We start from the raw sequence: 94,648 nt of genomic DNA on the forward strand, positions 1-94,648 counted from the left end.
ATTTGGGTCGTGCTGGGGATATGACGCCGCCTTTGCGTTGGCGGTTGGGTGTTGCTGGTGGGGTGGCGCTGGTTGTGCTGCTTCTTGACCAGCTGACCAAGCTTGCGGTTCGTGCCGTGGGCGACGCTTTGCATGTGACCGTCATCCCCGGTGTCATCGACTTTATGTTTGTCCGCAATATCGGTGCTGCCTTTAGCATGGGCGAGGGGCATGGCATCGCGTTTGCCGTGCTGGCGTTTGCGGTCATTATCGCTATTGTCGTGTACTTGCTTCGCGCGCCCCAGCTTGCTCGCTTGGAGGTGGTGGGCATGGCTATGGTCGCGGGCGGCGCCATTGGCAACGCTATCGATCGTTTGACCTTTGGCTTCGTGACCGATTTTATTGCCACCACCTTCATCGACTTTCCCGTCTTCAATGTGGCCGATATCGGCATCAGTGTAGGCGTCGTGCTTGCCCTCATCGGTTACATGTTCTTGAGTCCCGCCGCTCGCGAAGTCGATGCGACCGCCGAGCTTAACGCCCGTGACGAGGCCCGCGCCAAGCGCAAGGCTAAACAACGTGGGGAGCGTGCTCGCAAGATTCGCGAAAGGAATGAGCGCTAATGGCCGACATCCATATCCTTGTTGCCGACGATGCCGCCGGCCAGCGTCTTGACGCCTATCTGGGCGCCAACGATGGCTGTCCCACGCGCTCCGCTTGCGCGCATCTGATCGAGGGCGGCGCCGTAATTGTGAACGGCGAGACCTGTCTGTCAAAAAAGTATGCCGTACGCGCCGGTGACCGCATCTCGGTCGACCTGCCCGAGCCGCACGATCCGTCCGGCGTGATTCCCGAGGCCATTCCCCTCGATATCCGCTATGAGGACGACTATCTTATTGTGCTCTCCAAGCAGCGCGGCCTGGTATGCCATCCCGCCCATGGCCACGAGAGCGGCACGCTTGCGAACGCCCTGGTCTATCACTGCGGTATCGACCATCTGGGCACCGTGCAGGGCGAGGACCGCCCCGGTATCGTGCATCGTTTGGATCGCGATACCTCGGGTCTCATGCTTGCTGCCAAGGACGACGACACCCAGCGCGCGCTCCAAAATCTTATCCGCACGCGCACGCTCGACCGCCGCTACATTACGCTTGTTCACGGTCATATCGCTATGGATGAGGGCACCATTAACACCGGCATTGCCCGTTCTACGCGTGACCGTGTCAAGATGGCAGTTTCGGACGATCCTTTCGCGCGCCAGGCCATTACGACCTTTAAGGTCCTTGAGCGCTTCGATTCCACGCGTTTTGACGACGGCTACACGCTCGTCGAGTGCCACCTGTTTACGGGCCGCACACATCAGATTCGCGTGCATATGCGCCATATCAACCACGCCTGCGTGGGCGATCCTCTCTACGGCAAGTGCGATGCACGCGCCGATCAGGGGCTGACCAGGCAATTCCTTCATTCCTGGCGCGTCGCATTCGACCATCCCGTGACAGGGGAGCGCATTGAGTGCCGCGACGAGCTACCGTGGGATCTTGCCGCGGTTCTTGACGACCTGGCCCCGCGCTCGCTTGGCCGCACCGCTGCCGGCGACGAAATCGTTCCGCAGCTCGGTCTTCTCGAAGTCTAGCCGGTATTAGGTGGTTTCTTGAACTCGGTAAGCCTGCGGTAAGATATACGATTGTTTACGTAACGCGTTGCTGGGAGCCTGCATGCTCGCCTTTTTACAAACCAACACACCCATCGTGATCTTCAATCAGATTGTCGTCACGCTGCTCACGGTCTGCTTTCTGTACCAGGTGGTCTTCTTTGTCATTGGCGCTCTTCGTGGCGAGGTCGCGCCTCCCAAGGCCAAAAAACTCCATCGCTATGCTTTCTTTATCGCGGCGCATAATGAGGAGGCCGTGATTGCCAACCTCGTTCGCTCCATCAAGGACCAGGATTATCCGTCCGAGCTTATCGAGGTCTTCGTGGTCGCCGATGCCTGCACCGACAACACGGCGCAGCTCGCGCGCGAAGCGGGCGCCATCGTTTATGAGCGCAACGACCTGGCCCGCAAGGGTAAGAGCTGGGTCATGGACTTTGGTTTTGACCGCATTCTCAACGAGTATCCCGACACGTTTGAGGGCTACTTTATCTTCGATGCCGATAACGTTATCTCCCGCGATTACGTCTCCAAGATGAATGACGCCTTTGACCAGGGCTTCCATGTGGTCACGAGCTATCGCAACTCCAAGAACTTTGGCAGCTCGTGGATCTCGGCAGCTAACGCCACTTGGTACCTGCGCGAGGCGCGCTTTCTCAACAACGCGCGCAATATCTGTAAGACGTCTTGCGCCGTCTCGGGTTCGGGCTACCTCATCTCCGCCAGTGTTATTGAGGGCATGCACGGCTGGCAGTTCCATACGCTGACCGAGGATATTCAGTTCACCACGTTCTGCGCCATTCACGGCATTCGTATTGGCTATGCGCCGGCGGAGTTCTTTGACGAACAGCCCGTGACGTTTAAGGCTTCCTGGAAGCAGCGTATGCGTTGGACTAAGGGCTTCTACCAGGTATTCTTTACCTACGGTAAGCACTTGGTCAAATCGACCTTCCGCTACCATCGCTTTGCCGCCTATGACATGTTTATGACGATCGCCCCGGGTATGCTGCTATCGCTGATCTCGATGCTCGCTAATGCGACGTTCTTGATTGTGGGTGGCCTTTCGCATGGTTTCTTGGCTACCGAAGTCGAGATGCAGGCGTGCGCTGCTTCGCTCATTATGACCTTCGCCATGATGTATCAGACCTTCTTTATCCTGGCGCTGCTCACGACTATCTTTGAGTACAAGCACATTCACTGCGCGCAAAAGTGGCGTCTGGTGACTAACCTGTTTACCTTCCCGATCTTTATGTTCAGCTATATCCCCATCACGGTGGCCGCGCTGTTCCTGAAGGTCGACTGGGTGCCGACGCAGCACGCCGTCAACGTTACCCTTGACGAGGTCATGCAAGGCGCCAAATAACCACGACCAAAACCACCGCAAAGGGGACAGGCATCTTTGTGGTGGTTTTTGCTTTTGAGTGACTGCCCAAGGAGGTATTCGATGGTCTATATCCCGTTTTGGATTTGCATCTTTGCCGGCGTGGCAATTGATGCCCGCGAGCGGCGGTTTCCCAATGGGCTTGCCGGCGCATGTGCCGTGGCGGCGTTGGCGGGTGTTTGGCTCGACCTCGGTTTGAACACCGCGCTTGATCACGCCGGTTTTGCTGTCATCGTGTATCTTTCCCTTGTGCTGACTGAGTCGCTCTGGCGTCGACTTCGCCAAACCCCGGGCATCGGCATGGGAGATGCTAAGGCACTCTTCGCGCTTTGCACGCTCGACCCTCTGGGCGGCATCGTGGCATTTGCCGTCGCGCTCCTGGTCCTGGCCCTCTCCTGCCTCTTTACAAAATCGCGCTCCCTGCCTTTGCTCCCGTTTTTGGTGCCGATATTTGCCATAATCGAGGTCGTGGGCTGGACATTGTAACCGATTGCGCATCCTTTTTAAGGAGCATGCCATGGCAACTAATCAAGAAACGGCCGTCATTAAGGCGCGCATGGACCGCATTCCCGCGGCGTTGTTGCCCGAGCTGGTCGAGCGTATCGCCGCCGACCGCGCCTCGGGTGTCGTTAATCCTTATCGATGCTGCGACGACCAGGTCATTCGTCGTATAGATCGCGCTGCCGACAAAGGCACGCTTATGCGTCCGGCGTTTATGCGCGATACCGAAAAGATTCTTCATCTTCCTGCGTACACGCGTTATGCAGGCAAAACGCAGGTCTTTAGCTTTCGCAGCAACGACGACCTGTCGCGGCGCGGCCTTCATGTGCAGCTCGTCTCGCGCATTGCCCGCGATATCGGCCGTGCCCTGGGCCTCAACTGCGATTTGATCGAGGCGATTGGCCTGGGCCACGATTTGGGCCACACGCCCTTTGGCCATGCCGGCGAGCGTTTCCTCAACGATATCTATCACGAGCGTACGGGTCGTTATTTTTTCCATAACGTGCAGTCCGTCCGCGTGCTCGACGCGCTGTACGGCCGCAACGTGTCGCTCCAGACGCTCGACGGCGTGCTGTGCCATAACGGCGAGTACGAGCAGCGTGTCTTTGAACTCTCGGACATGGCGTCGTTTGACCAGTTCGACCGTACCGTCGAGGACTGCATTGCCACGGGCTATGGCGCGATCGAGCACCTGCGCCCCATGACCCTCGAGGGCTGTGTGGTGCGTATCTCGGATATCCTCGCCTACGTTGGGCGCGATCGCCAAGACGCCATCGCGGCGGGCCTGTTGTCACCCGACGCTTTTGACGATGGCCTGGGCGGGGCTTACAACAGCTGGATCCTCACGCACGCTTCTATCGATATCGTTGAGCATAGCTACGGCAAACCGCGTATCGAGATGAGCGAGGACCTGTTTGAGGAGATCCGCCGGGCGAAGCGCGAGAACTACGAGAAGATCTATAGCAAGGGCGGTATCGAAGGCGATTCTGAGGCAGAGTTGCGTGAGGCCTTCGAAAAGCTCTACGACCGTTGCCTGCAGGATCTAAATAAAGGCGACGAGTTCTCTTACATCTTTAAGCATCATGTTTCGCGCATTGAGCAGCAGCTTTCCTACTACGATCGCACGTATGCCTGGCAGGACGACAAGGATCAGGCCGTCGTCGATTACATCGCAAGCATGACGGATGGTTATTTCTGCGAGCTGACGAGCAAATTGTTCCCAGGTCTAAAGTTTCCGCACCGCACCTATATTAACGAACGGTAGTTCGTATCCTTTCGGTATACTGTTGGTCAACAACGATTTTGATTAATGCACGGGATGGCTATGGACGACCTTTTTTCTGCTTCGACGCGCGAGCGCTCCTTTAAAAATGCGCCGCTTGCGGTGCGTATGCGCCCCAATTCGCTCGACGAGTATGTGGGCCAGCAAAAGGCCGTCGGTAAGGGCTCGTGGCTGCGCGCCGCGATTGAGCATGACGTGCTGTCGAGCGTGATTCTGTACGGCCCGGCTGGCACGGGCAAGACGACGCTGGCCCACATTATCGCCAACCATACCAAGAGCGAGTTTGTCGAGGTCAGCGCCGTGACGGGCACTGTGAAGGACCTGCGCCGCGTAATCGATGAGGCTAAGACCCGTCTGAACACCTACGACCGCCGCACCATTCTATTCATCGATGAGATTCACCGCTTCTCTAAGTCGCAGCAGGATGCCCTGCTGCATGCAGTTGAGAACCGTACCGTCATTATGATTGGCGCTACGACGGAGAACCCGTACTTCGAGGTCAATTCGGCACTGTTGTCGCGCGGACGCGTGGTGGAGCTTGAACATCTGAAGGATGAGGATATCGCCACGCTTATTGAGCGTGCGCTCGAGGCACCACAGGGCTTGAACGGAAAGTTTTCTGCCGATGATGATACGGTCAAGACCATCTGCACGCTGGCCGCGGGTGATGCGCGCTCTGCCCTGACGACGCTCGAGCTGGCGAGCGAGATTGCCGTCACGCGTCCCGATACCGAAGGGACGCCAGCGCCGGCGGCGGGGGAGCGTTATCCCATCACCGTCGATGACGTGAAGATTGCCAACCCGCGCCGCGGTTTTTCGTATGACAAAAACGGCGACATGCACTATGACATTATCAGTGCGTTCATCAAGTCCATGCGCGGCAGCGACCCCGATGCCACGATCTATTGGCTCGCGCGCATGATTGACGCGGGGGAGGATCCTAAGTTTATCGCCCGTCGCATTATGATTCAGGCTTCTGAGGATGTTGGCAATGCCGATCCGCAGGCACTTTTGGTGGCACATGCCGCGTTTAAGTCTGCCGAGGTCATTGGCTATCCCGAGTGCCGCATTAACCTGGCTCAGGCTGCACTCTATGTGTGCTTGGCGCCTAAATCCAACGCGTGCGAGGCTTCGATCGATGCGGCGCTGGCCGATATCCACTCTAGTGGGCTTCGCGAGGTGCCGAGTTATCTACGCGATCGCCATCGCCCGGGCAGCGATGAATACGGTGTGTATAAGTATCCGCACGATTATCCCGAAGGCTGGGTCGACCAGCGCTATTTGCCCGAAGGCTTAGAACGCGGTGCATTTTGGCAGCCTGCCGGCCGCGGTTGGGAAGAATGGCGCGTAGAGCAAAGCGAACGCGACCGCAGCGGGAATGCACCGAAGTAGCTGCTGATAATTTTGTCCCACGTTGCTGCTCTTGGCATGTTCGGTCCCCTTTGGGGTACCATGGAAAGCGTTTGTATTTCGATTCCTTTGGGAGGCTTGTATGAGTCCCATTCAAATCGCCTTGCTGCTGCTTGCCGTTGCCGGCGTGTGGGCTATCGTTGAGCTTGCGCTCACCCTGCGCAAAACCCGCACCGTTGTCGACTCGCTCGACAAGACGGTAACCGACCTCAACAATACGATTGCCGAGGCGCAGCCCGTGGTGGCAAAGCTTGATGGCGCCGTTGACGAGCTTACGCCGGCACTTGCCCAGATGGAGCCGCTCCTCAAGTCGAGCAAGACTGCCGTTGATGCTCTGACGTCTAACCTCGTTGAGGTTGAGGCGGTCGTTCGCGACATTTCCGAGGTCACGGGCAGCGTGGCCGAGGCCAGCAATGCCGTATCGAGCGTGACTGATTCTGCTGCTGGCGCCGTGCAGAAGCTCTTCAATAAGGTGAAGGCTCCTGCAGCCGACGCCGATCGCAAGCTCGCCGCTGCCGCTGCCGAGGCCGAGCAGCCCACTGAGCGCGTTCTGATTGGCGATGACGATGCCGCTGGTGACGACGATGATGTTCAGAAGCCCGCTGCTAAGCCTGCTCAGTATTACACCTATACGCCTGCCGAGACCTCCGAGGAGTCCTGCGATGAGTAGCGAAGCAACCTGCCCCATTACGCTGAGCGTTGCTGGTGATCCGCGTCTCGCGCGCTTGGTGCGCATGACGGCCGCCAACGTCGGCGCCCTGTGCTCTATGTCCGTCGATCGCATCGAGGACATTCGTATGGCTGCCGAAGAAGCCTTCATCTTTGGCTGCACGGCTGTTGATTCCGACGATATCTCGATCAAATTCGATGTCGACGAATCGCATGTGGGCATGACCTTTACCTTTGGCGACCAGGCGACTGTCGATGAGGATGACCAGGCCGCCGTGTATGCCGAGCTCATTTTGGCGAGTGTGTGCGACTCCTACGAAAAGACTACAGCGCCCCTAACGCTTTCCCTCGACCTCAAGGCGGATATCTAATATGACCGAACGCTCCCGGAGCGGCAAGACCGCTTGGGACAAGGAGAAAACCCGCGAGCTGTTTCGTCGTTATAAGGAGACCGGTGATCCGGATGCTCGCGAGCAGCTCGTCATGTCCCATATGAACCTGGTAAGGTTTCTTGCCAACAAATTCAAGAACCGCGGCGAGCCGCTCGATGACCTTTTGCAGGTCGGGTACTTGGGCTTGCTCAAGGCAATCGACCGCTTTGATCCCGAGCGCGGACTCGAGTTCACGACGTTTGCCACGCCCACCATCTTGGGCGAGATTAAGCGCCACTTCCGCGACAAGGGCTGGAGTGTGCGCGTGCCGCGTCGTCTGCAGGAGCTCTCTGCCAAGGTTAACCAGGCCACCGACAAGCTCACCAACGAGCTTCAGCGTTCGCCCAAGGTTGAGGAAATCGCCGATTACCTTGGCGTAACCGTCGACGAGGTGCTCGAAGCCATGGAATCGTCCTCGGCCTACACCTCGGTGCCCATCGAGGCTCCCGGTGCGTCCGATTCCGATGATGCGCCTTCGATTCTCGATCGCTATGCCGACGACGACAACGAGCTCGACTTTACCGATGACCGCCTGGTAATCGAGGAAGCTATCCGCGATTTCTCGCCGCGCGAGCGCGAGGTTATCGAGCTGCGTTTTGTGAAGGGCATGACCCAGATCGAGATTGCCAAGAAGCTGGGCATCTCGCAGGTGCAGGTTTCGCGTCTGCTGCGCCGCACGCTTAAGAAGATTCAAGATAAGATTGACCCCGACGGAGTGATGGTTCGTTCATGAGTGAGCACCCCCAACAAATCGACCGCACGCTTCGCGATACCCGCATTCTGACGCTGCGTATTTGGGGCGTCGTCGGCTGCATTGTCATCGCTGCCGTCATCTTTAACCTTATGGGCATCCTGGCACCGGTCATCGAGTTTCTCTCTGTCGGTTCCATCATCGCTTTTGTGATGTCTCCGATCACCAACTGGCTCGAGCATCACGGCGTCGGACGTGGCCTCGGTTCGCTCATCGCGCTCATTGTGGTTGTTGCCGTGCTCGTCGGCGTCGTCTGCATCCTATCGCCTATTTTGCTCGGTCAAATCATGGAAGTCCTGAGCCGCCTGCCCGAGCAGCTTCGTGTTGCGGGTGGTGATCTCAACGAGATGCTCTCGCACGCTAAGACGCTCAACAACACGCCGCTCAAGGAGTATCTGGACGACAATCTTTCTTCGTTGGTTACCGTAGCGTCCAAGTACGTCTCGCAAATCGCTGCTGAGCTCGGCCGCGGTGTGTTTCCGCTCATTACCAACACGGCCTCGCAGCTGTTCGTCATCTTCCTGGGTCTGGTGCTTGCCTACTGGCTTGCCTGCGATTATCCCCGCATGCACCACGAGGTCTGCACCATCATCGGGCAGGAAAAGGAGACCTCGTACCGCTTTATGGTGGCCATCCTTTCGCGTTCGGTCGGCGGCTACATGCGTGGCATGGTCATCACATCGATCTGTGGCGGTTTTCTTGCCTTTATTGGTTTTACGATCATCGGCCATCCGTATGCAGCACTCATGGCTATCTTTACCGGCATTATGCACCTGGTTCCGGTTGTCGGTCCCTGGGTGAGTGCGGCGATCGCCACGGTGCTCGGCTTTATGTTCAGCCCTATGCTGGCGTTATGGACGCTTGTCGTGACCATGGTGGCTCAAAATGTCACCGATAATGTCATTTCGCCTAAGGTCATGCAGAGCTCGGTGCAGGTGCATCCCGTTATGAGCCTGACGGCCCTCGTTATCGGTTCGGCACTCATGGGTCCCATCGGCATGGTTATCGCCATTCCGCTGTGCGCGGCCCTCAAGGGCATCTTCGTCTACTACTTTGAGAACGAGACCGGCCGTCAGCTCGTGGCATACGACGGCGCCGTGTTTAAGGGCACTCCGTATCGCGATACCGAGGGTAACCCGGTCGCCGCCTACGACGCGCTCGGAGACGATACGTTCATCTATGAGTCCGAGCTTATCGGCAACGAGACCGCGCCCGAGGCCCAGGCAATGCCCAAGCCCGAGCTCGATAATCCCTGGATTAAGCTCTCAGGCCTGCAGCCCGACGCGACAGGCTTTTTCAAGAACCCCTTCGCCAAGGATGACGATTCCAATACGGACGACGACACCAAAACCGGCATCGACGGCTCCATGGACGATTCGGATTCCAAATAGGCCCTGTTAGCGTTTCTTGATGTTGTAAATAACAATAAACGCGATCAAAGCGATTGATAAGGGGCCAGCCACATAGAAAAAGATGGCGTCAATTGCGCTTAGGGTGTAATACGCTTTATCGCCAGATGTTACTGCGTACAATGCGTAGCCAAATCTCGGCTGGTTCACATACCAGCTCGAGTAAGCGAAGATTGCTAAAAGGGCTACTGAGGTCAGTGCATTCACGACAAACCGTTTGCTATTCATCGATCGCTCCTTCCGGACGATTCTTATATGAAATTTTACCGAAATCATTTTTTTTCAAAGTATTTGACAGACCTAAATAACGTGCACTTTCGCTGGAGGGTCGCTGTTTGGCGGCCCTCTTTTTTGCACAGGCGCGGTGGGATGGTAATATCGTTACGTTTGACTGTTTCGATGTGAAACCGAGGAGATTCCCTCTATGAGTGCTGACTACCCGTCAATGACTACGGCCGAGATTCGCTCCAAGTTCCTCAACTTCTTTGAGGAGCGCGGTCTTAAGCTCTATCCTTCTTCGTCCCTCGTCCCCGACGATCCTTCGCTGCTGCTTGCCAACGCCGGCATGAACCAGTTTAAGGAGTACTACCAGGGCAAGAAGACCATGAAAGAGATCGGCGCGATCTCCTGCCAGAAGTGTGTCCGCACCAACGACATCGACTGCATCGGTGAGGACGGCCGTCACCTGTCCTTCTTTGAGATGCTCGGCGACTTCTCCTTTGGCGGCGTCTCCAAGCAGCAGGCCTGCGCTTGGGCCTTTGAGCTCATCACCAAGGAGTTCAAGCTGCCGCTCGACCGCCTGTACTTCACCGTCTTTACCGAAGACGACGAGACCCACGACGTGTGGCGCTCTCTGGGCGTTGCCGAGGATCACATCTCCCGCCTGGGCGAGGACGACAACTTCTGGGCCGCTGGCCCCACCGGCCCCTGCGGTCCGTGCTCCGAGATCTACTTTGACATGGGCGAGGAGGTCGGTTGCGGCAGCCCCGACTGCAAGCCTGGCTGCGACTGCGACCGCTTCCTTGAGTTCTGGAACCTCGTGTTTACCCAGTACGACCGCCAGGAGGACGGCTCCATGCCGGAGCTGCCGCACCGCAACCTCGATACGGGCATGGGTCTGGAGCGCATGGCCGCTATCATGCAGCACAAGACCGCTAACTACGACGGCGATCTGATGCAGCACCTCATCAAGCTCGGTGAGAAGATCAGCGGCAAGACCTATGACGCCGACGATTACTCCGGTGCCAGCCGCTCCCTGCGCATCATCGCCGACCACTCCCGTGCCGTCGACTTTATGATCTCCGACGGCATCCTGCCCGGTAACGAGGGTCGCGAGTACGTCCTGCGCCGCCTGCTCCGTCGTGCCGTGTTCCACGGTCGTCTGCTGGGCATCGAGGGCGCCTTCCTGACCAAGTTTATCGACGAGGTCAACGCTCAGATGGGCGAGGCTTATCCCGAGCTGCTCAAGAACGTCGCGCTCGTTAAGGGCATCGTCGCCTCCGAGGAGGAGCGTTTCTCAACGACGCTCGACAACGGCCGCGTTTACCTGGACGAGGCCCTGGCCGCGCTCGCCGACGGCGCTGTCCTTCCGGGCGATGTTGCCTTTAAGCTTCACGACACCTTTGGTTTCCCCATTGACCTGACTGTCGAGATCGCCGGCACCGCCGGTCACGACGTCGACATGGATGGCTTTACCGCTTGCATGGAGGACCAGAAGGCCCGTGCCCGCGCCAACGCTAAGGGCGATGCCTGGGGTAGCTTTAACGACGTGTGGGTCGAGCTTTCCGACAAGGTTGCCGCGACCGAGTTCGACGGCTATGACAACGACGCCATCGAGGGCGCCAAGGTTGTCGCCATCGTGCGCAACGGCGAGTCCGTCGAGTCCGCTGCTGCCGGCGAGGATGTTGAGGTCGTGCTCGACCGCACCCCGTTCTATGCCGAGATGGGTGGCCAGCAGGGCGATGCCGGCAAGCTTTCCGCCGAGGGCGTTGTTCTGGCCGTTGCCGACACCAAGAACCACAACGGCCTGTATGCTCACGTCGCGCACGTTGCCGAGGGCACGCTGACCGTCGGTGCTACCGTGACCGCCGCGCTCGACGCCGAGCGCCGTGGCTTCCTGCGCCGCAATCACACCGCCACCCACCTTCTCGACGCTGCGCTTAAGCAGGTTCTGGGCGAGCATGTCTCCCAGGCCGGCTCGCTGGTGACGCCCGAGCACCTGCGCTTTGACTTCACGCACTTCGAGGCTCTGTCTTCCGAGCAGCTCAAGGCTGTCGAGGACCTGGTCAACCAGCAGATCTTCGCTTCCAAGCCGGTTGTGACCCGCGTTATGGGCATCGATGAGGCCAAGGCCGCCGGTGCTGTTGCCCTGTTTGGCGAGAAGTACGGCGACGTCGTCCGCGTCGTTTCCGTGGGCGCCGAGGACCAGCCGTTCTCCCGCGAGCTCTGCGGTGGCACCCATGCCGCCAATACCGCCGAGATCGGCCTGTTCAAGATCATTTCCGAGTCCTCTACGGGCTCGAACGTCCGTCGTATCGAGGCCGTGACCTCTAAGGGCGCTCTCGATTACATGGCCGACCGCCTGGCACTTGTTGACGCCGCTGCCGCTGCGCTCAAGTGCCGCGCGGACGAGGTTCCCGCTCGCGTGGAGAACCTGCAGGCCGACCTGCGCGAGACGTCCAATAAGCTCAAGAAGGCTCTGACCGGTGGCTCCTCCGATGCCATTTCCGGCGCCATCGACGGCGCTGTCGAGCTGAACGGTTACAAGCTCGTTGTCGCTGAGCTCCAGGGCCTTGAGGCTGCTGACCTGCGCAACGTCTGGGATACCGTGCACCAGAAGGTCGCCGGCCCTGTCGCCTGCGTCGTCGCCAGCGTGACCGAGAAGGGCACGCCTGCGCTGCTCGCCGCCGGTTCCGATGACGCCGTGAAGGCCGGTTTCCACGCCGGCAACGTGATCAAGCAGATCGCGGGCCTGGTCGATGGTCGCGGTGGCGGCCGTCCCAACATGGCCCAGGCCGGTGGCAAGAACGCCGCCGGTATTGCCGATGCCCTCGCGGCCGCTAAGACCGCGCTCGGCGCCTAAGAAGTCGCTGTGGTCGCGCTCGCGCTGGACATAGGGGAGACCAGGATCGGTATTGCCGTCTCGAGCCGTGATGGCAAGATGGCGATGCCTGTCAAGGTGCTTCCGGCTGCCGAGGTCACCGGTATGGCCAAGACGTTTCGCTACCTGGTCGAGGACTATGAGCCCGATATCCTGGTAAGCGGACGTCCCTTGACCATGGCCGGTGAGCCCGGCCCCCAGGCCGAGCGCGTTGCCGCCGTGGCCCAAAAGATTGCCGACAAGCTCGAACTTCCGCTGGAGTTTGAGGACGAGCGCTTGTCCTCGCAAGAGGCCAAACGCATCCTGCGCGAGCAGGGCCTCAACGAAAAACAGATGAGAGGCAAGATTGACATGATCGCCGCCAGCCTGTTTTTGCAGACATGGCTTGATCGTAAAAACGAGGAGGTCTCGCATGCCTAGCGCTTCCGATCCGCGCCAGCCGATTCGTACACGTCAGCCTGTGCCGCGCCCTGCCCAGCCTGGCCAGCGTCCGGCACAGCCGACGCAGCGCGCAGCTCAGCCTGCCGCGCGCCCGGTGCAGTCCTCCTCTCGTTTGGCTCAACCTGCTCAGCGGACGGTTCGACAGCCCACTGCTCGTACGGCCCAGCCTGCAGGCGGTACCCGCTTTAAGCAGCAGGCACCTACCCAGCGAGCACAGGCCCCCCAATCGCATTCGCATCACGCTCGCGGTTCGCACGGCGTTGCTCCGGCCACGCGATCGAGCTACAACACGCATGCTCGTCGCGGTGCCCAAAAGAAAAGCTCCCCGGTGCCTATGATTATCGGCGTCGTCGCCGCCGTGCTAGCGCTTGTCGCGATCGTTTTCTTTGTCGTGCCGGCCGTCAAGGGCTTCTTTGTCGGTGAGGATTCGAAGGTCACGGCTGGTCAGCAGGTTACGGTGACCATTCCTGACGGTGCTTCGGGCGATACGATCGCCTCGATTCTCTCTGAGAACCATATCGTCGAAAATCCCAAGGATTACTATGCGGCGGTGAAAAAGCTCAACGCCGATATGTCGCTCAAGCCTGGTACTTATTCGTTCACCACGCTCATGGACGCGACTAAGGTGGTTCAGCAACTCATGGAAGGCCCCAACGCTGGCTCCAATGCGCTGACGATTCCCGAGGGCTTGACGGTCGATCAAGTCGCCGACCGTGTGGCCCAGGCCTACAACAGCATCTCTAAGGAAGACTTCCTCAACCAGGCCAAGGCCTCCAACTACGTGGACGACTATAGCTTCCTTAGGGGCGCGGCCAATGATTCGCTCGAGGGCTTCTTGTTCCCCAAGACCTATTCGCTGGGCGATTCGCCGACGGCCGATGGCGTGATTCGCGCTATGCTCGATCAGTTTAAGACCGAGTACAAGTCGCTTGACTTTGCGAGCTGCGAAGCCAAGATCAAGGAGCGCTACGGTGTGGAGATGTCCGACTACGACATCGTTAACCTTGCCTCGATCGTCGAGCGCGAGGGCCTCAACGCCGACCAACGTGCGCATGTGGCCTCGGTTTTCTACAACCGCCTTGCCGGCAAGCTCGACGGTCTGCGTTATCTCAACAGCGATGCGACCATGATGTATGTCACCGGCGGTGAGGTTACCGCCGACGACCTGCAGAGCGATAGCCCGTATAACACCTATAAGCACGAGGGCCTGCCGCCCACGCCCATCTGCTCTCCGTCGCTCGAGGCGCTCAAGACCACCCTTGAGCCGACCGACTCCGATGACCTGTATTTCTACATTACACAGGACGAGGAGTATTTCTCGAAGACCTACGAAGAGCACCAACAGTCTTGGAATTGATCATGAGGATTTTTAGCCCCAAACGATACGTTGCCTCGGTCGATCGCATCGACCTTGATACCCTGTGGGCCGACGGCAAACGCGCCATTCTGCTCGATCGCGATAACACCCTGGTGCCGCGCGACACCGAGCAGGTTCCCGCCGCGGTTTCCGCTTGGCTTGACGCCGCCCGCGCCAAAGGCTTTAAGCTGTGCATGGTGTCCAACAACTGGCATCGCGACCAGGTCATGAGCTCTGCACGCGAGCTGGGACTCGAGGCCATTAGCCACGCCATGAAGCCGGCGCCGTTTGCCCTCAAGGCGGGTCTTCAGCGCCTCGGCGCCACGGCCGACGAGGCGGTACTGATCGGTGATCAGCTCTACACTGACGTGTGGAGTGGCAATTTAGCCGGCGTCGATACCATCCTGGTAAAGCCGCAGGCGACGCAGGACCTGTGGTATACGCAGATCTTCCGTATTTTTGAGCGCCGGGCCCTGCGCGACCTTCCCTGCGAGGAATAGGTTTCGCCATGTCTCAGCACATCAAACACGGCTGCGACCATATCTTCTTTATCGGCTTTTTGGGCGCGGGCAAGTCGACGCTCGCGCGCAACGTCGGCACCATGTTCAAGCGGCGTTTTATCGATACCGATCGCCTGGTCGTGCGCCGTTGCGGCAAGTCGGTAACCGAGATTTTTGAGACCGAGGGCGAGGACCGTTTTCGCGAGCTCGAGACCTCGGCGCTCCGTTCGCTCCAAAGCGAGCGCAGCCTGTTGGTTTCGTGCGGTGGCGGTATCGTCGAGACACCGGTGAATATTGAGCTGATGCACGATATGGGTACGTGCGTGTACCTCGAGGGCGACTTCGAGGATTCGATTCGCCAGATTCGTCGGTCCGACACGCGCCCCGATTTCCGCTCGCCCGAGCATGCCGCGCGCCTGTTTGAGCATCGCCGTCCGCTGTATCGTCAGGCCGCAGATATTACCCTTGATATTCGCAACAAGTCCTTCGAGGACGTTTCCTACCTTTGTGCCGAGATGCTTTTGGAGCGTGGACTGCTATGATTCGCCGTCAACTGATCAATTTCCAAAATCGCAGTGTCGATGTTCGCGTCGGCTTTAACGCTTTTAGTGAGCTGTCGCGTATGTTTGCCTCGGCCGTGGGCAAGCCCAAGCGTGCGATGGTTGTCTGGAACAGCGCTGTTTCCGACCGCTTTGGCGAGATCGTTGAGCACGCTCTGGTCGATGCCGGTTTTGCCGTGTCGCTGCTCGTCCTCGAGGTTTCACCTGCTGGTGCTACGCTTGCCGATGCCGATACCGTCTTTGGCGCCCTGTCGGCTAACGGCATTACCTGCGACGATCTCGTTGTCGCTGTCGGCGACACGGCGACCTGCTCGGTCGTTTGCTGGTGTGCCAATCAGTGGTGCGGTCGCACCGAGTGCGCCTTGCTGCCGACGACATTCGACGCCATGCTCACGGTCGCGACGACCATGAAGCCCCTCGTCGCCTCGTCCGCGCATGCGCTTCCCGCTATCGCGTTCCGTCCCGAGCCGGGCTTGGTCGTGTGTGACCTCGACCTTGTTCGCGAGGCGGACCCCGAGGACCTCAAGCTCGGCTATGCGGTACTTGTTGGCACCATGCTTTCGAGCAGCAAGTCCCGCTGGAATCAGTTTACCGAGACCGTTCCCGAGATTCTCGCGGGCGAGGAGGTCGCGCTCGTCAATGCCGTTCAGTGGTCTCAGACTGCCCGCAAGGACGTACTGATGGCTACGAATCCCAGCGCCCGCCATGCGCTCGATTTTGGCAAGACGGGGGAGCGTACCCTGCGCGCCTGCTTGGGCGATGCCGCTTCGCAGGTGCCTGCCTACCAGCTGTTGTCCGAGGGCATGCGCTTTGAGGCGCGCCTAGCACACGATGCCTGCGACTTCGATATCGATTACGTCTTTGAGGTCGATGACTGCCTGGAGGACTTTGGTATCGAGGAGCTTGCCTTCGATCTGGAGCCTGCCGCATATATCGAGGAGTTCCGCAGGCAGCAGTTTATCCGCTCGAACCGCAGCATGTTGCCGCTGCCCGCGGCACTCGGCGCCATTCGTCTAACGAGCGTTGAGGACGAGGTTCTCGACCGCCATGCTCACGCCTACTTGGCTTCTCGCAAAGAACTTCTCTAAGATTTATTGACATCCATCGTCTTTCGTATCATGTTGAGGGGCGGGTTTTCAATCGGTTGCGGATTGCATGCGATTCCATCGTTCGGTTGAGACCCGTCCCGTCTTTATGGAGACAACAAGAAAGGAATCTGCATGTCTGAGTTTGCTGCCGGTCCTGCCGGTCGTATCGAGCGTGTCCGTGCCCTGATGGCTGAGCGCGGCTACGATGCTATCGTGGTGCGCGACGAGGCCAACCTTCGTTGGCTCACGGGCGTGAAGGGCGTCTTCGATTACACCTTCGAGTTCCCGCACGCTGCGTTTATTACGGCTGACCAGTGCCTGTTCCATACCGACTCGCGCTACCTCAACAGCTTTGAGGAGAACACGCCTGCCGGCAGCCCCTGGGTCTACGACATGGACGAAGGCACCATCCCCGGTTGGGTCGCCGGCAAGATCGCGGCCAACAAGTGCCGCGTCTGCGCTGTCGAGGACGACATGCAGATTAACTTCTACCAGGGTATTCAGCGTGGCCTTGAGGATCGTTCCGTCGCCTGCATGCTGCCGCTGATGCATGATGACATTCGCAAGATGCGCGCCATCAAGGACGCCGAGGAGATCGAGCTCATGCGCCATGCGCAGTCGATTACCGACGCCGCCTTCCAGCACATGCTCGGATTTATTAAACCCGGCATGACCGAGAAGCAGGTTCGCAACGAGCTCGAGAACTTTATGTTCGCCAACGGCGCCGACAGCTTGGCCTTCGGCTCCATCGTGGCGAGCGGCCCCAATACCGCCAACCCGCATGCCGTCCCGAGCGACCGCGTGATCGAGAAGGGCGACTTCGTTCTCATGGATTACGGCGCGGGCTACTGCGACTATCGCTCCGATATGACGCGTACCGTCGTGATGGGCGAGCCCACGCAGGAGCAGCTCGACCTGTACGCGCTCGTGCGCCGTACGCACGAGGAGTGCGTCGCCGCCATCCATCCGGGCGTCGAGGGCAACGACATTTTCAAGCTTTCCAAGAAGATCATTGGCGATGCCGGCTATGGTGATTACTACAACCATGGTCTGGGTCACGGCGTGGGCATTGACATCCACGAGCTGCCCAACTTCAACCGCAGCAAGAATATCATCGAGGTCGGCTCGGTTATCACCATGGAGCCCGGCGTCTACCTGCCCGGTGTGGGCGGCGTGCGTCTGGAGGACTACGGCTTGGTCACCGAGAACGGCTACGAGCCCTTCACCAAGACGCCGCATGACCTTCACGTCATCGATTGCTAGCTCATTTCGATAGATTTTTGGGGCGGGACGTCCGGAGCAATTCGGGCGCCCCGCGTTCTCTTTTTATGCGCTCGCTGCAGGCGCCGTCTGCAAGTGTATAATTTCGGTCGTATGTAATTTGGACGCTTGTGCGTTCTGCCCATAAGAAGAAAGGTCGCTATGTCTACCATTTCTACCGCCGACTTCAAGAATGGCCTCGGTCTCCGTATTAAGGACAAGGTTTATACCATCGTCGAGTTCCAGCACGTCAAGCCGGGCAAGGGCGGCGCGTTTGTGCGCTACAAGACCCGCGACATCAAGAGCGGCCGCGTCGTCGAGAACACCTGCAACGCCGGTACCAAGTTCGAGAGCGTCATGCTCACCACCCGTGAGTTCCAGTATCTCTACAACGATGGCACCGACTACATCTTCATGGACAACGAGTCCTATGAGCAGGTTCCCGTTCCCGAGGACATGGTGGGCGAGAACTCCAAGTGGCTGCGCGAGAACGACATCTGCCAGCTGCTCTTCGCCGACGATGAGCTCATGGGCGTGACCCCGCCGATGTTCATCGAGACCACCATCGTCCAGACCGATCCGGGCTTTAAGGGCGACACCGTCCAGGGTTCCACCAAGCCGGCCACGATCGACACCGGCGCTGTCATCCAGGTCCCCATGTACCTCAACGAGGGCGAGGTCATCAAGGTTGACACCCGCGACGGCAAGTTCGTCTCCCGCGTCTAGCAACCAACTCTTCTAGGAGGACTCATGCCCCAGGAAATCAAGATTGACGGCATCGGCATTTCGCCCGATGTTCTGACCGCCATCGTCTCGCGCGCCGTGTCGGATGTCGAGGGCATCGCCTCCGTTGGCGTCAAGGACCTTGCCACCAACCTTGTCTCCATGATGCTCTCGTCCAAGGCCCCGGCTTCTGAGCCGGCGGTCGAGGCCGAGGTCGTCGGCGACAAGCTCGCGCTCACCGTGCGCGTCGTGGTGTTCTTTGGCTATCCGTTCAAGAAACTCGCCGAGGCCGTTCGCGCCGCTGTAGTCGCCGCCGTCGATGCCCAGGTGGGCGTCGAGGTCGAGCGCGTTGACGTTTGTATCGACGGCCTCGTTTTCCCCAAGGAGTAACCTTTGAGCCTTAAGGTTTATCGCGGGCGCACGCTTGCCCGCAGTCAGGCGCTGCAGCTGCTGTTCCAGGCCGAGGCCACGGACAGCCCGCTCGAGCACGTCCTCGAGGGCGATTTCCTGATCTCGAAGGGTCCCCTCGACCCCTATGCGCTGGAGCTGTGCCGCGGTGCCTACGAGCATATCGACCGCATCGACTGCGCTCTGCGCTCCGTTGCCAAGAACTGGGATCTTATGCGCATGCCCGGCGCCGACCGCAACCTGCTGCGTATCGCTGTCTACGAGATGCGTTTCCTCACCGACGAGGAGGTCTCGGACGCCATCGTGATCAACGAGGCCGTCGAGCTTGCCAAGGCCTATGGCACCGACCAGTCCGCGTCGTTTGTCAACGGCGTGCTAGGCAAGATCGCTCGCAGCGAGGAGCTGCCGGGTGAGGACCTGTACCAGGAGCTGTTGGCCGAAGATCGCGCTCGCGAGGAGGCCCAGGCTGCCGAGGCTGCCGCTAAGGTTGCTGTTGCTCAGGCTGAGGCTGGCGTGCTGGCCGAGGATGCGGACGCCGCCGAGGCTGTCGTCGACTCCTTCGAGGAGTAGTCATGCCAGAGGGTTCTGTCCGCAACTTTGACGAGATCTCGGACCGTCTGGATCAGATCATCGCTACCGTTCGCTCCAAGGATACGTCCCTGGAGCGTTCGCTCGATCTGTTTGACGAAGCGATTGAGCTGGGCTCCCGCGCGGTCGATATGGTCGACAAGTTTGAGTTGACGCCGCGTGAGGCCGATAAGCTCGAGCAGGAATACGATGAGGATGCGGCAAACGAATCCCAAGATAGCTAGCCGCATCTCCGGATACGAATGGTTGATGGCATTCATGAAACGCGTGCGTCTTGATGACGAACTGATTTCACAGGGCATCTGCGCCGATCGCGCGGATGCCCTTCGCACTCTTATGGCCGGCCTGGTCTCGAGTGGCGGCGAGCGCTTGACTTCGCCGGGCCTTAAGGTGACCCCGGGCCTGCCGCTGCACGTGAAGGGGCGCATTCCCTATGTTGGCCGCGGCGGCCTTAAGCTCGAAGGTGCGCTCGATGCGTTTGGCATCAATCCGACGGGCCTTGCCTGTCTGGATGTGGGCTGCTCTACCGGCGGCTTTACTGATTGCCTGCTCAAGCGCGGAGCTGCGACCGTTGTCTCGGTGGACGTGGGTCGCGCACAGTTCGATTGGTCGTTGCGTCAGGACGATCGCGTGACGCTGCATGAGCGCACAAACGTGACGCAGCTGCCTGAGCTTGGTTATGCCGGCGCCATCGACCTGGCTGTGTGCGATGTCTCGTTTACCAGCATCGCGAATATAATCGACGCCGCGCTGGCGTGCCTGAAGCCTTCGGGTTCGTTCTGCACGCTCGTAAAGCCCCAGTTTGAGGCGCCGGCTGCGCTGGTGGGCGAGGGCGGTATCGTGACCGACCCCGCCGTCCGCCGCGATACGCTCGTGGCAGCGATTGAGCTTTTTGCCGTCAAGGGCCTGTTCCCGCTTGACGTGTGCGTGTCGCCCATCCATGGCGCTAAGGGCAACGTTGAGTTTTTCTTGTACGGCACAAGGTTTGTCCCCGGGGAGCGCGCCGACGATGAGCTGCAATCCCAGGTATCGGTTTTGAGCGAGAAAGCTGCAACGCTATGAAGGTCTTTCTGGTTCCCAATTACTACAAGCAAGAGGCGGTCGAGAGCGGCCTGATGCTCGAGCTTTGGCTGACGCGCCAGGGCTATGAGGTCGCATGGGCTGCCGACCAGCGATCGAAGATTCAAAGCACGCCTGATATTGACGGCTCCGATCTGGTCATTACGCTCGGCGGCGACGGTACGCTGCTGCGCGCTGCCCGCATCCTCAACCATCGCGAGATTCCTATCCTTGGTCTTTCCTATGGTCACCTGGGCTTTTTAACTGCTGCGAGCCCCGAGGAGCGCGACATTCTGCAGGTCGTGAGCGATGCTCTGTCCGGTGAGCTGCACGTGAGCCGCCGCGCCACCATCGCCGCGGATATCGTGTCCGTGCGCGACGATGGCACGAAGGATGTCGTGCGCACGTTTGCCCTCAACGATATGGCACTTACGCGCGGCCCCCTGTCCGATATGGTTGAGTTTGACATCACGGTGTCCGGCCATCATATCGATCGCCTGCGCGGCGACGGTGTCGTCGTTTCGACGGCGACCGGCTCCACCGGCTATGCGCTTTCCGCCGGCGGTCCCATTGTCAGCCCCGATTACACTGGTATGGTCTGTGTGCCCATCGCCCCGCATACCATACAGGCTCGCGCTTTTTTGACCTCGCCGAGTGATGTCGTCGAGATCTTTATGTCTGATGACCGTCCGAGTGTTCCGGCGATCGCTATCGATGGACAGTTTATTACCTGCGATGGCACCGTTGAGAGCGTGGCGGTGCGTCGCGGTCCCGGAGATGTGCTGCTTCTCGATTACGGTCCCGAGAGCTTCTATAACTCCGTGAGCCGCGTGTTCTACGGAGTGCGTCATGATCGATGAGCTGCAGGTTTCCAACATTGCACTCATTCGCGAGGCGACGCTGGTGCCGAGTGCGGGCCTAACGGTTTTGACTGGCGAGACCGGTGCCGGCAAGACCGCGCTGCTCTCGGCGCTCAAGCTCATTTTGGGCGAGCGTGCAGATTCGTCGACCGTGCGCGAGGGAGAGGCGCTGGCGAGCGTCGAGGCACGCTTGTTCGACGGCCCGCACGACACGGAGGGCTTTACCGTGCAGCGCAGCCTTTCTGCCGAGGGTCGCAGCCGCGTCAAGATTGACGGCCGCATCGCCAGCGTGCGCGAGCTTTCCGAGCGTGTCGGCGTGATGATGGATCTGTGCGGCCAGCATGAACATCAGCGTCTGCTCGATCCGGCGCATCATGTTGCCATGGTTGATGCCTGGGCTGGTCGCTCTGCGCTCGAGGCGCTCGACCGTTACCGTGCCTGCTTCAAGGCGTCGCGTGCGGCTGCCAAGGAGGTCCGTCGCGTAGAGGAGGCGTCGCGTGCGCAGGGGAGTCGCGTCGAGGAGGCGCGCTTCGCCCTGGAGCGTATCGCCGAGGTCGACCCCAAGCCGGGTGAGTATGAGGAACTCGAGGAACTGCTGCCGCGCTCCGAACATGCCGAGGTACTGGTTGCCACAGCTAACGATGCCCATGCATCGCTTGCCGCCGAAGGTGGAGCGCTCGATGCCGTGAACAGCGCCGTGGCAGAGCTTTCCCGTATGGCTACCGTCGATCGCAAACTGGGCGACATTGCCGATGCGCTTTCGGATGCCTGCATCTCCCTTGAGGATAGCGCGAACGAGCTTCGTGCCTATCGCGATGGCGTCGCCTTCGACCCGCGCGAGCTCGCTCGCATGCGTGAGCGGTATTCCGACCTCAAGGGCCTGTTGCGTCAGTGGGGTCCCACCATGGACGATGTTTTTGCCATGCGCGATCGCTCGCAAGAGCTGCTGTCCCTGGTCGATGATGGCGATGAACAGATCAAAAAGGCGCGTGAGGCACTCGGGAGCGCCGAGCGCGAGCTGTTCGCTGCCGCCAAGGCACTCAAGCGTGCGCGTAATACCGCTGCTCCGCGTTTTTGTCACGAGGTTGGCCGCCAAATGGCGCGCCTGGAGATGGGCGGCGCCGAGCTCGTTTGGGAGTCGCGTGATCTTCCGCGCGCCGAGTGGACGCCGTCGGGTCCTTCAAGCTACGAGCTTTTGTATCGCAGCGGTGTCGGCTTGACGCCGCGTCCCCTGCGCCGCATTGCCTCGGGCGGCGAGCTCAGCCGCGTCATGCTGGCGAGCAAGGTGGTCTTGGGTAATGCTGACGGCGTCGACACACTGGTATTTGACGAGGTCGATGCCGGTGTCGGCGGCTCCACGGCTCGTGCTCTTGCTGGTGTGCTGGCCGATCTTGCCGCTACGCATCAAGTGATTGTCGTAACCCACTTGGCGCAAGTCGCCGTCATGGCCGACAAGCATTATGTTGTCAGCAAGGAGCCGGGCGATGTTCCCCAGACGCATTTGGACGAGGTAACCGGCGAAGCGCGTACCGCCGAGATTGCCCGCATGTTGAGCGGCGATCAGTCCGAGGCAAGCTTGGCCCACGCAAAGCAGATGCTCGAAGAAGTTCGAGGCTAGGTCGTATCAGCGGTGTTGGTGGGACAAAATAGACTGAAATTTTTTGTCCCACTACGCGTTTTACTCAACGACCTTGTCCGGCTGGATGAGCTCCTCGTAGTAGCTGATATGTTCGCGAGCGTCTTCAATCTCGGGCAGCAGGAAGTTGTAGATAACTTCGATGATCATCGTGGCGCTGATCTTGGAGAACGCAAAGTCACCCGTCGTCAGCAGCGCCTCGTGGTTGACGGTATTAAAAGTGTAGTCTGCCAGGCGCGCGAGTGGAGACTTGCTGTCGCTGCTGATGACGACTACGGTGGCACCGCAGTCGCGAGCTGCTTTTGCCATGCGATTCAGTCGGCGCGATTTGCCGGAGTTTGAGATGAGCACGATGACGTCACCGGGGCGCAACGTGAGTGCAAAGCCGATTGATGTCTCGCTAATGGTGCTCGCCATGCAGCGCAGGCCCAGCTGCGAAAACTTAAACGTCGCATCGAGCGCGACTGCGTTCGTATTGCCCACAGCCGCAAACTCAATAACCCCTGCATACTTAAGGGCATGTACAACAGCCGCCAGCGTATCGTGGTCGATCCCGTCGATGGTCGCATTAAGCTCGCTCACCTTTGCAGCCAGGATGTTCTTAAGGCTCTGCTCCATGTTGTCGAGCGAGACTTCGTCAGTCAGGCCCTCGTTGCGCTGACTCTCCAAGTCGCGCGCCAACGAAAACTGAAAGCTGCGGAAGCTGCCAAAGCCCAGCTTGCGGCAGAAGCGCGAAACCGTCGCCTCGGACGTGGCGGCGGCTCGTGAGAGCTGGGCGGCCGTCAGGCGCGGCGCCTCGGACTGGTGCTCCAATATATAGTCGACAATGCGCTGCTCGGACTCGCTGTATCCCTGGTGGGTACTAATGAGGGAAAGTGCGCTCTTGCTACTATCGGTCATGGATGGCTCCTGGTTGGCATGAAAAATGGACTCGTTTGTAATGTCATAGTATAGGGGGATTTTCAATTACAAGATACACCTTGCCGTTTCAAGTGTTGATGGTAAACTTTCATTTACCGTTTACGGTTATGAAAGAACCTTTCACCGGAGAATTGCGCCTTGTCTCTTCTCACGCGGACGGTAGGTTGGTATCTTTCAGTTGTGGAAAAGCGCGCAAGGACGCGCGTGTAGGGGAGCGCCTGCGGGCGCAAAACTTAAAAAGGAGGGACACATGGCTAAGTTTGACATCATCGCCGCCACCGGTTGCCCGACCGGTATCGCGCACACCTTCATGGCGAAGGAGGCGCTAGAGAAGGCAGCTGCCGAGCGCGGTCTGACCATTAAGGTCGAGACCCATGGCCAGGTCGGTGTCGAGAACGAGCTCACCAAGAGCGAGATCGCTGGCGCCAAGGCCGTTGTCGTCGCAGCCGATAAGGATGTCCAGGCTGAGCGTTTCGCCGGCAAGCCCATGGTTTCCGTTGGTGTTTCCAAGGCCCTGTCTGTTGAGGCCGCCGGTAAGCTGATTGACCGCGCGCTCGCCGCCAAGAGCGACGGCACGGTTGCAGCCGCTGCCGATGTCGAGGACGAGGTCGAGGAGAAGGAGTCTATCGGCCACGTCATCTATAAGCACCTTATGAACGGCGTCAGCCATATGCTGGTCTTCGTCGTTGCCGGTGGTGTTCTGACCGCCGTCTCGTTCCTGTGGGGCATTACGTCTTTCGATTCGACTGCGTCTGACTACAACAGCTTTGCTGCGATGCTCAAGATCATCGGCGGCATCGCCATGAACCTCATGGTTCCGGTGCTTTCCGCCTACATCGCCGAATCCATCGGCAAGCGCCCGGCGCTCGTCCCCGGCTTTGTTGCCGGTATGATCGCCATCCAGGGCCTGCCTGTTAACGCCGAGACCGGCATGATCGACGCCGGTGGCGCCGGCGTGGGCTTCGGCTTCCTGGGCGGCATCGTCGGCGGCTTCCTCGCCGGCTATGTCATCCTGCTGCTCGAGAAGGTCTTTGCCGGCCTGCCCAAGAACCTGGACGGCCTCAAGGCAATCTTTTTGTACCCGCTGTTCTCGACGGCTATTGTCGGCCTGGTCATGCTCGGCATTTCCGGTCCCATGGCTGCCATCAACACCGCCATGATGGACTTCCTCAAGGGCCTGTCCGCTTCTGGCGCCGTTGTCCTGGGTCTTGCCATCGGCTGCATGTGCGCCTTTGACATGGGTGGCCCGGTCAACAAGGCTGCTTACGTCACCGGTACCGCTATGCTCACCGAGGCACTGGCTGCTGGCGTTGGCACCGATACCTACAACTTCGGCACCAACTTCATGGCTGCCGTCTCCGCCGCTTGCATCGTTCCGCCGCTGATCACCACCTTCGCCGTCGTTGTCGGCAAGAAGTACTTCAGCCAGGAGGATCACGACGCCGGTATCGTCAACCTCATCCTTGGTTGCACCCACATCACCGAGGGCGCCATTCCGTTCATGACCAAGAACATCTGGCCCGTCATGCCCATCATGATGCTCGGTTCCTCTATCGCTTCGATCCTGACCATTATGTTCAACGTTCACGATCCGGCGCCTCACGGTGGCTTCCTGGTCCTGCCCGTTGTCGAGAACGGTCCGCTGTGGGTCCTCGCGATCCTCACCGGCGCTGTGGTCGGTGGCATCCTGTTCGTGGCCTTCAAGAAGTACGACTTCGAGAAGAACCAGAAGGCCGCTCCTGCGGCCAAGCCGGTTGAGGCTCCCAAGGCCGCTGCCGTCGAGGCCCCCAAGGCCGAGGCTGCCGACTTCGTGAAGGTCGAGAATGTCTTTGTCGCCGAGGACTTCGCTTCTCGTGACGAGGCTCTGAGCTTCGTTTCCAACCAGGCCGTCAAGGCCGGTATCGCCAGCGACGCCGACGCCGTGATGAACGCCTTCCTGGCCCGCGAGGCCGAGGGCACCACGGGCATGATGGAGGGCTTCGCCATTCCGCATGCCAAGTCCGACGCCATTACCGAGGCTGCCGTCATCGTCGTCAAGGACGAGTCTGGCGTGACCGGTTGGGACACCATGGACGGCGCTCCCGTCAACGTGGCTATCGCCCTGCTCATCCCCGGTGCCCAGGCCGGCACTACGCACCTCAAGATTCTGTCCAAGGTCGCCGAGGCGCTCATGGACGAGGAATTCCGTGCCACCGTCAAGGGTTCCACCGACGCCGCCGAGATCGCCAAGACGATCAACGCCCGCCTGGTCTAATTCCACGGTACGCGAATAACATCGCCCCCTGTAATAAAGGCGAGGACTCCACCCGGAGCCCCCGCCTTTTTTCATACCACCCGGCACTCAGGGATGTTCCTTTCCTGCCGGCACCCCGGGACACTCCTTAGTCCCCAACAGGGCATAAATAGCCCTCATCGACTGAATCACCCACGCGAACAATAATTCAGCCAGAATTCCTTTTGCACGATATTTCTTGGACGGAAGCATGTTCCCGCAGCTCGCCTGCCGGGCGGGGCGGTTAAGTTTGTCGCGAGTTCCGAACGCAAAGGAAAGCACTTAATGTGCTTTCCGTCTTGCGCAGGACTGTAGAGCAGCAAACTTAACCGCCCCGCCCGGCAGGCGAGCGGACAGCGAACGACATCTGTCCAACAATTCGTGCGAAACACAATGAAAAACCGTTTGATGTGAGTTAATATAAACAACGTCGTGAATCTGACTCCTGCCACATGCATGACAGGGGTTAAACACAAAAAAGGAGTCAACTATGGTTTCTGAGAAGGCTACCCTCGTTAATCCTCAGGGTCTGCACATGCGTCCGGCTGGTCTGTTCGCCTCCACCATGGGCAAGTACGCCTGTGACGTGACGGTCGTCACCCCCGAGAAGGAGGTCAACGGCAAGTCCCCGATGGCCCTCATGGCTGCTGGTATCCCCTGCGGCACCGAGGTCGAGGTCAAGTGCGACGGCGCCGACGAGGCCGAGGCTCTGGCTGCTGCCATCGAGCTCATCAAGAGCGGTCTTGGCGAGTAGAACTCAAACGGGTCGCATGTTGAACAACTAAGTTCATATTTGGGGGCGCAGTGACCTGTCTTAAGGTAGCTGCGCTCTTTTGTCATGGATATGGCAAAACGCTTTATCACATGACACGGAGAGAGGAATGGGAATGTATCAGGGAGTCAACGCTTCCGAGGGCATCGGTATCGGCACCGTTATGGTCGCCGTCGATCCCGACTTGACGTTTGAGCCGCACGAGGTTGCTGATTCGGCAGCAGAGAAGGAACGCTATCAGACCGCTCTTTCGGTCTTCTGCGAGAAGACTCAGGCTCAGGCCGACCACATGAAGGAGACGGTGGGCGAGGCCGAGGCCGAGATCATGAGCGGACACATTGTCCTGGCTCAGGACCCGGGCATGACCGACGCCATCAACGCCGCCATTGACGGCGGTACCTGCGCCGAGCAGGCGCTCATGGACACCTCGACCATGTTCGAGAACATGTTCCTGTCCATGGACGACGAGATGTTCCGTCTGCGCGCGGCCGACATCGCCGACATCCGCACCGGTATTCTGGCCGAGCTGCTGGGCAAGGAGGTCGTCGACCTCTCCGTCCTGCCCGAGAACACCGTCGTTGTCGTGCACGACCTCACGCCGTCCATGACCGCCACGATCGATAAGGCCCACGTTGCCGGTATCGTCACCGAGACCGGTGGCCGCACGTCGCACTCCGCGATCATTGCGCGCGCCCTCGAGATTCCGGCTGTCCTTTCGGTTTCCAACAGCTGCACCGCGCTGCGCAACGGTATGACCGTTGTCGTCGACGGTGGCAAGGGTATCGTCGAGGCCGATCCCGACGAGGAGACGCTCGCTGCCTACACCGCCAAGGCCGAGGCCTTCGCTGCCGAGAAGGCAGCCCTCGAGGCCTTCCGTGGCAAGCCGTCCGTGACTGCCGATGGCATCAAGAAGATCATCGCCTGCAACATCGGTAACCCTGATGACGTGCCCAACGCACTCGATCACGATGCCGAGGCCATCGGTCTGTTCCGCTCTGAGTTCCTGTTCATGGACTCTGCCGAGCTTCCTTCCGAGGAGGAGCAGTTCAACGCATACCGTAAGGTCGCCAGCGCGCTCAAGGGTGCTCCGGTCATCATCCGCACGCTCGATGTGGGTGGCGACAAGGAGATTCCGTATCTGCACATGGTCAAGGAAGATAACCCCTTCATGGGCTTCCGCGCCGTGCGTTACTGCCTGGCCAATCCCGACCAGTACAAGGTCCAGCTCCGCGCTCTGCTGCGCGCTAGCGCCTTCGGTGACGTCAAGATCATGATCCCGCTCGTCACCTGCGTCGAGGAGGTCTTGGCTGTCAAGGAGCTCGTCGAGCAGTGCAAGGCCGAGCTGACCGAAGAGGGTCGCAAGTTCAACGAGAACATCGAGGTCGGCATTATGGTTGAAACGCCTGCCGCTTCGTTGCTCGCAGACCGTCTTGCCGAGGTTGCCGACTTCTTCTCCATCGGCACCAACGACCTGATCGGCTACACCATGTGCGCCGACCGTGGCAACGACACCATCTCCAACCTGTACCAGGTTTACTATCCCGCCGTGCTCCGCTCGCTCAAGAACATCATCGAGAGCGGCGTGAAGGCCGGCATCATGGTCGGTATGTGCGGCGAGGCCGCTGCCGATCCGCTGCTCGAGCCGCTGCTGATCAGCTGGGGCCTGGAGGAGTTCTCGATGAGCGCTCCGTCGATCCTGCGCGCCCGCAAGACCATCAGCCAGTGGACCAAGGCCGAGTGCGACGAGCTCGCCGAGAAGGCACTCGCCTGCAACACCGCCGCCGAGGTCAAGGCACTGCTCGAGTCCGCAGCTCGCTAATTTGGTATCAGAGGTAACCGCGTGGTTGGAATGGGCCGGCCACGCGGCCCTCACATATACAGGGGGTACTGTAAATGTTCTACACGCTAACCGCTAACCCGGCTGTCGACATGACGGTTTCGAGCTCTCCGCTCGAGCCCGACGAGAACGTCCGCACCGGCTCGGCCAGCTACACGGCTAACGGCAAGGGCCTCGACGTGTCCTTCGCCTTTAAGAAGATGGGCGTCGACACCGTCGCGCTCGGCTTCTTCGCCGGCTTCACGGGCAAGTTCATCGTCGAGGAGGTCATGAACCTGGGTTGCCTCTGCCGCCCGGTCTGGACCGACGGTATCACGCGCATTAACACCTACGTCAACGATGGCCAGCACGAGTACGGCATCCTGAACCCGGGTGCTCCGATCACGCCGCAGCACCAGGAGGAGCTCTACAACATCCTGGACACCGCGGGCGATCTCGAGTGCCTGATCGTTTCCGGCTCCGTGCCTCCCAAAGCTACGCCTGACTTCCTGGCTCAGGTCATGGAGCACGCTCAGGCTCGTGGCGCCGATGTCGTCTTGGACCTGTCCTCCGACAAGCTCAAGGAGCTCGCTCACAAGAAGCCGCTGCTCATCAAGCCGAACCATCACGAGATGAAGGCCATCTTCGGCGTGCCGGTCGACACCGACGACGAGGTCCGCGTTGCCATGAAGATGGCTCACGACGCCGGCGTTCAGAACGTGCTGCTCACCCGTGGTAGCCGCGGCGACGCTTACTTCTCCAACGGCGAGGACATCTGGTACGCCAAGCGTGAGTTCAACATCAAGCTTGTTTCTTCCGTCTGCGCCGGCGACTGCACCCTCGCTGCGTTCCTGCACAAGTGGTACAGGGATCGCGACAACGTCGAGGAGGCCATGAAGCTCGCTATGGCCACCGGCGCCAACGTTGCCGAGTCCGTCGGCATCGGCGACTTCGGTCACGTCGACGAGTACAGCAAGCGTGTTGCTGTCCGCAAGCTCGATCGTCAGTAATCGAAACGCGACATATTCGTGCGCATGTGGCGCCCCGGTTTCGGCTGGGGCGCCTTTTTGTTCCGCCACGGGGGAGAGGTGTCCCGCCGTACTTCATCGCTTCCACACCGTTCGCCGAGTTGTCCTAGCCTTTTACCGATGCGTGGAATATACTTTCACTAACACGTTGCTTCGTGAAAGGAACATTCATGATTTACACGCTCACTGCAAATCCCGCCATTGACTACAACATCGCCTGCGACGGCCTTACTGCCAATACCGTCACGCGTACCCGCAATGCCGTCTACACGCCCAACGGCAAGGGCCTCAACGTCTCGTTTACGCTTGACCACTATGGTGTCGACACCACGATCCTGGGTTTCTTCGCCGGCTTCTCGGGTGAGTTTATCGTTAAGGGCGCCGAGGCCCTGGGCGTGCCCGTCAAGCCCGTGTGGACCGACGGTATTACGCGCGTCAATGTGTTCCTCAACGCCGGTCCCGACACCGAGTACAACATGGTCAATGCCGGTGCCGCCATCAATGAGGCCAACGAGCAGGAGATGTTTGAACTTATCGATTCGCTCGATGACATGACCTGCCTGGTCATCAGCGGCTCGCTGCCTCCCAACACTTCCGAGGGCTTCTTGGCCGAGGTCCTGCGCCGTGTCAAGGCCAAGGGGGCCGAGTTCGTCCTCGACATCTCGAGCCATCAGCTGGCAGACCTCATTGCTCTGGAGCCACTGCTGATCAAGCCCAATGACGACGAGCTGCTTGACATCTTTGGCATCAAGGTGAGCGGTGGCGACGACGAGTCCGTCAAGGGCGCTATGGCCGAGCTGCACGCCAAGGGCGCCAAGAACGTGCTGCTGACCCTTGGTGGCGCCGGTGCGTACTTCTCCAACGGCGAGCATATCTGGTTTGCCAACCGCACCTTCGACGTCAAGCTGCTGTCGACGGTGTGCGCCGGCGATTCCTCGCTCGCTGCCTTCCTGTCCGTGTGGCACGACGCCCCCGAGCGCGTCGAGGACGCCCTGCGCCTTTCGATGGCCACTGGCGCCAACGTGGTCGAGTGCCCCGGTCTGGGTGATTTTGCCAAGGTGGACGAATATAAGAAGCACATCGAGGTTCGCCAGGTCTGCTAGTTCCGGCACCTTGTCTGAATAGTTTGATTATTTCGCATCCGTCTTAGACTAGGACGGATGCGTTTTTGTTTATCGGACTTGCGTGTGCAGTGGAGGCTGTTTCTTGCTAGACTTCTTGCAGACGCAATCGATAGCCAATTTGATAGTCGCAGGAGGCCATAGGCATGTGCAATGTTTCGCTCAACGGTACTCAACCGTCCGATGCGTCCCTGCGCGTCCTGCGCGCGCTTGAGGCGGCTGGTCTTGAGGCTTGGTACGTGGGCGGTTGGGTGCGCGACGCCCTGATGGGGTACCCCAGCCACGATGTTGATATGTGCTGTAGCGGCCTGTGGCAGGAGTCCAAAGCGGCGCTCGAGGCCGCCGGCATCGCGGTTGTGGAGTCGGGCATTAAATTTGGCGGAATCACGGCTATTTCCGATGGCGAGCGTATCGAGGTCACCACGTACCGTCTGGATGGCTTTTACACCGATGGTCGTCATCCCCAGAGTGTGGAGCGTGCCGCCTCGCTCGAGGACGATCTGGCGCGCCGCGACTTTACCGTCAATGCCATGGCCTGGCATCCCGAGCGCGGGCTTGTCGACCGCTACGACGGTCAGGGTGACTTGGAGCGCAAGCTGATTCGCGCTGTCGGCGATCCCAAGCGTCGCTTTAACGAGGACGCCCTGCGCATGCTGCGTGCGGTGCGCTTTGCCTGCCGTCTGGACTTTATGATTGAGCCCGAGACCAAGCGTGCGCTTGCCGAGTGCGCGCCGCTGCTCGATGCCGTGGCGCGTGAGCGTGTGGGTATTGAGCTCGAGGGCATTCTTTCGACCGGTCATGGGGGAGACGCGATGCTCCGCTATCCCGAGCTCATCTGCGCCGCCGTGCCCGAGTTGGCAGCGGGTCGCGGGTTTGATCAGCGCAGTGTCTATCATGCGTTTAACGTCTACGTGCATATCGCCCGTGTGCTGACGGTGGCGGGGGAGCTCGCGCTGTGTGACGGCGTCGCGCCCTCGTCGAGCCTTATGTGGGCGGCGTTTTTGCACGATGTGTCCAAGCCCGAGTGCTTCACGGTCGACCATGCCGGTAGCGGACACTTCTACGGTCATCCCGAGCTCGGCGCCAAGAAGGCGCGCGTCATTATGGATCGCCTGGCCCTCTCGCACGACTTGGTGCGCGACGTGTGCCTGCTCATCAAATACCATGACAAGCCGCTGCGCCCCGAGCGCTCCTGTCTGCTCAATATGATGCGCGCGCTTTCGGGTGAGGGCGTCGACACGGCCCGCCTGATTGACGAGCTCATGGACCTTAAGCGTGCCGACACACTTGGCAAGGCCCCGTCGTGCTTCTATTATGTTGAGACGATTGAGGAGATGCGCGCGCTGGCGCACGAGCTGCTGAAGGTAGGGGAGCCCTATACGCTCAAGATGCTCGCCATCAACGGCGGCGACCTGATCCGTGCCGGAGTCAAGCCCGGGCCGGAACTGGGTCAGTTTCTCAACTCCGCCCTCGACGCCGTGATCGAAGACGATATTCCCAACGAGCGCGAAGCTCTTTTGGTTCATCTCAACTTGAATTAGCTACCAAGTTTACCTGCGTATTCCATAACCTGCCGACAATTTTTCGGCAATTTGGAATTTCTTCTTGCGCTGACGTTTTTTGTCCCGTAATATATTTCCTCGCAGCACGGCAGTGCAGATGTCATGTGGCCCGTTCGTCTAGCGGTTTAGGACGCCGCCCTCTCAAGGCGGAGATCACCAGTTCGAATCTGGTACGGGCTACCACTTCTTTTCTGCTGAGGCTTATGGCCCGTTCGTCTAGCGGTTTAGGACGCCGCCCTCTCAAGGCGGAGATCACCAGTTCGAATCTGGTACGGGCTACCACGCATCTGATACCCGGACTTCCTATGGAAGGCCGGGTTTTTTATTTTCAAACAATCGTCTGCAATTCCCGTTTGAACCAGAGCTTTGCGTTCTGCCTATGGCCCTTACGGGTACAATATCCAAGATATTTTGACTGTTAGAAGGAGTCTCATGACGGAGTCCTCTCAGCATACGTCTAAGCCCCAGGTCGAGGTTGAGGCCTCGGGCGGAGATGACAATAAGAGCGCACGCCGCGGCGCCATCTTTATCGGCGTCGTGCTGGTGGGTTATATCGTCTATCTGGTGGTAACCGGGCAGATGGGGCAGTTCTGGGCCGCTATGTCGAGCGTCCAGGCGTCATGGCTCGTTGTCGCGTGTCTTTGCATGTTCATGTATCTGTTCTTTGGCATTGTGGCCTATGCGATCGCCGTCTGGCTCGACCCATATTCACCCGTCGGCATCCGCGACCTGATTTCGGTCGAGGCGAGCGGCATCTTCTTTGGCAACCTGACGCCCATGATGATGGGCTCGACTCCCGCCCAGATCTACCGCCTGACCAAGGCGGGCCAAAATGTCGGCGAGGCCGGAGCCACGCAGTTCACGCGCTTTATCGTGTATCAGTTTGGCCTCGTTGCCTGGGGCGCTATCCTACTGCTTGCTCGCATGCCGTTTTTTGCCGAGCGCTATGGCGACATGACGCTGCTGTGCGTCTTTAGCTTTGGTGGGCACTGCTGCATCTTGCTGGGCATCTTCGCCGTCGCGCTCATGCCTAAGACCGTCACGCGCGTCGCCCATTGCATCATCAATTGGCTCGAGCGCATTGGTGTCTCGGCCACTAAGATCGAGGGATGGCGCACGTTTGTCGATGGCGAGATCTACTCCTTCTCCGAGAAGTTCAAGCTTTCAGCCGGACATTTTTCTTCCATGCTGCTCACCGTGTTTATCACCATGCTGCAGCTCGCGTTTTTCTATCTGGTGCCGTATTTCCTGATGCTTGCCTTTGGCCACCACGAGGTCGACTTTTTCTCGGTCATGGCCGCGAGCGCCTTTGTCCAGCTGCTGAGCTCTGCGGTTCCCTTGCCCGGTGGAACTGGTGGCGCTGAGGGCGGCTTTGCATTGTTCTTGGGTCATTTCTTTGGGTCGGCATCGACCGCCGGCTATCTGCTGTGGCGTCTCATTACGTTTATTGCACCGACCATTTTGGCTGCGCCCCTGCTGGGCCTTAAGAGCGCTCACAACGAGAGCATCCATGCGCGCTGGGATCGCGTGATGCGCAAGCTCGGCCGCGCGCCTCAGACGCCCTCTGCGCCCACTAAGCCGCACCCCGCGAATGCTGTTACCGTTGATCCCAAGAAGCAGGCTCAGAAGGCTTCTGGGACCGCTAAGCCGGCTCATAAAGCCTATGTGCGCCAGACAGGCGACGGTATTCGCGTATCTCCGTCGGCACTCAATAAGAAGAAGCACCCTAAGTCGCAGTAGGGCAGTCGTGCGTTCTTCATGATGCGGGGCATATTTGAGCTGTATGGGGGATAATCCTCTTACGTAGATTATCTCTCATCTGTTGATGAATGCTCGCATATCGAAGGGACATGCCCATGGCAACCAGCAAACCGCGTCTTGACCGCCGCATCGTTCGCAGCCGTAATGCCATCCTTTCCGCTTTCGAGCGCCTACTCATGGAAAAGCCGCTGGCAGACATTACGGTGAGTGCCATCGCGCGCGAGGCCAATGTCGACCGCAAGACCTTTTACGTTCACTTTGGCACGGTTGATGGCCTGCTCGATGCCATTGCCGTCGATGTGGTGGAGATGATTGTCGACTCGGTCGAGAAAACGCTTGCTTCCATGGACGGCGACACCAATGAGCGCGCCCTGGGCGCGGCGGCGACCTTCTTTAAAACTGTTAATGAGGCGCTGTGCAACAACCTGGTGCTTAATCGTCAGCTGATCGAGAACATTCCGCTCGATGATTTTATGGCTCGTCTTCGTGCGCCGCTCGAGCACGAGATTGCCGAGCGCGATCTGCTGCCCCAAGGTCTCAAGGACGAGATGTTCGATTACTATCTGGCGTTTTTGCTGTCGGGTATTATCGGTATCTATCGCACGTGGGCGCTGTCTGACGGCTCGGTTCCTATCGAGCGTGTCTCTGAGGTCGCCAACGACCTAACTCTCAATGGTCTGTCGAGTCTGGAATCTCGCTTGGATTAGGCCTAGTTGGGCTCGTCGGCGTGGAAATGCCTGTTCACGAGGTTCTCTGGCGCCTTGTAGACCTCGTCGGCGTAGGAGCTGTAGCCTGAGGATCTTTAAAAGAAAGTCCAGTTTATTCTTCCCACTCCAATTTGGAATCTTCCGATGCGCCTTCGCGCGCTCGCATGACCTCGATACCATGTGAGCGTGCGAAGTCGACGAGCTCTGCGTTGCGGGCGTTTAGGGTGCCGAAGGCGGCGGGGCACACGATAAGGCGCGCGCAGTGGACGAGGAGCTCTTTGGCGCGGGCTATGGTTTTATCCCCAATCGGTTCGAAGGCACGCTCGGCCACGCATTCCGTCGCCAGGTCGCGCGCGAGCTCGCAGTCGATGTCCCCTTCGTGCAGAATGCCCGCGTAGAATGCCTTGCCCTGCCGGATGAGCTGGCGAAACACAGCTGACCCCGTACCTGCGCCGGCGATGACGAACGTGTGCGCATCGCCGTGTGGGCGCCCAATTTCCACGCTGCCGAAGCGCTCGTTGAAGGTGCCATGTTGAAGGCCGTAGAGCTCGCCAATCGTCTCGCGCGTGAATATGTCCTCGGGTGCGCCGGCGCGGAAGACCCGGCCGTCCTTCACGCAAATCACCTTGTCGGCGCTTTTCTGCGCGAGCTCGAGTTCGTGGATGGACATTATGACAGCCACATTCCGCGATTTCGCAAGGTGGCGAAGTATTCGCAGCAGGTCGATCTGGTAGCGGATATCGAGATACGACGTGGGCTCGTCGAGCACGAGCACACGCGGATCCTGCGCGATGGCGCGTGCGAGCATGACGCGCTGGCGTTGCCCGTCGCTTATCTGCATGAAGTCGCGCTCGGCGAGCTCTTCCACATGTGCGGTTTTCATGGCCTCATCGACCCGACTATGGTCGTCGGGCGAGAGTGTGCCCATTCGCCCGGTGTAGGGATGCCTTCCCGCCTCCACGATATCGCGGCAGGTGAGGAGCTCGGTCCGGGGGCGATCTGTCAGCATAACGGCAAGGTTCCTTGCAAACTCCGCCGTCTTCCATCGGGAAATCTCCCGCCCGTCGAGCTCGACCGCGCCGGCAAGCGGTGCCAGATGGCGTGTGATGGTTTTCAAGATAGTCGACTTGCCCGAGCCGTTCGGCCCGATGAGCGCCACGACGTCGCCCGCGCGAACCTCCAGATCGACGCCTTCGACTACGACCTTCTTGTCGTAGCCCGCCGACAGGTCGCTTATGTGGAAAAGCGGCGCTCCGTCAGCCTGCGTTTCGACCGTAGTTTCGAGGTTCGGCTCCGCTCGGAGGAGGCGTTCCGCGCGCAGTTCCGCACGAGCCGAAAGTGCCTTCTGGCGCTTTCGTGCGAGCTCAGGACTGTCTAAGCATGGAATGTCCCCTCCGAGCGTTTTGGGCCGCGGCACGAATTCCCCCATCTACCTCACCCGCTTCTTCAACATGAGCGCGATAACCACCGGCGCGCCGAAGATGGCGGTGACGGCGCTGATGGAAAGTTCGACGGGAGAGAACAGCGTGCGCGCGATCAAATCGCAGCCCGCGCAGAAGATGGCGCCTCCCAAGAAGCACGCAGGAATCACGCGGATGGGCTTCGACGACTTTAGCGCCGACTTCACGAGATGCGGAACCGCGATGCCTACGAACGACACCGGACCAGCGAACGCGGTCACGCAGGCGGAGAGCATGCTCGCTAGAAGGACGAGCACCACGCGGAAGCGTTCGACGTTCACGCCGACGCTTTTCGCGTAGGCTTCTCCCAGCTGGAAGGCGGAAAGGGGCTTCGATATCGCGAATACGCATGCGCTCACGGTGATCACCACGACCGCGATGATCGCGATGTCGTCCCAGCTCGAACCCGAGAAGCTGCCCAAAGACCAATTGTGCAGGTTCACGATGGACTGGTCGTCGGCGAAGGCGATGAGGAAGTTCGTCGCCGCCGAGCAGATGTATCCCACCATGACGCCCGCCACGATGAGCATGGCCATGGAACTTATGCGCCGTGCGATGAGGAGCACGAAGCCGATGGTGATAAGCGAGCCCAGAAACGCTGCGGCCACCATGGCCGGCGAGGACATGGCCTGGTTCGCGCCTAGAAGTACGATCATCGTAAGCGCGACGACGAACTTTGCGCCCGAGGAGACGCCCAAGATGAACGGGTCGGCGATGGGGTTGTTGAAAAACGTCTGCAGCAGGAACCCGGAAAGCGAAAGTGCCCCGCCGAGAAGCACGGCTGAAAGCACGCGCGGCAGGCGAATCTCCCAGATGACCTGGCTTTCCATGGAATTGGCCGCGCCGCCCGAAAGGATGCCGGGGATGTGGTCTGCGGGCACGAGCACGCTCCCGATGCACAGGTTGGCCCCGACGAGCACGATGAGGGCAACAGCGAGCAGCGCCGTCACGACGCGACACCGCGCGGCGCGCCCCGATTCGTCGTATGCCATGGAAAGCCGGCTTCTCATGGCGCTAACCGAGCTTCCTCAGATAATGGAAGTCGCTCGCGTCATCGCCGGTGAACGCCCCGTGCAGCTCGTCGATAATGTCGGCGGTAGAAGTCATCTGCTGGTACATGTCGGCGCTTGTGACCCAGACGTTGCCGTTCTTCACGGCTTTGAACTGCGACAATAGCGCGTTTTTGCCTACGAAGTCGTTCAAGGTGGCAACCGATTCGTCGATGGTGCCGTTGTAGACGATGATGTCGGCATCCTTCGCCGTCGCGTAGAAGCGCTCCATTTCGAGCGTTACTGACGAACCTGACGTCGACGCCGTCTGCGCGTCATCGAGCGCATAGCTGCCGCCTGCAAGCTCGATCATCTGCACCACGTAGTCGCCCGCCCGCCGCGTGACGGCGGCCCCGTTCGAGTTAATGTAGAAATACGCCACGGTTTTACCTGACGACGCGAGCCCCGACGTTTGCTCGACGCGGGCCTTCTGCTCGTTGAACAGGTGCGCGGCCTCGTCTTCCTTGTCGAATAGGACGCCGAAAAGCTTAATCCACTCAACGCGCCCGAGTGCTTCGGGCTCGCTCGACGACTGTTCGGTGAGCACGACGAGCCCGAGCTTCTGCAGCTTTTCCTTCACATCGGGCGTGTGGTTGATCATGGTGTTCTCGATGGCGAGCGTGCAGCCCGAGGCCGATATTCGCTCGTAGTCGGGCGCGCTGTACTTGCCGCCGTAGGCGATCGCCCCACTTTCGAGCGCGCTTTTGAAGCCTGCGACCGAGCAATCGTCGGCCTTCGTGCCCGACATGATGATATTGTCGTTCGCATCGAGCGCGTCGACCAGGCACATCGTCGCCGACGACACAAGGTACACCTTGTCGGCGGGGCGCCTTATGACCGCGATGTCGGAGCTCAACCCATCAGGTACCTTCGCATCTTGCGGCACCACGAGGAAACGCTCCCCATTCGAAACGCAGATAAGCCGCAGACCGCCTTCGAACTCGTCGACAGTGAAGTGCTCGGCGTATTCAAGCTGAAGCGCCCCCGTCGGCTCCCAGCCGCAGCCCAAATCGGCGTTGTGGAAGTCGGCCGCGGCGCTTGAAGCCGTTCCTGCAGGGGAGCCGCCGCTTGCATCGTCGCCCGATTTCTCCTTCATGGTGGATGAGTCGAAGTGGATCGTGTAGTCGATGGTGTGCGGCGTCGACATGGCGACGGTCTCGGCCGACACGGCGATGTCCTCGTCGAGCGTGACGGGTATCTCGAACGTGGAGTTGCCGCCGTCGTTTACGGGCGCGTAGTCCACGCCGTCGACGGTCATCTTGTCGTAGTTCGAACTCGACCAGGTGATGGTCGCGGTGTAGGTGTCGCCATCCTTCACAATTGTGGTGGGTGAGGCGATGCTTGCGCGCCCTGACCCACCGGAAAGCGAGACACTCACAGTGTATTCCTGAGAGCCCGCCGTGCCACCGGTCGCGTTCGGGCTCGCACTGCACCCCGCGAAGGGAAGCGCGAGCAGGGCGACGAGAACGCAGGTGATCGCGCGCGCCGCGATGCTGTGGCGCTTCCTGTTTTCCCCCTTGGGGAGAATCGACCGCATGGCGTTACTTCAGTGCGTCGGCGCGCAGATCGACGCCGGCGGATTCGAACACAAGCGTGCGGTCGTACCACTGCTCTTTTCTAATACTCCACGCGGCACAGGCGGTGTCCTCGTCGAGCGCATCAACGGGCACGTCGTAGGTGTACTTGCCTTCCGCGTTTTCCACATAGGGGATGAAGTCGGCCTCGCTCGCGGCGGCAGCCTCGTCGCCCGTGCCCATGAAGAGCTTGCCGTAGCCCGTGCCGGAAAGCGTCATCACGCAGTGCATGGAGCCGTTTTCCACGATGAGCTGGGCGTCCACAATCCTGAACATGTTCGAGCTGGAATCTACGGTGATCGGATAGGTGCCGTCGGCCACCTTGTCGGCGGTGATGGGGGCAGCGCTTGCACCCTCGGTCGCATCGGCCGCCTGCTCGGTCTTTTCCTGGGAATCGGCATCGCTTGCCTTTGCGCTGTCGCTTGAATTTCCGGCGCAGCCGGCGAGCGAGAACGCGAGAAGCGCCGCCGACAGGGCGAAGACGAGGGTTTTCTTCAACATGGAGGGGTTCCTTTCAATCGCTTCGACCGCCCGCGCCGTGCGGTGGGCGGGCGGGATGCGAATGCAACGGGCATGCGCCGTCGGTCGGGGAAGGCGCATGCCCGTTGCACGGGGACGCGACCGGCGCCCCCGTGCGCGGCGAGTTTAGAGCTTGGCGATGGCGTCGTCCACGTGTGAGACGTAGATGTCGTCGACCGCGACGTTCTGTCCCAGACCCTGGAGCAGGCACGTCACTTCGAAGCCGGCGGCCACGAACTTCGCAGCCCAGCTGTCAGGGTCGGTCTCGTCTGCCATGTCGTTGTTCGCGTGGTCGCCCGCGACCACCATGAACGGCGCGAGCACGGCCTTCTTGTACCCTGCGGCGCTCGCGGCGGCGATAACATCCTCGCAGGTCGGTTCAGCCTCGACGGTGCCGACGAAGAACTGCGTCAAGCCCTCGTTCTTGAACACTTCCTGCATCTTGGCATAGTCGGCGTTGGAATCGGCTTCGGTGCCGTGGCCCATGAGGCACAGCGCCGTCTTGCCGTCGTCGAAGGACGCCATGTTCTCCTTAATGGCTGCGGCCACCTTCTTGTAGTCGTCGTCGGAGGTGAGCAACGGGTCGCCGAGCGAGATCTTGTCGAACTTGTCGGCGTACTTGTCGAGCTCGTCTTTCACGTCGGTGTATTCCAGGCCGCCCATGAGATGCGTCGGCTGCACGACGATTTCCTTCACGCCGTCTTTCACGCAGCGGTCGAGCGCCTCGGTCATGTTGTCGATCGTGATGCCGTCGCGCTTCTTCAGCTTGTCGATGATGATCTGCGCGGTGAAGGCGCGGCGGATGTCGTAGTCCTGCCAGTACTTCTCGCGGATAGCGTCTTCGATGGCGCCGATGGTGATGTGGCGCGAGTCGTTGTAGCTCGTGCCGAAGCTCGTGACGAGGATGACCGGCTTCACGGCCTTCTCCTTTTCGCTCGATTTCTCGGAACTTGCGGAGGTGCTGGAGCAGCCCGCGAGCGTGATTCCGGCGAGCGCGACGGCTCCGGTTGCTGCGGCGCCCATGAAGCTGCGGCGTGACATCTGGTCGGACATGGTTTTTCCTTTCCTCGGTTTGCCGGTCCCCCGGCGACAGTTGCTTGTCGGCACAAGCGAAAGAAAAGCGCACCCCTCGGGGTTCACAAGGAGCTAACGCCACGGCGATGCCGTGAGGAAAAGGCGAAGCAGTCTGGCTTGGGGCGCGAGGCGGTTCGCCCGCGCGTCCTATACAGTAATGTCCCTTGCCCAGGATTCCCACCTGGTTCCCTCCGCAAGCCAGCGCGGGCTGTGCGGACGCCGCGCCGGTCATTTCCTTTTATCCGATTGTCATATGCTCGTTGCCGAATCTTTTACTATGATAGTGGGCACTTGTGAACGTGTCAAAGCCAGGGCGGGCGGCATTGCGCCTCCTGCCTGCGTATTTGCGCCGATTGCCGCTTCGGGCGCCGTGTTTTGCCCGCTGCGCGAATGGCGGCGTAAACGGTTGCGATGAGAAACGGGAAGGGAAGGCTCGGATGATTCATATCGTTGGCGCAGGCTCGGGCGCCGCCGACCTTATCACGCTGCGCGGGGCTCGTCTTCTGCGCGCGGCCGACGTGGTCGTTTGGGCGGGTAGCCTTGTGAACCCCGAGCTGCTCGCCGAGTGCAAGGAATCCTGCATCGTCTACGACAGCGCGCACATGACCTTGGAGGAAGTGCTCGACGTGATGTGCGCGGCAGATGCGCGGGGCGAGGAAGTGGTGCGCCTGCACACGGGCGACCCGTGCCTGTACGGCGCCATCCAGGAGCAGATGGACGCGCTCGACGCGCGCGGCGTGGACTACGAGGTGGTGCCCGGCGTGTCGAGCTTTTGCGGTGCCGCGGCGGCGCTTCGCCAGGAATACACGCTGCCGGGAATCAGCCAGTCGGTCGTGATCACGCGGCTTTCCGGGCGCACCCCCATGCCTGCGGGCGAGGGCATGCGCACCATGGCGGAAAGCGGCTCGACTATGGTCATCTTCCTGAGCTCGGGTATGCTCGCCGAGCTTTCCGCCGAGCTTTTGGCCGCGGGCCGCAGCTCCGACGAGCCGGCGGCGCTCGTGTATAAGGCGACCTGGCCTGAGGAGCGCGTGGTGCGATGCACAGTGGGCACGCTCGCCGATGCGGGCGCGCGAGAGGACATCGACCGCACGGCGCTCGTGGTGGTGGGCCGCGTGCTCGGAGCTCGCGGCGGGCTTGCGCACGACGGCGCGCAAGCGGAGTCGTACGAGCGCAGCAAGCTTTACGACCCTTCGTTTGCCACGGGGTATCGGAAGGCGAGCAGCTAGCGTGGCCTTCGAGCACTACATATATACCGGGACGACCCGCCTGCGCTGCGGCTACACCACGGGGAGCTGCGCCGCTCTCGCGGCGAAGGCGGCCTGCGAGATGCTCTTGTCACGAAAGACCGTCGGCCGCGTGTCGATCGTCACCCCCGGCGGGCTGCCCGTCGAGACGGACGTGGTCGACGTATGCATCGGCGAGGGGTGCGCCCAGTGCGCCGTGCGAAAGGACGCAGGCGACGATGCCGATGTGACCGACGGCGTGCTCGTGTACGCGCTCGTGGAACATGCGGGGCCGGGCACGGGCGCTGCGGGCAACAAGGGCGTGCCCGCGCGCGAATCGGAAGTTTCCGTCGATGGCGGCGTGGGCGTGGGGCGCGTGACGTTGCCCGGGCTCGAGCAGCCGGTGGGGGCGGCCGCCATCAACGCGACGCCGCGCGCGATGATCACTTCGGCGGTGCGCGAGGTGTGCGCCGCGCACGGCTTTTCTGGAAATATTGCTGTGACGATTTCGGTACCCGAGGGTGTTGCCCTTGCCGAAAAGACCTTCAACCCGCACCTGGGGATAGAGGACGGCATCTCCATCCTGGGTACGACGGGCATCGTCGAGCCGCGCAGCCTCGCTGCCTTGCGCGACAGCATCGAGCTCGAGATCCGGCAGCATGCGGCTATGGGTCGGCGCGGAGTCGTGCTCACGCCCGGCAACTACGGCGGGCAGTTCATCTCGGGGCATTTCCACCTAAACGGTGCGCCGGTGGTCTTCATCTCCAACTTTGTGGGCGATGCGATTGATTGCTGCGTTCGCGAGGGATTTACCAATGTCCTTCTTGTGGGACACATCGGCAAGCTAGTGAAGGTCGCGGGCGGCATCATGGACACCCATTCGCGTACCGCCGACTGCCGCGCGGAGATTCTGGCCGCCCACGCGGCCTTGGCCGGCGCGGGCGCGAAGACCGTGCACGAGATCATGTCGTCGGTCACGACCACGACGGCGCTTGAGGTAATCGAGGCCGCCGGCGTGGGGGACGCTGTGCGCGCCTCGCTCGCTGCGGCAATCGAGGACAGGTTGCGCCGCCGCGCGGCGGGCGCATGCGACATCGCCGCGGTCGTGTTCGACGCCGGGCGCCGCGAGCTTTTCCGCACGTCGGGCGCCGATGCTGTTATCGGGGAATTGGGGGCGACGTATGAGTAAAGGCGTGCTGTACGGGGTGGGCACGGGGCCTGGCGACCCCGAGCTGCTCACGATCAAGGCCGTCCGCACAATCGAATCGTGTCCGGTCATCGCCGCACCGCAGACGGCGGACGGGGCCATGGTCGCGCTCGACATCGTGCGCGGCGCCGTCGACCTTACAGGCAAGACGGTGATCCCCGTGCGATTCTCGATGACGCGCGACGTCGCGCGCCGCGCGGCCGAGCATGCCTCGCTTGTTCGCGAGCTTGTCACGCACCTGGATGCGGTCCGCGACGTCGCGCTGCTGAACCTGGGGGACCCGAGCATCTACGCCACCTTCCAGCGCATAGCGCCCGACGTGCGCGCCCGCGGGTTCGAGGCGCGCGCCATTCCCGGCGTGCCGAGCTTCTGCGCGGTCGCCGCGGCGCTCGAGCGCGACCTCACGCCCGAGATGTCGTCGCCTCTGCACATCGTGCCCGGCGGCTACGACGACGTGCGCCGCGCAATCAGCTGGCCGGGGACGAAGGTGGTCATGAAGGCGCGCCGCTCGCTTGCGGACACGAAGTGCATCCTTCGCGAGGAGGGCGCCTTCGACGGTGCCGAGCTCGTAGAGGACTGTGGGCTTCCGGGCGAGCGCGTGTACCGCTCGGTCGACGATGTGCCCGATCGGGGCAGCTACTTCTCGACAATGGTGGTGCGCTAGATGAGGGTTTCCTGCATAGCGTTCACTGAGAGGGGATATGCGTTGGCGGAGCGCACCGCACGCGCGCTTTCCGATTGCGCGCAGACAGGTGAAGATGACCCTGGCTGGGACGTTTCCGTTTCGCGCGGGTTCGGCGAGGGGAAGGCCGACCTGCGCGCATGGACGGCGCTCGCGTGGGAAGCGTCGGACGCGCTCCTGTTCGTGGGCGCGGCGGGCATCGCCGTGCGGGCGATCGCGCCGCATGTCGCCTCGAAGGCAAGCGATTCCGCGGTTGTGGCGATCGACGAGGCGGGGCGCTTTGCCGTCCCGCTTTTGTCGGGGCATTTGGGCGGTGCGAACGAGCTTGCGCAAACTGTGGCACGCGCGGCAGGGGCCATCCCCGTCATCACCACGGCGACCGACGTCCGCGGCGTGTGGGCGGTGGATACGTGGGCGCGCTGTGCGGGGCTCGCCGTTTCGAATCCCGAGGCCATCAAGCGAGTGTCGGCGCGGCTGCTTTCGGGCGGGCGCGTGGCGCTCTATTCCGACATGCCGATTTCGGGACAGCCGCCTGAGGGGGTTGACATTGCGTCCGACCGCGCTCGGGCCGATATCGTCGTGTCGCCGTTCGCTGGCGCGAATGCAGGTGCGTCCGTTCGCGCAGCGGAGACGACGGGCGATGTCGTGCCCGCCGGTGAGACGGGGAAGCCGGCGGGCGTGCGGGCGCAGGCGCCTGCGCCCGAGCCGCTTCGCCTTGTCGTGCCCTGCATCGTTGCGGGCATAGGGTGCCGTCGCGGTGCGTGCGCCGAAGCGATCGGGGAGGCGTTTCTTCTCGCGTGCGGGCAGGCGGGTATCTCGCCTTCGGCCGTGCGCGAGGCGGCGACGATCGACGTGAAGGCGCACGAGGAGGGTCTGCTCGCCTTCTGCCGCGCGCGCAAGATTCCGCTTGCGACGTATTCCGTAGAGGAGTTGTCGCAGGTCGAAGGCAGCGTTTCACCATCTGATTTCGTGCGCGCGACGGTGGGGGTCGACAACGTGTGCGAGCGCGCGGCGCTCGCGGACGGGGGCAAACTTATCTTCCCGAAGCTCGCTCACGGCGGCGTGACCGTCGCGTTTTCCAAGGTAACTATCGAACTTTCGTTTAAGGAGCTGTGATGGGAAAGCTCTTCGTGGTGGGGATCGGCCCGGGCGGCCCCGACGGCATGACGATTGCGGCTCGGCGCGCGCTCGAGGCGGCCGACATCGTTGTGGGGTACACGAAATACGTGGAGCTCGCGCTCGCCGCCGTGCCCGACGCGGCGCATCTCGCGACGCCGATGATGCACGAGGTCGAACGGTGCCGCCTGGCGCTTTCGCGCGCGCAGAGCGGAGAAGCCGTGGCGCTTGTGTGCAGCGGTGACGCGGGCGTGTACGGCATGGCGAGCCCCGTGCTGGAGCTTGCTGAGGACTTCCCCGATGTAGACGTGGAAGTTATCGCCGGGGCCACCGCGGCTCAGAGCGGGTCGGCGGTGCTCGGCGCCCCGCTTGCCCACGACTTCGCGGTCGTGTCGCTCTCCGATCTGCTCACGCCGTGGGAGGTCATCGAGCGCAGGCTCGCCGCCGTGGCGAGCGCCGACTTCTGCATCTGTTTGTACAACCCGCGCAGCAGAAAGCGCGCCGACAGGCTCTCGCGCGCGGCGAAGATTATGCTCGAATGGAAGGCCCCCGACACGCTCTGCGGCTGGGTACGCAACATCGGGCGCGAGGGGCAGCAGTCGGGCATGTGCAGGCTCTCCGAGCTGGGGGAGTTCGACGCCGACATGTTCACCACCGTGTTCGTCGGCAACGCGGACACGAAGCGCGTAGGCGGCCGTATGGTCACGCCGCGCGGGTATCGGGAGATTCCATGCGAAAGGTAACGATCATCGGGGCGGGGCCCGGAAACCCCGACTTGCTCTCGCGCGCGGCGCTCGACGCGATCGACATCGCCGACGTGGTCATCGGCGCTCATCGCGCACTTGTCGGCATCGACGTGCCGCCCGACGTGGTGAGATGCGAGCTCGTTAAGACGGCGGACATCGTCGCCGCGCTCACCGATGCGGCGTCGTGGCAGCGCGCCGTGGTCGTGATGACGGGCGATGTGGGGCTGTTCAGCGGCGCGCGCCGCCTGGTGGAGGCGCTCTCCGGCGACGCGCAGGTGGACGTGCGCGTCATTCCCGGCATAAGCTCAGCGTCGTATCTCGCCGCGCGCCTCGCGCGTCCATGGCAGGATTGGCGCTTCGTGAGCGCTCACGGCGTGGCGTGCGACATCGTGGCCGAGGCCGAGCGCGCAGGTGAGCTCTTCCTCGCCACGTCGGGCGGGGAAGACCCCTCGCGGCTTTCGGGCGAGCTTGTGCAGGCGGGCTTCGAGGACGCGCGCGTGACGGTGGCCGAGCGCCTGTCGTACCCCGACGAGCGCATCACCTGCGCGACCGCAAGTGAAATCTCAGGTCAGACGTTCGACGACTTGAACGTGATGCTTATCGAGTTCGCAGGCTGCGCCGGGTCGCCTGCGAACTCTAGTGCAGCCTCCGAGGCGCCGGCTGGCGCATCTGCGCCCGCGGCGGCTTCTTTCGTGGCGGACTCTGCGGGCGCATTCCACGCCGCGAGCCCCCGCTGGCCGTACGCTTCCTCGGGCATTCCCGACGAGCTCTTCATCCGCGGCGACGTTCCCATGACCAAGCAGGAGGTGCGCGCCGTCGCGCTCGCGAAGCTGCGCCTTACCGCGACCGACACCGTGTGGGATGTCGGCGCCGGCACGGGGAGCGTGTCGATCGAGGCGGCGCTCGTCGCGCGAGCGGGGTCGGTATGGGCGGTCGAGCGCAACGCGGCCGGCGTGCGGCTCATCCGAGAGAACGCGGATGCATTCGGGTGCGGCAACGTGCATGCGGTCCCCGGTGTCGCCCCCGAAGCGCTCGCGAAACTGCCCGACCCCGACGCCGTGTTCGTCGGCGGGAGCGCGGGCGAGCTTCCCTCCATCGTGGAGGCGGCGCTCGAGAAGAACTCGCAGGTTCGCCTGTGCGTGCCATGCGTCACCGTTGAGACGCTCACCGAGGCGTGCGCGCTCCTCTCGGGTTCGCGCTTTAAGGAGTTCGAGGCGTGCCAGGTGTCGGCCGCCCGCGCCGAGGCTGTAGGCTCGCACCATCTTATGAAGGCGCAAAACCCCGTGTTCCTCGTCAGCGCGCGTGGTGCGGGCGCGGATGCCGAGGAGCTTGCCGATGTCGGGGCGCTTGTTGAGTCACCTGTCGGGGAGGACCCCTCTGCCGAGGGGAAACCATCCGTTGAGGTGGTCTCGCTTGCTAACTGCAACGCCGCAGGTGGGGAAGGCGGCGCCCGGTGAGCACGTCCATCCCGCGCTTCATGGTCGCTGCGCCCTCGAGCGGGAGCGGCAAGACGGTCGTCACGTGCGCGCTCCTGCGCGCGCTCGCGCGTCGCGGCCTTGCATGCGCGGCCTTCAAATGCGGACCCGACTACATTGACCCGCTCTTTCATCGCCGCGTCGTGGGTGCGCGCTCGGGCAATTTAGACGGCTTCTTCACCGACGCCCCGACGCTGCGCGCCCTGCTCGCACGCGGCGCCGCGGGCGCGGATGTCGCGGTGCTCGAGGGGGTTATGGGCTTCTACGACGGCATGGCGCCCGGCGTGGCCGACGCGAGCAGCTACCAGGTTGCGCGCGACACGGAAACGCCGGTCGTTTTAGTGGTGAACGGGCGCGGGGCGTCTTTATCGCTCGCCGCCGCAATCCGCGGCATTGCCGAGTTCCTGCCTTGTGCGAACGTGCGCGGCGTCGTGCTGAACAAGACGAGCGCCGCTGCCTGCGCCTACGCGGCGCCTGCGATCGAGAAGCACACGGGCGTCGCGGTTTTGGGGAATATCCCCGCCGACGAGGCGTTCTCGCTCGAAAGCCGGCATCTGGGGCTTGTGACCGCCGACGAGGTCGAGCAGCTCTCCGCGCGCATCGACAAGATGGCCGAGCTGGTGGAAAAGAGCGTCGACGTCGACCGCTTGCTCGAAATAGCGGTGACGGCACCCGATATCCGCGAGGAACCTTACCGGTTGGAGCCGATCGCGGGAGCGCGGCCCATCGTCGCCGTCGCGCGTGACGAGGCGTTCTCGTTCTACTACGAGGAGAACCTGCGCGCGCTCGAGGACCTGGGTTGCGAGCTGGCCTTTTTCAGCCCCTTGTGTGATAGCGAGTTGCCCCGGGGGACAAGCGCCCTCTATCTGGGGGGCGGCTACCCGGAACTCCATGCGCGGCAGCTCTCCGAGAACGCGCCGATGCGCGAGGCGGTGCGGCGCGCGGTGGAATCCGGCATGCCGACGGTCGCCGAATGCGGTGGGTTTCTGTACCTGCAGCGCGAAATCGCCGATACCGAGGGGCGGCGCTGGCCTGTTGCGGGCGCCCTTGAGGGCGCAAGCGAGAACGGGGGAAGGCTGTCCCATTTCGGGTACGTGGAGCTTACTTCCCAACGCGACGGGCTCTACGGGCCGCGCGGCACACGCATCCGCGCGCACGAGTTCCACTACTGGCAGTCCACCTGCCCGGGCGGCGACTTTTGGGCGCAGAAGCCCCGGCGCGACAAGGGCTGGCCGTGCATGACGACCACCCTGTCCCTGGTGGCGGGCTTCCCGCATGTGTACTATCCTGCGAACCCCGACGTTGCGCGCGCGTTCGCGTCTGCCGCAGCGTCGTTCGCAGAGAGGAGGCGGCATGGCTGAAACAACCGAAACCGCGCTTGCCTGCATCCGCGAGGAAGTCGAGCGAGCGTTCTCGTCGGCTCCGGGCGCCGTGCTCGAAGCCGCGCTCTCCCGGATCGCGCCTGCAGACGAGTGCGCCCGCGCCGCCGCGTACGCCGCGTGGGACTCCATCGCGCACCCCTTGGGGGGATTGGGCGACTTTGAAGACGCTGTCGCGTGTATCGCCGCAGCTCAGGGGAGCGCCGAGGTGGCCGAGTTTCCTCGTGCGCTCGCGGTATTCTTCTCCGACAACGGGGTCGTTGCCGAAGGCGTGTCGCAAAGCGGACAAGACGTGACGCGAGCCGTCGCGCGCAACATGTGCGAGGGGGCCACGAGCGCCTGCCGCATGGCGGCGTTCGCGGGTGCCGAGGTCGTGCCCGTCGACGTGGGTATGGCTCGGGGCATAGAAGACGCGCGCATGGTGCGCGCGAACGTGCGGCGGGGGAGCGGCAACATCGCGCACGGCTCCGCTATGTCTCGCGATGGGGCCGTGCGCGCGATCGAGGTCGGAATTGCCGTCGCGTGCGGGCTTGCCCGCGCCGGCGTGCGCCTTCTCGCCGCGGGCGAGATGGGCATCGGCAACACGACCACCTCGGCGGCGGTGGCCGCAGTGCTCATCCGGGCGGACGCGCGGAGCCTTGTCGGGCGCGGCGCGGGGCTCTCGGACGCCTCGCTCGCGCGCAAGCGCGACGTGGTCGAGCGCGCTATCGACGCGAACTCGCCCGATCCCGCCGACCCGATCGACGTGCTCTCGAAGGTGGGCGGCTTCGACATCGCTGCGATGTGCGGCTTCTACCTGGGGGCCGCGGTCTCGAAGGCGCCGGCGCTCCTCGACGGGGTCATATCCTGCACGGCGGCCCTGTGCGCGGCGCGCCTGTGCCCCAACGCCTTGGGCTACCTCGTGGGCACCCACGCATCAAGCGAACCCGCAAGCCGGGAGCTCCTTCGCGAGCTCGGCATAAAGGCGCCCCTCGACGCAGGCATGCACTTGGGCGAGGGCGCGGGCGCCATGGCGTATCTGCCCCTTCTGGATTCGGCGCTGCGCGTGTACCGGGATGGGAAGACGTTCACGGCGACTGGCATGGCTGCTTACGAGCATTTCGAGGCCGGGAAATGACGGTGACGCTCGTCATCGGCGCCGCCGCGAGCGGCAAGAGCGCCTACGCCGAGTCCCTGTGCCTCGGGCACGACGGCCCTCGCGTGTACCTGGCAACGATGGAGCCCTTCGGGGAAGAGGGCGCCCGCCGCATCGCGCGCCATCGTGCGCTGCGCGAAGGCAAAGGGTTTTCCACCCTCGAGTGCTCGCGTGACGTGGGCGCCGCAGCGCCCGGGCTTCCGCGCGGCTGCACACTTCTTTTGGAGGACGTGGGCAACCTGGTTGCGAACGAGCTCTTCGCGGAAGGCGGCTTGTCCCCGCGTGACCCTGACGCTGCGGCGCGCGAGGTACTCGGAGGCATCGAACGGCTCGCTCAGGCCGCTGCGTATACGGTAGTGGTCACCGTCGACGTGTTCGCCGATGGGATGCGCTACGATGAAGGGACCGAGGCATGGAGGCGCGCGCTCGCGCGCGTGAACGCGGGCGTGGCGGCGCTGGCCGACCATGCAGTCGAAGTGGTATGCGGGATTCCCGTGTGGATGAAAGGCGAAGGACCTACAAGGTGAAGATAGCAGAGGCAATCGGCGCGGCGTTCGGAACGTTCTCGCGCATCCCCGTCCCGAAATCGGCCTGGACCGATTTCGGGTCAACCCATGCACTTGCCGCGTTTCCCCTGGTGGGCCTTGCGGAAGGCTTCCTCATGACGGCGTGGGGGTACGTGGCGAACCTGCTCGGCGTGCCCGCGACCATCGTCGCGGCCGTGCTCGCGGCGCTACCTGTGGCGGTGACGGGAGGCATCCACCTAGACGGGCTCTGCGACACCTCCGATGCGCTTGCAAGTTGGGCCCCGCGCGAGCGAAAGCTCGAGATCATGCACGATCCGCGGGCGGGCGCCTTCGGGGTCATCGGTGTTGTTGTGTACCTTATTCTGCAGTTTTCCCTGTTCACCGCGCTGCCGCTTACGGCGGGAGCGTTCCTCGCGCTTCTGTGCTCGCTCGTGTTCTCCCGCGCGCTTTCGGGACTCGCCGTTGAATGCTGGCCTGCCGCGCGGGCGGACGGCATGGCCGCGGGGCTCTCGCCTGCGAAGAAGCGCGCGGCGATCGTCGTGCCGCTTTGCGCTTTCGCTGCGGCTTCGGCTGCAGGGATGGTCGCGTGCGCTCAGGCCGTCGGCGCCTTTATGGCGGTGGCGGGGCTTTTGGTGCTCGCGTGGTACCGCCATGTTGCCCTGACCCGCTTCGGCGGGGTGACGGGGGATTTGGCCGGATGGTTTCTGCAATGGGCCGAGCTCGCGATGCTTGCCATGCTGGTGGTGGGGGGCATGCTCCTATGATGCTCGTGGTAGGTGGCGCGCATTCGGGGAAGAGGACCTTCGTGCGCGAAAAACTCGGGTTCGCGGCGGACGATTTCGTCGACGCGGCGCAGCTTGCGGAGGGCGGCGTGCCCGCGGCTTTTGCCGGCCGCGTCGCATACCGTGCTGAGGAACTCGTACGCGCGCTCGACGCTGACCGGGCGCTCGAGCGGCTGATCGGCTTCGACGCAGTGATTCTGCCCTTGGTCGGCTCGGGGGTCGTCCCCTTGCGTGCGGAAGACGCCCAATGGCGCGAGCGCGCGGGGCGCCTGGGATGCGCGCTCGCTGCGCGCGCCGACGTCGTCGTGCGCATGACGTGCGGGATTCCCCAGGTCATCAAAGGAAACCTTGCCGATGCACCTCGAGGGACGCAGGGCGCGGGTGCGCCTTTGGAAGTCGTCTTCGTGCGCCATGGTGCCACTGCGGGCACGGAAGACCATCGCTACAGCGGGGCGGGCACCGACGAGCCCCTGTCGAGTGCGGGCGAGCGCGCTTTGCGCGACCTCGCGTGCGATCGTGACGTGTTCCGTGTTATCACGAGCGGCATGGCCCGCACCGACCAGACGGCGCGCATCCTCTTCCCGAACGCGGAGCTTATGGCGTGCCCCGGTCTGCGCGAGATGGATTTCGGCGACTTCGAGGGGCGAAGCGCCGCCGAGCTTAAAGAGGATGCGCGCTATCGCGCCTGGGTAGACTCCTGGTGCGAGACGCGCTGCCCGCATGGCGAGGGCAAGAGCGATTTCACCCGCCGCGTCATCGCGGCGTTTCGGGAGGCGTGCGAATCGGAGCGCGCCCAGGGGAGTGGGCGCGCCGTCTTCGTCGTTCACGCGGGTACCGTGAAAGCGCTGCTCTCCGAGCTAGCTGTCCCGAAAATGGGATACTTCGACGTGCATACCGAGCCGGGCGGCGCATGGGCCGCCACTTGGGATGGGCGCTGCCTTCGCGACGTTCGCCCCGCTTCGGGGGGCGATGCCCGGTGATGACGATTCTTGCCGTCGCCGCCGGGTTCGCGGCCGACCTTGCCTTCGGCGACCCGCGCTGGCTTCCCCATCCCGTCGTCGCCATGGGGCGCGCGATCACGTGGGCCGAAGGCCGCCTGCGGGGCGCATTCCCGCAAACGTCCGCGGGCACGCGCGCCGCAGGGCTTGTGCTCGCCGTGGCGCTTCCGCTTGCGTGTGGGCTTTTGACCTGGGGAATCCTGCATCTTTGCGGCATGGTTCACTCCGGCCTGCGCTTCGTGGCCGAGGCATGGGCGAGCTATCAGATTCTCGCGGCATGCGAGCTGCGCCGCCAGAGCCTGGCCGTGGCCCGTGCGTTCTCGAGGGGCGGCCTTGTCGCGGCGCGTGAAGCTGTCGGGCTCATCGTGGGACGCGACACGTCTGTTCTCGACGAGCAGGGCGTCGCGCGCGCCGCCGTGGAAACGGTGGCGGAGAATGCGAGCGACGGCGTCATCGCGCCGCTTTTCTACCTTATGATCGGGGGTGCGCCCTTGGGCATGGCGTACAAGGCGGTGAACACGCTCGACAGCATGGTGGGCTACAAAAACGAGCGCTACATCGACTTCGGCTGCGCCTCGGCGCGCCTCGACGATGCGGTGAACTGGATTCCCTCGCGCTTATCGGCCCTGCTCATGATCGCCGTATGCCCGATCGTCGGGCTCGACGCGCGCGGGGCGGCGCGCATCTGGCGCCGCGACAGGCGTCGCCATGCGAGCCCGAACGCGGCACAGACCGAGTCAGCGTGCGCGGGCGCGCTCGGGCTGCGCCTGGCAGGACCCGCGGTGTATTTTGGCAAGCTCGTTGAGAAACCGACGATAGGCGACGCGTCCCGTGAAATCGAGTGGGGCGACATCGCCCGGGCGACAAGGCTCATGCTCGCCGCGTCCGTATGCGCGCTCGTCGTCTTCGGTGCCGCGCGCGCGGCGGTCGTGCTCGCCGTGGGGGCGATGGCATGAGGGAAGACCACGCCGCGCCCCGGGCTGCCGGGGGAATCCTGCGTGCCCGTGCGCATGGGGGTAGCACGCAATCGCTCGGCATCGCTTGCGAGGGGGGCGCCTCCGACCTCATCGACTTCTCGGTGAACGTGAATCCGGCAGGCCCCTCGCCGCGCGCCGTCGCCGCAGCTTGCAAGGCGCTTTCTCGAATCGACGCCTACCCCGATAGGGAAAGCCTCGCCCTCGTTCGCGCCCTAGCGCGCGCCCAGGGCATTCCCGAAGATACTATCGTCTGCGGCGCGGGCGCGGCCGACATCATCTGGCGGCTCGCCGCGGCGGTGCGTCCGAAACGCATCGTCGTGTGCGCGCCGACGTTCTCTGAATATGCGGAGGCGGCATCGTACTACGGCGCATGCGTGCAGGAGTTCCCGCTCTCCGAAGCGGACGACTTCGACGTGCCCGCCTCCTTCGCCCGCGCGATCGAGGGGCCGGGAGACGTGGCGTACCTCTGCAATCCGAACAACCCGACGGGGCGACTCGTCGACCCCAGCGTGATCGATGCCGCGGCTTGCCGCTGCGAGCAGGTGGGCGCGCTGCTCGTCGTGGACGAGTGCTTCCTCGGATTTGCGCCCGACGCCCGCGAAAGGAGCGTGGCCGCACGTGCCGCGTGTTCGCGCCATGTGGCCGTGCTCTCCGCGTTCACCAAGCTCTACGGAATGGCGGGGTTGCGGTTGGGATATCTGATCAGCGGAAACGCCCAACTCATCGAGGGGATTCGCCGGGCGGGGCAGGCGTGGCCCGTCTCCTCGGTCGCCGAGGCCGCGGGCATCGCCGCCCTGGAAGACGTTGAATACGTCTCGCGCACGCGCGATGTATTGGCGGGCGAGCGAGCGTGGCTTTCCCACGAGCTCTCCTCGCTCGGGCTTTCCGTCGTGCCGTCGGATGCGAACTTCCTTTTAGTCCGCACGCCGGCGAAAGACATCCCCGAGCGCCTGTATGATCAGGGGGTTTTGGTCCGCACGTGCGACTCTTTTTCGGTACTGTCCCGTTTCTGGTGCCGCGTCGCGGTGCGCACGCGCAAGGAGAACGCCCGGCTTGCGATGGCGTTCGGCCGTGCGCTTCGGGCGGAAGACGCATCGGGCGAAGGCGAACCCGACGAACGGGGCGGCGCTTCTTTCAGCGGCGCTATGGCGGGCGCGGATGGCCGAGGCTTGGCGAAGGAGGTCGATACCCGTGGGTAGGGCCAAGCCCATCATGATCCAGGGCACCATGTCGAACGCGGGGAAGAGCCTGCTCGCGGCGGGGCTGTGCCGCGTGCTTTCGCAGGACGGCCTGCGCGTGACTCCCTTCAAGAGCCAGAACATGGCACTCAACAGCGGCGTCACGGCCGACGGGCTCGAGATGGGGCGCGCCCAGATCATGCAGGCCGAGGCGTGCGGCATCGCGCCCGACGTGCGCATGAACCCCATCCTGCTCAAGCCCGAAAGCGGCCACCGAAGCCAGCTCATCGTGGCCGGCAAGGCGCAGGGAGCCTTCGCTGCGAGGGACTACTTCGCGCGAAAGAAGGCGCTCATGCCGCAGATTTTGGAGTCGTTCGATTCGCTCGCGGAGGATAACGACGTCATCGTCATCGAGGGCGCCGGCAGCCCCGCCGAAATCAACCTTGCCGAAAACGACATCGTCAACATGGGGCTCGCGCGCGCCGTGTCCTCCCCCGTGCTGCTTGCGGGCGACATCGACCCGGGCGGGGTATTTGCCCAGCTCTACGGCACGGTCGCGCTCCTTGCGCCCGAGGACCGCGCTCTTTTGCGGGGGCTTGTGGTGAACAAGTTCCGCGGCGATGTGGAAATCCTGCGCCCGGGTTTGGCCCCGCTCGAGAAGATGTGCGGGGTTCCCGTCGTGGGGGTCGTGCCGTATCTTACGCTTGACCTGGACGACGAGGACTCGCTCGCGCCGCGCCTATCTGCCCGCGAGGCGCGCGGCGTCATCGACGTCGCCGTCGTGCGTCTTCCGCATCTGTCGAACTTCACCGACTTCGACCCGCTTTCGCGCGTGCCCGGCGTGGGCGTGCGCTACGTTTCCTCGACGAGCGATCTGGGCCGACCCGACCTGGTGGTGCTTCCCGGCTCGAAGACTACGCTCGACGACGCGCGCTGGCTTGCGGCTAGCGGCATCGGAGCCTGTGTACGCGCGCTTTCGGGCGCGGGCACGCCGGTGCTCGGCATATGCGGAGGCTACCAGCTTTTGGGAGACGAGCTTTCCGACCCGCACGGCAGGGAAGGCGCTGGCACCGCGCGCGGGCTCGGGCTCATCCCTGCAAGTACGGTGTTCAAGGAGGAAAAGCGCCTCGCCCAGTCGGAGCTGCGCATCACGGGCGCCCAAGGCGCGTTCTCGGTGTGGAACGGCATGACGGCGCGCGGGTACGAGATTCACGACGGCGAAACGACCGTCTCCTGCGCTCCTGCGGGCACGATTGGCGGCAAACCGGAAGGCGCGGCCTGCGGAAACGTGTTCGGAACCTATCTCCACGGCCTGTTCGACGAACCGGGGGTTGCGCTCGCCCTCGCGCGCTCGCTCGCGCGCATGCGCGGCCTGCCCGAGAGCGTCGTGGGTGCTGCGGGCGCGGCGTCCGCGGCCGATCACCGTGCGCGCGAGTTTGACCGCCTGGCCGACGTCGTGCGCGGGGCGCTCGACATGGAGTATGTCTACCGCATTATCGAGGAGGGCGTATGATCCACGTGTATCATGGCGACGGCAAAGGCAAGACCACGGCGGCGATGGGCCTCGCCCTTCGCATGCTCGCTGCAGGCCGCCGCGTCGTCGTCGTGCAGTTCCTGAAAGACGGCGAAAGCGGGGAGGTGCGCCTGCTCGCCGAGCATTTTGGCGTGCCCGTGTTCGCGGGGAAGGCGTCGGACAAGTTTACCTGGTCGATGACGTCGGAAGAACTTGCCGCGACGTGCGAGCTGCACGATGGGAACCTCGCTTCCGCGCTCGCCGAGCTCGAGGGCGCGCAAGAGGGACTGCTCGTGCTCGACGAGGCGCTCGACGCGCTTTCGAAGGGGCTTGTCGACGAGGCACTCGTGGACCGCGCACTCGATATGTCCGCGCTCGGCGTCGAAGTAGTGCTCACCGGGCGCGCGCCTTCCCGCAAGATCGTGGAGAAGGCCGACTACATAACCGAGATGCGGTGCAAGAAACACCCCTACGAGCAGGGGATATGTGCAAGGGAAGGAGTGGAGTACTAGATGGATTCCAAGGAGATGGCGCCCGGCGACATCGAGCGGCGCAGCTTCGAGATCATCACCGAAGAGCTCGGCGGCCGCACGTTCCCGCCGCTCGAAGAGCCCGTCGTGAAGCGCGTCATCCACACCACTGCCGACTTCTCGTACGCCGATTCCCTCGTGTTCACCCATGACGCCGCGCACTGTGCGCTCGACGCACTGCGCGCAGGGGCCACGGTGCTCACCGACACGAACATGGCGCTCGCAGGCATAAGCAAGCCCGCGCTCGCGAAGCTCGGCTGCAAGGCCGTGTGCTTCATGGCCGACCCCGATGTCGCCGCGGCTGCGCGCGCCGCGGGCACGACTCGCGCCGTTGCGAGCATGGACAAAGCTTGCGGCATCGAGGGTCCGCTCATCGTGGCCGTCGGCAACGCTCCCACAGCACTTCTGCGCCTCGCCGAGCTCATGGACGCGGGGAAGATCTCGCCCGCGCTCGTCGTTGGGGTGCCGGTCGGGTTTGTGAACGTGGTCGAGGCGAAAGAGGAGCTACTCGCACGACGCGTGCCGGCCATCGTCGCGAGGGGTCGCAAGGGCGGCTCGACCGTGGCGGCTGCCATTATGAACGCGCTGCTCTACCAGATCACGCGCACAGGCGGCCCGAAGTGACGGCTCCCGCATCCGCGCCGGCGCTGCGCATCTTCGCCGGCACCACCGAGGGCCGCCTTCTGTGCGAATGGGCGAGCGGGGCGGGCATCCCCGCCCGTGCCTACGCGGCAACAGAGTACGGAGGCGAACTTTTGGGCGAGCTTCCGGGCATCGAGGTGCATGCGGGCAGGCTCGACGAGGCCGACATGGAGCGCGAGCTTTCCGGCGCGCGCATCGTCGTCGACGCCACGCACCCCTTCGCTACGCTCGCAAGCGGCAACATCCGGGCCGCTTCGCTCGCCGTGGGTGCACGATGCCTGCGCCTTGCGCGCCCGGTCGAGGCGCTGCCCAAAGGCGTCGTGTCGGTCGCGTCGATCGCCTGCGCGGCGCGCTTTCTCTCCGAGAACCCGGGTCGCGCTCTTCTCACGACGGGGAGCAAGGAGCTTGCTCCCTACACGCGCGTCGCCGATTTCGCGGAGCGCTTCTTCGTGCGCGTGCTCCCGCTGCCCGGTGCTATAACGAAGTGCATCGACGCGGGGTTTTCGCCGTCGCACGTCATCGGCATGCAGGGGCCCTTCACCCGCGAGCTCAACGAGGCGATGCTTCGGCAGGTGGGCGCCCAGTGGCTTGTGACCAAGGACTCGGGAACCGTAGGCGGCACGGCCGAGAAGCTCGCCTCCGCGCGCGACGTGGGAGCGCGCTGCATCGTGGTCACCCGTCCCGCCGAGGGAGGCGGGGCCCTTTCGCTTCGGGAAGTGGAAGACGCCCTCTTACGGGAGTTCGCGCGCTAGGCGCTTGCCGCGCCTGCGCGCCCTCCCGCCCGCGAGGAGGAGCGCCCCGTGCAAGCTCGACCCGTACAAGCCCGTCATCCATCAATAGCTCGAGGACGACGCCCAGAACTGGCGCAAACAGTCCTTCAATAAGTTGCGGTGAAATAGTGTCTGTTTTTGCTGCTAGATAGCATATCCGGTTCCTAATTCACCGCAACTTGTTGGTGGTGGCTTACTGGTAGCTGGTGGTGGCTTACTGGTAGCGTAGGCACTCCACCGGGTTGAGTTTTGCCGCGCGGCGAGCGGGGTAGAAGCCAAAGATTACGCCGATGCCGACGGAGACGCCGAAGGCCAGCAGCACCGTGGCGATTGAAAAGCTCGGTGTGATCTCCCCACTGGCACCGAGCTCGTTGAGAACCCCTGATCCTGCGGCAAACATCGCGAGGCCCCAGGCCAGCAGATAGCCAATCAGGACACCCAGCAGGCCACCGGTGACGCACAGCGCCGAGGACTCGGCCAAAAACTGCGCGGTGATATCGCGACGACTGGCGCCCAGAGCGCGACGGATGCCGATCTCGCGGATGCGCTCAGTCACGTTGGTAAGCATCATATTCATAATGCCGATTCCGCCGACAAGCAGTGAGATACTGGCGACAGCGCCCATGATGAGCGAGAAGGCGCCCATAAAGGAGTTGAGTGCATCGATGGCGCTTTTCATGGATGTCGCCGATACACTGTCGTACTCATCCTCCTCCTCGATGCCCTTCATCGCGCGCACCTTGGACTCGATGGTCTTACAAAGCTCATCCATGTCCGTGCCCTCGGCGGCAAGTGCCGTCACGCTGGGGAATGAAGGATTCTCGTCGCCAAACAGCCCGGCGATGGTTTCGCGTGGCATATACAGTGTGAGCGAGCCCATGGAGTCGCTGCCGCCATCAATCACGCCTACAATCTGTACCTCGCCGTTGGACACCTTGATGGTTTTCCCCAGCGCATCCTGTTCGTTGCCGTAAAGCTGATCGGCACCGCCGCGGCCGATGAGCGCCACGCGCGCACCGGATTTTGACTCGATACCGTTGTAGGTGCGCCCTGCGACGATCTTGCTGGCGCCCACGGCATCGAGCATGTCGCTATCGACGCCGTGTGCCATGACGGTATAGCTTTTATCCCCGACCTTGTACTCGGAATAGGCGCTATCGACGATGCCGATCTGCTCAATCTGCGGCACCAGTTTGCGAAGCTTTTCCACATCCGAATCTGTGAGTTCTTGGGACGAATAGATCTCTACCATGCGGGCTGCATTGAGGCCCAGGCTGTTGACCAGGCTGTTTTGGATGCCGCCGATGAGCGAAGTCATGGCGATGACCGAGGCGATGCCAATGACGATGCCAAGGATGGTGAGCAGGCTGCGTCCCTTGTTGGCCTCGAGCGAGTGAAGGGCTTCTTGGACAAGATCACGGGTGCTCATGCCTTCGCTCCTTTCGGTTGATTGGTGGTTGCAGAAATCGCGGGCAGGGCGTTCACGGCCCCGCGTAACGTATTCGGTGTATGCGCGACATATGCGCCGTCATGGATTCGCCCGTCACGGATGGTTACGGCTCGATCGGCCTCGGCGGCGATGCCGGGGTCATGCGTGATGAGTACGATGGTCTTGCCGCGTTTCTGGAGCTTGTGGAAGGTTTCCATGACGAGCGCCCCGGTTGTCGAGTCTAGATTTCCCGTTGGCTCGTCGGCCAAAATGATGGGCGGGTCGTTGACGAGGGCGCGCGCGATGGCGACGCGCTGCATCTGTCCGCCCGAGAGTTCCGATATGCGGTGGTCCCAATGGTCGACCGGCAGTGTGACGGCTTGCAGCGCGTGCACGGCGCGCATCTCGCGCTGGCTACGCGGCACATTGGTGTAGGACAGCGGCAGCATGACGTTTTCGATCACCGTCAGACGCGGCAGCAAGTTAAAACTCTGAAAGACAAAGCCGATGCTCAGCGCGCGCACCTCGGTGAGCTCATCATCGTCGAGCTCGGCGACGTTGAGCCCTTGCAGGAAATAATCACCCGCCGTCGGCTTGTCCAGGCAGCCCAGGATGTTCATGAGCGTCGACTTGCCCGAGCCCGAGGGGCCGGTGATGGCGACGAACTCACCGGGGTTCACCGCCAGGCTCACGTTGTGCAGGATGTGGGCGCAACCGGCCTCGCTCTCAAAAATGCGGTGCACGTTGCGGATGTCGATAACGGGACGCATTACATGCCCTCGTCGGCAGACATATTGTCGCCACGTTCTGCCGTCATGCCTGTGCCGGTATCCGTCACGATGGTGTCGCCGTCGCGTAACTTGGTAACCGGGACGTCTGGGTTGATCTCGTTGCCCTGGTCGTCGCGCTTGACCTGCGTCTTACCGACTACAGCCTCGTTGTCGTTTTGCGTCACGACGGTCACCTTCACGCGGCGCGTCTTCTTGCCTTCCGAATCGGTGGCCAGATTGACGTAATAGTGCTCGCCGTCTTCGGTCATCAGCGCCATGGTCGGCACCATAACCACGTCGTCGAGCTTCTCGGTCACTACCGAGACCTCGGCAGTCATACCCGGCTTAAGGCGACTGTCGGGTGCTTCGATGAGGATGTCGACGTTAAAGGTCACGCTGCCGCCGCTACCGGAGCCGGAGTCAGAGTTTGCCACCGAGGCGATAGCCGTGACGGTGCCCTGACTCACGATATCGGGAAACGCGGCATAGGTCACGTTGGCGCTTTGGCCCACGGCAATTTTGGCGATATCCTTTTCGCCCACCTGAACCGTCACCTTCATCTTGGACAGGTCGGCGATTTGCATGCACTGCTTGCCGCCGCTCGTGTCGCCTTCGCCCATGATCGTGCCTCCGGTCACCGTGGCACCGACTTTGGCGTTGAGCTCGACGATGTTGCCCGAGCTGGGGGCCTTTACGGTGCGCTCGGCCGCCTTTGCAGTTGCCTGCTCCAGCGTTGCCTGGGCCGAGGCGAGGTTGCGCTGGGCGGTCGAGACGGCATTTGCGTTGGTGCTTGCGTCCGATGGGCCGGTCGATCCGTCACTGTCCGTTGTCGGTGCGGCCTGCGCGGCCGCGAGTGCCACCTTTGCATTGTTCAGGTCTTCCTGGGCGGCCGCGACCGCGCGCTGCGCCTCGGAAACAGCGCTATCGAGCGCGTCGTTCTTAATGGTCATGAGTACGTCGCCCTCGTTGACGCTCTGTCCGGCCTGCACGTTGATCTTTTCAACCGTACCGTCGACAGAAGGGGAGACGACCGATGCCGAGATGGGCTTAAGCTGCCCCTTGGCTTCGACTGTGGTGGTAAACGTGCCTTCGGTGACCATGTCGGTCACCGGTCCGTTGGTGCCTGCGGGTTGCGCGTTGATGACCAGCGTTGCGATGATGGCAATGAGCGCGATGGCAACAACGACACCGACGGCGATACCGCGTCGGATGAGCTTTTTGCGCCGACGCTCGGCACGCTTTGCCTTGAGCTTTGCATAGGCTTCTTCATCGGAGATTTCGGTCGAATCGTCGAGACTCGTTTGGGGCTGCTTGGTGTCTGCAGCGCTGATAATCGGCAGGGTCTCGGTGGCATCTTGGGGCATGCGATCGGAATCGTCAGGACCCGGATTGATCGTGGGGACCTTGGACATAGCGTCTCCTTTATCGATATGGCTCCGATAAGTATATACGCCCGTCGCGATAGGCGGGCGTATAGAAGTTGCGGATGACGGTACTGTAAGTTTTGTCGCCGTGCTGTTTACTTGTTGTAGACGTTAGCTGCGTTACGAGTGCACGACCACGCAGAGGCCGACTTTGATGCGCTCGTGGAGCGACTTGGCATCGGCCAGACGCAGGTTGATACAACCGTGGCTACCGCACCACTTGTACGATTCGGCGTTATCGAAACTCTTGTCGTTTTGCCACGTTGCATCGTGGAAACCGACCATGTTTCCCTCAAACGGCATCCAATAGCTGACCGGGCTCTCGTATTTTGGCTTGCCGGTCTCAGGGTCCTTGGCACCGATGAGCTTGCTGGCGCCATTGTTGCTGTTGATCTGCCATACGCCCTCGGGGGTGGCGTCCTCTCCCGGCTTGCCGGAGATAAAGTTGGCCTCCCACACGATATTGCCGCTCTCGTCGTAGTAGCGCGCGTGCTGCTCGGACAGATCGACATCGACGTATGCCTTCCAGTCGGGCTCTCCCTTTGCAGTAAAGGTGTCGGCCTTCTGGGAGTACTTGATCTCGATTTCGCCGGTCTGCTTGTTGTTAATGGCGTCCTCGACCTGCTTGGCGAGCGAGCTGCTGTCGATGGACCAACCAAAGTCGCCGCCTTCGACGGCGCATTGCTTGCCATCGGCGCGCGTCCACCAGCGAGTGGAGCCCACGGTATTGAAGCCGTTGGCGAGCTCGGCTGCCCAGCTGCTGATCTGCGACGTATCGAGTGTGGGGTTGGCCGGATCGGCAAAGCTGATCCACTGCAACACGGAGCTGCCATCAACCTTGCCGGCATCCTCGCCGTTGAGCTTGAGGGTCACGTTGACGCCCAGGAAGTTGTTGGCGGCATCGCATGCGGCCTGAATCTGATCATCGGTCAGCGTTCCATTGAGCGGCTCATAGGCATCGTTGCCGAGCTTGGAAAGGTCTACGGTCTCGGACAGCGAGGCAAGCTCGAGCTCGGCATACTTAATGACATGCTCGCGGTCGAGTTTTTCGTTGTAGCGCGCCTTCTCGACGGTAAACTTGCCGGCCTGCTCGTCATAGGAGCTATTGGCCTCGAACGTGCCCGAACGCCTCTCGTTAAACTCGTCGATGGCGGCGCCCAGATCCTCCTCAAACTTCTTTTGGTCAAAAGTGTCGGAGAGCATGGACAGGTCGACGTCTTGATCAAGATCGACTTCGTTGGAGGTAGCGGTTGTTTTGGTCTTTCCGCTTAAGGATTCCACAAGGCGGACCGGCCATACAAAGGCTTCGTTGTGGCTGATGATCTCTTTTGCGGCAGCTTCGCCGTCGACGATGGGCTCATCGGACTCGGGCTGATACGTCCAGCTAAAGTCATCGCCTGTCACGGTGAGCTTATAGTGCTTCCATGCCGAGTTGACCTTGGTGGCGGCAGACGAAGCGTTGGAGAATGAGACATCGACGCCGGCGATGGTGGTGTTGGGGTATGCTAGCTGGGAAAACGCTACGACGCCTACGATATAGACAATGACGATAAGACCCAGGACGACAAAGAGCGTCGTCTTTTTGCCCGACTTATTGTTCTCGGCGGGTTTGCGTGCGGGGCCGCGATCGCCTCGAGCGTGCGTGGGGGGCTGCTTGGGCGCATTGCCGTTTGCCTGGCGCTGCTGACGTTGCTGACGCTGCTGGTTCGGGCGTTGTGAAGCGTTTGTTGCACTACGCTGCTGACCGTGGCTCGGCGCGATAGGACGCGGCGACTGAACGCCGCCGGTGTGCCTGCTCGGCTGCTGCGGATCGGGAATCAGTTGAGTTCGATCGTTTTGCGACATCGTATGCATATCCTTCGATTTTCGCCTTGCGGTTCATCGTGTTTTTACTTGGCTTGCATTATAACGATTGCCCTGCTGTTTGTGGTACGGAAACGGTGGCATTCGAAAGAGCTGGGACATTTGTCCCACCTTTGAGTCGTTCTTAGCCGTTATCCGCACACACCGCATTTTGCACAGGCCGAAAGTGCGGCCGGAGCCTGCGCGATGCCGCCCTTTGCCGTCTCGCGCAGCGTGGCCGGCAACGCGTGGCCCACTGAGAGCATGACATGTGCCATCTGGTCAAACGGCACCAGGCTCTTAATGCCGGCGAGGGCGAGTTGTGCCGAGCTAAAGGCCGCTGCCACGCCGATGGCGTTGCGGTTTTGGCAGGGCACCTCCACGAGGCCTCCTACGGGATCGCATACGAGTCCCAATAGGTTACTCAGCGCGATGGAACTGGCGTCGAGCGCCTGCTCGGGCGTGCCTCCGAGCATCTGCACCAGCGCGGCGGCAGCCATGGCGGCGGCGCTTCCAACCTCGGCCTGGCAGCCGCCCTCGGCGCCGGCGACGCAGGCGCTCGTGGTGAGGTTGAGGCCGATGGCGGCTGCGCAGTAGAGCGCGTCAATGACCTGCTCGTCGTCGAGCTGCAGGCGATCGGCGAGTGCCAGCACACAGCCGGGGACGACGCCCGCGGATCCTGCCGTCGGAGCTGCGACGATTACGCCCATCGTGGCCGAGCGCTCGAGCACGGCCATGGCGCGGGCCACGGCATCGGTTTGAACGGTGCCCATCAGGCTCGTGCTCAAATCGTTGCGGCCGGTGGCATCGACGAGTTTAGCCTCGCCGCCGATAAGCCCGCCGAGCGAGCGCTGCGGATTGACGATGGGGGTCGTGGTCTCCTCGCGCATGACGTCGAGCACGCGGCGCATGGCGGCGACGGCGTGGGCCTCGCCGGTCAGACGCGCCTCGCGCACGGCCATAACGGCGCCGATATTCAGGCCGAGCTCGGCGCACGCATCGAGCAGCTGCTCGCCGTCGTCGAAGATTTCCTTTGCCGAGACGCCGGGGGAGAGCGACGAGGCAGAACCGGGGAGCTCGATAAAGGTCGCGTAATCGACATTGTCGAGCTTGCGCAGCATAGGGACGACGGTGTCGTCGGGGGCGCCATCGGTCTCAAAGACGGAGTATGCCTGGCCGCCCACTTCGGTGCGGTAGGTGCGGCAGAAAGCGATGTTCACATGGGCGTAGGCGAGCAGGTTGGTGAGCGCTGCGAGCACGCCGGGGACGTCCTGGTGTGCCACAAACAGCGTGGAATACATGCCCGAGATATCGACGCCGACGCCGTTAATGCGGCTTATGCGCATCTTGCCGCCGCCCAGGCTCTCGCCGCGGACCTGCGCTGTTGCGCCCGTGTCGTCGACCATGTCGATGTCGACGGTGTTGGGGTGGATGGAGGCGTCGTCGCCCTTGATGTCAAAGTGATATTCGAGGCCCTGCTCGCGTGCGAGGTCGAAGGCCTGCTTGATGTTCTCGTCGTCGGTGTCGAGGCCCAGGATGCCCGCGACGAGCGCACGATCGGTGCCGTGGCCGCGGTAGGTGTGGGCAAAGGAGTTCCACAGGCCAAAGGTGACCTTAGTGATGCGGCCTTCCAGCAGGCTGGCGGCAACTTGGGCGCAGCGCAGGGCGCCAGCGGTGTGCGATGAGCTGGGGCCGACCATGACGGGCCCCAAGATCTCGAATGCCGAGGTCGTAGCTAGTGTTTGCGGCTTGCCTGCCATATGCGCTCCTGTTCTATCCCGTCGTTCCGAGGGCTTTGGTATTTGGTCGCCTGCTCTACAGTCCTGGCTCGCACGGAGGCCACATTAAGTGGCCTCCGGCTCGTGCGGAACTCGCGATCGACCAAATACCAAAGCCCTCGGAACTTAGGATACATGGTAGGGGCACGCTTGCTGCAAAATTCATCAGCTGGGAACCTATTCTGCGTCCCATGTCGACTCATCTTCGCCACCGGTTAATAAAAAAGAGGTACCGGTTGTTCCAGTACCTCTTTTTGGCATGTTTCTATTTGGCTGTGGCTTTTCTCGTAAGCCTACAGGCCACAGGCTGCTTTGAGTTCTTCGACTCGGTCGGTATTCTCCCAGGTGAAGTCGGCGTCTTCGCGGCCGAAGTGGCCGTAGGCTGCCGTCTTTTCGTAGATGGGGCGACGCAGGTCTAGGTCGCGGATGATTGCGCCCGGGCGCAGGTCGAAGGTCTTCTCTACAGCCTCAACGATCTTGTCCTCGGCGACCTTAGCGGTACCGAAGGTGTCGACCATGATTGAGAGGGGCTTGGAAACGCCGATGGCGTAGGCAAGCTCGACTTCGCAGCGGTCGGCCAGGCCGGCGGCCACCACGTTCTTAGCGACCCAGCGCGCTGCGTACGCGGCGGAGCGGTCGACCTTGGTGCAGTCCTTGCCGCTAAAGGCACCGCCACCGTGACGGCCGTAGCCGCCGTAGGTGTCGACGATGATCTTGCGGCCGGTCAGGCCCGTGTCGCCCATGGGGCCGCCCACGACAAAGCGACCGGTGGGGTTTACGTAGATGTCGGCGCCGTCCCAAGGCATGTTCTCGGCAGCCATGACAGGCGCGATGACATGCTCGATGAGGTCGGCCTTGATCTTGCCCATGTCCTCAATCTCGGCGGCGTGCTGCGTGGAGATGACGATGGTCGTGACCTCCGCGGGCTTGCCTTCCTCGTAGCGCACCGTGACCTGGGTCTTGCCGTCGGGGCGCAGGTAGGGCAGGGTTCCGTCATGGCGCACGGCAGCCAGGCGCTCGGCCAGGCGGCTTGCCAGGTAGTGCGGCATGGGCATGAGGGTCTTGGTCTCGTTGGAGGCATAACCGAACATCATGCCCTGGTCGCCGGCGCCGATCAGGTCGATCGGGTCGGTGGTAGCGCCGGTCTGGGTCTCGAAGGACTCGTCAACGCCCTGGGCGATATCGGGCGACTGCTCGTGGATGAGGCTCATAACGCCGCAGGTGTCGCAGTCAAAACCGAACTTGGCGCGGTTGTAGCCAATGCGGCGGATGACGCCGCGGGCGATTTCCTGTACGTCGACGTAGGCCTGGGTGCGAATCTCGCCGGCGACGATGACCGTGCCGGTGGTCACGAGGGTCTCGCAGGCGCAGCGGACGTTCTCCACGTTGGCGGGCACACCGTTGGGCGCAATATAGCCCTGCTCCTGCAGCTCTATTTCTTTGGCGAGGATTGCGTCGAGGACGGCGTCACTGATCTGATCAGCGATCTTATCGGGATGACCTTCGGTCACCGACTCCGACGTAAAAACAAAGGACCCGTGTTGGGGTGGGATGGAACGAAGTTCTTCTGACATGATTGTCCTTTCAAAAACGTGTCCCAGCGACCGTTACCATTCCGCCGGGCTCTCTATGCAAGGGCACATCATAGCGCGTAAATCAAACATTCACACCCTTTCCGCACCTACTCATTGGGGACAGACTTAAATAATCAGCCTTACCTAAGCGCCGACAGGTTGCCCAAAGAATGGTCATTTTAAGTCTGTCCCCAATGAGCAGGTCGGTGCCCTTTGTGCGGAGGTTGCTTTGTTGCTTTATACTGATGCGGTTAGACATCCATCCTGCAATCGAGGAGATTTCCATGGCATCAGACGTTCGCGTCCGCTTTGCACCCTCACCGACGGGCAAGCTGCACATCGGCGGCGCCCGCACCGCTATCTATAACTGGGCTTTCGCCCGCGCAAACGGCGGCACGTTCATTCTGCGCATCGACGACACCGATCCCACCCGTTCCACCGACGAGAACACGCAGATCATCCTGCGCGCCATGCGTTGGCTGGGCCTGGACTGGGACGAGGGTCCCGAGGTGGGCGGCGATTTTGGTCCCTACGCCCAGACCGAGCGCCTGGACCTGTACAAGCAGGCTGCCCAGAAGCTTTGGGACGAGGGCAAGGCCTATCCCTGCTTCTGCACCAAGGAGCAGCTCGACGCCGATCGCAAGGCCGCGCAGGAGCGCAAGGACCCCTTCCAGGGCTATCAGCGCCGTTGCCGCGACCTTGATCCCGAGGAGGCCCGCCGTCGCATCGAGGCCGGCGAGTCCTACGTCCTGCGCATCAAGGTGCCCGAGGACCGCGGCGACGTCGTCATCCACGACGCCGTTCACGGCGAGGTGACCTTCGACGCCAAGGAGCTCGACGACTTTGTCATCTTCCGCTCCGATGGCACGCCCACGTACAACTTCGCGACCGTCGTCGACGACGCCATGATGAAGATCACCCATGTCATCCGCGGCGACGACCACCTGTCCAACACCCCGCGCCAGGTCATGGTCTACGAGGCCCTCGGCGCGCCCGTGCCCACGTTCGCCCACATCTCCATGATCCTGGGCGCCGACGGCAAGAAGCTCTCCAAGCGCCACGGCGCAACTTCGGTGGAGGAGTACCGCGACGCCGGCTACCTTTCCGACGCCTTCGTCAACTACCTGGCGCTGCTCGGCTGGTCGCTCGACGGCGAGACCACGATCATCCCGCGCGATGTCCTGGCCAGCAAGTTCTCGCTCGACCGCATCTCCAAGAACCCTGCGACCTTCGACCCCAAGAAGCTCGACTGGGTCAACGCCGAGTACATCAACGGCATGTCCGATGCCCAGTTTGCCGACGAGATCATGGTCCCCGAGCTGCACGAGGCGGGTCTCATCGAGGGCAACGTCGAGTACGGCGAGGATTGGATCGATGCGCTTGCCGCCATCGTCAAGCCGCGCACCAAGATGCCGGCCGACGCCGTGACCGTCGCCGCTCCCATCTTTGCTACGGCCGAGACGCTCGAGTATGACGAGAAATCCGTCAACAAGGGCCTGGCCAAGGAAGGCATGGGTGCCATCCTGGACGCCGCCAAGGCCGCGCTCGAGGGCGTGGACGAGTGGGCAGCCGCGAACATTGACGCCGCGCTTGAGCCGCTTCCCGAGCAGATGGACCTCAAGAAGCGCGTGGTGTTCCAGGCCGTGCGCGTCGCCGTTTGCGGCAACATGGTGAGCCCTCCGCTGGGCGAGACCATGGCGCTCGTCGGCCGTGACGACTGTCTGGCGCGTATCGACCGCGCCCGCACGATGGCGCTGTAGTCGCTGCGCAAACGTTTGTATCCGAGCCCCGTTCACCCCGAGCGGGGCTCTTGTTTCTGTACCGATGAGTGGGTTGCTGGGACAAAATAATCAGTAGTGTTTGTCCCATGTTCGATCGACGCAACAAGCTCGACACTCGTGTCGGCCATAGGACAAACACTACTGATTATTTTGTCCCAGCCCTTTCAAGTCCGTTCGTTAGAGGTGGTGTATGGCTCAACAACTGTCGCTGTTTGGTTCGCCGGAACCGGAGGAGGCTCTGGTGAAGCTCATGCCTGCCGCTGCCTCGGCTCAGCCTAAGCCTGCACCTGAGCCCATCGCTGCCTACTCGAGCGTGGTTCTCGACATTCCTACCCGAGCGCTGTCCGAGCCATTCGCCTACGGCATTCCCGAGTCCCTTGCCAACGAGGCCCAGGTCGGATCGACGGTCCTGGTCCACTTTGGCAACCGTGCCGCCGCAGGCTACATCGTCGATATTGCGCCCGAGCTGGGCGACCTGCAAGGCAACAACGCCCTTGACCTTTCGCGCATCAAGCCTGTCGAAGCCATCCTCAGCAAACCGCTCTTTACCGCCGAGGCTGCACGCATTGCGCGCTGGATGAGCCGCGAGTATGTCGCGACGCTTTCCGAGTGCCTGCGCCTGTTTTTGCCACCGGGCGGCAGCCCGCGTGTGGTCAAGGGCGACGACGGCGTGTGGACGGTTGAACGTCCAGCCGTCAAACCCATCCAAAACCGCTGGGTGATGCTTACGCCCGAAGGCTTTGACTACACGCCACCCAAGACCGCGGTCCGCCAGCGCCAACTCATCGAGGCGCTCCAGTGCGGACCGGTCACGACGCGCGACCTCAACCTTCTCTATAACAGCATGTCGGCGACCATCAAGGCGCTCGAAAAACGCGGCGTTGTGGTGGTGGAAGAGCGCCGCGCCTGGCGTGGCTGCGGCGAGCAGACCACGCTGTCCTCGGCAAGCGGCAAAGCGCCGGTCTCCCTTACCAGTGGCCAGCAACAGGCACTCGCGCAGATTGAGCGCGCCCGTCTGGACGCTCATGGCGACGTGGTGCTGGTCGACGGCGTCACCGGCTCCGGCAAAACCGAGGTTTACCTCTCCGCCATCGAGCGCGTGCTCGCAGCCGGTCGCTCGGCCTGCGTGCTGGTGCCCGAGATTTCGCTGACGGCCCAGACCGTCGGCCGCTTCCGTTCGCGCTTTGGCGAGACGGTCGCCGTGTTCCATTCGCGGCTTTCGGCCGGCGAGCGCCTGGACCAGTGGGATATGGTTGCCAGCGGTGCGGCCCGCGTGGTCGTCGGCGCACGTTCGGCGCTCTTTTGCCCGCTTGGCGACCTGGGCCTCATCATCATTGACGAGGAGCACGAGACCAGCTACAAGCAGGGGTCCAGTCCGCGCTACCATGCGCGCGAGGTGGCAGCTGAGATGGCGCGCCGCTATCGCTGCCCGCTCGTGCTGGGGTCGGCCACGCCTTCTGCCGAGGCCCTCGACCGCTGCCGCCGCGGCATGTATAACGGTGCCACCTGGACGCGTGTCGAGATGCCCGAGCGCCCCGGACACGCCGTGCTGCCTACGGTCCGCATTGCCGACCTGCGTCGCGAGTTCGCACACGGCAGCCGCTCCATGTTCTCAAAACCCTTGATGGAGGGATTGGAGCGTGTGGTCGAGCGCCGCGAGAAGGCCGTGTTGCTGCATAACCGCCGTGGCTTTGCGCCATTCCTGATGTGCCGCGAGTGCGGCTGCGTCCCCACCTGCAACCACTGCTCCACAGCGCTTACGTATCACGAGCGCACACACACGCTGCAGTGTCACACATGCGGTTCGTCTTGGCGCGTGCAGCCGTATCCCGCGCCCACGAGCCGTTGCCCCAAATGTGGCAGTCGCTACCTGGCAAAAATGGGCCTGGGCACGCAGCAGATCGAGGACGCACTGCACCAGTTGCTTCCCGAGGACGTCGCCATTATTCGCATGGATGCCGATTCCACGCGTGGCAAGGATGCGCACAAAAAGCTGCTCGAGCAGTTCGATGCGGCGGATTGCGCCGTGTTGCTGGGTACCCAGATGATCGCTAAAGGTCTCGATTTTCCCGAGGTCACGCTCGTGGGCGTGGTCAATGCCGACTTTGCCCTCAAGATGCCCGATTTTAGAGCAGGGGAGCGCGCCTACGATCTGCTGGAGCAGGTCGCGGGCCGTGCCGGTCGCGGCGATCGTCCCGGCGAGGTCATCATCCAGACCTACCTGCCCGAGGATCCGGTTATTCGCGCCGTCGCTAAGCACGACCGTTCGATCTTTACCGACTACGACCTGGACCAGCGCCGCGAAGCCCTGTATCCACCGTTCGTGCGTCTGGTCAACATTTTGGTGTGGTCGGCGAACCGAGACGACGCGCAGGACTACATTGGGCGCATTGCAAAGCTTCTTAAGCGCCGCTGGCATGCCGCCGCGCCCGACTTTTTGCGGGCGGGGAGCGCCGTGCCCCAGGTGCTGGGCCCGGCTTCGTGTGTAATCGAGAGAGCCAAGGACCGTTACCGCTTCCATCTGCTTGTGAAGTCGCCTGCGGGGTACCATGTCTCTGATGATATCGACGCCTGCCTCAAAGAGGTGGGCTCTGTGCGCGGCGTGAGCGTGAGCGTTGACGTCGACGCCTATGATTTGATGTAACAACCTGAAAGGATGGCCATGGAAGCCAACGGAATCGTACTGTCGCCCGACCCTCGTTTGCGCCAGGAGTGCGCCGTCATCGAGGAGATCACCCCGGCGATCGAGGCGCTTGCCGAGAAGATGAAGAAGATGATGTTCGAGAACGGCGGCTGCGGCCTGGCTGCTCCGCAGATCGGCGAGCTTATTCAGCTCGTCACCATCGACTGCGACTACAGCGACAAGAACGACTACGACCCGTACGTGCTCATCAACCCTGTCATTGTTGAGCAGAGTGACCATTTGGTGCCGTTTAGCGAGGGCTGCCTGTCTATCCCCGGGATTAGCTGCGAGATTGAGCGTCCCGACCATGTCGTCGTCGAGGCGTATGATCTGGACGCCAACCTGATTCGTTATGAGGCCTCGGGCGATCTGTTCTGCGTGTGCCTGCAGCACGAGATCGACCACCTGCACGGCAACACCATGTTCGAGCGCCTTAAGCCCATGCAGAGGCTCAAGGCCGTCAAGGAGTACCAGGACGCCCTGGCCCGCGGCGCTCGACCGGGCGAGACGGAGTAGGTCCCACCGTCCCCGGTGCTGAGCGCCCACATATCATCCCGTGCTCAAACATTCTCGCTTTGCTGCGAAACTGCGCGCGGGACGATATGTGGGCGCTCAGCACCGGGGACTGCGTTGTTCTGGCTCGGTTCGCCCGGGTGCCGTCGGGCCAGGGATGGGCGTCTTCGCTGATGGGTGCTTTGCTGAAAGAGCTGCTTTTATTGCGGCTCTTTCTTTGGTTTTGGGTATATTTGTTCTTGTTGAATTGTTATTGCGGATGGACTGGTGACTTGGCTTTCCGCTGTTCTTTGTAGCCGTCTCGGCTTTGGTTGAGAGGAGACGTTCTTTATGCGTATTGTGTTTATGGGTACGCCTGATTTTGCTGTGCCTTCGCTGACTTCGCTTGTGGAGGCTGGGAATGAGATTGCGCTTGTTGTTACTCGTCCCGATGCTGTTCGTGGGCGTGGTAAGAAGCTTGAGCCGTCTCCTGTTAAGGCTAAGGCGCTTGAGCTGGGGTTGCCGGTTGTTGAGGCAAATCGTATGACGCCTGAGGTTGTTGAGGCACTTCAGGCTGCCCGGGCTGACATTTTCTGTGTAGCTGCTTATGGCTGCATTTTGCCCGATGAGGTGCTGCATATGGCGCCGCTTGGTATTGTGAATGTTCATGCTTCGCTGCTGCCTCGTTGGCGTGGGGCTGCTCCTATTCAGCGTGCCATTCTTGCTGGTGACGAGGTCGCCGGCGTTTCTATTATGCGCATTGGGCATGGCGTGGATACCGGCGCCTATTGTGCGCAGGCCTCGACCTCGGTTGCCGGTAAGCATGCCGAGGCGCTGACTATGGAGCTCGCTGAGCTCGGCGGCAAACTGCTTGCCGATATGCTTCCTTCTCTTGCCGATGGCATCGCCGTGTGGATCGAACAGGACGAGGCGCTCGTTACCCATGCTGCCAAGATTTCTAAGCAGGAGATGCGCTTGGATCCGCAAATGTCGGCGCTTGATTGCGTGCGTCATGTGCTGGCCTCATCCGATACCGCGCCTGCTCGTTGCGTGATTGCCGGCAAGACCGTGCGTGTGCTCGATGCTGCGGCGGCTGATGTGTCGCTTGGCGAGGGTCAGGTTCTCGTTCAGACTAAGCGTGTTTACCTTGGCCTTTCCGATGGCTCGGTTGAGTTGCTCGAGGTTAAGCCTGATGGCAAGCGTGCTATGGTCGCTTCTGCTTGGGCTGCTGGCCTGCAGGGTGCCGATCTTTCGTGGGGTGTTTTGTCATGAGCAAGCTGTCTCCCGCGCGCAAGCTTGCGCTCGATGTGCTGATGGAGGCCGATCGCCGTGGCATGTATGCGCGCGACGTGTTGTCTTCCCGTGCTTCCGCCAAGGCCATTGACCAGCGCGATTCTGCGTTTGCCGCTCGCTTGGCGCTCGGTGTTGCCGCCACGCAGGGTGTTTTGGACGAGCTGCTCGATCAGTTTCTCGATAAGCCCAAAAAGGTTGCGCCGCGCGTTCGCATGGCGCTTCGTATCTCGGCCTTCGAGATGCTCTACCTGCATACGCCGGGCCGTGTTGCCGTAAGTCAGGGTGTTGAACTGGTTCGTTGCGGTGCTAAGTCCGCCGCCGGCTTGGCCAATGCTGTACTGCATAAGGTTGCGGACAATGTTGAGGACTTTGCCACGGCATCCGACATGGATGAGTCCGAGCGACGCTTGGTTCGTCTGTCGCGCCTTATGGGTCTTCCTCGCTGGCTGTGCGCTCGCATTATGGCGTCGTTTGACACGCCCGAGGGTGCGCTTAACTTTGCCGGCAATCTGGCCCCCGCGCCGCTGGCCCTGCATGAGAACGCCTTTGCGACTAAGCTCGATCCGTATATTTCGCAGTTTGTGGCACCCGTGTTCCCGGGCTGCCATGCCCCGGTTGATGCCCAGGTTACCGTTGCTTCGGGTGTGTTTGAGCGTGCTGCCGCGGTGGCATCTGATCTCAACGCGCAACTTATCGCCACAGCTGCCACGCGCCCTGGTAGCTGCCTTGAGATTGGTGCTGGTCGTGGCACCAAGACCTATGTGATGATGTGCCAGGCCAAGCGTGCGGGCTATGAGCGTCAGCATACGGCGCTCGATCTGCATGATCGCAAGTGCGATCTGAATCTCGCTCGCCTGCATAAGGCCGGCATTCAGGGCGTTCGTACGGTTTCGGGTGATGCTTGCGAGCTTGATGAGGTGCTCACATCATTTGATGCCATGCTTGGCGAGCCGGTTAAGTTCGACACGGTCTTTATCGACGCGCCGTGCTCTGGCACCGGCACTATGCGCCGTCATCCCGAGATTCCGTGGCGTCTGACCGAAAAGGATGTGACGGTTGAGCTGCCCAAACTGCAGCTGACGATGCTCAAAGAGGCTGCCGCGCGCGTGGCTACTGGCGGCGAGCTCATCTATGCGACGTGCTCGGTCTTTGACGAAGAGAACACGCAGGTCGTGGATGCTTTCCTAAACTCTCCCGAGGGTACCGGTTTTAGCCTGGAGCCGCTCTCCGAGGCGCAGATCCTGCAACTGCCCGATTTCGAGCAGGCCAAGAAGCTGGTAGCCGTCCGTCAAAACGACCGTGGCCTCTTCCAAAGCGTGCCGGTAAACGCTGACTCCTACGACGGCCACTTCTGCGCCCGCCTGGTCCACAAGTAACGACTAAGTTGCGGTGAAATAGGGATTGAATAGCGGCTTCTGCCCGCCAAACAGTCCTTATTTCACCGCAACTCATAAGGAAACCTGGGCAGCTAAAGAATCAGCCCCGCGATTGGTGTTGGCGCGGGGTTGGTTGGTTTCTAGTGGTTATGCGGACAGTTGGCGCAGCAGCCGTTTGTGGCGCTGGTGCTGGAGCCACCGCTTCGCTGGTCGGTGTTGTAGAAACCGCTGCCCTCAAATTTAATACCGCTGGCCGAGAACGTCTTGACCGCCGGGGCACCGCAGCTCGGGCATAGGACCTCGGGGGTCTCGGACATGGGATGCTCAACCTCGAACACGTTGCCGCAGCTCGAGCACTTGTAATCGTAGCGCGCCATAATACTTCCTTTTCAGCACAAAGCGGGCAGATCGCTCTGCCCGCAAAAATTCAAACAGCTGTAACTGTACCCTATATCGGGGGTTTTATCACGCTTCGCCCCAGAATCTATGGGTGTTGCGCAGGAGCTGCGAAGTTTTGCCCTCGGCGGCCGCAACATCGGTTTCGTCAGCCTGCCAGGTCCAGTTGCCCGTGGCCACGCCCGGAACGTTCATGCGCGCGTCGTCGCCCAGCCCCAAGACATCTTGCAGCGGCATCATCACCAGGGGAGCGTCGCTTGCCAGCGCGTCGCTCATCAGCTTGGACGCCACCTCAACACCGCTCGGCACGTCGCCACCCGCAAAGGAACGCGTGCACCAACCGGCCAGCGTCGACGTATCGTGCGTCGAGGTGTACAGAATCTTGCCGGGCGTGGGATGCACACCGCAACGAACGTCGTAGTCGCTAAACTCCAGCACGTCCATGCCGGGGAAACCGCAGGTCGAAGCCATGGCGCGAACACCGGGCGTCAAATAGCCCAGGTCCTCGGCGATAAAGTTGAGCGGACCTAGCTCGTCGTAGGCGGTCTGAAACAGGTCCTTGTCCGGGCCCGCCAGCCAGCGACCGTCGGCGCAAGCCTTGCCCGCGGGGATACTAAAGTAGCTATGGAAGCCCAGGAAGTGGTCCAGGCGCACACGGTCGTAGAGCGAGAACGCGCGACGCAGGCGGTCCATCCACCAGCGGTAGCCGTTCTGCTTCATGTGGCCCCAGCGGAACGTCGGGTTGCCCCACACCTGGCCCTCGGGCGCAAAGTTGTCGGGCGGCGCACCGGAAATCTCAATCGCTTTGCCGGTATCGGACAACCAGAAGTTCTCGGGCTCGCTCCATGCATCGGCCGAATCGTCCGAGACATACATCGGGATATCGCCGATGACCTCGATGCCCTTCTTGTGCGCGTAGTTCATGAGCTCGCACCAGGCTAGGTCAAAGCGGTACTGCATGTACGCCTGCAGCTCTGCCTCGTCGTGGAAACGCTTGTCGTCAATCAGGTGCTCGTTGTAGCGCGCGACATCCGTCGGCCAATCGTGGCGCGACTCGCCCTTAAAGTACTTCTTAACGGCCATGTAGACGCAGTATTTCTCGAGCCAATCGGCGTTGCGATGTTTAAACGCGGTGTAGAGCGGATCGGCATCTTCGCCGCCACGTGCCTTCCAAGTCTCAAAGTCGGCCGCCAGCTCCTCGTGGCTCTCGGGCAGCAGGTCAATATTGCCCGCAAAGGCCGAAGGCCCGGCGTAAGGGGAGCGGAAGAAGTCCGTTGGGTTGACAGGCAGGACCTGCCAGTAGCGCATGCCCATAGCGGACAGATGGTCGATAAAGCGACGCGTGGGTGCGCCGATCGTGCCGGGCTTGCCGTCATCGGTCGGTACCGAGGTGATATGGCACACAACGCCCGCGCCGTGATCGAGCGGCTCCTGCAAGCGCTGCTCGGCATGGTGATAGATGATCGACGAGCCCAGCGGATACAAATCGAGCGTGACCGTGCCGTTGTGGATCTCGCACTCGTGACCGCTGATCACGTCACTCGCGCATTCGTCGAGCGCCGGAATCGTCACGCGGTGCGAATTGCGCAGACTACGGTTGATGATAACCGTCGCGGACTCGCCATCCTTGCCCGTGCGGTTGTATGCCAGCACCTCGTCGTTGAGCGCGAAGGCCTTGATCTCGCCGTCGATCATAAACGGCAGTGCGCGGCGTACGGCGGAGGCGTTTTTGACAATAGCCAGTGTGTCGAAGTCGTGCAGTTGGTCCTTGGTCGGCAGGGTGCGGCGGTTGCCCGGATCGGTTAGACCCTCCAGGCCGTATTCGTCGCCGTAGTAGATCGAAGGCACGCCGGGGAAAGTCATCTGCATGAGCGTGGCGAGCCAAAAACGGCTCTTGGCCAGGCCCATCGAGTTCTCGTCCAGGCGCCATTTGCTGCGTTCACACTCGGGCAGCTGCGACTCGTCGGGGCCGCCGCCGAGCACCGAGATAATGCGCGGACGGTCGTGGCTTGAAAGCAGATTAAGTGCGCAGGACAGGGCCTCACGGGGATAGTTCTCGCGCAGGGTTTCGATATCCTCGGCTGCCTGGTAGGCGTTCTTGTAGCCCATCAAAAAGCCGATGACCATGTCGCGGAAGGGGTAATCCATAGCAGAGTCCAGCTCGGAGCCTTGCAGATAGCGGCGCAGATGGCCGTAGCTGATCTTGTTGGAGGCGTCTTCCCAGACTTCGCCGAGCAACAGTGCATCAGGCTTCTCGGCGAGCACGGCCTTTTTGATCTCGGCCAGGAAGTCATCGGAAAGCTCGTCGGCCACGTCTAGGCGCCAGCCATGAGCGCCGGCACGTAGCCATTTACGGATCACGCCGTCCTTGCCCAGGAGCCGCTCGCGTACCAGCTCAGAGCTCTCATTGATGGCGGGCATATTGCCCACGCCCCACCAGCAGTCGTATGAGCCGTCCTTGTGGAAATAAAACGCATCGCGCCATGGCGAATCCTCGCTCTGCCACGCGCCCACGCCGGGGTAGTTGCCGTAGCGGTTGAAATAGATCGAGTCGTCACCCGTATGGTTAAAGACGCCGTCCAGAATGATGGAGATGCCCAGCTTCTCGGCCGCCTGGCACAGCTCGGTAAAGTCCTGCTCGGTGCCCAGGATCGGGTCGATCTTGGTGTAGTCGGCCGTGTCGTAGCGGTGGTTGCTCGCGGCTTCAAAAATGGGGTTGAGGTAGATGGCTGTAAAGCCCAGCTCGGCGATGCGAGGCAGGTCTTCCTGGATGCCCTTGAGCGACCCGCCGTAGAAGTCCCAGGTTTTGATGGAGCCGTCTTCGGCGCGCTCGTACACGGGCGGCTCGTTCCAGTCCTCGACCATGCGGCGCTGGATTCCGTTGCGTGGTTTTTCGACCTCGGCCAGCGTGCGCTCGCGCCAGTTTTCATCTCGGGCGTAGCGATCGGGGAAGATCTGGTAGACCATGCCGCGCTCGTACCAGGCGGGGCGGTTCTCGCGGTGTTTATAGACGGTAATCTGGAAGGACGGAACCTCGGCGTAGTCGTAGGTTACGCCCTCGCCACCGGTGCGACCTTGCGGCGCGCCCAGGCGAACCTCGGGCTGGCCCTCAATATTGCAGATAAAGCTGTACCAGATAAGACAGGGCTCGGTGCACTCAAGCTCTACGGTAAATATGCCGTCGCCCTCGTGCGTCATGGGATACCGAGACTCACCGACCTCATCGACCCAGGTACGCAGCGTAAGCGTTGCCTGATTGGGGTCGGCATCCTCCAGAATCACGGAGAGCGAAAGGGTAGTTCCAGTGGTCACAGCGCCAAACGGAGTGCGAAACTGCGGCAGACGGCTGTTGTGAATCAATCTCATAGTACGGTCCAGTTCTATACAATCATGGCCAGCGGGCCATGGGTTTTACGCACAGGATGTAAGTATATCTGTTGTACGCAGGCTGTATAAACAACATCCGTTTACCATCGGCGAACGGTTGTCCTAGAAAATCGTTTTACCATCCAAACTATCGCGATATTTAAAAACGCCTATACCGATACTATTTGTAGCCAAACAAAAGTACTGCGATTTACTACGACGAATTGAATGATCTCAACCACTGTCAATTTGGTGATATTAAAACCGCAGGTAGAAGTGTTACCAATTTCGTAGATTGATCGTTGTGGTCGGCCGGAGCCATTTTATCGTAGTAAACCGGCCTTCTTTTTAATACAGAAGTTCAACCAAGAAGAGGGCGCCTGGTTGGGGCGCCCTCCTTTGCGTTGAGGATTAAGTTTCAATCGTCCGGATTAGCGGCGCTTGCGGGTGGCAGTTGCCTTGCGTACGGAGGTCTTCTTGGTCGGGGCCTTTTCCTCAGTGGGGGCGGCGGGGGAGACCGGGGTCTCCTTGGCGGGCTTGGCCTTTGCCGTAGCCTTGGGAGCGGTCTTGACCTCTGCGGCCTTCGGCGCAGGCTTGGCCTTTACTGCGGGTTTGGCCTCGGCCTTAGCTTCCGCCTTAGGAGCAGCAGCCTTTGCCGTGGTCTTCTTGGCCGTCGTCGTGCGCTTTCGCGTGGTGGTCTTGGCAGCGGGCTTGTCCTCGACGGTTGCCTCCGCCTTGGACTCTGCAGGCGTCTCCTCGACCTTGGCTGCCGGCTTTGCGGCTGCCTTGGTCGCGGCGGCCTTGGTAGCCGTCGCCTTCGTAGCTGTAGTCTTCTTGGCTGCCGTTGCCTTCTTGGCGGTCGCGGTTGTCTTCTTGGCAGCGGTCTTTGCCGGAGCCTTGGCGGCCGGTTTGGCCTCAGCGACCTCGGCCTTTACCTCGGGAGCAGCCTCGGCCTCGGCGGCCTTCTTGGCAGCGGCGGTCGTGCGCTTGCGCGTGGTGGTTGTCTTGGCAGCCGTTGTTTTAGTCGCGGCAGCTTTGGTCGTCGTAGCCTTCTTAGCGGTCGTCTTGCGGGTCGTGGTCTTCTTAGCTGCGGGCTTTACAGCAGGCTTGACCTCGACCTCTGCCTTGGGAGCAACCTCAGCCTTCACCTCAGGCTCGGCCTTTGCGGGCTCAGCCTCAACAGGCTTCTCCTCGGCCTTGGGCTCCTCAGCGGCCACCGGCTCAGCAACAGCCTCAGGCTCGTCGACAACAGCCACCGGGCGCTCGATCTCCGGGTGCATAAAGAAGTACAGGTCCAGATACTTATCGGCCGAGCGCGTCCAGCTAAAGTCCTGGCTCATGGCCTGCGTTACCAGCTGGTTCCAGGCGTCGCGGTTATCCCAGAACAGACGCGCCGCGCGGAACACGGCGTCGCCCATCTCGTCGCCGTTAAAGTTGGTAAACGAGAAGCCCGTGCCTTCGCCAGTAAACTCGTTATACGGAATCACAGTGTCTTTCAGGCCGCCGGTCTCGCGCACGATAGGCAGGGTGCCGTAGCGCATGGCGATGATCTGCGACAGGCCGCAGGGCTCAAACTTCGAAGGCATTAGGAACATGTCGGCGGCGGCATACATGCGCTGCGACAGCGCAGGATCGAACTCGATGCGTGCGGCCATGGTGCCGGGGTACTTGCCCTGGAAGTAGCGTAGACCGTCCTCGTAGTCGCGGTCGCCGGTGCCCAGCACCGCCACCTGCACGCCGCCGGCCAAAATGCGGTCGAGCGCGTACATGACCAGATCCATGCCCTTCTGGCGCGTCAGGCGTGTGACCATTACCATGAGCGGACGATCGTCACGAACCTCGAGCCCCAGCTCCTCCTGCAGCTTGGCCTTGCACACGGCCTTACCAGAACGGTCCTCCACGGTGTAGTTGGCGGCAATGCGCTTGTCGGTCGCCGGGTCAAAGCCCGCCACGTCAATGCCATTCAAAATGCCCTGCAGCGCATAGGAGCGCTCGCGCAGCACGCCGTCCAGGCCCTCGCCAAACTCGGGCGTCTGGATCTCGCTGGCATAGGTGGGGCTCACCGTGGTTATGGCGTCGGCATAGCGCAGGGCGCCCAGCATGTAGTTGATGCTGCAGGCGTCGCAACGCAGCTGCGAGGCGGCCGCCGGAATGTGTGCCACACCCAGGATGTCCTCCATCACGGTGTCGCTAAACTGGCCCTGGAACGCCACGTTGTGGATCGAGAACACGGTCTTGACGCGGTCATACAGCGGCAGGCCCTGGTAAAACTCGCGCAAAAACACGGGCGCAAGTGCCGTCTGCCAGTCATTGCAGTGCAGGATGTCGCACTCAAAGCCGGCCGGCAGGTGCTGCAGGCTCTCGGTGATGGCCTTGGAGAAGAACGCAAAGCGCTCGCCGTCGTCAAAGAAGCCGTACGGATAGTCGCGCGCAAAGTAGCGCTCGTTGTCGATGAACATATAGGTGACGCCGTCGTGCTCGAGCTTCTCGAGTCCGCAGTACTCGTTGCGCCAGCCCAGACTCACGTAAAAGTCGGAGAAGTGCTCCATCTGCGCCTTGTACTCGTCCTTTATGGTGGCGTACTTGGGCACCATCACGATAACTTCGGCGCCGGCGCGCACAAGCGCCGCAGGCAGCGAGCCTGCCACGTCGCCCAGGCCACCGGTCTTCACAAACGGTGCGCACTCGGCCGAGGCAAACACGATCTGCATCTTTTTGCTGGAATCAGCCATATTGTCTCCCATGTTGCAATTCGAGAATAGCCGCCTGGCGCTAACCGGGCGGCTATTCTACATGTTACGAGCGATGTTGCGGTGCCAACGTTAACGTACGATGGTGGTGTCAGAAGTTAACGGAGCCTTGCCCAGCACCAGGATGTTCTCGGGCGTGCCGCGAAGCTCGGTGTTGGTGGGGACCACGTTGTTCTTGTCCAGAATGGCATTCTCGACACGTGCGCCGCTCTTGATGATGCAGCTCTGGTTGATGATCGAGTTGGTGACCGAGGCGCCCTCCTCGACCACGACGCCGCGCGACAGGATCGAATTGCGCACGGTGCCCTTGATGATGCAGCCGGCCGAGATGATCGAGTTGCACGCGTGGCTACCGGTCGCATAGCGCGAAGGCGGCACGTCGTGGGCCTTGGTCAGGATCGGGCGCTCGGGATCGAAGAGCTGATCGGCCACGGTCTGGTCGAGCAGGTCCATGCTGCGGCGATACAGCGACTTCTCGCTAAACACGCCCACGACCTCGCCCTTGTACTCGTAGCTGCACACGTCGATGTTGCCAAAGTCGCCCTGGAGCGCCTCGAGCAGGTCCAGATAGTCGGCGGCCTGGTAGTGGTCGATAATCTCGAGCAGCGTCTCGCGGTTGACGATGCAGCAGTCCATGGAGGCGTTGTCGCCGTACACGACGCCGGCGCTCACGCCCGTCAGGCGGCCGTTCTCGTTAATCTCGAGCTTGGTCTCGTCTTCGACATTGCGCGTGGCCTTGCAGTACACCACGGTCATCTGGGCGCCGGAGTTCTCGTGCGCCTCGATGATGGTGTTGAGGTCCATGTTAAAGATGATGTTGGTGCCCATCATCACAACATAGGGCATGTCCGAGCGCTGGAACAGCGTCTTGTTGGAGATGATGTCGCGCAGCAGGAAGCGCATGCCGCCCTTGGTGGTGCCATACGCGTTGCCGGGCACCATGAACAGGCCGCCCTTCTTGCGGTCCAGGCCCCAGTCCTTGCCCGAGCCCACGTGGTCGATCAGCGAGCGGTAGTTACCCGGCATGACGACGCCGACAGTCTTAATGCCGGCATTCATCATGTTGGACAGCGGGAAGTCGATCAGTCGGTAGCGGCCCAAAAACGGAACGGATGCGATGGGGCGGTCCTTGAGCAGCACGCTGCCGTAGGTCGAAGAGTAGTTAGCGGTGATATAACCGATGGCCTTGCGATTGATCATCGGATCATTCCCCCTTCCCGATAACGACGTCATTTCCAACGACGGCCGTATCCTTGGTGGTATCGACAGAGCCGAGCTTCACGCCCTCTTCGACCGTGGAGTTCTCGCCCAAAATAGCGCGGCAGATGTGCGCGCCGCTCTTAACGTGCGCACCCGGCAGCAGCACGGAGTCCTCGACCACGGCGCGCTCCTCGATGATGACATCGGTCGAAAGGATCGAGTGGCGAGCGGTGCCGTAGATCTTGCAGCCGTTGGAGACCAGGCAGTCGTCCAGGCGGCCGTCAGGGCCAATGTAGTGCGGCGGACGCGTGGTGATGTTGGACATGATGGGGAAGTTCTTGTCGAACAGATCGAACTCGGGGTTGTTACCCAGCAGGTCCATCGAGGTCTCATGGAAGCTGGCGATGGTGCCGACGTCCTTCCAGAAGCCGTGGAACTCGTAGCTGTACAGGCGCTTGTTCTCACCGAGCAGCTTGGGGATGATGTCCTTGCCAAAGTCGTGGCTCGAGCGCTGGTCCAGAGCGTCCTCCTCGAGCGCCTCGATCAGCACGTCGGCCGAGAAGATGTAGATGCCCATGGACGCGAGGTTCGAATCGGGCTTCTCGGGCTTCTCGGTGAACTTGGTGATGCGGCCGTCTTCGGGGTCGGTGGTCAGGATGCCAAAGCGGCTGGCTTCCTCCCACGGCACGGGCATAACGCTCACCGTGAGGTCGGCGTTGTTCTCAATGTGCGTCTTAAGCATCTTGCGGTAGTCCATGCGATACAGGTGATCGCCCGAAAGAATCAGGACGTACTTGGGGTCGTTGGCCTTGATGTAGTCGAGGTTCTGCGTAATGGCGTCGGCCGTTCCCGCATACCAGGCGCCGCCGGTCTGCGTCTCGTACGGCGGCAGGATCGACACGCCGCCGTCGCGGCTGTCCAGATCCCACGCCTCGCCGGAGCCCACGTAGGCATGCAGCAGGTAGGGACGGTACTGCGTCAGAACGCCCACCGTGTCGATGCCCGAGTTGGAGCAGTTGGACAGCGAAAAGTCGATAATGCGGAACTTGCCACCAAAGCTAACCGCCGGCTTGGCGATCTTTTGGGTGAGTGCCCCCAATCGGCTGCCCTGTCCTCCTGCGAGGAGCATCGCGATGCATTCTTTCTTACTCATCGATTTCTCCTTCTGTCATCGATGTTCCTAAACCCATTAGCGACGGGCGCGGCGCAGCGTCGCGCCCGTCGAGTAATGCCGTGCGGCAAAGGGAGCTCGCGCGCCTTTACGCGTGCCAGATCTCGTCGCGGTACTCGCGGATGGTGCGGTCGCTCGAGAACCAGCCGGAGGAGGCGGTGTTGAGCAGGGCCTTGCGGTTCCAGGTCTCCTGGTCGCCGTAGCTGCCCGTGAGCGCCTCCCACGCATCCACGTAGCTGCGGAAGTCGGCCATGACCAGGTCGGGGTCGTTGTTGTTCATGAGCTCGTTGTAGATGCTCTCGAAGTTGCCCGAAAGACCCGCAAAGGTGTTGTCCTTGAGCTCGTCCATCACGCGGCCCAGACGCTCGCGATCGCTGTTGAGCGTATCCCACGCAAAGTAGCTGTTCGACGCCCAGAGCTGCTCGACCTCGGGGGCGGTCAGGCCAAAGATGGCCTCGTTCTCGCGGCCGGCCAGGTCGGCGATCTCGATGTTGGCGCCGTCGAGGGTGCCCAGCGTAATGGCGCCGTTCATCATGAGCTTCATGTTGGACGTGCCCGAGGCCTCCTTGCCGGCCGTGGAGATCTGCTCCGAGATCTCGGCGGCGGGGTAGATGAGCTGGGCGTTGCTCACGCGGAAGTTGGGGATAAAGCAGACCTTCATGACCTCGTTGACGCGGGCGTCGTTGTTGATGACGTCGGCCACGGAGTTAATGAGGCGGATGGTCTCCTTGGCAAAGGTATAGCTCGAGGCAGCCTTGCCGCTAAAGATGAAGGTCGTCGGCGTCACGTGGAAGTTGGGGTCGGCGATGCGACGGTTGTAGATATCCATCACCTTCATGATGTTCATGAGCTGGCGCTTGTAGGCGTGGAAGCGCTTAACCTGAACATCGAAGACGGTGTTGGGGTCGATGACCAGACCGGTCTCGGCCTTAACGTAGGCGGCCAGACGCTCCTTGTTAGCGCGCTTGGAGGCACCCACGGCCTTAAGGAACTCGGTGTCGTCCTTAAACTCCTTGAGCTTCTCCAGCTCAAAGGCGTCCTTGAGCCAACCATCGCCAATGGCCTCGGTCACGAGCTTGGCGTAGGTGGGGTTGGCCTCGGCAAAGAAGCGACGGTGCGAGATACCGTTGGTCTTGTTGTTGAACTTCTCGGGCGTCAGGGCATAGAAGTCCTTGAGCACAATGTTCTTGATGATGTCGGAGTGAATCTTGGCCACGCCGTTGACGCTGTGGCTGCAGATCACGGACAGGTTGGCCATGCGAATCTCGCCGTCCCACAGGATGGCGGTCTGGCGCAGACGCTCCTGCCAGCCCTCCTGCGTGGTATCGAACGACTCGTGCCAACGACGGCTGATCTCGTCGATGATCTGGTACACGCGGGGGAGGAGCTTGGAGAACGTGCCGATGGGCCACTTCTCCAGAGCCTCGGGCAGGATGGTGTGGTTGGTGTAGCTCACGACCTGCGTCACGATGTTCCAGGCGTCATCCCATTCGAGCTTCTTCTCGTCGATGAGGATGCGCATGAGCTCGGGACCGCACATGGCGGGGTGGGTATCGTTGGTGTGGATGGCAACAAACTGCGGCAGCAGCTCCCAGTTCTCGCCGTGCTCCTTCTCAAAGGTGTCGAGCAGGCTGTAGATGCCGGCCGAGACAAACAGGTACTCCTGCTTCAGGCGCAGCAGACGGCCGTGCTCGCCGGCGTCGTTGGGGTAGAGGATGGCGCTGATGGCCTCGGCTTCGGCGCGCTCGGCGTCGGCCAGGGCATAGTCGCCGCGGTTGAAGGCCTCCAGGTCAAAGTGCTCCTCGACCGGCTCGGCGGCCCAGACGCGCAGCTTGTTGACGGTCTCGCCGGCATAGCCCACCACGGGGATGTCGTAGGGGACGGCCAGGATGTCCTGCGTGTCCACCGTGCGGTAGAACGTGCGGCCGTCCTCCTCAAAGCCTTCGACGCGGCCACCAAACTTGATGGTCACGGCCTTGTCCTGACGACGCACCTCCCAGGGATAGCCGTGGGTGAGCCACTCATCGGTGGCCTCGACCTGGCTGCCGTTAACGATTTCCTGCTTAAACAGGCCGTAGCGGTAGCGCATGCCGTTGCCGTAGCCGGCGATGCCCTCGGCTGCCATGGAATCCAGGAAGCATGCGGCCAGACGGCCCAGGCCACCGTTGCCCAGGGCCGGATCGGGCTCCTGGTTCTCGATGACGGACAGGTCAAAGCCCATGTCGTCGAGCGCCTCGGCGACCATGTCGCGCACGCCAAAGTTGAGCAGGTAGTTGTCGAGCAGGCGGCCGATCAAAAACTCGATCGAGAAGTAGTACACGCGCTTCTTGCCCTCGGCGGACACGCGGGCGTCGCTGGTGGTGGCCACGGTGCGTGCCTTCTCGGCCACGAGCTTGGCCAAGGCGTTAAAGCGGTCCAGGTCGCTGGCGGTCTCGACGCTCTTGCCGCTGATGCTCATGACGGCTTCGCGATAGAGCTCGGTAAACTCCTGCTTGTTGTCGAAGATCTTATTCATACGTTCCTTTCCCCCGGGGATGTTTCTCCCGGAACGGTTATGACTTGTATCCTACGCCCCCGCGGGGCGGGTAATTACAGCTGTAACGGCTTTGTTACGCATCCTTGGCAGATGCTTTAACAGCGCCTGCCTTAGCCTTGGGAGCAGCCTTTTTGGTGGTTGCCTTCTTGGCCGTGGTCTGGGCGGCAGACTTGGCAGCCTTCGCCTTAGCCGGAGCCTTCTTTGCTGCTGCAGTCTTGGGCTTCACCGAGGACGCACGCTTGCGCGTCGCCTTCTTCGGCTCCTCGACCACGGGCGGCTTGTAGCTGCTGGGGCCGCGGCGCTTAAGCACCACGCCTGCCAGGCCGGGCACCTTAATCTCGATGGAGCCCATCTGCCCGTTCCAGGGATAGGGCTCGCTCGAGCAGGTGTAGGGTTCCTCTCCGGCGTATCCGCTTCCGCCAAACTCGGGACGGTCGGAATCGAAGATGACCTCCCAGTCGCCCTCGCGCGGCACGCCCACGCGGAAGCTCTCGTAGCTCGCCGGGTCAAAGTTGATCAGGATCACCAGGTCGTCATCGACGTTCTCGCCCTGACGCACAAAGCTCACGATGGACTGCTTGGAGTTGTCCGCGTCGATCCAGGTAAAGCCGTCGTCGGTGTAGCCGCGCTCGTACAGGGCGGGCTCGGCGGTGTACAGGTGGTTCAGCGCCTTAATGAACGCCTGATGATGACGGTGAGTCTCGTACTCCTCGGTCAGGAACCACTGAATGGACTCGTAGTAGCGCCACTCAATAAACTGGCCGATCTCGTTGCCCATAAAGTTGAGCTTGGCACCGGGATGCGTCATCTGGTAGAAGGCCAGCGTGCGCAGGCCGGCAAACTGGCGCCACCAGTCACCCGGCATGCGGCCGATGAGCGAGCACTTACCGTGCACGACCTCGTCGTGGCTCAGGGGGCAAATGAAGTTCTCGGTAAAGGCATACATGATGGAGAACGTGAGCAGACCGTGGTTGCCGGGGCGCCACGGAAAATCGGTCTGCATGTAGTGCAGGGTGTCGTTCATCCAGCCCATGTCCCACTTGTAGTGGAAGCCAAGGCCGCCGTCCTGGGGCGGGTAGGTCACGAGCGGCCACGCGGTGGACTCCTCAGCCATCATCATCACGTCGGGGTAGTGCGCCTCTACAGCGCAGTTGACCTGACGGATAAACGCGCTGGCGTCCAGGTCCTCCTCGGTACCGTACTTGTTGAACTTCTTTTGGCCGGGATCGTCGATGCCAAAGTTGAGGTACAGCATGCTGGACACGCCGTCCATGCGAATGCCGTCCACGTGGAAGTTCTCGAGCCAGTACAGCACGTTGGAGACCAGGAAGGAGCGGACCTCACCGCGGGCGAAATCGAACTTGTGCGTGCCCCAGTTGGGGTGAATCTCGTGCTCAAACAGCATATGGCCGTTAAAGGTGGCAAGGCCGTGGGAGTCGGCGCAAAAACCGCCGGGCACCCAGTCCATGATCACGCCGATGCCCGCCTCGTGGCACGCATCGATAAAGTGCATGAGCTGCTGCGGGTTGCCGTAGCGCGACGTGGCGGCGTAGTAACCGGTCGTCTGGTAGCCCCAGGAGCCATCGAAGGGATGCTCCATAAGCGGCATGACCTCGATATGCGTGTAGCCCATGTCGCGCACGTAGTCCACGAGCTCCACCGACAGGTCGTCGTAGGTGTAGAACTCGCCGCGCTGCGCGGGGAAGGGATCCATGGGGCCAGGGTAGTTGCCGTATTCGTTCGGCTCGCCCTGCGGCGCGTCGCCGTGGCGCTTCCACGAGCCAATATGCACCTCGTAGATGTTAAGCGGCTGCGACATATGGTTGTGACCGGCGCGGCGCTTGAGCCACGCGGCGTCGTGCCACTGGTAGCCATCGAGGGTCCACAGCACGCTCGCGGTGCCCGGAGGGCACTCAGCCTTAAAGGCATACGGATCGGCCTTGTAGAGCTTCTCGCCCTCGTTGGTCTCGATAAGGTACTTATAGAGCTGGCCCTGCTCGGCGCCAGGAATAAAGCCTTCCCAAATAGCGCTCGTATGCACGGGCACCAGCGGGTCGGCTTGCTCATCCCAGTCGTTAAATTCGCCAATGACGTGAACGCTCTTTACGTCGGGCGCCCAAACGCAAAAACGCCACCCGCGCGTACGGTTCTGCGTGTCGGGGTGCGCGCCCATCTTTTCCCAGCTGCGCTCCCACGTACCGATGCCAAACAGATAGACATCGTCTTTGGTGAGCTCCGGCGCGTGCGGAGCGGCTTTACGGGTAGCAGGCTTTTTGGTTGCTGACTTTAGCTTTGTATCGCTCACGTTTGATCCCATCATGACGCGGCAGCGTGTTGCCTTGGTGACTAGATGCGAAAGGTCCAAGGCTGCACGAATCGAAGGGACGGCGAAGTTTCTGTGATTCGTTCCACCTCGCGTGCTCGGTGGAACTTTCGGCAAAAACTACGATAACACCTGTTCGTTACTTATATGAACGAAAGTGTTTTTGCGGTGGCGTTTAATCGGTAAGCGCCATGTTTATGCCACTGGCAGAATTGCGATGGTAAAACTCTTGACAGTTTTACCAATTAGGGTTTCAAGATAGTTGGGTTGACGTTTGGTAAAACGTTTTTAGCAGGTTGTTTACTCTTTGACATCGAAAGGCTCGTTTATGGACCACATCGCTGCCCCAAGTGTTGCTTTTATTTTCGATTGCGACGGCACGCTGGTTAACAGCACCCCCGTTTGGGCCTATGCCCAGCCCGAGTTATTGCACCGCCACGGAGTTGACGTTACGGTCGACGATTTTGCCCAGTTTGAGCATTTGTCGCTCGAGGACGAGTGCCAGGCCTACCACGACACCTGGGGCATTGGCGAAAATGGCGAGGAGCTCTACCGCGAGCTGAGCGATATCCTGATCGATGGCTACTCCAAGGTGCCGCCGCGCGAGGGCCTGCTTGCATTTTTGAAGCAGGCGAAGGAGGCCGGCATTGCCATGTGCGTGGCCACGTCCACTCCGGCCGAGCTGGTTACGTCTGCGCTTGCGGGCGCCGGGCTCGATGCCTACATGGAGTTTGTGACCACCACAGGCGAGGCGGGGCGCTCCAAGCAGTTCCCCGACGTATACGAGCTGGCGCTGCGCCGCCTAGAGGAGCGTCACGGGCACAAGTTTGAGCGCGCGTGGGTGTTTGAGGACGCCGTCTTTGGCCTTAAGAGCTCTGGCACCGCCGGCTTTAAGCGCGTGGGCATCTATGACCCGCACGGGCGCATGGAGCGCGACGAGGTTCGCGCCAACTGCGACATCTTTATCGATAGCTATGAGTATCTGGATTTGGCCCGCGTGCTTTCGTTTGAGGGATAGGCGAGGGCTGTGGCTTGCAAGGTATTAGTGGTCTGCGGCTCGCCCGTGGTGGCGAGCGCGGATCTGTTGCGTAGGCTAGCGGGGGAGTGCGACCGCGTTGTCGCCGTGGACCGCGGGCTCGACGCGCTGTTGGGCGCAGGGCTGGACTGCGACGTATATGTGGGGGATGCCGACACGGTGAGCGACGCGGGTCGCGCGTTGGTCGATGCCGCCGAGGCCTTTGAGGTTGAGCGCCACGACCCTTACAAGGACTATACCGATCTTGCGCTGGCGCTCGATTCCGTCCGCCGCCGCTGGCCGGGTGCCGAAGTGATTACGACCTGCGCCACCGGCGGTCGTCCGGATATGGCCCTGTCCGTGCTGGGGCTACTGGCAGGCTATGCGGACGCCCCCGTCTGGATCGACGAGGATAAGGTGGTTGCCCGCGTCCTTCACGCAGGTGAGTCGTGGACCATCGAAGGCGCCGAGGGCAAGACGTTTTCCATCATCGCCATAGCCCCCAACACTGAGGTAAGCGAGCACGGCCTAGAGTGGGAGCTAGATCACAGCTCCCTGGGCCTGCTAGCCGATACAGGCATTAGCAACGTCGTCAGGTCAACAGCCAAGATCCAAGTCCACACCGGCACCGTCATCGCTTACCTCTACAAGTAAAGGCCATCGCATCAGGGTTTTATCGGGACGGTGGATAATCAATTCAAAATTCCCCCTTGCATCCCCGCAAACATTCCCCTATAGTATCTCCTCGTCACGGGGGCGTAGCTCAGCTGGGAGAGCGCTTGACTGGCAGTCAAGAGGTCAGGGGTTCGATCCCCCTCGTCTCCACCATCGTGAATGCAAAGCCTCCGGAAAACCGGAGGCTTTTTTCGTATACAGCCACCGCGCAAACCAAAGTGTCGCCACACTAACACCCACACCGCAAAAAGTTGCGCAATTTATTTCCCACTTCTGTACATAGTTTGTTGACCCAACATAATTCCTTTTTGCATTTCCCGCTGTCAGCGTTGTAGTACGGGCGGTGCATGCCAACAACCACACCCGTATAAACCTGCGTCAATGTGAACAAGTTTGCAAAATAACCCCCTTAAGAACTGCAAATGATCGATATGTTGCCGCGCACGGCCTAAATCGGTTTCTAGCCGCCTTGTGCTACGATACCTATCGTTACATGGGTTCAACTGCGCTCACGGCTTAATCGGTCGCGAAGCACAGGGCAGATCAGCATCCGGCCGTAACGGCGGTGCCAGAAAAACCACGAGCTCCAATAGCGTTGTCATGCGTATTGCATTGAATGACTTTGTTCTTGTTTTTGTGCAAGTTGTTCATTTGAATCGGTATTTCATGACAATTCGCAGCGGTCGTACAGCTGTTTGCGTGCGGTCCAGTTTTGTACCCGCTTGATTGGTTCGCACGCAGCCAGCTGGGGTCGCGGTCATTTTGCGATACACGTCCGCGTCTCTAGCCACTGCGCTTATACATACCGTTCACGGTGGGGCAGAGCCACGTGCTTGTCTAACTGGGCTCAGGGTTTGAATATGGAGCGCCTTCGCGCATAAGCGCCCTGGCGAAGCCATACCCAAACCCCGTGAGCCACACGTAAGACAGCAAGGGGGTGGTGCTCGTGTGGTATGTGATCCAGGTCATTAACGGTCGCGAAGACGTAATGCGCGAGCGCATCGAGCGCGTGGTGCCGGCTGGTGCCATGCAGGAACTCTTTTACCCCCAATTTCAAACCGAGATTAAAGTACACGGCGAATGGGTCAATACGACCAAGCCGCTCTTCCCCGGTTATCTTATCTGCGATACAGCAGATCCCCGTACCGTGCAACAGTACCTGCTACGCATGGACGACTTTGCCCGGGTGCTTTCCCAGGATGGTCAGTTTGTGCCGCTGGCAAAAGAAGAGGTCCAGCTTTATTGGCGGCTTTACGCATAGGGGAGACCGCGTAGTGCCCATGAGCGAGGCCCTAAAAGACGGCGACCAGGTCGTAGTGACGGCAGGTCCGCTGCTGGGCCACGAAGGCCTTATCAAAAACATTAACAGACGCAAGAGTACTGCTTATTTGGAGCTCGATCTGTGCGGCCGACGCGTGACTACCCGCGTTGGCCTTGCCGTGCTTTCAGCCGAGCAGCGCGTCATGCGCAACCTTAAAAAGGCGATCGCCTAGCTGCAGGCGACTGCTTAACGGGACAGGGAGGATCCCCGGGGGCGGGGACGTAGGTTTGAAGGAAATTGTGATAGATAAAACGGAATATAGCGGTGCCGCAGCTGTTGGAGCTAAGCCAGCTGCTTTAGTAATTAAGCCGAGCGGTACATTGGCTTATCGATTTGTTAAGCGACTTTTCGATTTTGTATTTAGCCTTTGCGTGAGTGTTGTGCTCTTCATTCCCATTGTGGTCGTGTGTGCGTTCATCTGTCTTGAGTCCTCTGGCAGCCCTGTTTACTCGCAGGAGCGTGTTGGCAAGGGCGGTAAGACCATCAAGATCCTTAAGCTTCGCAGCATGGTTGCGGATGCCGGCAACGTCCAGAAGTATCTGAGTCCTGAGCAGCTGCATCAGTGGGAAGTCGAGCGCAAGGTCGACGATGATCCCCGTATTACCAAAGTCGGGCAGTTCATCCGCAAGTGCTCCATTGATGAGATGCCGCAGTTCCTGAACGTGCTGAACGGCGACCTTTCCGTCATCGGTCCGCGTCCCATAACAAGAGACGAACTTGAACAGCACTTTTCCGATGAGGAAAAGGCTGAGCTGCTCTCTGTCCAGCCCGGTATTACGGGCCTGTGGCAGGCGACTGACCGCAATGCCGCGACGTTCGAGAGCGGTTTGCGACAGAAGATTGAACTCCGCTACGTGCGCAATCGCTGTTTCCGCATGGACTGGAAATGCTTTACCGGCACCTTTGGTGCCATGTTCGGTAAAAATAAAACGGGGAAGTAAATGAATATTTTATATATCACCATGGATGGCTTCGACACCGCGAGTCCCAATAACCAGATGGCAGAGCAGCTCATTGACGGTTTTTTAAAATTGGGTAACCGCGTTCACCTTATTCAGAGCGAACGGAAGCACACCTATGATGTGCTTCCGGGGACGCTCGTAGGACGCGATGGGCTGACCGTGGACACGCTGTCACGCAAAGTCATTGATAAGAGCAACTTCGTTGTGCGTTATCTGGATGAAGCGAAGTACGCCTTCCAAATGATTTCTTATGCGATTAAACGCCGCGATTTTGATGTGGTGTTTCTCCAGTCTTGTCCCACGGTGTTTTTCCAAGAGGCGCTTCTCAAACTGTTTGTGCGCAAGCCTGTGCTCTACAACGTCTACGACGTGTGGCCGGGTCAGACAAAGAGCCTGAACATTAATAAAATGGTTTACGCTGGTATGGACCTGCTCTCTCGGGCTGTATACCGTATGTCGTCGGCGGTTGTGGTGCTCTCCGAGGACATGGTGGAGGCATGCGCCGATGCGGGCTGTCCTCGCCCCAGGCTGCATATCGTTCCACCCTGGTTTGATGACCGTAGAAACTACGACATACCCTGGGAGAAGAATCGCTTCGTCAAGAAATTCGATATCTCCCACGACAAGTTCTACGTTCAGTTTGCTGGCAGCGTTGGACTGCAGTTCAATTGGAAGACAATGTTCGAGGTGGCTAAGCTTTTGCGTGACGAGCCCGACATCGTGGTGCAAATCATCGGTGACGGCTGCGTGAAGAAGGATTTCATGGACGCTGTGGACGCCGAGGGCCTTACTAACGTTGCGTTCTACCCACTGCAACCCGTCGATATGGTGCCTGATGTGTACTCCACTGGCGATGTGTGCTTAATTCCCCTGCGTCGTGAGGTCATCTACACGGGTACTCCATCCAAGATGCCCATCCTTCTCGCTTGCGGCAAGGCAATCGTGAGCTCTGTAGAAAAAGACTCGCTCTACGCTGCCATGGTAGAGCGCGAGGATTTGGGCGTTTGCGTTGAGATTGATAACGCCGAGGAGTTGGCCACGGCCATACGAACGCTCCATGGTGACCCTGAGCGCCTGACGCGCCTATGCGAGCACGGAAGAGCGTACGCACGTGAAAACCTTTCGCGCACTGTGTGTGTGAAGAGAATGGAACAGGTGCTCGAGGGTATCCGCAGGGGCGGTGAAGCCTAATGAAGGTACTCTTACTTGGTTTTGTTCGTATAGCCCATATGCCCTATATGTACGACTACGTTCGTCTACTCGGCGGCTCGAATGAGCTTCATTTGGTCAGTTGGAACCGCAACGGGCGCCCCGATGCGCCCGTACCGAAAGGTATTTCCAAGTCTTTTGTGTTCGGCGATCACGTGGAGGATGCCGACCCTATTCAGAAGAAGCTTCCGCACTTCGCGCGATTTCGAAAGTTCGCCTTGGGCGTCATTGACTCCGAGGGCTATGACCGGATTGTGGTACTGCATTCGACGCCAGGTATTACGATTCTCGATCGCTTGAAGGGGGACTTTCGCGGCAGGTATATCCTCGACTACCGCGATGTTAGCCATGAGAGTTTAGGATTTTATCGGAAGCTCATTCTTCTATTGTCACGGAATGCTGGCCTTGTGCTGGCGAGCTCTCCGGCATTCTTCAGGTATCTCGACAACGCTTCCGGCGTGATGCTTAAGCACAACCTGCTGGCCTCCGAGTGCCCTCCGAGGACGAAAGAGTTCTCGGAGGGCACGCCCATCCGCGTACGGTACTGGGGCATGATTCGTCATGAGCGAGCCAATATTGCCATGATTGATGCCTTGGGTGGCGACGAGCGCTTCGAACTGCACTACAACGGCCGAGAGGAAGAGGTCGCCGAGCGCCTTAAGGCTCATGTTGCGGAGCACGGTTTCCACAACGTTTACTTCCATGGTGCCTATTATGCTGAGGAGCGCGCTTACTTCGCTGCCGAGACGGACATCGTGCACAACGTCTATGAGAATGACTCCGTGATGGTTGGGGCCATGAGCAACAAGTATTATGACGCCGTTCAGTACGGCATCCCGCAGGTGTGTACTCAGGGGTCCATTATGGGCGATGAGGTGAAAACCAAAGGCCTTGGTTTGGCGGTTGACTACGAAGCAAAAGGCCTTGCGGACGCAATTTACGAATACTATTGCGGACTGGACCGCGCCGTACTTGACAAGGCCTGTGCTGACGAGCTTGCCTCCGTGCGCGCCGATAACAACGCGGCCGATGCTGCTATCCGAGCTTTCTTCGGGATGGAGTAGTAGATGGTCGGAATCAACTCAGTTGCCTGTTCGCGGATAAAGGCTCCAGTCGCGATAACGACAGCCTCGTTCGCAAACAAGTGTTTCAGCGTACTAGTTATTCTTTTGCCCTTTTTACAACAGTATATCGGCGTGGGCAACGTGGTTTCGCTCGGTGAAATTTTAGTTGCCCCCTTCATCCTTGGTTTTCTTATTGCTGACGGGAAAATTATTGGCACTTTGGTTGATCGTTCCCTATTTTTCTTCTACCTAGTCTCGATTGGGTTAAGTGTCATCGGCGGTTTCACTTTCGATTACTTTTCTTTCGGCGAGTTTTGGACACTCGTTGCGAGGCTAGTTTTTTACGCAGGTTTAATATTGGTTGCGCGGAGACATTTCTCCTGGGACGCCGTTCGAGACCTTTATCTGCTACTCGTCACTGTTGCCGCGCTATACCTGGTTATCCAGTATGTTTACCATCTTGCGAGCGGCGGCTATCTCCCCATTGTCATATCTGACAGCCTAGTCTTCTCACCTGAGAAGACCTTTGACACTTGGACCGACAAGTACCAATGGTATTTCAGGCCGTCCTCGCTCTTCCTCGAACCCAGCTATTATTCACTTTTCACCTTGCCGGCTTGGGGGTGCGGACAGAAAGTTGGACCGCGGGGCGGTC

82 protein-coding genes and 3 tRNA genes are annotated in these 94,648 nt (G+C 61.3%); 65 read left to right on the forward strand and 20 right to left on the reverse strand.

Features of this window, described 5'->3' with window-relative positions:
• Nucleotides 1-74: 74 nt before the first annotated feature.
• The 10 genes from lspA to DWZ52_RS01355 all read left to right on the forward strand — a co-directional run bounded on the left by lspA (nucleotide 75) and on the right by DWZ52_RS01355 (nucleotide 9,446).
• Nucleotides 75-602 carry a signal peptidase II gene (lspA, locus tag DWZ52_RS01310; protein ID WP_233547227.1) on the forward strand — a complete coding sequence of 176 codons (528 nt, stop codon included), beginning with the start codon at nucleotides 75-77 and terminating at the stop codon, nucleotides 600-602.
• Entirely contained in the window at nucleotides 602-1,615 is a 1,014-nt protein-coding gene (locus DWZ52_RS01315; protein WP_118384710.1) for an RluA family pseudouridine synthase, read from the forward strand. The genes lspA and DWZ52_RS01315 overlap by 1 nt, the downstream gene beginning before the upstream one ends.
• 82 nt (nucleotides 1,616-1,697) lie before the next feature.
• Nucleotides 1,698-2,993, forward strand: a complete 1,296-nt coding sequence (locus tag DWZ52_RS01320; protein ID WP_022094595.1) for a glycosyltransferase family 2 protein — start codon at nucleotides 1,698-1,700, stop codon at nucleotides 2,991-2,993.
• An 81-nt stretch (nucleotides 2,994-3,074) separates the two neighbouring features.
• Nucleotides 3,075-3,497, forward strand: coding sequence for a prepilin peptidase (locus tag DWZ52_RS01325; protein WP_118384711.1), 423 nt, complete (start codon nucleotides 3,075-3,077; stop codon nucleotides 3,495-3,497).
• 31 nt (nucleotides 3,498-3,528) lie between these two features.
• The gene (locus DWZ52_RS01330; protein WP_117757600.1) at nucleotides 3,529-4,776 is read left to right on the forward strand and encodes a deoxyguanosinetriphosphate triphosphohydrolase family protein; all 1,248 of its coding nucleotides are present in this window, start codon (nucleotides 3,529-3,531) and stop codon (nucleotides 4,774-4,776) included.
• Nucleotides 4,777-4,836: 60 nt separating this feature from the next.
• Nucleotides 4,837-6,186: a replication-associated recombination protein A gene (locus DWZ52_RS01335; RefSeq protein ID WP_199570618.1), complete on the forward strand. Its 1,350-nt coding sequence runs from the start codon at nucleotides 4,837-4,839 to the stop codon at nucleotides 6,184-6,186.
• A gap of 100 nt (nucleotides 6,187-6,286) precedes the next feature.
• A complete protein-coding gene (locus tag DWZ52_RS01340) occupies nucleotides 6,287-6,874 on the forward strand; it encodes a hypothetical protein (RefSeq protein WP_118384712.1) in 588 nt (195 codons plus the stop codon).
• Nucleotides 6,867-7,244: an ATP-binding protein gene (locus tag DWZ52_RS01345; protein ID WP_117736300.1), complete on the forward strand. Its 378-nt coding sequence runs from the start codon at nucleotides 6,867-6,869 to the stop codon at nucleotides 7,242-7,244. Before DWZ52_RS01340 ends, DWZ52_RS01345 begins: the two co-directional genes overlap by 8 nt.
• Nucleotide 7,245: 1 nt before the next feature.
• Nucleotides 7,246-8,037 carry an RNA polymerase sigma factor SigF gene (locus tag DWZ52_RS01350; protein ID WP_117635146.1) on the forward strand — a complete coding sequence of 264 codons (792 nt, stop codon included), beginning with the start codon at nucleotides 7,246-7,248 and terminating at the stop codon, nucleotides 8,035-8,037.
• On the forward strand, nucleotides 8,034-9,446 hold the full coding sequence (locus DWZ52_RS01355) for an AI-2E family transporter (protein ID WP_118384713.1): 1,413 nt from the start codon (nucleotides 8,034-8,036) through the stop codon (nucleotides 9,444-9,446). The genes DWZ52_RS01350 and DWZ52_RS01355 overlap by 4 nt, the downstream gene beginning before the upstream one ends.
• Nucleotides 9,447-9,452: 6 nt before the next feature.
• Here DWZ52_RS01355 and DWZ52_RS01360 read toward each other — a convergent pair whose 3' ends face one another.
• Complete coding sequence (locus DWZ52_RS01360; RefSeq protein ID WP_089571736.1) at nucleotides 9,453-9,692, reverse strand: hypothetical protein; 240 nt, start codon at nucleotides 9,690-9,692, stop codon at nucleotides 9,453-9,455.
• Between the two features lie 196 nt (nucleotides 9,693-9,888).
• Between DWZ52_RS01360 and alaS the strand changes: the two genes are divergently transcribed.
• The 14 genes from alaS (at nucleotide 9,889) to DWZ52_RS01430 (ending at nucleotide 23,026) form a co-directional block, all read left to right on the forward strand.
• Nucleotides 9,889-12,546: an alanine--tRNA ligase gene (gene alaS, locus DWZ52_RS01365; RefSeq protein ID WP_118334417.1), complete on the forward strand. Its 2,658-nt coding sequence runs from the start codon at nucleotides 9,889-9,891 to the stop codon at nucleotides 12,544-12,546.
• A 9-nt stretch (nucleotides 12,547-12,555) separates the two neighbouring features.
• Nucleotides 12,556-12,984: a Holliday junction resolvase RuvX gene (gene ruvX, locus DWZ52_RS01370; protein ID WP_117806180.1), complete on the forward strand. Its 429-nt coding sequence runs from the start codon at nucleotides 12,556-12,558 to the stop codon at nucleotides 12,982-12,984.
• Nucleotides 12,977-14,362, forward strand: a complete 1,386-nt coding sequence (gene mltG, locus DWZ52_RS01375) for an endolytic transglycosylase MltG (protein WP_233547228.1) — start codon at nucleotides 12,977-12,979, stop codon at nucleotides 14,360-14,362. Before ruvX ends, mltG begins: the two co-directional genes overlap by 8 nt.
• A 2-nt stretch (nucleotides 14,363-14,364) precedes the next feature.
• Entirely contained in the window at nucleotides 14,365-14,862 is a 498-nt protein-coding gene (locus tag DWZ52_RS01380) for a YqeG family HAD IIIA-type phosphatase (RefSeq protein WP_117806182.1), read from the forward strand.
• A gap of 8 nt (nucleotides 14,863-14,870) precedes the next feature.
• Complete coding sequence (locus tag DWZ52_RS01385) at nucleotides 14,871-15,404, forward strand: shikimate kinase (RefSeq protein ID WP_117806183.1); 534 nt, start codon at nucleotides 14,871-14,873, stop codon at nucleotides 15,402-15,404.
• Nucleotides 15,401-16,510, forward strand: coding sequence for a hypothetical protein (locus tag DWZ52_RS01390; protein WP_118384715.1), 1,110 nt, complete (start codon nucleotides 15,401-15,403; stop codon nucleotides 16,508-16,510). The genes DWZ52_RS01385 and DWZ52_RS01390 overlap by 4 nt, the downstream gene beginning before the upstream one ends.
• Before the next feature lie 132 nt (nucleotides 16,511-16,642).
• On the forward strand, nucleotides 16,643-17,773 hold the full coding sequence (locus DWZ52_RS01395; RefSeq protein ID WP_118384716.1) for a Xaa-Pro peptidase family protein: 1,131 nt from the start codon (nucleotides 16,643-16,645) through the stop codon (nucleotides 17,771-17,773).
• A gap of 159 nt (nucleotides 17,774-17,932) precedes the next feature.
• The gene (gene efp / locus DWZ52_RS01400; RefSeq protein ID WP_118384717.1) at nucleotides 17,933-18,496 is read left to right on the forward strand and encodes an elongation factor P; all 564 of its coding nucleotides are present in this window, start codon (nucleotides 17,933-17,935) and stop codon (nucleotides 18,494-18,496) included.
• 24 nt (nucleotides 18,497-18,520) lie between these two features.
• Nucleotides 18,521-18,883, forward strand: coding sequence for an Asp23/Gls24 family envelope stress response protein (locus DWZ52_RS01405; RefSeq protein WP_118384718.1), 363 nt, complete (start codon nucleotides 18,521-18,523; stop codon nucleotides 18,881-18,883).
• Nucleotides 18,884-18,886: 3 nt separating this feature from the next.
• Nucleotides 18,887-19,471, forward strand: a complete 585-nt coding sequence (nusB, locus tag DWZ52_RS01410; RefSeq protein WP_118384719.1) for a transcription antitermination factor NusB — start codon at nucleotides 18,887-18,889, stop codon at nucleotides 19,469-19,471.
• Between the two features lie 2 nt (nucleotides 19,472-19,473).
• A complete protein-coding gene (locus tag DWZ52_RS01415) occupies nucleotides 19,474-19,713 on the forward strand; it encodes an exodeoxyribonuclease VII small subunit (RefSeq protein ID WP_006233978.1) in 240 nt (79 codons plus the stop codon).
• A gap of 34 nt (nucleotides 19,714-19,747) precedes the next feature.
• Complete coding sequence (locus DWZ52_RS01420; protein WP_118384758.1) at nucleotides 19,748-20,551, forward strand: TlyA family RNA methyltransferase; 804 nt, start codon at nucleotides 19,748-19,750, stop codon at nucleotides 20,549-20,551.
• Entirely contained in the window at nucleotides 20,548-21,408 is an 861-nt protein-coding gene (locus DWZ52_RS01425; protein WP_117746039.1) for an NAD(+)/NADH kinase, read from the forward strand. The genes DWZ52_RS01420 and DWZ52_RS01425 overlap by 4 nt, the downstream gene beginning before the upstream one ends.
• Nucleotides 21,398-23,026, forward strand: coding sequence for a DNA repair protein RecN (locus DWZ52_RS01430; RefSeq protein WP_118384720.1), 1,629 nt, complete (start codon nucleotides 21,398-21,400; stop codon nucleotides 23,024-23,026). Before DWZ52_RS01425 ends, DWZ52_RS01430 begins: the two co-directional genes overlap by 11 nt.
• A 60-nt stretch (nucleotides 23,027-23,086) precedes the next feature.
• Here the strand turns inward: DWZ52_RS01430 and DWZ52_RS01435 are convergent, their stop codons facing one another.
• A complete protein-coding gene (locus DWZ52_RS01435; RefSeq protein WP_117639502.1) occupies nucleotides 23,087-23,944 on the reverse strand; it encodes a MurR/RpiR family transcriptional regulator in 858 nt (285 codons plus the stop codon).
• Nucleotides 23,945-24,215: 271 nt separating this feature from the next.
• Here DWZ52_RS01435 and DWZ52_RS01440 point away from each other — a divergent pair, with 271 nt between their 5' ends.
• From DWZ52_RS01440 to DWZ52_RS01485, 10 genes are all read left to right on the forward strand, one after another.
• Nucleotides 24,216-26,219: a fructose-specific PTS transporter subunit EIIC gene (locus DWZ52_RS01440; RefSeq protein WP_118384721.1), complete on the forward strand. Its 2,004-nt coding sequence runs from the start codon at nucleotides 24,216-24,218 to the stop codon at nucleotides 26,217-26,219.
• A 508-nt stretch (nucleotides 26,220-26,727) separates the two neighbouring features.
• Nucleotides 26,728-26,991, forward strand: a complete 264-nt coding sequence (locus tag DWZ52_RS01445) for an HPr family phosphocarrier protein (RefSeq protein ID WP_022094575.1) — start codon at nucleotides 26,728-26,730, stop codon at nucleotides 26,989-26,991.
• Nucleotides 26,992-27,124: 133 nt separating this feature from the next.
• Nucleotides 27,125-28,828 (forward strand): phosphoenolpyruvate--protein phosphotransferase, encoded by a 1,704-nt coding sequence (gene ptsP / locus DWZ52_RS01450; RefSeq protein ID WP_117757234.1) that lies wholly within the window; start codon nucleotides 27,125-27,127, stop codon nucleotides 28,826-28,828.
• A gap of 74 nt (nucleotides 28,829-28,902) precedes the next feature.
• Complete coding sequence (locus DWZ52_RS01455) at nucleotides 28,903-29,835, forward strand: 1-phosphofructokinase family hexose kinase (protein ID WP_006233969.1); 933 nt, start codon at nucleotides 28,903-28,905, stop codon at nucleotides 29,833-29,835.
• A gap of 188 nt (nucleotides 29,836-30,023) precedes the next feature.
• The gene (locus tag DWZ52_RS01460; protein WP_006233968.1) at nucleotides 30,024-30,956 is read left to right on the forward strand and encodes a 1-phosphofructokinase family hexose kinase; all 933 of its coding nucleotides are present in this window, start codon (nucleotides 30,024-30,026) and stop codon (nucleotides 30,954-30,956) included.
• A 164-nt stretch (nucleotides 30,957-31,120) separates the two neighbouring features.
• Nucleotides 31,121-32,515 carry a CCA tRNA nucleotidyltransferase gene (locus DWZ52_RS01465; RefSeq protein ID WP_118384722.1) on the forward strand — a complete coding sequence of 465 codons (1,395 nt, stop codon included), beginning with the start codon at nucleotides 31,121-31,123 and terminating at the stop codon, nucleotides 32,513-32,515.
• Between the two features lie 127 nt (nucleotides 32,516-32,642).
• Nucleotides 32,643-32,719 (forward strand) — tRNA-Glu (locus tag DWZ52_RS01470).
• 22 nt (nucleotides 32,720-32,741) lie between these two features.
• A tRNA-Glu gene (locus DWZ52_RS01475) sits at nucleotides 32,742-32,818 on the forward strand.
• A 150-nt stretch (nucleotides 32,819-32,968) separates the two neighbouring features.
• Nucleotides 32,969-34,276, forward strand: coding sequence for a lysylphosphatidylglycerol synthase transmembrane domain-containing protein (locus DWZ52_RS01480; protein WP_118384723.1), 1,308 nt, complete (start codon nucleotides 32,969-32,971; stop codon nucleotides 34,274-34,276).
• A gap of 116 nt (nucleotides 34,277-34,392) precedes the next feature.
• Nucleotides 34,393-35,004 (forward strand): TetR/AcrR family transcriptional regulator, encoded by a 612-nt coding sequence (locus tag DWZ52_RS01485; RefSeq protein ID WP_157757975.1) that lies wholly within the window; start codon nucleotides 34,393-34,395, stop codon nucleotides 35,002-35,004.
• Nucleotides 35,005-35,116: 112 nt separating this feature from the next.
• On the opposite strand, the gene DWZ52_RS01490 is transcribed toward DWZ52_RS01485, so the two are convergent.
• The 5 genes from DWZ52_RS01490 to DWZ52_RS01510 form a co-directional block, all read right to left on the reverse strand.
• A complete protein-coding gene (locus DWZ52_RS01490) occupies nucleotides 35,117-36,433 on the reverse strand; it encodes an ABC transporter ATP-binding protein (RefSeq protein ID WP_118384725.1) in 1,317 nt (438 codons plus the stop codon).
• Nucleotides 36,434-37,474, reverse strand: coding sequence for an iron ABC transporter permease (locus DWZ52_RS01495; RefSeq protein WP_233547229.1), 1,041 nt, complete (start codon nucleotides 37,472-37,474; stop codon nucleotides 36,434-36,436).
• Between the two features lie 4 nt (nucleotides 37,475-37,478).
• Entirely contained in the window at nucleotides 37,479-39,050 is a 1,572-nt protein-coding gene (locus DWZ52_RS01500) for an ABC transporter substrate-binding protein (protein ID WP_147352131.1), read from the reverse strand.
• 4 nt (nucleotides 39,051-39,054) lie between these two features.
• Nucleotides 39,055-39,588, reverse strand: coding sequence for a hypothetical protein (locus DWZ52_RS01505; protein ID WP_118384727.1), 534 nt, complete (start codon nucleotides 39,586-39,588; stop codon nucleotides 39,055-39,057).
• A gap of 144 nt (nucleotides 39,589-39,732) precedes the next feature.
• The gene (locus DWZ52_RS01510) at nucleotides 39,733-40,659 is read right to left on the reverse strand and encodes a sirohydrochlorin cobaltochelatase (protein ID WP_117639389.1); all 927 of its coding nucleotides are present in this window, start codon (nucleotides 40,657-40,659) and stop codon (nucleotides 39,733-39,735) included.
• 458 nt (nucleotides 40,660-41,117) lie between these two features.
• Between DWZ52_RS01510 and cobM the strand changes: the two genes are divergently transcribed.
• Genes cobM through cobK form a run of 17 tightly spaced genes read left to right on the forward strand, consistent with a single transcriptional unit; the run spans nucleotide 41,118 to nucleotide 57,545 of the window.
• Nucleotides 41,118-41,909: a precorrin-4 C(11)-methyltransferase gene (gene cobM, locus DWZ52_RS01515; RefSeq protein ID WP_118384728.1), complete on the forward strand. Its 792-nt coding sequence runs from the start codon at nucleotides 41,118-41,120 to the stop codon at nucleotides 41,907-41,909.
• Between the two features lies 1 nt (nucleotide 41,910).
• Nucleotides 41,911-43,095, forward strand: coding sequence for a cobalt-precorrin-5B (C(1))-methyltransferase CbiD (cbiD, locus tag DWZ52_RS01520; RefSeq protein WP_233547230.1), 1,185 nt, complete (start codon nucleotides 41,911-41,913; stop codon nucleotides 43,093-43,095).
• A 16-nt stretch (nucleotides 43,096-43,111) separates the two neighbouring features.
• Nucleotides 43,112-43,777, forward strand: a complete 666-nt coding sequence (gene cobI / locus DWZ52_RS01525) for a precorrin-2 C(20)-methyltransferase (RefSeq protein ID WP_199579056.1) — start codon at nucleotides 43,112-43,114, stop codon at nucleotides 43,775-43,777.
• A complete protein-coding gene (locus tag DWZ52_RS01530; RefSeq protein ID WP_118384730.1) occupies nucleotides 43,778-44,911 on the forward strand; it encodes a cobalt-precorrin 5A hydrolase in 1,134 nt (377 codons plus the stop codon).
• The gene (gene cobJ, locus DWZ52_RS01535) at nucleotides 44,911-45,654 is read left to right on the forward strand and encodes a precorrin-3B C(17)-methyltransferase (RefSeq protein WP_118270307.1); all 744 of its coding nucleotides are present in this window, start codon (nucleotides 44,911-44,913) and stop codon (nucleotides 45,652-45,654) included. The genes DWZ52_RS01530 and cobJ overlap by 1 nt, the downstream gene beginning before the upstream one ends.
• The gene (cbiE, locus tag DWZ52_RS01540) at nucleotides 45,642-47,114 is read left to right on the forward strand and encodes a precorrin-6y C5,15-methyltransferase (decarboxylating) subunit CbiE (protein ID WP_118384731.1); all 1,473 of its coding nucleotides are present in this window, start codon (nucleotides 45,642-45,644) and stop codon (nucleotides 47,112-47,114) included. Before cobJ ends, cbiE begins: the two co-directional genes overlap by 13 nt.
• Nucleotides 47,111-48,493, forward strand: a complete 1,383-nt coding sequence (locus DWZ52_RS01545) for a cobyrinate a,c-diamide synthase (protein WP_233547231.1) — start codon at nucleotides 47,111-47,113, stop codon at nucleotides 48,491-48,493. The genes cbiE and DWZ52_RS01545 overlap by 4 nt, the downstream gene beginning before the upstream one ends.
• The gene (locus tag DWZ52_RS01550) at nucleotides 48,486-49,628 is read left to right on the forward strand and encodes a nicotinate-nucleotide--dimethylbenzimidazole phosphoribosyltransferase (RefSeq protein WP_118384732.1); all 1,143 of its coding nucleotides are present in this window, start codon (nucleotides 48,486-48,488) and stop codon (nucleotides 49,626-49,628) included. Before DWZ52_RS01545 ends, DWZ52_RS01550 begins: the two co-directional genes overlap by 8 nt.
• A complete protein-coding gene (locus tag DWZ52_RS01555) occupies nucleotides 49,625-50,173 on the forward strand; it encodes a bifunctional adenosylcobinamide kinase/adenosylcobinamide-phosphate guanylyltransferase (protein WP_118384733.1) in 549 nt (182 codons plus the stop codon). The genes DWZ52_RS01550 and DWZ52_RS01555 overlap by 4 nt, the downstream gene beginning before the upstream one ends.
• On the forward strand, nucleotides 50,170-50,937 hold the full coding sequence (locus DWZ52_RS01560; protein WP_158572387.1) for an adenosylcobinamide-GDP ribazoletransferase: 768 nt from the start codon (nucleotides 50,170-50,172) through the stop codon (nucleotides 50,935-50,937). The genes DWZ52_RS01555 and DWZ52_RS01560 overlap by 4 nt, the downstream gene beginning before the upstream one ends.
• 41 nt (nucleotides 50,938-50,978) lie before the next feature.
• Complete coding sequence (locus tag DWZ52_RS01565; RefSeq protein ID WP_233547232.1) at nucleotides 50,979-51,935, forward strand: histidine phosphatase family protein; 957 nt, start codon at nucleotides 50,979-50,981, stop codon at nucleotides 51,933-51,935.
• Nucleotides 51,935-52,909 (forward strand): adenosylcobinamide-phosphate synthase CbiB, encoded by a 975-nt coding sequence (cbiB, locus tag DWZ52_RS01570; RefSeq protein ID WP_118384736.1) that lies wholly within the window; start codon nucleotides 51,935-51,937, stop codon nucleotides 52,907-52,909. Before DWZ52_RS01565 ends, cbiB begins: the two co-directional genes overlap by 1 nt.
• Nucleotides 52,906-54,129: a histidinol-phosphate transaminase gene (locus DWZ52_RS01575; protein ID WP_158572388.1), complete on the forward strand. Its 1,224-nt coding sequence runs from the start codon at nucleotides 52,906-52,908 to the stop codon at nucleotides 54,127-54,129. Before cbiB ends, DWZ52_RS01575 begins: the two co-directional genes overlap by 4 nt.
• A complete protein-coding gene (locus tag DWZ52_RS01580) occupies nucleotides 54,122-55,621 on the forward strand; it encodes a cobyric acid synthase (protein ID WP_233547233.1) in 1,500 nt (499 codons plus the stop codon). Before DWZ52_RS01575 ends, DWZ52_RS01580 begins: the two co-directional genes overlap by 8 nt.
• On the forward strand, nucleotides 55,618-56,133 hold the full coding sequence (locus tag DWZ52_RS01585; RefSeq protein WP_117647859.1) for a cob(I)yrinic acid a,c-diamide adenosyltransferase: 516 nt from the start codon (nucleotides 55,618-55,620) through the stop codon (nucleotides 56,131-56,133). The genes DWZ52_RS01580 and DWZ52_RS01585 overlap by 4 nt, the downstream gene beginning before the upstream one ends.
• Nucleotides 56,134-56,775: a precorrin-8X methylmutase gene (locus DWZ52_RS01590; protein ID WP_118384739.1), complete on the forward strand. Its 642-nt coding sequence runs from the start codon at nucleotides 56,134-56,136 to the stop codon at nucleotides 56,773-56,775.
• Nucleotides 56,772-57,545 carry a precorrin-6A reductase gene (cobK, locus tag DWZ52_RS01595; RefSeq protein WP_117629344.1) on the forward strand — a complete coding sequence of 258 codons (774 nt, stop codon included), beginning with the start codon at nucleotides 56,772-56,774 and terminating at the stop codon, nucleotides 57,543-57,545. Before DWZ52_RS01590 ends, cobK begins: the two co-directional genes overlap by 4 nt.
• 232 nt (nucleotides 57,546-57,777) lie before the next feature.
• Here cobK and DWZ52_RS01600 read toward each other — a convergent pair whose 3' ends face one another.
• The 6 genes from DWZ52_RS01600 to metK form a co-directional block, all read right to left on the reverse strand.
• Nucleotides 57,778-58,992 carry an ABC transporter permease gene (locus DWZ52_RS01600; RefSeq protein WP_118384740.1) on the reverse strand — a complete coding sequence of 405 codons (1,215 nt, stop codon included), beginning with the start codon at nucleotides 58,990-58,992 and terminating at the stop codon, nucleotides 57,778-57,780.
• Nucleotides 58,989-59,762 (reverse strand): ABC transporter ATP-binding protein, encoded by a 774-nt coding sequence (locus DWZ52_RS01605; protein ID WP_118384741.1) that lies wholly within the window; start codon nucleotides 59,760-59,762, stop codon nucleotides 58,989-58,991. The genes DWZ52_RS01600 and DWZ52_RS01605 overlap by 4 nt, the downstream gene beginning before the upstream one ends.
• Nucleotides 59,762-61,174: an efflux RND transporter periplasmic adaptor subunit gene (locus tag DWZ52_RS01610; RefSeq protein ID WP_118384742.1), complete on the reverse strand. Its 1,413-nt coding sequence runs from the start codon at nucleotides 61,172-61,174 to the stop codon at nucleotides 59,762-59,764. Before DWZ52_RS01610 ends, DWZ52_RS01605 begins: the two co-directional genes overlap by 1 nt.
• A gap of 132 nt (nucleotides 61,175-61,306) precedes the next feature.
• Entirely contained in the window at nucleotides 61,307-63,040 is a 1,734-nt protein-coding gene (locus DWZ52_RS01615; RefSeq protein WP_118384743.1) for a L,D-transpeptidase, read from the reverse strand.
• Nucleotides 63,041-63,180: 140 nt separating this feature from the next.
• A complete protein-coding gene (sdaAA, locus tag DWZ52_RS01620; protein ID WP_118384744.1) occupies nucleotides 63,181-64,788 on the reverse strand; it encodes an L-serine ammonia-lyase, iron-sulfur-dependent, subunit alpha in 1,608 nt (535 codons plus the stop codon).
• Between the two features lie 311 nt (nucleotides 64,789-65,099).
• Complete coding sequence (gene metK / locus DWZ52_RS01625) at nucleotides 65,100-66,380, reverse strand: methionine adenosyltransferase (protein WP_118384745.1); 1,281 nt, start codon at nucleotides 66,378-66,380, stop codon at nucleotides 65,100-65,102.
• Between the two features lie 284 nt (nucleotides 66,381-66,664).
• On the opposite strand from metK, the gene gltX reads away from it, so the two are divergent.
• The 5 genes from gltX (at nucleotide 66,665) to DWZ52_RS01650 (ending at nucleotide 74,005) form a co-directional block, all read left to right on the forward strand.
• Nucleotides 66,665-68,140 (forward strand): glutamate--tRNA ligase, encoded by a 1,476-nt coding sequence (gltX, locus tag DWZ52_RS01630; protein WP_118384746.1) that lies wholly within the window; start codon nucleotides 66,665-66,667, stop codon nucleotides 68,138-68,140.
• A 211-nt stretch (nucleotides 68,141-68,351) separates the two neighbouring features.
• Entirely contained in the window at nucleotides 68,352-70,805 is a 2,454-nt protein-coding gene (priA, locus tag DWZ52_RS01635) for a primosomal protein N' (protein WP_118384747.1), read from the forward strand.
• An 18-nt stretch (nucleotides 70,806-70,823) separates the two neighbouring features.
• Nucleotides 70,824-71,360, forward strand: coding sequence for a peptide deformylase (def, locus tag DWZ52_RS01640; protein ID WP_118384748.1), 537 nt, complete (start codon nucleotides 70,824-70,826; stop codon nucleotides 71,358-71,360).
• A gap of 327 nt (nucleotides 71,361-71,687) precedes the next feature.
• The gene (gene fmt / locus DWZ52_RS01645; RefSeq protein ID WP_118384749.1) at nucleotides 71,688-72,608 is read left to right on the forward strand and encodes a methionyl-tRNA formyltransferase; all 921 of its coding nucleotides are present in this window, start codon (nucleotides 71,688-71,690) and stop codon (nucleotides 72,606-72,608) included.
• Nucleotides 72,605-74,005 (forward strand): RsmB/NOP family class I SAM-dependent RNA methyltransferase, encoded by a 1,401-nt coding sequence (locus tag DWZ52_RS01650; RefSeq protein ID WP_118384750.1) that lies wholly within the window; start codon nucleotides 72,605-72,607, stop codon nucleotides 74,003-74,005. The genes fmt and DWZ52_RS01650 overlap by 4 nt, the downstream gene beginning before the upstream one ends.
• A gap of 140 nt (nucleotides 74,006-74,145) precedes the next feature.
• Here DWZ52_RS01650 and DWZ52_RS01655 read toward each other — a convergent pair whose 3' ends face one another.
• The 7 genes from DWZ52_RS01655 to glgB form a co-directional block, all read right to left on the reverse strand.
• The gene (locus tag DWZ52_RS01655; RefSeq protein WP_118384751.1) at nucleotides 74,146-74,382 is read right to left on the reverse strand and encodes an FmdB family zinc ribbon protein; all 237 of its coding nucleotides are present in this window, start codon (nucleotides 74,380-74,382) and stop codon (nucleotides 74,146-74,148) included.
• Between the two features lie 88 nt (nucleotides 74,383-74,470).
• A complete protein-coding gene (locus DWZ52_RS01660; RefSeq protein ID WP_118384752.1) occupies nucleotides 74,471-77,767 on the reverse strand; it encodes a 4-alpha-glucanotransferase in 3,297 nt (1,098 codons plus the stop codon).
• A gap of 431 nt (nucleotides 77,768-78,198) precedes the next feature.
• Nucleotides 78,199-80,499: a glycogen synthase GlgA gene (gene glgA, locus DWZ52_RS01665; RefSeq protein WP_199579059.1), complete on the reverse strand. Its 2,301-nt coding sequence runs from the start codon at nucleotides 80,497-80,499 to the stop codon at nucleotides 78,199-78,201.
• A gap of 90 nt (nucleotides 80,500-80,589) precedes the next feature.
• The gene (gene glgD / locus DWZ52_RS01670; RefSeq protein ID WP_118384753.1) at nucleotides 80,590-81,717 is read right to left on the reverse strand and encodes a glucose-1-phosphate adenylyltransferase subunit GlgD; all 1,128 of its coding nucleotides are present in this window, start codon (nucleotides 81,715-81,717) and stop codon (nucleotides 80,590-80,592) included.
• Nucleotides 81,718-81,721: 4 nt separating this feature from the next.
• On the reverse strand, nucleotides 81,722-82,870 hold the full coding sequence (locus DWZ52_RS01675) for a glucose-1-phosphate adenylyltransferase (protein ID WP_035138263.1): 1,149 nt from the start codon (nucleotides 82,868-82,870) through the stop codon (nucleotides 81,722-81,724).
• Between the two features lie 106 nt (nucleotides 82,871-82,976).
• Complete coding sequence (locus tag DWZ52_RS01680; protein WP_118384754.1) at nucleotides 82,977-85,403, reverse strand: glycogen/starch/alpha-glucan phosphorylase; 2,427 nt, start codon at nucleotides 85,401-85,403, stop codon at nucleotides 82,977-82,979.
• Nucleotides 85,404-85,497: 94 nt separating this feature from the next.
• Entirely contained in the window at nucleotides 85,498-87,744 is a 2,247-nt protein-coding gene (glgB, locus tag DWZ52_RS01685; protein WP_118065416.1) for a 1,4-alpha-glucan branching protein GlgB, read from the reverse strand.
• A gap of 331 nt (nucleotides 87,745-88,075) precedes the next feature.
• Between glgB and DWZ52_RS01690 the strand changes: the two genes are divergently transcribed.
• The 9 genes from DWZ52_RS01690 to DWZ52_RS01725 form a co-directional block, all read left to right on the forward strand.
• A complete protein-coding gene (locus DWZ52_RS01690; protein WP_118384755.1) occupies nucleotides 88,076-88,765 on the forward strand; it encodes an HAD family phosphatase in 690 nt (229 codons plus the stop codon).
• 9 nt (nucleotides 88,766-88,774) lie between these two features.
• Complete coding sequence (locus tag DWZ52_RS01695; protein WP_118384756.1) at nucleotides 88,775-89,416, forward strand: thiamine diphosphokinase; 642 nt, start codon at nucleotides 88,775-88,777, stop codon at nucleotides 89,414-89,416.
• A gap of 98 nt (nucleotides 89,417-89,514) precedes the next feature.
• Nucleotides 89,515-89,590, forward strand: a tRNA-Ala gene (locus DWZ52_RS01700).
• 793 nt (nucleotides 89,591-90,383) lie between these two features.
• Nucleotides 90,384-90,698 (forward strand): transcription termination/antitermination NusG family protein, encoded by a 315-nt coding sequence (locus tag DWZ52_RS10065; RefSeq protein ID WP_233547234.1) that lies wholly within the window; start codon nucleotides 90,384-90,386, stop codon nucleotides 90,696-90,698.
• A gap of 19 nt (nucleotides 90,699-90,717) precedes the next feature.
• Complete coding sequence (locus DWZ52_RS10070) at nucleotides 90,718-90,930, forward strand: KOW motif-containing protein (RefSeq protein ID WP_233547235.1); 213 nt, start codon at nucleotides 90,718-90,720, stop codon at nucleotides 90,928-90,930.
• A gap of 67 nt (nucleotides 90,931-90,997) precedes the next feature.
• Entirely contained in the window at nucleotides 90,998-91,699 is a 702-nt protein-coding gene (locus tag DWZ52_RS01710; RefSeq protein ID WP_255413710.1) for a sugar transferase, read from the forward strand.
• Nucleotides 91,700-92,911 (forward strand): glycosyltransferase family 4 protein, encoded by a 1,212-nt coding sequence (locus DWZ52_RS01715; RefSeq protein ID WP_118384757.1) that lies wholly within the window; start codon nucleotides 91,700-91,702, stop codon nucleotides 92,909-92,911.
• Nucleotides 92,911-93,993, forward strand: a complete 1,083-nt coding sequence (locus DWZ52_RS01720; protein ID WP_117767118.1) for a hypothetical protein — start codon at nucleotides 92,911-92,913, stop codon at nucleotides 93,991-93,993. The genes DWZ52_RS01715 and DWZ52_RS01720 overlap by 1 nt, the downstream gene beginning before the upstream one ends.
• Before the next feature lie 3 nt (nucleotides 93,994-93,996).
• The coding region (locus DWZ52_RS01725) for a hypothetical protein (RefSeq protein WP_147352132.1) at nucleotides 93,997-94,648 on the forward strand (652 nt) is incomplete at its 3' end.

Source organism: Collinsella sp. AF33-16 (assembly GCF_003475325.1).
GTDB lineage: Bacteria > Actinomycetota > Coriobacteriia > Coriobacteriales > Coriobacteriaceae > Collinsella.

Coding starts and splice junctions, on each gene's coding strand:
- DWZ52_RS01315 (WP_118384710.1), top strand. CDS start 602: ATGGCCGACATCCATATCCTTGTTGCCGACGATGCCGCCGGCCAGCGT.
- DWZ52_RS01320 (WP_022094595.1), top strand. CDS start 1,698: ATGCTCGCCTTTTTACAAACCAACACACCCATCGTGATCTTCAATCAG.
- DWZ52_RS01325 (WP_118384711.1), top strand. CDS start 3,075: ATGGTCTATATCCCGTTTTGGATTTGCATCTTTGCCGGCGTGGCAATT.
- DWZ52_RS01330 (WP_117757600.1), top strand. CDS start 3,529: ATGGCAACTAATCAAGAAACGGCCGTCATTAAGGCGCGCATGGACCGC.
- DWZ52_RS01335 (WP_199570618.1), top strand. CDS start 4,837: ATGGACGACCTTTTTTCTGCTTCGACGCGCGAGCGCTCCTTTAAAAAT.
- DWZ52_RS01340 (WP_118384712.1), top strand. CDS start 6,287: ATGAGTCCCATTCAAATCGCCTTGCTGCTGCTTGCCGTTGCCGGCGTG.
- DWZ52_RS01345 (WP_117736300.1), top strand. CDS start 6,867: ATGAGTAGCGAAGCAACCTGCCCCATTACGCTGAGCGTTGCTGGTGAT.
- DWZ52_RS01350 (WP_117635146.1), top strand. CDS start 7,246: ATGACCGAACGCTCCCGGAGCGGCAAGACCGCTTGGGACAAGGAGAAA.
- DWZ52_RS01355 (WP_118384713.1), top strand. CDS start 8,034: ATGAGTGAGCACCCCCAACAAATCGACCGCACGCTTCGCGATACCCGC.
- DWZ52_RS01360 (WP_089571736.1), bottom strand. CDS start 9,692: ATGAATAGCAAACGGTTTGTCGTGAATGCACTGACCTCAGTAGCCCTT.
- alaS (WP_118334417.1), top strand. CDS start 9,889: ATGAGTGCTGACTACCCGTCAATGACTACGGCCGAGATTCGCTCCAAG.
- mltG (WP_233547228.1), top strand. CDS start 12,977: ATGCCTAGCGCTTCCGATCCGCGCCAGCCGATTCGTACACGTCAGCCT.
- DWZ52_RS01380 (WP_117806182.1), top strand. CDS start 14,365: ATGAGGATTTTTAGCCCCAAACGATACGTTGCCTCGGTCGATCGCATC.
- DWZ52_RS01385 (WP_117806183.1), top strand. CDS start 14,871: ATGTCTCAGCACATCAAACACGGCTGCGACCATATCTTCTTTATCGGC.
- DWZ52_RS01390 (WP_118384715.1), top strand. CDS start 15,401: ATGATTCGCCGTCAACTGATCAATTTCCAAAATCGCAGTGTCGATGTT.
- DWZ52_RS01395 (WP_118384716.1), top strand. CDS start 16,643: ATGTCTGAGTTTGCTGCCGGTCCTGCCGGTCGTATCGAGCGTGTCCGT.
- efp (WP_118384717.1), top strand. CDS start 17,933: ATGTCTACCATTTCTACCGCCGACTTCAAGAATGGCCTCGGTCTCCGT.
- DWZ52_RS01405 (WP_118384718.1), top strand. CDS start 18,521: ATGCCCCAGGAAATCAAGATTGACGGCATCGGCATTTCGCCCGATGTT.
- DWZ52_RS01415 (WP_006233978.1), top strand. CDS start 19,474: ATGCCAGAGGGTTCTGTCCGCAACTTTGACGAGATCTCGGACCGTCTG.
- DWZ52_RS01420 (WP_118384758.1), top strand. CDS start 19,748: ATGAAACGCGTGCGTCTTGATGACGAACTGATTTCACAGGGCATCTGC.
- DWZ52_RS01425 (WP_117746039.1), top strand. CDS start 20,548: ATGAAGGTCTTTCTGGTTCCCAATTACTACAAGCAAGAGGCGGTCGAG.
- DWZ52_RS01430 (WP_118384720.1), top strand. CDS start 21,398: ATGATCGATGAGCTGCAGGTTTCCAACATTGCACTCATTCGCGAGGCG.
- DWZ52_RS01435 (WP_117639502.1), bottom strand. CDS start 23,944: ATGACCGATAGTAGCAAGAGCGCACTTTCCCTCATTAGTACCCACCAG.
- DWZ52_RS01440 (WP_118384721.1), top strand. CDS start 24,216: ATGGCTAAGTTTGACATCATCGCCGCCACCGGTTGCCCGACCGGTATC.
- DWZ52_RS01445 (WP_022094575.1), top strand. CDS start 26,728: ATGGTTTCTGAGAAGGCTACCCTCGTTAATCCTCAGGGTCTGCACATG.
- ptsP (WP_117757234.1), top strand. CDS start 27,125: ATGTATCAGGGAGTCAACGCTTCCGAGGGCATCGGTATCGGCACCGTT.
- DWZ52_RS01455 (WP_006233969.1), top strand. CDS start 28,903: ATGTTCTACACGCTAACCGCTAACCCGGCTGTCGACATGACGGTTTCG.
- DWZ52_RS01460 (WP_006233968.1), top strand. CDS start 30,024: ATGATTTACACGCTCACTGCAAATCCCGCCATTGACTACAACATCGCC.
- DWZ52_RS01465 (WP_118384722.1), top strand. CDS start 31,121: ATGTGCAATGTTTCGCTCAACGGTACTCAACCGTCCGATGCGTCCCTG.
- DWZ52_RS01480 (WP_118384723.1), top strand. CDS start 32,969: ATGACGGAGTCCTCTCAGCATACGTCTAAGCCCCAGGTCGAGGTTGAG.
- DWZ52_RS01485 (WP_157757975.1), top strand. CDS start 34,393: ATGGCAACCAGCAAACCGCGTCTTGACCGCCGCATCGTTCGCAGCCGT.
- DWZ52_RS01490 (WP_118384725.1), bottom strand. CDS start 36,433: ATGGGGGAATTCGTGCCGCGGCCCAAAACGCTCGGAGGGGACATTCCA.
- DWZ52_RS01495 (WP_233547229.1), bottom strand. CDS start 37,474: ATGAGAAGCCGGCTTTCCATGGCATACGACGAATCGGGGCGCGCCGCG.
- DWZ52_RS01500 (WP_147352131.1), bottom strand. CDS start 39,050: ATGCGGTCGATTCTCCCCAAGGGGGAAAACAGGAAGCGCCACAGCATC.
- DWZ52_RS01505 (WP_118384727.1), bottom strand. CDS start 39,588: ATGTTGAAGAAAACCCTCGTCTTCGCCCTGTCGGCGGCGCTTCTCGCG.
- DWZ52_RS01510 (WP_117639389.1), bottom strand. CDS start 40,659: ATGTCCGACCAGATGTCACGCCGCAGCTTCATGGGCGCCGCAGCAACC.
- cobM (WP_118384728.1), top strand. CDS start 41,118: ATGATTCATATCGTTGGCGCAGGCTCGGGCGCCGCCGACCTTATCACG.
- DWZ52_RS01530 (WP_118384730.1), top strand. CDS start 43,778: ATGAGGGTTTCCTGCATAGCGTTCACTGAGAGGGGATATGCGTTGGCG.
- cobJ (WP_118270307.1), top strand. CDS start 44,911: ATGGGAAAGCTCTTCGTGGTGGGGATCGGCCCGGGCGGCCCCGACGGC.
- cbiE (WP_118384731.1), top strand. CDS start 45,642: ATGCGAAAGGTAACGATCATCGGGGCGGGGCCCGGAAACCCCGACTTG.
- DWZ52_RS01550 (WP_118384732.1), top strand. CDS start 48,486: ATGGCTGAAACAACCGAAACCGCGCTTGCCTGCATCCGCGAGGAAGTC.
- DWZ52_RS01555 (WP_118384733.1), top strand. CDS start 49,625: ATGACGGTGACGCTCGTCATCGGCGCCGCCGCGAGCGGCAAGAGCGCC.
- cbiB (WP_118384736.1), top strand. CDS start 51,935: ATGACGATTCTTGCCGTCGCCGCCGGGTTCGCGGCCGACCTTGCCTTC.
- DWZ52_RS01575 (WP_158572388.1), top strand. CDS start 52,906: ATGAGGGAAGACCACGCCGCGCCCCGGGCTGCCGGGGGAATCCTGCGT.
- DWZ52_RS01585 (WP_117647859.1), top strand. CDS start 55,618: ATGATCCACGTGTATCATGGCGACGGCAAAGGCAAGACCACGGCGGCG.
- DWZ52_RS01590 (WP_118384739.1), top strand. CDS start 56,134: ATGGATTCCAAGGAGATGGCGCCCGGCGACATCGAGCGGCGCAGCTTC.
- DWZ52_RS01600 (WP_118384740.1), bottom strand. CDS start 58,992: ATGAGCACCCGTGATCTTGTCCAAGAAGCCCTTCACTCGCTCGAGGCC.
- DWZ52_RS01605 (WP_118384741.1), bottom strand. CDS start 59,762: ATGCGTCCCGTTATCGACATCCGCAACGTGCACCGCATTTTTGAGAGC.
- DWZ52_RS01610 (WP_118384742.1), bottom strand. CDS start 61,174: ATGTCCAAGGTCCCCACGATCAATCCGGGTCCTGACGATTCCGATCGC.
- DWZ52_RS01615 (WP_118384743.1), bottom strand. CDS start 63,040: ATGCATACGATGTCGCAAAACGATCGAACTCAACTGATTCCCGATCCG.
- sdaAA (WP_118384744.1), bottom strand. CDS start 64,788: ATGGCAGGCAAGCCGCAAACACTAGCTACGACCTCGGCATTCGAGATC.
- metK (WP_118384745.1), bottom strand. CDS start 66,380: ATGTCAGAAGAACTTCGTTCCATCCCACCCCAACACGGGTCCTTTGTT.
- gltX (WP_118384746.1), top strand. CDS start 66,665: ATGGCATCAGACGTTCGCGTCCGCTTTGCACCCTCACCGACGGGCAAG.
- priA (WP_118384747.1), top strand. CDS start 68,352: ATGGCTCAACAACTGTCGCTGTTTGGTTCGCCGGAACCGGAGGAGGCT.
- def (WP_118384748.1), top strand. CDS start 70,824: ATGGAAGCCAACGGAATCGTACTGTCGCCCGACCCTCGTTTGCGCCAG.
- fmt (WP_118384749.1), top strand. CDS start 71,688: ATGCGTATTGTGTTTATGGGTACGCCTGATTTTGCTGTGCCTTCGCTG.
- DWZ52_RS01650 (WP_118384750.1), top strand. CDS start 72,605: ATGAGCAAGCTGTCTCCCGCGCGCAAGCTTGCGCTCGATGTGCTGATG.
- DWZ52_RS01655 (WP_118384751.1), bottom strand. CDS start 74,382: ATGGCGCGCTACGATTACAAGTGCTCGAGCTGCGGCAACGTGTTCGAG.
- DWZ52_RS01660 (WP_118384752.1), bottom strand. CDS start 77,767: ATGAGATTGATTCACAACAGCCGTCTGCCGCAGTTTCGCACTCCGTTT.
- glgA (WP_199579059.1), bottom strand. CDS start 80,499: ATGGCTGATTCCAGCAAAAAGATGCAGATCGTGTTTGCCTCGGCCGAG.
- glgD (WP_118384753.1), bottom strand. CDS start 81,717: ATGATCAATCGCAAGGCCATCGGTTATATCACCGCTAACTACTCTTCG.
- DWZ52_RS01675 (WP_035138263.1), bottom strand. CDS start 82,870: ATGAGTAAGAAAGAATGCATCGCGATGCTCCTCGCAGGAGGACAGGGC.
- DWZ52_RS01680 (WP_118384754.1), bottom strand. CDS start 85,403: ATGAATAAGATCTTCGACAACAAGCAGGAGTTTACCGAGCTCTATCGC.
- glgB (WP_118065416.1), bottom strand. CDS start 87,744: ATGATGGGATCAAACGTGAGCGATACAAAGCTAAAGTCAGCAACCAAA.
- DWZ52_RS01690 (WP_118384755.1), top strand. CDS start 88,076: ATGGACCACATCGCTGCCCCAAGTGTTGCTTTTATTTTCGATTGCGAC.
- DWZ52_RS10070 (WP_233547235.1), top strand. CDS start 90,718: ATGAGCGAGGCCCTAAAAGACGGCGACCAGGTCGTAGTGACGGCAGGT.
- DWZ52_RS01715 (WP_118384757.1), top strand. CDS start 91,700: ATGAATATTTTATATATCACCATGGATGGCTTCGACACCGCGAGTCCC.
- DWZ52_RS01720 (WP_117767118.1), top strand. CDS start 92,911: ATGAAGGTACTCTTACTTGGTTTTGTTCGTATAGCCCATATGCCCTAT.